This is a genomic window from Pseudomonas sp. St29, assembly GCF_001547915.1.
Classification (GTDB): domain Bacteria; phylum Pseudomonadota; class Gammaproteobacteria; order Pseudomonadales; family Pseudomonadaceae; genus Aquipseudomonas.
In genome coordinates this window covers 127,501-242,843 of record NZ_AP014628.1, presented here as the reverse complement: position 1 = coordinate 242,843, position 115,343 = coordinate 127,501, and the positions used below count along the sequence as shown (strand labels likewise).

At 62.1% G+C, this 115,343-nt stretch carries 88 protein-coding genes, 1 tRNA gene, 3 rRNA genes and 2 pseudogenes (2 of these 94 only partly in view); 26 read left to right on the top strand and 68 right to left on the bottom strand.

All coding sequences use genetic code 11. The annotated features are described in order from the left end of the window. Positions 1-1,263: the 3' portion of an arylsulfatase gene (locus PST29_RS01075; protein WP_060842140.1), read on the top strand. Its footprint begins 348 nt before the window's first position; only the last 1,263 of its 1,611 coding nucleotides appear in the window; its start codon lies beyond the left edge, outside the window; the stop codon is at positions 1,261-1,263. 274 nt (positions 1,264-1,537) lie between these two features. On the opposite strand, the gene PST29_RS01070 is transcribed toward PST29_RS01075, so the two are convergent. Together PST29_RS01070 and PST29_RS01065 are read right to left on the bottom strand one after the other, a co-directional pair. Continuing rightward, positions 1,538-1,984, bottom strand: coding sequence for a pesticin immunity protein (locus tag PST29_RS01070; RefSeq protein WP_082729159.1), 447 nt, complete (start codon positions 1,982-1,984; stop codon positions 1,538-1,540). A gap of 113 nt (positions 1,985-2,097) precedes the next feature. After that, the gene (locus PST29_RS01065) at positions 2,098-3,171 is read right to left on the bottom strand and encodes a fatty acid desaturase (protein ID WP_060842138.1); all 1,074 of its coding nucleotides are present in this window, start codon (positions 3,169-3,171) and stop codon (positions 2,098-2,100) included. 99 nt (positions 3,172-3,270) lie between these two features. On the opposite strand from PST29_RS01065, the gene PST29_RS01060 reads away from it, so the two are divergent. Further along, positions 3,271-4,275, top strand: coding sequence for an AraC family transcriptional regulator (locus tag PST29_RS01060; RefSeq protein ID WP_060836975.1), 1,005 nt, complete (start codon positions 3,271-3,273; stop codon positions 4,273-4,275). 124 nt (positions 4,276-4,399) lie between these two features. On the opposite strand, the gene PST29_RS01055 is transcribed toward PST29_RS01060, so the two are convergent. Both PST29_RS01055 and PST29_RS01050 read right to left on the bottom strand, forming a co-directional pair. Beyond that, on the bottom strand, positions 4,400-5,788 hold the full coding sequence (locus tag PST29_RS01055) for a heavy metal sensor histidine kinase (protein WP_060842137.1): 1,389 nt from the start codon (positions 5,786-5,788) through the stop codon (positions 4,400-4,402). After that, a complete protein-coding gene (locus PST29_RS01050) occupies positions 5,775-6,455 on the bottom strand; it encodes a heavy metal response regulator transcription factor (RefSeq protein WP_060836973.1) in 681 nt (226 codons plus the stop codon). The genes PST29_RS01055 and PST29_RS01050 overlap by 14 nt, the downstream gene beginning before the upstream one ends. Positions 6,456-6,591: 136 nt before the next feature. Between PST29_RS01050 and PST29_RS01045 the strand changes: the two genes are divergently transcribed. Next, a complete protein-coding gene (locus PST29_RS01045; protein ID WP_060842136.1) occupies positions 6,592-7,080 on the top strand; it encodes a GlcG/HbpS family heme-binding protein in 489 nt (162 codons plus the stop codon). 98 nt (positions 7,081-7,178) lie between these two features. Further along, positions 7,179-7,589 carry a hydroxyisourate hydrolase gene (uraH, locus tag PST29_RS01040; protein WP_060836971.1) on the top strand — a complete coding sequence of 137 codons (411 nt, stop codon included), beginning with the start codon at positions 7,179-7,181 and terminating at the stop codon, positions 7,587-7,589. A 403-nt stretch (positions 7,590-7,992) separates the two neighbouring features. Here uraH and PST29_RS01035 read toward each other — a convergent pair whose 3' ends face one another. Further along, positions 7,993-8,682: a Crp/Fnr family transcriptional regulator gene (locus tag PST29_RS01035; protein WP_060842135.1), complete on the bottom strand. Its 690-nt coding sequence runs from the start codon at positions 8,680-8,682 to the stop codon at positions 7,993-7,995. A 102-nt stretch (positions 8,683-8,784) separates the two neighbouring features. Here PST29_RS01035 and PST29_RS01030 point away from each other — a divergent pair, with 102 nt between their 5' ends. Then, entirely contained in the window at positions 8,785-9,309 is a 525-nt protein-coding gene (locus tag PST29_RS01030; RefSeq protein WP_060842134.1) for an Mpo1 family 2-hydroxy fatty acid dioxygenase, read from the top strand. 109 nt (positions 9,310-9,418) lie between these two features. Here PST29_RS01030 and PST29_RS01025 read toward each other — a convergent pair whose 3' ends face one another. The 6 genes from PST29_RS01025 to dibA form a co-directional block, all read right to left on the bottom strand. Beyond that, positions 9,419-10,408: a sulfate/molybdate ABC transporter ATP-binding protein gene (locus PST29_RS01025; protein ID WP_060842133.1), complete on the bottom strand. Its 990-nt coding sequence runs from the start codon at positions 10,406-10,408 to the stop codon at positions 9,419-9,421. Between the two features lie 3 nt (positions 10,409-10,411). Further along, positions 10,412-11,281 carry a sulfate ABC transporter permease subunit CysW gene (cysW, locus tag PST29_RS01020; protein WP_060836964.1) on the bottom strand — a complete coding sequence of 290 codons (870 nt, stop codon included), beginning with the start codon at positions 11,279-11,281 and terminating at the stop codon, positions 10,412-10,414. Positions 11,282-11,294: 13 nt separating this feature from the next. Beyond that, positions 11,295-12,113 carry a sulfate ABC transporter permease subunit CysT gene (cysT, locus tag PST29_RS01015; RefSeq protein WP_060836963.1) on the bottom strand — a complete coding sequence of 273 codons (819 nt, stop codon included), beginning with the start codon at positions 12,111-12,113 and terminating at the stop codon, positions 11,295-11,297. A gap of 149 nt (positions 12,114-12,262) precedes the next feature. Further along, entirely contained in the window at positions 12,263-13,273 is a 1,011-nt protein-coding gene (locus tag PST29_RS01010; protein WP_060836962.1) for a sulfate ABC transporter substrate-binding protein, read from the bottom strand. Between the two features lie 171 nt (positions 13,274-13,444). Beyond that, positions 13,445-13,627 carry a sulfur starvation response protein OscA gene (gene oscA, locus PST29_RS01005; RefSeq protein WP_016965985.1) on the bottom strand — a complete coding sequence of 61 codons (183 nt, stop codon included), beginning with the start codon at positions 13,625-13,627 and terminating at the stop codon, positions 13,445-13,447. Positions 13,628-14,131: 504 nt separating this feature from the next. Further along, positions 14,132-16,051, bottom strand: a complete 1,920-nt coding sequence (dibA, locus tag PST29_RS01000) for a phosphodiesterase DibA (protein ID WP_060842132.1) — start codon at positions 16,049-16,051, stop codon at positions 14,132-14,134. A 146-nt stretch (positions 16,052-16,197) separates the two neighbouring features. Between dibA and desA the strand changes: the two genes are divergently transcribed. Beyond that, positions 16,198-17,382 carry a delta-9 fatty acid desaturase DesA gene (gene desA, locus PST29_RS00995; RefSeq protein ID WP_060836960.1) on the top strand — a complete coding sequence of 395 codons (1,185 nt, stop codon included), beginning with the start codon at positions 16,198-16,200 and terminating at the stop codon, positions 17,380-17,382. Positions 17,383-17,569: 187 nt separating this feature from the next. Beyond that, positions 17,570-18,562 (top strand): GGDEF domain-containing protein, encoded by a 993-nt coding sequence (locus PST29_RS00990; RefSeq protein WP_060836959.1) that lies wholly within the window; start codon positions 17,570-17,572, stop codon positions 18,560-18,562. A gap of 106 nt (positions 18,563-18,668) precedes the next feature. Here the strand turns inward: PST29_RS00990 and PST29_RS00985 are convergent, their stop codons facing one another. The 9 genes from PST29_RS00985 to PST29_RS00945 form a co-directional block, all read right to left on the bottom strand. Beyond that, positions 18,669-19,883 carry an HDOD domain-containing protein gene (locus PST29_RS00985; RefSeq protein WP_060836958.1) on the bottom strand — a complete coding sequence of 405 codons (1,215 nt, stop codon included), beginning with the start codon at positions 19,881-19,883 and terminating at the stop codon, positions 18,669-18,671. Positions 19,884-20,023: 140 nt separating this feature from the next. Beyond that, complete coding sequence (gene gabT / locus PST29_RS00980; RefSeq protein ID WP_047283408.1) at positions 20,024-21,301, bottom strand: 4-aminobutyrate--2-oxoglutarate transaminase; 1,278 nt, start codon at positions 21,299-21,301, stop codon at positions 20,024-20,026. Positions 21,302-21,477: 176 nt separating this feature from the next. Continuing rightward, the gene (gene gabD, locus PST29_RS00975) at positions 21,478-22,920 is read right to left on the bottom strand and encodes an NADP-dependent succinate-semialdehyde dehydrogenase (RefSeq protein ID WP_060836957.1); all 1,443 of its coding nucleotides are present in this window, start codon (positions 22,918-22,920) and stop codon (positions 21,478-21,480) included. A 377-nt stretch (positions 22,921-23,297) separates the two neighbouring features. Then, positions 23,298-23,612 (bottom strand): RebB family R body protein, encoded by a 315-nt coding sequence (locus tag PST29_RS00970; RefSeq protein WP_060836956.1) that lies wholly within the window; start codon positions 23,610-23,612, stop codon positions 23,298-23,300. 55 nt (positions 23,613-23,667) lie between these two features. Beyond that, positions 23,668-23,982, bottom strand: a complete 315-nt coding sequence (locus PST29_RS00965; protein ID WP_025128569.1) for a RebB family R body protein — start codon at positions 23,980-23,982, stop codon at positions 23,668-23,670. 113 nt (positions 23,983-24,095) lie between these two features. After that, on the bottom strand, positions 24,096-24,617 hold the full coding sequence (locus PST29_RS00960; protein ID WP_232513191.1) for a hypothetical protein: 522 nt from the start codon (positions 24,615-24,617) through the stop codon (positions 24,096-24,098). A 173-nt stretch (positions 24,618-24,790) separates the two neighbouring features. After that, positions 24,791-25,432, bottom strand: coding sequence for a hypothetical protein (locus PST29_RS00955; protein WP_060842130.1), 642 nt, complete (start codon positions 25,430-25,432; stop codon positions 24,791-24,793). Positions 25,433-25,456: 24 nt separating this feature from the next. Next, complete coding sequence (locus PST29_RS00950) at positions 25,457-25,684, bottom strand: RebB family R body protein (protein ID WP_011058560.1); 228 nt, start codon at positions 25,682-25,684, stop codon at positions 25,457-25,459. Positions 25,685-25,803: 119 nt separating this feature from the next. Continuing rightward, a complete protein-coding gene (locus tag PST29_RS00945; RefSeq protein ID WP_082729158.1) occupies positions 25,804-26,346 on the bottom strand; it encodes an RNA polymerase sigma factor in 543 nt (180 codons plus the stop codon). A 188-nt stretch (positions 26,347-26,534) separates the two neighbouring features. Between PST29_RS00945 and PST29_RS00940 the strand changes: the two genes are divergently transcribed. The 10 genes and pseudogenes from PST29_RS00940 (at position 26,535) to PST29_RS00905 (ending at position 33,733) form a co-directional block, all read left to right on the top strand. Further along, a tRNA-Arg gene (locus tag PST29_RS00940) sits at positions 26,535-26,611 on the top strand. 244 nt (positions 26,612-26,855) lie between these two features. After that, positions 26,856-26,987 (top strand): annotated as a pseudogene (locus PST29_RS32335) (IS5/IS1182 family transposase); the annotation flags it as partial. After that, positions 26,961-27,176 carry an N-6 DNA methylase gene (locus PST29_RS31465; RefSeq protein ID WP_232513248.1) on the top strand — a complete coding sequence of 72 codons (216 nt, stop codon included), beginning with the start codon at positions 26,961-26,963 and terminating at the stop codon, positions 27,174-27,176. The pseudogene PST29_RS32335 and the gene PST29_RS31465, both read left to right, overlap by 27 nt. Positions 27,177-27,216: 40 nt before the next feature. After that, complete coding sequence (locus PST29_RS32085; protein ID WP_159426266.1) at positions 27,217-27,378, top strand: hypothetical protein; 162 nt, start codon at positions 27,217-27,219, stop codon at positions 27,376-27,378. Positions 27,379-27,457: 79 nt separating this feature from the next. Continuing rightward, positions 27,458-28,294, top strand: a complete 837-nt coding sequence (locus tag PST29_RS00930) for an HAD family hydrolase (RefSeq protein WP_060842128.1) — start codon at positions 27,458-27,460, stop codon at positions 28,292-28,294. A gap of 1 nt (position 28,295) precedes the next feature. After that, the gene (locus tag PST29_RS00925) at positions 28,296-29,300 is read left to right on the top strand and encodes a virulence RhuM family protein (protein WP_060845054.1); all 1,005 of its coding nucleotides are present in this window, start codon (positions 28,296-28,298) and stop codon (positions 29,298-29,300) included. A gap of 36 nt (positions 29,301-29,336) precedes the next feature. Next, complete coding sequence (locus PST29_RS00920; RefSeq protein WP_060842127.1) at positions 29,337-30,431, top strand: PD-(D/E)XK nuclease family protein; 1,095 nt, start codon at positions 29,337-29,339, stop codon at positions 30,429-30,431. A gap of 82 nt (positions 30,432-30,513) precedes the next feature. Then, on the top strand, positions 30,514-32,049 hold the full coding sequence (locus PST29_RS00915; protein ID WP_060842126.1) for an AAA family ATPase: 1,536 nt from the start codon (positions 30,514-30,516) through the stop codon (positions 32,047-32,049). Continuing rightward, positions 32,040-33,539 (top strand): VWA domain-containing protein, encoded by a 1,500-nt coding sequence (locus PST29_RS00910; protein ID WP_060842125.1) that lies wholly within the window; start codon positions 32,040-32,042, stop codon positions 33,537-33,539. The genes PST29_RS00915 and PST29_RS00910 overlap by 10 nt, the downstream gene beginning before the upstream one ends. Further along, complete coding sequence (locus tag PST29_RS00905) at positions 33,536-33,733, top strand: hypothetical protein (RefSeq protein WP_060842124.1); 198 nt, start codon at positions 33,536-33,538, stop codon at positions 33,731-33,733. The genes PST29_RS00910 and PST29_RS00905 overlap by 4 nt, the downstream gene beginning before the upstream one ends. 37 nt (positions 33,734-33,770) lie before the next feature. Here the strand turns inward: PST29_RS00905 and PST29_RS00900 are convergent. After that, positions 33,771-34,921 (bottom strand): IS3 family transposase gene (locus PST29_RS00900; protein WP_148659589.1). Its coding sequence is split into 2 segments (ribosomal slippage): positions 33,771-34,678 and positions 34,678-34,921, totalling 1,152 coding nucleotides; the frame shifts between segments, so codons are not numbered across the junction. Between the two features lie 382 nt (positions 34,922-35,303). Here PST29_RS00900 and PST29_RS00890 point away from each other — a divergent pair. Further along, entirely contained in the window at positions 35,304-36,155 is an 852-nt protein-coding gene (locus PST29_RS00890; protein WP_060842121.1) for a hypothetical protein, read from the top strand. Then, positions 36,139-36,603, top strand: a complete 465-nt coding sequence (locus tag PST29_RS00885; protein WP_060842120.1) for a hypothetical protein — start codon at positions 36,139-36,141, stop codon at positions 36,601-36,603. The genes PST29_RS00890 and PST29_RS00885 overlap by 17 nt, the downstream gene beginning before the upstream one ends. Before the next feature lie 18 nt (positions 36,604-36,621). Here the strand turns inward: PST29_RS00885 and PST29_RS00880 are convergent, their stop codons facing one another. From PST29_RS00880 to PST29_RS00850, 7 genes are all read right to left on the bottom strand, one after another. Further along, positions 36,622-36,810 (bottom strand): hypothetical protein, encoded by a 189-nt coding sequence (locus PST29_RS00880; protein WP_060836951.1) that lies wholly within the window; start codon positions 36,808-36,810, stop codon positions 36,622-36,624. A 72-nt stretch (positions 36,811-36,882) separates the two neighbouring features. After that, a complete protein-coding gene (locus tag PST29_RS00875) occupies positions 36,883-37,551 on the bottom strand; it encodes a hypothetical protein (RefSeq protein ID WP_060842119.1) in 669 nt (222 codons plus the stop codon). Continuing rightward, on the bottom strand, positions 37,548-38,129 hold the full coding sequence (locus tag PST29_RS00870) for an RNA polymerase sigma factor (protein WP_060836949.1): 582 nt from the start codon (positions 38,127-38,129) through the stop codon (positions 37,548-37,550). Before PST29_RS00870 ends, PST29_RS00875 begins: the two co-directional genes overlap by 4 nt. 37 nt (positions 38,130-38,166) lie before the next feature. Next, positions 38,167-39,936 carry a vWA domain-containing protein gene (locus tag PST29_RS00865; protein ID WP_060842118.1) on the bottom strand — a complete coding sequence of 590 codons (1,770 nt, stop codon included), beginning with the start codon at positions 39,934-39,936 and terminating at the stop codon, positions 38,167-38,169. An 89-nt stretch (positions 39,937-40,025) separates the two neighbouring features. Beyond that, a complete protein-coding gene (locus tag PST29_RS00860) occupies positions 40,026-40,586 on the bottom strand; it encodes a YbhB/YbcL family Raf kinase inhibitor-like protein (protein ID WP_060836947.1) in 561 nt (186 codons plus the stop codon). Between the two features lie 222 nt (positions 40,587-40,808). After that, positions 40,809-41,072, bottom strand: a complete 264-nt coding sequence (locus PST29_RS00855) for a BrnA antitoxin family protein (RefSeq protein ID WP_016966295.1) — start codon at positions 41,070-41,072, stop codon at positions 40,809-40,811. Continuing rightward, a complete protein-coding gene (locus PST29_RS00850; RefSeq protein WP_060842117.1) occupies positions 41,050-41,328 on the bottom strand; it encodes a BrnT family toxin in 279 nt (92 codons plus the stop codon). Before PST29_RS00850 ends, PST29_RS00855 begins: the two co-directional genes overlap by 23 nt. Positions 41,329-41,748: 420 nt before the next feature. On the opposite strand from PST29_RS00850, the gene PST29_RS00845 reads away from it, so the two are divergent. Further along, complete coding sequence (locus PST29_RS00845; protein ID WP_060842116.1) at positions 41,749-42,015, top strand: hypothetical protein; 267 nt, start codon at positions 41,749-41,751, stop codon at positions 42,013-42,015. A gap of 77 nt (positions 42,016-42,092) precedes the next feature. Here PST29_RS00845 and PST29_RS31455 read toward each other — a convergent pair whose 3' ends face one another. The 19 genes from PST29_RS31455 to PST29_RS00755 all read right to left on the bottom strand — a co-directional run bounded on the left by PST29_RS31455 (position 42,093) and on the right by PST29_RS00755 (position 69,656). Continuing rightward, positions 42,093-42,722 carry a hypothetical protein gene (locus PST29_RS31455; protein ID WP_148659588.1) on the bottom strand — a complete coding sequence of 210 codons (630 nt, stop codon included), beginning with the start codon at positions 42,720-42,722 and terminating at the stop codon, positions 42,093-42,095. 613 nt (positions 42,723-43,335) lie between these two features. Further along, entirely contained in the window at positions 43,336-50,085 is a 6,750-nt protein-coding gene (locus PST29_RS00840) for a two-partner secretion domain-containing protein (RefSeq protein ID WP_060842115.1), read from the bottom strand. Positions 50,086-50,112: 27 nt separating this feature from the next. Then, complete coding sequence (locus PST29_RS00835; RefSeq protein ID WP_060842114.1) at positions 50,113-51,855, bottom strand: ShlB/FhaC/HecB family hemolysin secretion/activation protein; 1,743 nt, start codon at positions 51,853-51,855, stop codon at positions 50,113-50,115. 503 nt (positions 51,856-52,358) lie between these two features. Then, the gene (gene pgaD, locus PST29_RS00830; RefSeq protein ID WP_060842113.1) at positions 52,359-52,871 is read right to left on the bottom strand and encodes a poly-beta-1,6-N-acetyl-D-glucosamine biosynthesis protein PgaD; all 513 of its coding nucleotides are present in this window, start codon (positions 52,869-52,871) and stop codon (positions 52,359-52,361) included. After that, positions 52,871-54,220, bottom strand: a complete 1,350-nt coding sequence (pgaC, locus tag PST29_RS00825) for a poly-beta-1,6-N-acetyl-D-glucosamine synthase (RefSeq protein WP_060836942.1) — start codon at positions 54,218-54,220, stop codon at positions 52,871-52,873. The genes pgaD and pgaC overlap by 1 nt, the downstream gene beginning before the upstream one ends. A 3-nt stretch (positions 54,221-54,223) precedes the next feature. After that, a complete protein-coding gene (pgaB, locus tag PST29_RS00820) occupies positions 54,224-56,221 on the bottom strand; it encodes a poly-beta-1,6-N-acetyl-D-glucosamine N-deacetylase PgaB (protein ID WP_060841857.1) in 1,998 nt (665 codons plus the stop codon). A gap of 14 nt (positions 56,222-56,235) precedes the next feature. Next, on the bottom strand, positions 56,236-58,722 hold the full coding sequence (gene pgaA, locus PST29_RS00815; protein ID WP_060842112.1) for a poly-beta-1,6 N-acetyl-D-glucosamine export porin PgaA: 2,487 nt from the start codon (positions 58,720-58,722) through the stop codon (positions 56,236-56,238). Between the two features lie 304 nt (positions 58,723-59,026). After that, positions 59,027-60,529, bottom strand: coding sequence for a YdgA family protein (locus PST29_RS00810; RefSeq protein ID WP_060836940.1), 1,503 nt, complete (start codon positions 60,527-60,529; stop codon positions 59,027-59,029). Between the two features lie 183 nt (positions 60,530-60,712). Continuing rightward, complete coding sequence (locus PST29_RS00805; RefSeq protein WP_060836939.1) at positions 60,713-61,348, bottom strand: hypothetical protein; 636 nt, start codon at positions 61,346-61,348, stop codon at positions 60,713-60,715. A 92-nt stretch (positions 61,349-61,440) separates the two neighbouring features. Then, complete coding sequence (locus tag PST29_RS00800) at positions 61,441-62,889, bottom strand: efflux transporter outer membrane subunit (protein WP_060842111.1); 1,449 nt, start codon at positions 62,887-62,889, stop codon at positions 61,441-61,443. After that, on the bottom strand, positions 62,886-63,776 hold the full coding sequence (locus tag PST29_RS00795) for an efflux RND transporter periplasmic adaptor subunit (protein WP_060836937.1): 891 nt from the start codon (positions 63,774-63,776) through the stop codon (positions 62,886-62,888). The genes PST29_RS00800 and PST29_RS00795 overlap by 4 nt, the downstream gene beginning before the upstream one ends. Continuing rightward, complete coding sequence (locus tag PST29_RS00790) at positions 63,773-63,982, bottom strand: DUF1656 domain-containing protein (RefSeq protein WP_011058538.1); 210 nt, start codon at positions 63,980-63,982, stop codon at positions 63,773-63,775. The genes PST29_RS00795 and PST29_RS00790 overlap by 4 nt, the downstream gene beginning before the upstream one ends. Continuing rightward, entirely contained in the window at positions 63,979-66,066 is a 2,088-nt protein-coding gene (locus PST29_RS00785) for an FUSC family protein (protein ID WP_060842110.1), read from the bottom strand. Before PST29_RS00785 ends, PST29_RS00790 begins: the two co-directional genes overlap by 4 nt. After that, positions 66,063-66,491 carry a MarR family winged helix-turn-helix transcriptional regulator gene (locus tag PST29_RS00780; protein ID WP_060836935.1) on the bottom strand — a complete coding sequence of 143 codons (429 nt, stop codon included), beginning with the start codon at positions 66,489-66,491 and terminating at the stop codon, positions 66,063-66,065. Before PST29_RS00780 ends, PST29_RS00785 begins: the two co-directional genes overlap by 4 nt. A gap of 142 nt (positions 66,492-66,633) precedes the next feature. After that, complete coding sequence (locus PST29_RS00775; RefSeq protein WP_060842109.1) at positions 66,634-66,915, bottom strand: type II toxin-antitoxin system RelE family toxin; 282 nt, start codon at positions 66,913-66,915, stop codon at positions 66,634-66,636. After that, on the bottom strand, positions 66,905-67,150 hold the full coding sequence (locus tag PST29_RS00770; protein WP_060841856.1) for a type II toxin-antitoxin system Phd/YefM family antitoxin: 246 nt from the start codon (positions 67,148-67,150) through the stop codon (positions 66,905-66,907). The genes PST29_RS00775 and PST29_RS00770 overlap by 11 nt, the downstream gene beginning before the upstream one ends. 64 nt (positions 67,151-67,214) lie before the next feature. Next, entirely contained in the window at positions 67,215-67,460 is a 246-nt protein-coding gene (locus PST29_RS00765) for a DUF2789 domain-containing protein (RefSeq protein WP_047300786.1), read from the bottom strand. A gap of 14 nt (positions 67,461-67,474) precedes the next feature. Next, complete coding sequence (locus PST29_RS00760) at positions 67,475-67,936, bottom strand: aminoacyl-tRNA deacylase (protein WP_019093517.1); 462 nt, start codon at positions 67,934-67,936, stop codon at positions 67,475-67,477. Positions 67,937-68,045: 109 nt separating this feature from the next. Next, positions 68,046-69,656 (bottom strand): glycosyltransferase family 39 protein, encoded by a 1,611-nt coding sequence (locus PST29_RS00755; RefSeq protein WP_060842108.1) that lies wholly within the window; start codon positions 69,654-69,656, stop codon positions 68,046-68,048. Between the two features lie 331 nt (positions 69,657-69,987). Between PST29_RS00755 and PST29_RS00750 the strand changes: the two genes are divergently transcribed. The 3 genes from PST29_RS00750 to PST29_RS00740 all read left to right on the top strand — a co-directional run bounded on the left by PST29_RS00750 (position 69,988) and on the right by PST29_RS00740 (position 73,875). Beyond that, positions 69,988-72,186 carry a hypothetical protein gene (locus tag PST29_RS00750; protein ID WP_060842107.1) on the top strand — a complete coding sequence of 733 codons (2,199 nt, stop codon included), beginning with the start codon at positions 69,988-69,990 and terminating at the stop codon, positions 72,184-72,186. Next, entirely contained in the window at positions 72,156-72,923 is a 768-nt protein-coding gene (locus PST29_RS00745; RefSeq protein WP_060842106.1) for a DUF3142 domain-containing protein, read from the top strand. Before PST29_RS00750 ends, PST29_RS00745 begins: the two co-directional genes overlap by 31 nt. Positions 72,924-73,185: 262 nt before the next feature. Beyond that, the gene (locus PST29_RS00740; protein ID WP_060842105.1) at positions 73,186-73,875 is read left to right on the top strand and encodes an NYN domain-containing protein; all 690 of its coding nucleotides are present in this window, start codon (positions 73,186-73,188) and stop codon (positions 73,873-73,875) included. Between the two features lie 18 nt (positions 73,876-73,893). Here PST29_RS00740 and PST29_RS00735 read toward each other — a convergent pair whose 3' ends face one another. The 14 genes from PST29_RS00735 to PST29_RS00670 form a co-directional block, all read right to left on the bottom strand. Further along, positions 73,894-76,359 carry a TonB-dependent siderophore receptor gene (locus tag PST29_RS00735; RefSeq protein WP_060842104.1) on the bottom strand — a complete coding sequence of 822 codons (2,466 nt, stop codon included), beginning with the start codon at positions 76,357-76,359 and terminating at the stop codon, positions 73,894-73,896. Positions 76,360-76,452: 93 nt separating this feature from the next. Next, positions 76,453-77,406 carry a FecR domain-containing protein gene (locus PST29_RS00730; RefSeq protein ID WP_060842103.1) on the bottom strand — a complete coding sequence of 318 codons (954 nt, stop codon included), beginning with the start codon at positions 77,404-77,406 and terminating at the stop codon, positions 76,453-76,455. After that, positions 77,403-77,912 carry a sigma-70 family RNA polymerase sigma factor gene (locus PST29_RS00725; RefSeq protein WP_060836927.1) on the bottom strand — a complete coding sequence of 170 codons (510 nt, stop codon included), beginning with the start codon at positions 77,910-77,912 and terminating at the stop codon, positions 77,403-77,405. Before PST29_RS00725 ends, PST29_RS00730 begins: the two co-directional genes overlap by 4 nt. A gap of 70 nt (positions 77,913-77,982) precedes the next feature. Continuing rightward, positions 77,983-79,593: an efflux transporter outer membrane subunit gene (locus PST29_RS00720; protein WP_232513190.1), complete on the bottom strand. Its 1,611-nt coding sequence runs from the start codon at positions 79,591-79,593 to the stop codon at positions 77,983-77,985. Then, complete coding sequence (locus PST29_RS00715; RefSeq protein ID WP_060836925.1) at positions 79,590-80,660, bottom strand: HlyD family secretion protein; 1,071 nt, start codon at positions 80,658-80,660, stop codon at positions 79,590-79,592. Before PST29_RS00715 ends, PST29_RS00720 begins: the two co-directional genes overlap by 4 nt. A gap of 14 nt (positions 80,661-80,674) precedes the next feature. Next, a complete protein-coding gene (locus PST29_RS00710) occupies positions 80,675-82,219 on the bottom strand; it encodes an MFS transporter (RefSeq protein ID WP_060842101.1) in 1,545 nt (514 codons plus the stop codon). A gap of 267 nt (positions 82,220-82,486) precedes the next feature. Further along, positions 82,487-83,413, bottom strand: a complete 927-nt coding sequence (locus PST29_RS00705) for a LysR family transcriptional regulator (protein ID WP_060842100.1) — start codon at positions 83,411-83,413, stop codon at positions 82,487-82,489. Positions 83,414-83,628: 215 nt separating this feature from the next. Further along, positions 83,629-84,495 (bottom strand): ABC transporter permease, encoded by an 867-nt coding sequence (locus PST29_RS00700; RefSeq protein ID WP_060842099.1) that lies wholly within the window; start codon positions 84,493-84,495, stop codon positions 83,629-83,631. A gap of 33 nt (positions 84,496-84,528) precedes the next feature. Continuing rightward, complete coding sequence (locus PST29_RS00695) at positions 84,529-85,389, bottom strand: ABC transporter ATP-binding protein (protein ID WP_060842098.1); 861 nt, start codon at positions 85,387-85,389, stop codon at positions 84,529-84,531. Positions 85,390-85,394: 5 nt separating this feature from the next. Next, entirely contained in the window at positions 85,395-86,432 is a 1,038-nt protein-coding gene (locus PST29_RS00690) for an ABC transporter substrate-binding protein (protein ID WP_060836920.1), read from the bottom strand. 26 nt (positions 86,433-86,458) lie between these two features. Beyond that, a complete protein-coding gene (locus PST29_RS00685) occupies positions 86,459-87,346 on the bottom strand; it encodes a TauD/TfdA dioxygenase family protein (protein WP_060842097.1) in 888 nt (295 codons plus the stop codon). 327 nt (positions 87,347-87,673) lie between these two features. Next, positions 87,674-89,041: an HlyD family type I secretion periplasmic adaptor subunit gene (locus tag PST29_RS00680; RefSeq protein WP_060836918.1), complete on the bottom strand. Its 1,368-nt coding sequence runs from the start codon at positions 89,039-89,041 to the stop codon at positions 87,674-87,676. Next, positions 89,031-91,187 (bottom strand): type I secretion system permease/ATPase, encoded by a 2,157-nt coding sequence (locus tag PST29_RS00675; protein WP_060836917.1) that lies wholly within the window; start codon positions 91,185-91,187, stop codon positions 89,031-89,033. Before PST29_RS00675 ends, PST29_RS00680 begins: the two co-directional genes overlap by 11 nt. A 37-nt stretch (positions 91,188-91,224) precedes the next feature. Next, the gene (locus PST29_RS00670) at positions 91,225-92,577 is read right to left on the bottom strand and encodes a TolC family outer membrane protein (protein ID WP_060836916.1); all 1,353 of its coding nucleotides are present in this window, start codon (positions 92,575-92,577) and stop codon (positions 91,225-91,227) included. Between the two features lie 363 nt (positions 92,578-92,940). On the opposite strand from PST29_RS00670, the gene PST29_RS00665 reads away from it, so the two are divergent. Both PST29_RS00665 and PST29_RS00660 read left to right on the top strand, forming a co-directional pair. After that, a complete protein-coding gene (locus PST29_RS00665; RefSeq protein ID WP_060842096.1) occupies positions 92,941-106,500 on the top strand; it encodes a retention module-containing protein in 13,560 nt (4,519 codons plus the stop codon). A 161-nt stretch (positions 106,501-106,661) separates the two neighbouring features. Continuing rightward, a complete protein-coding gene (locus PST29_RS00660; protein ID WP_016962584.1) occupies positions 106,662-107,000 on the top strand; it encodes a hypothetical protein in 339 nt (112 codons plus the stop codon). Between the two features lie 58 nt (positions 107,001-107,058). Here the strand turns inward: PST29_RS00660 and lapD are convergent, their stop codons facing one another. Then, complete coding sequence (lapD, locus tag PST29_RS00655) at positions 107,059-109,005, bottom strand: cyclic di-GMP receptor LapD (protein WP_060842095.1); 1,947 nt, start codon at positions 109,003-109,005, stop codon at positions 107,059-107,061. A 14-nt stretch (positions 109,006-109,019) separates the two neighbouring features. Then, positions 109,020-109,712, bottom strand: a complete 693-nt coding sequence (gene lapG, locus PST29_RS00650) for a cysteine protease LapG (protein ID WP_060836914.1) — start codon at positions 109,710-109,712, stop codon at positions 109,020-109,022. 299 nt (positions 109,713-110,011) lie between these two features. Here lapG and PST29_RS00645 point away from each other — a divergent pair, with 299 nt between their 5' ends. Beyond that, positions 110,012-110,776, top strand: a complete 765-nt coding sequence (locus tag PST29_RS00645) for a thioesterase II family protein (RefSeq protein WP_060836913.1) — start codon at positions 110,012-110,014, stop codon at positions 110,774-110,776. Positions 110,777-110,845: 69 nt separating this feature from the next. On the opposite strand, the gene PST29_RS32605 is transcribed toward PST29_RS00645, so the two are convergent. The 5 genes and pseudogenes from PST29_RS32605 to PST29_RS00625 form a co-directional block, all read right to left on the bottom strand. Then, entirely contained in the window at positions 110,846-111,631 is a 786-nt protein-coding gene (locus tag PST29_RS32605) for a methyl-accepting chemotaxis protein (protein ID WP_372841324.1), read from the bottom strand. 69 nt (positions 111,632-111,700) lie between these two features. Further along, positions 111,701-112,726, bottom strand: a pseudogene (locus PST29_RS32600) (HAMP domain-containing protein); the annotation flags it as partial. A 362-nt stretch (positions 112,727-113,088) separates the two neighbouring features. Further along, positions 113,089-113,204, bottom strand: a 5S ribosomal RNA gene (gene rrf, locus PST29_RS00635). A gap of 112 nt (positions 113,205-113,316) precedes the next feature. Then, positions 113,317-113,432: ribosomal RNA gene (gene rrf / locus PST29_RS00630) — 5S ribosomal RNA — on the bottom strand. A gap of 148 nt (positions 113,433-113,580) precedes the next feature. Next, a 23S ribosomal RNA gene (locus tag PST29_RS00625) occupies positions 113,581-115,343 on the bottom strand; it runs 1,130 nt beyond the window's last position.

Genomic DNA, 115,343 nt, shown 5'->3' with positions numbered 1-115,343 from the left:
GGGCTGACCGCCGAGCGCGCGCCCCATGCCCGGGGCTTCGAGCGTTCGTTCTCGCTGCTGCCGGGGGCGGCCAACCACTACGCCTTCGAACCGACCTACGACGAACGCACCCCCGGGCTGCTCAAATCCACCCCGGCGCTGTACATCGAGGACGACCGCTTCATCGATGAGCTGCCGGCGGATTTCTATTCCTCCGATGCCTTCGGCGACAAGCTTTTGCAGTACCTGAAGGAGCGCGACCAGAGCCGGCCGTTCTTCGCCTACCTGCCGTTCTCGGCGCCCCACTGGCCGCTGCAGGCCCCCGAGGAAATCGTCGCCAAGTACCGCGGCCGCTATGACGCCGGCCCCGAGGTGCTGCGCCGCGAGCGCCTGGAAAAACTCAAGGCCCTGGGCCTGATCGATGCCGCGATAGAGCCCCATCCGCTGATCAACCTGAATGCCGAGTGGGATGCCCTGAGCGATGAACAGCGGCAGGTTTCGGCGCGGGCCATGGAGGTGTATGCGGCGATGGTCGAGCGCATGGACTGGAACATCGGCCGGGTGGTGGATTACCTGCGCCAGCAGGGCCAGCTGGACAACACCCTGATCCTGTTCATGTCCGACAACGGCGCCGAGGGCGCGCTGCTGGAGGCCTTTCCCAAGTTCGGGCCGGAGCTTTTGACCTACCTCAACCAGCACTACGACAACCGCCTGGAGAACATCGGCCGGGCCAACTCCTACGTCTGGTACGGCCCGGCCTGGGCCCAGGCGGCCACGGCGCCGTCGCGGCTGTTCAAGGCCTTCACCACCCAGGGCGGGATTCGCGTGCCGGCGCTGCTGCATTACCCGCAACTGCCGCTCAAGGGGCAGATCAGCCACGGCTTCGGCACGGTGATGGACATCACCCCGACCCTGCTCGACCTGGCCGGCGTGCGCCACCCCGGCAAGCGCTGGCGCGGGCGCGACGTGGCGCCGCTGCGGGGCAAGTCCTGGCTGGGCTTTCTCTCCGGCGAAACCGCCCAGGTGCATGACCAGCACACGGTGACCGGCTGGGAGCTGTTCGGCCGCCGGGCGATCCGCCAGGGCCAGTGGAAAGCGGTGTACATCCCCGGCCCCGTGGGCCCGGCGACCTGGCAGCTGTACGACCTGAGCCAGGACCCGGGGGAAATTCACGACCTGGCCCAGAGCCAACCGGAAAAACTGCGCACCCTGCTGGAGGAATGGCAGCGCTACGTGGATGAAACCGGGGTGATCCTCAGCGAATCGCCGTTCCAGCCGGATTGAGCTTGCCGGAGCTGGCTATCAACCGGACCGTGCAAGAGCGGGGCTGTGTAGGAGCTGGCTCGCCAGCGAAAGCGTCCTCCAGAACAACACCAGTCTCCAGGGCCCTTTCGCCGGCAAGCCGGCTCCTACGCGGTGCGTTTGGGTTGTCGGCAAGTCCGGCATGACAGTGGGGATAAGGTGGCAAGACCGCCGCCTCGCTGCTCAACGGGCGGCGTGCCACAGAACCCGGTATCGATCCTCGGTGAATACACCGGGCTGCGCCATGGCGCTGGCCTCAGCCTCGGGTGATGCGGCAGGCCGGGGTTGTTGGCAGTTCCTTGACCACGACGTAATGCCCCGCCCGGTTTTTCTCGACCCGCAACGGCGAAGCGGCCAGGTAGCTACCGTGCAGGTTCTGGTCGACAAAACAGATGGTCATGCCCTGCTTCCCCTGCTCCATCACCCTGACGCTGTAGACCCAGCTTTGTTCTTCGTCCGTCGCGTTGTAGGTGCCCTCGGCGCCTGCGGCCTTCTCGTAGATCCGATAGGGCGTCTGGCCCAGCGTGGTGCCGTCCGGGTAGTGCCGCGGCCTTAAGGAATTGCGAAAACCGTTCACTTCCAGATGCTTCAAGATACTCAGCGCCAGCGCCTCGTCGCGGCCCTGCGCCACCGAGTCGGCCAGCGACAGACCGCCCACACTCATCAAGGCAACGGCGATCAATCGCCTTAGCGCACTGTTCATACTGTCTCCCTGTCGTTGCCCCTTCGCGGATTCCGGGCGTTTCCCGGCGCCGCGTGACCTTGGCTTAACGTCATCGGTCCTTGGATATTTAGCCAGAAAGACAGTCCGCCCCCTCAAGCCCGGGCGTTACGCGCAGGTTGCGTCGCCACCTGCTCCACGGGATGAAAGCGGTTGGCCCGGGCAAAGGTGCCGAAATCGTTGAAGCGCACGCCCATCTCGGCCATCACTTTATGCGCCACCGGCGCCGTCAGCTGGCGGATGTAGAAGGGTTCCTTGACCACGAAATGGTGGATGCCGTGGGTGCTGCCGAAGTTGCAGCAGAAGGCCTGCAGCGGCCACATCCACCAGGGGTTGAGCACCTGGGTCTGCTGGATCACGTTGCCCGGTTCAATATCGCCGTAGTAGTGCATGTTGGAGCTGACGAAGTGCAGGCAGAAGGTGCGCAGCACGTTGGGGCCGATGATCACCACCACGGCGATATCGATGCCGTGCATCAGCGCCAGGGTGTCCGGTGACCACTGGATCGGGCTGCCGAGCCACGCGGCGATGCCATTGGCCCCATGAAAACCGAGGAACAGGTACCAGGCGCCCCAGTGCAGCAAGGCCAGGGGCGCGTAGACGGCCAGGGTGCGGCCGAGGATGCGCAGCTTGCGCCTGGCCCCCGGTGCCCGCAGCAGGCGGATGAAGGCCGCCATCATGTTGTCCCCGACCATCAGCAGGCGGGCGATGCCCCAGGGTTCGCCGTTGGTGATGGCGCGCTCTTCGATATCGCTCTCGCTGCCGGACACCTTGTGGTGATTGAGGTGCAGATGACGCCGCACCCAGGGGTTGATGGTGCTCGGCCGCGCCAACCAGACCAGCGCCAGCATCAGGTTGTGGGGCAGGCGTTGCTTGCGAAAGTACATGCTGTGGATCAGGTCGTGTTCCAGCTCGTGGGTCAGGGAGGCGAAGAACGCGTTGAGCAGCAGGCACGCCCACCAGGCCAGGTAGCCACCGACATAGAGCGCCGCTGACCCCAGCATCCCGGACAGGGCGACTAGCAAAATCCCCGCGCCCAGGGCGTCCTGGTGCCGCAGCAAGGGGAAGCGCCGGCGCAGTTCATCGCCCCGGGCCAGGACCACCTGGCGAATGTGCGCCGCTCGCTGTTGTGCGTTCATCCGCTCGGGGCTTGCAGAAATACCCTGCATGATTCCATCCTCTGGTCAGTGATGTGTGCATCCTGCCCCGAGCCCCGGCTCCGGGCGCTAGCCGTAAACGCCAACCTGTTGACCGGACGCGCCAATCGCATGACCGAAGCCACCTCCCTCGCCAGCTGGACCCGCGCCTTGCGCAAGCAACTGGACGCCCTCGACCTCGACAGCGACGCGCTGTGCCGCGAGGCCGGCCTCGACCCGCAATGGATGGACGACCCCAACGCCCGCTACCCGCTGTCGGCCACCACCCGCCTGTGGCATCTGGCGGTGCAGGCCAGCGGCGATCCGGCCATTGGCCTGCGGGTGTCGCGCTTTGTCAGCCCCACCACCTTCCATGCCCTGGGCTACGCCCTGGTGGCCAGCGGCAGCCTGCGGGAAGTGTTCGAGCGCATCGTGCGTTATCACCAGGTGGTCAGCGACGCCCTGGAACTGGCCCTGACCCGCGAGCCGGACCGCTACCGCTTCTTCCTCAAGGTGCCCGAAGGCGCGCCGCGGCCGGCCATCGAGGCGATCGACGCCTTTGCCGCGATCTACGTGCGCACCTGCCGCAACCGCCTGGGCCGCGACTACGCGCCGCTGGCCGTGCATTTGCGGCGCCCGGCCCCGGCGGACCCGAGCCAGTGGCACAAGGTGTTCCGCTGCCCGGTGCACTTTGCCGCGGCCGACGATTGCCTGGAATTCGGCCTGCACGATTTCGACAGCCACCTGGACGACGCCAACCCGGAACTGGCCGAACACAACGAAGCGGTGCTCAAGCGCACCCTGCTGCAACTGCGGCCCCTGACCTGGGAGCGCAAGGTGCGCGGGGTGATCGAAGCCCAATTGCCGGAAGGCGAGCCCTCCGCGGAACGGGTGGCCCAGGCCCTGCACCTGAGTCTGCGCAGCCTGCAACGGCACCTGGCGGATGAAGGCACGCGCTTCGACACCCTGCTCAACGAATGCCGGGAGAACCTCGCCCTGCTGCACCTGCGGGACCTGGAATGTTCCCTGAGCGAGATCAGCTACCTGCTGGGTTTTGCCGATGCCAGCAGCTTCAGCCGGGCCTTCAAGCGCTGGACCGGGATGACCCCGGGGCAGTTTCGCGACGGTTTGCGCTGAGCCCCAGCAGCCTTGTAGCCGCTGCTGAGCCTGCGAAGCTGCGAACGAGCGCAACGCGGGCGCAAATACTGCAGACCGCTGAAGGCCTGGCGGCCTTGTCGCAGCCTCGCAGGCTCGGCAGCGGCTACAGGAGGGGAAAGCCCAGTTCGAATACCGTGCCTGGGTCATCGCTCGCCACCTGCACCTGACCGCCATGCAGCAGCATGATCGAGCGCACGATGGCCAGCCCCAGGCCGCCGGAGTCCCCCGGTTCGGCGCGAGAGGGGTCGACCCGGTAGAAGCGGTCGAACAATCGGGGCAGGTGTTCAGGGGCAATCGCCGGACCCTGGTTGTGCACCTGCAGCCAGCACCAGCCCGCTTCGTCACGGCGCCGCAGGCGGATCAGCGAACCCGCGTCGGCGTGGCGCACGGCGTTGGCCAGGAGGTTGCCCAGGGCCCGTTGCAGCAGTTGCTGGTCGGCCTGCAGCTCACCGAAAAAGCCGTTTTCCAGACGGATCTGCCGGTCATCGGCCAGGGCCTCGAAGTAGTCGCACAACTGCGCGCCGACGCCCGAGAGTGACAGCAGCTGGCGGTCCAGCGCCGCATCGGCCTGTTCGGCCCGGGCCAGGAACAGCAGGTTCTCGGCCATGCGTCCCAGGCGCTCGAACTCCTCCATGTTGGAGGCCAGCACTTCCTGGTACTCCGCGGCGCTGCGCGGCTGGTTCAGGGCCAGGCCGTTGCTGCCCAGGAGGTTGTGCAACGGCGTGCGGATTTCATGGGCCAGGTCGGCGGAGAACTGCGACAAGCGCTGAAAGCTCTCTTCCAGGCGCGCCAGCATGGCGTTCAAGGCTTGCACCGGCTCGTGGAATTCGGCGGGAATGCCGGTGGTCTGCAGGCGCCGGTCGAGGCTGCGCAGATCGATCTCGCGCACCGACTCGCTGAGCTGGCGCAGGGGCTGCAAGCCCCGGCGCAACAGCAGCAGGCCCAGGGCGAAGGCCAGCAAGGCCCCCAGGCCTACCGCCAGGTACAGGCGCAGGCGATAGCTGGCGAGCATCTGCTCGCGCTCGCTGAGGATCTTTCCGGCAATCACCGTCAGGGCCTCGCCCTTGGGGCCGCTGGCCTGCCCCGCCAGCAGCGCCACCGGGACGTGGTCGCTGCCCGGCCAGAGCCGGATGTCGCCGCGTTGCGGGCGCCGCTCCTGGGCGATCGGCAGCAGCTCGGGCAAGCGCTGTTGCCGGGGGTTGATGCCGATCACCGTCGAGCCATCGGCCCGCAGCACCAAAAGCAGGCTGTCCTGGTTGCCCAGCATGTTCTGGTACAGCCGGGGCCGGGCTTGCAGGGCGTCCAGGCTGTCGCTGTCCTGGAGCAGGGCCCGCACCTGCTCCAGGCGCCCGAGCAGGGCGAGGTCGTCGCGGTAGGCGATTTCCCCGGCCAGGGAGCGGTAGAGAAACACCCCGATCACGCTGAGCACCAGGGCACAGACCGCGGCAAAGGCCAGGGCCAGCCGCCAGGCGATGGAACTAGAGCGTTTCATCCGGGGCTTCCAGCTGGTAGCCGACGCCACGCACGGTGTGGATCAGCTTGGGCATGTAGGGATCGTCGACCTTGGCCCGCAACCGGCGCACCGCCACTTCCACCATGTTGGTGTCGCTGTCGAAATTCAGGTTCCACACCTGGGAAGCGATCAGGGTCCGCGACAGCACTTCGCCCTGGCGGCTGGCCAACAGGTGCAGCAGGGCGAACTCCTTGTTGGTCAGGGCGATGCGCTGGCCACCGCGGCTGACCCGACGGCGCAGCACGTCGATCTCAAGGTCGGCGATGCTGAAGGACTCGGCCTCGCGCAGTGGCCCACGGCGCAGCAGGGTGCGCACCCGGGCCAGCAGTTCGGCGAAGGCGAAGGGCTTGAGCAGGTAGTCGTCGGCGCCCAGTTCCAGGCCGCGCACCCGGTCTTCGATGGCGTCCTTGGCGGTGAGGAACAGCACCGGGGTGGCGCCGCGCTGGCGGATCAGTTGCAGCAACTGCCAACCATTGAGGCCCGGGAGCATCACGTCGAGGATGATCAGGTCGTATTCCTGCTGCTCGATGAAATAGCGCCCGTCCAGGCCGTTCAGGGCCACGTCCACGGCGAATCCGGACTCTCCCAGGCCCTTGGCAAGGAAATTCGCGGTCTTGGCTTCGTCTTCAACTACCAGCAAACGCATGGCGCACCTCGGAAATGATCGGCACAGGCTAGGCGCCCGGCGCGCGCTTGCCCATTACAAACTTGTAATCCAACTGACGAGGTTCTGACGAGGACCGCTGGCTAAGGTGGCGGCCTGTCTTTGCGGAGCCTTCCCCATGATGTGCAAACCCCTTCTTCTAAGTCTTGGCCTGGGCCTTGCCGGCAGCGCCCTGGCGGCCCCGGACCTGCCCCGTCACGCCGAGCTGGACCTGGCCACCGCCCGTCAGTTGGCAGACGCCAGCCTGGCCCAGTGCACGGCCGTGGTGTCGGTGCTGGACCGTGGCGGCAACCTGCTGGTGACCTTGCGCAGTGATGGCGTCGGCCCGCACAACACCGTCGCCAGCCAGCGCAAGGCCTATACCGCGCTGTCCACCAAGACCCCGAGCCGGCTGTTCGCCGAACGGGCGCGCAACAACCCCGAGGCGGCCAATCTCAACACCTTGCCGGAGCTGCTGTTGCTCGGCGGCGGCATTCCATTGTTTGCCGATAACCAGCTGGTGGGCGCGATGGGCATTGCCGGTGCGGGCGGCGCGGCGCAGGACGAGGCGTGCGCGTTACAGGCGGCACAGCGGGTGGGGTTGGCGACCGAGGCCGGACGTCAGTGAACGGGAGAGCCGCGCCCGCGTTGCGCTAATGCGCAGCCTCGCGGGCTCGGCAGCGGCTACAGAGTCTGTTGTTTGTTCAATCGAGAAAGGAGTGAGACATGAACGTTTTGCGTAATGGCCTGGCCGCTATAGGCTTCTGCGGCCTGTCGAGCCTGGCCCTGGCGGCGGGCAATCCCTTGAGCGTGCACGTGCTGAACCTGGAAAACGGTTTGCCCTCGCCGGGGGTCAAGGTGACCCTGGAGCAGCATGTGGGCCAGGACTGGAAAGCCTTGTCCAGCGGCGTGACCAACGAGCAGGGGCGGATCAGCGAGCTGTTTCCCGCGGGCCAGGCGCTGACGGCGGGTGAATACCGGGTAGTGTTCAAGACCGGCGAATACTTCAAGCAGGCCAAGCGCGACACCTTCTTCCCCGAGATCCCGGTGATCTTCGAGGTCAAGCAGACCGAGCAGCATTACCACATTCCGTTGCTGCTCAGCCCTTATGGATTCTCGACCTATCGTGGTTCGTAGAAGCGGACTGCTGGCGAGGGCGGTCTTGAGGGCCCCTTCGCTGGCAAGCCAGCTCCTACGGTCGGCAGAGAAATCGCGCGGGACTTTGTAGGAGCCGGCTTGCCGGCGAAAGCGGTCTTGCGGGCCCCTTCGCTGGCAAGCCAGCTCCTACGGTCGGCAGAGAAATCGCGCGGGACTTTGTAGGAGCCGGCTTGCCGGCGAAAGCGGTCTTGAGGGCCTCTTCGCTGGCAAGCCAGCTCCTACGGTCGACAGAGAAATCGCGCGGGATTTTGTAGGCGCCGGCTTGCCGGCGAAAGCGGTCTTGCGGGCCTCTTCGCTGGCAAGCCAGCTCCTACGGTCGGCAGAGAAATCGCGTGGGACTTTGTAGGAGCCGGCTTGCCGGCGAAAGCGGTCTTGCGGACCCCTACGCGGGGCCGGCGAGGGCGTGCAGGCGGTCGGTGTCGAGGATTTCGATCTCGCCGTAGCTCAGGCGCAGGATGCCCTGGTGCTGCAGATCCTTGAGGATCTGGTTGGTGGTCTGGCGCGAGAGCGAGAGCATCAGTGCCAGTTGCTCCTGGGGCAGTTGCAGCAGGTTGCGGCGCTGGGTCACTTCGCCGTAGCCGGCAGCGATCGCCAGCAGGCGGCTGGCCACACGGGCCGGCGCCGGCATCAGGCTCAGCTGCTCCAGGTTGATAAAGGCCAGGCGCAGTTTGTGGCTCATCAACAGGGCAAACTGACGCCAGTACTGCGGCTGTTGCTCCAGCAGTTGCAACAAGCTCGACTGCGGCACCTGGAGCAAGGTGCAGGCACCCTCAGCGTAGGCATCGTGGGTGCGCGGCTGACCGTCGAACAGGCAGATCTCGCCGAACCAGTGGGGCGCCTGCATCAGGCTGAGCAAGGCTTCCTTGCCCTGTTCGCTGACCGCGCCCACCCGCACCGTTCCTTCCAGCACCGCATACAAACCGCAGGGTGGATCACCCCGCAGGAACAGGCATTGCCCCGGCGCCAATCGGCGCAGGCGGGCACCGGCGAGCAAACTATTCTGTAAGGAATCCGGCAGGTGGCTGAACCACTGGCCGGTCATCAGGCATTCACGCCACTGCTGCATGTCCATGAACAGGTCTTTTCCTCAAGGCATCGGCGTGATTGTCGCCTAGCTGACAGTGCCGTGATCGGCGGCCGGGCATGATCGGGCCACCCTAACGGAGGAACAACAATGAAAAGCCTCGTTGATCATCTCAGTCAATACGCCGCCTACCACCGCGACCCGCGCAACATCGCCAGCCACTTTATCGGCATTCCCATGATCGTACTGGCGGTGGCGGTGCTGCTGTCCCGTCCCACCTGGCCACTGGCGGGGATGGTGGTGTCGCCGGCCGTGCTGCTGGCCCTGGCCTCGGCCGTGTTCTACCTGCGCCTGGAGTTGCGCCTGGGCGTGTTGATGAGTGTGCTGATGGGTCTGTCGGTCTGGGCCGGGCAGGCGCTGGCAGCGCAAAGCACCGGGCTCTGGTTGAGCTGCGGCCTGGGATTGTTCGTGAGCGGTTGGGTGATCCAGTTCATCGGCCATTACTACGAGGGCCGCAAGCCGGCCTTTGTCGATGATCTGTCGGGCTTGATCGTCGGTCCGCTGTTCGTAGTGGCCGAACTGGCGTTCCTGCTGGGGCTGCGCCATGACTTGAAACAGGCCATCGAGCAGCGCTCCGGGCCGGTGGCCCTGCGTCAGAAGAAAGCCATGGTTTGAAGCACCCGGCGGCAGGCCGCCCAGGGGCCCCGCGCGCGAACGAAAAAGCCCCCGGACCGGGCAAAGGTCCGAGGGCTGTCCGGTTCGGCAGGCGTGCGCTTGCACCGCCCTAGAGACCGCTGTGCTTCTGCCAGACCTTGGGCTTGAAGAACAGGGTCTCGCCACGGGCCAGGCCGATCAGGCTGTCGTGGTCTTTCACCACTTCGGCTTCGATCAGCTCGCTCTGGCCTTCCACCTTGAGGGTCACCCGGGTGGTGGCGCCCAGGGGACGGATGTCGCGCACTTCGGCGGCGTGGTGGTCTTCCAGTTCCGAACGCGACAGCGACACTTCGTGGGGACGGAACAGCACGTGCTGGTCCTCGCCCAGATGCAGGCGGTTGGAGTCGCCGAGGAAGTGGTAGACGAAGTCGCTGGCCGGGTTCTCATAGACCTCGCCCGGGGAGCCGATCTGCTCGATCACGCCCTTGTTCATCACCACGATGCGGTCGGCCACTTCCATGGCTTCTTCCTGGTCGTGGGTGACGAACACCGAGGTCAGGTTGATGTCTTCGTGCAGCCGCGCCAGCCAGCGCCGCAGCTCCTTGCGCACCTTGGCGTCGAGGGCGCCGAAGGGTTCGTCCAGCAGCAGCACCTTGGGCTCCACCGCCAGGGCGCGGGCCAGGGCGATACGCTGGCGCTGGCCGCCGGACAGCTGCTCCGGGTAGCGGTCGGCGAGCCAGTCCAACTGCACCATGTTGAGCAGTTCGTGGACCTTCTCGGCGATCTTGCTCTCGCTGGGGCGCTGGTGCTTGGGCTTCATGCGCAAGCCGAAGGCGACGTTGTCGAACACGCTCATGTGGCGGAACAGGGCGTAGTGCTGGAACACGAAACCGACGTTGCGATCGCGCACGTCGTGGCCGGAAACGTCTTCGCCGTGGAACACGATGCTGCCGTCGTCCGGTGTTTCCAGACCGGCGATGATCCGCAGCAGGGTGGTCTTGCCACAGCCGGACGGGCCCAGCAGGGCCACCAGCTCGCCGCTCTGGATATCCAGGTTGATGCTGTTGAGGGCCTTGAAGGCGTTGAAGTTCTTGCTGACGTTACGGACTTCGATCGACATGAGTTATTCCTCCGCGGCGCTGGCGCGCAGGCGGTTGATTCGGGATTCGCTCCACTGCTTGAGCAGCAGGATGAACAGCGCAAGGATCAGCAACAGGCTGGCGACGGCAAACGCGGCGACGTGGTTGTACTCGTTGTAGAGGATTTCCACGTGCAGCGGCAGGGTGTTGGTGACCCCGCGAATGTGCCCGGATACCACCGACACCGCGCCGAATTCGCCCATGGCCCGGGCGGTACACAGCACCACGCCGTAGATCAGGCCCCATTTGATGTTGGGCACGGTGACGTGCCAGAACATCTGCCAGCCGTTGGCCCCCAGCAACCTGGCGGCCTCCTCTTCCTGGGTGCCCTGCTCCTGCATCAGCGGAATCAGCTCCCGGGCGACGAAGGGCACGGTGACGAAGATGGTCGCCAGGACGATGCCCGGCAAGGCGAAGACGATCTGGATGTCGTGAGCCGAAAGCCACGGGCCGAACAGGCCCTGGGCGCCGAACATCAGCACATAGACCAGGCCGGCGATCACCGGCGATACCGAGAACGGCAGGTCGATCAGGGTCACCAGGATGCTCTTGCCGCGGAACGAGTACTTGCTCACGCACCAGGCGGCGCTGACCCCGAACACCAGGTTCAGGGGCACCGAGATCAGCACCGCGATCACCGTGAGTTTGAGCGCCGACAGCGCGTCAGGCTCGAAGATCGCCTCGAAGAAGGCGCCGATGCCCAGCTTCAGGCCCTGGGACACCACGATGAACAGCGGCAACAGCAGGAACAGGGCGAAGATCAGCCAGCCCAGGCCAATCAACACCCGCCGCGAGGTGGCGCTGCCACGGCGGGCGGCGTTGGCCGACGAGGCGGCGATAGACGATTGAGACATGGATCGCGCCTCCTTATGGACGTTCGATGCGCCGCTGCAGCAGGTTGATCAGCAGCAACAGGACAAAGGAAACCACCAGCATCAGCACGCCGATGGAGGTGGCGCCGGTGTAATCGTACTGGTCGAGCTTGACCATGATCAGCAGCGGCAGGATCTCGGTCTTCATCGGCATGTTGCCGGCGATGAAGATCACCGAACCGTACTCGCCGACGCCCCGGGCGAAGGCCAGGGCAAAGCCGGTGAGCCAGGCCGGCAGCAAGGCCGGCACCAGGATATGGCGGAACACCTGCCAGGGCTTGGCGCCAAGGCAGGCGGCGGCCTCTTCCACCTCTCGGGGGATGTCCGCCAGCACCGGCTGCACCGTGCGCACCACGAACGGCAGGGTGACGAAGGTCAGCGCCAAGGTGATGCCCAGGGGCGTGTAGGCGATCTTGAAGCCCAGGTCGGTGGCGAACTGGCCCACCAGGCCGGTGGGCGCGTAGAGCGCCGTCAGGGCGATGCCGGCCACGGCGGTGGGCAGGGCGAACGGCAAGTCGATCATGGCGTCGATGATCTTGCGCCCGGGGAAGGTGTAGCGCACCAGGACCCAGGCCAGCAGGGTGCCGATGACGCCGTTGATGATGGCCGCGTACAACGCGGTGCCGAAACTCAGCTGGAGTGCGGCGAGCACTCGGGGCGCCGAAACGATTGCCCAGAACTGTTCCCAGGTGAGTTGCGCGGCATGCACGAACATCGCCGCCAGGGGAATGAGCACAATCAGGCTGAGGTACACCAAGGTGTAGCCCAGCGTCAGCCCGAAGCCGGGTATGACGGGGGAGATACGACGCGACATAAAAGTCCTTGGTTAACGGAACGGATACGCAAAGCCCGCAACCAAATGCGGGCTCTACCTGGTAGGAGCCGGCTTGCCGGCGAAGGGGCCTGCAGCCTGGTGTGGCCCTTGAGGGCGCCTTCGCTGGCAAGCCAGCTCCTACAACAGGTTTACTGGGCCGTGTAGATCTGGTCGAACACGCCACCGTCATTGAAGAATTTCGGTTGGGCAGTTTTCCAGCCGCCGAAGTCCTTGTCGATAGTCACCAGGTCCAGTTTGGGGAACTGCTGGGCGTATTTGGCGGCGACGTCCTTGTCCCGCGGACGGTAGAAGTTCTTCGCGGCGATTTCCTGGCCGGCCGGGCTGTACAGGTGCTTGAGGTAAGCCTCGGCGATCTCGGTGTTGCCTTTCTTCTCGGCGTTCTTGTCCACCACCGCCACTGGCGGCTCGGCGAGGATCGACAGCGAAGGCACGACGATGTCGAACTTGTCGGCGCCGCCTTCTTCCTTGAGGGCCAGGAAGGCTTCGTTTTCCCAGGCCAGCAACACGTCGCCCTGGCCGTTGTTGACGAAGGTGATGGTCGAGCCGCGGGCGCCGGTGTCCAGCACCGGTACGTGCTTGAACAGCTCCTTGACGTATTCCTGGGCCTTGGCCTCACTACCGCCGGCCTTCAGCCCATAGGCCCAGGCAGCGAGGAAGTTCCAGCGCGCGCCGCCGGAGGTTTTCGGGTTGGGGGTGATCACCGAGACGTCTTTCTTGATCAGGTCGCCCCAGTCCTTGATGCCCTTGGGATTGCCCTTGCGCACCAGGAACACGATGGTCGAAGTGTAGGGCGTGCTGGCGTCGGGCAGGCGTTTTTGCCAGTCCGCCGGCAGGGTCTTGCCGAGCTTGGCGATTTCGTCGATGTCACCGGCCAGGGCCAGGGTCACCACGTCGGCGCGCAGGCCGTCGATCACCGCCCGGCCCTGTTTGCCGGAACCACCATGGGATTGCTGGATCTTCACGTTGTCGCCGGGATGCGATTGCTTCCAGAAGCTGGTGAACTCGGCGTTGTAGTCCTGGTACAGCTCACGGGTCGGGTCGTAGGACACGTTGAGCAGCTCGTAATCCTTGGCAACGGCGGAACCGGCAAAAACGGCACTGGCGAGGGCGGCCAGGGCATAACGGCGAATCGACGACATGGTGGAGCTCCCGAAATTTTTTAAAGTGCTGGCATTTTTCTTATGGCGAATCAGGCCCGCATTCGTGGGTGAACGCTGGGGTTCAGACTGGGGGTCATGGATGACGCCCTCCGGTTGTCCAGTCGGGCCTCTCGATGGCGAGAGGGTGATGCGGTATTGCGCGAGGCGGCATTAGCCGGGCTTGTGGCCAGGCTGTTGCAGGCGGAATTTTTCCTTGCGTTCGATCTGCACGACCTGGGCGTTGTGCACGGTGATTTCCACCGCGCCAAAGCGCAAGTCGCGCAGGGCGCTTTGAATTTCACGCAAGATGGTTGCTTCGTCCTGGCCGTCAACGCTACGTAGAGATGCGCTCATGGTGCTGCTCCTGAGTGAGATGTGCCTGGCAGTGGCGGCACTGCTTGCGGCGTGGGAGCAATAGTAGATAGGCGCGGATATTCTTAAAAATACTGTTTAAGAATGTTTATATAACCAGAAAATATTATTCGACCTGACAGCAGCTTAGCTCCTGTAGCCGCTGCCGAGCCTGCGAGGCTGCGACAAGGCCGTCAGGCCTTCAGCGGTCTGCAGTATTTGCGCCCGCGTTGCGGTCGTTCGCAGCTTCGCAGGCTCAGCAGCGGCTACAAGGGTTGGTGGAGGCCGTTTGGTCGGCGCGCCCGTCCGGGCAGAGCCTGGGAACTCCCCTGGCCATGGCGCATTCGATCCTGTAGCCGCTGCCGAGCTTTCGCGAGGCTGCGACAAGGCCCGCAGGGCCTTGCCTGGCGATCTATAGACGAACCCTTGGCGTCCTGACATCGCCGCGACCGCTGCGTCGGAGTGCCGCCCAACTCGTTCGCAGCCTGCGGCAGCGGCTACAGGGGATCAGCGGATGGCGGGGGCATTGCTCCAGTCGAGCTGCTCCGCCGGCATCGGCCGGCCGAACCAGTAGCCCTGCCCCAGGTCGCAGCCGTGTTCGAGCAAGAAGCGCGCCTGCTCGGCCTGTTCGATGCCTTCGGCATGCACCTGCATGCCCATGCTCTGGGCCAGGGCGATGATCACCCGGGAGATGGCCGCATCGTCTTCATCGAACGGCAGGCCGGCGACAAAGCCCTGGTCGATCTTGAGTTTCTGCACCGGCAGACGCTTGAGCCGCAGCAGGGACGAATAGCCAGTGCCGAAGTCGTCGATGGCCAGGCGAATGCCCAGCTCGCGCAGCCGGTGCATCTGTTCCAGGGCCACTTCCGGGTCATCCATCACCGCGCTCTCGGTGACTTCCAGCTCCAGGTAGGCCGGGTCCAGGCCGGTGTCGTGCAGCACCTGGGCCACCTTCTGGTACAGCTCGCTGCGGGCGAACAGCCGGGTCGAGACGTTCACCGCGATGAACGACAGCGTCACCCCATCGGCCTGCCACTGGCACATCTGCCGGCAGGCCTGCTGCATGACCCAGGCATCGATCTCGGCAATCATCCCGGTGCGCTCGGCGATGGGGATGAACTCCGCCGGGGACACCAGGCCACGCTGGGGATGCTCCCAGCGCACCAGGGCCTCGACGCCGATCAAGTGGCTGGTTTCAAGATCGTGCACCGGCTGGTAGTAGACCCGCAGTTCCTGCTGCTCCAGGGCCCGGCGCAGCTCGAAGGCGATTTCGACCCGTTGCTGGGCATGGGCGGTGAGTTCTTCGGTGTACAGGGCATAGCCGTTGCGTCCGGCACTCTTGGCCTTGAACAGCGCCGCGTCGGCGTTGCGCAGCAGCTGGCTGGCGCTCAGGGCATCGCTGGGAAACAGGCTGATGCCGATGCTGGCGTTGATCACCACCTGCTGCTCGCCCAGCAAAAAAGGCTCCTTGAGGCCGTCGATGATGCGCTGGGCCAGGGCGGCGGCCTGCACCAGCTGCGGGCAGCTTTCGGCCAGTACCGCGAACTCGTCGCCCCCCAGCCGTGCCAGGGTGATGCCCTGCCCGGACAGGTCCCCCAGGCGCTCGGCCACCGCCTTGAGCAACTGGTCGCCGACGTTGTGGCCAAGGCTGTCGTTGATCATCTTGAAGTGATCGAGGTCGATCATCAGCATGGCGCAGCCGCGCTTGTGGACCTGCGCCGAGGCCAGGGCCTGTTCGGCACGGTCGGTGAACAGCAGGCGGTTGGGCAGGTCGGTCAGCGGATCGTGGTGGGCCAGGTGCGCCAGTTCGTGCTCGGAATCCTTGATCGCGCTGATGTCGGAGAACACCGCGACATAGTGGGTCAGCTCGCCCTGTTCATCACGGATCGCGCGAATGCTCTGCCACTGCGGGTAGATCTCGCCGCTCTTGCGCCGATTCCAGATCTCGCCGCTCCACTCTCCGGTTTTCTCCAGCGAGTCGAACATCGCCTTGTAGAAGTCCGCCGAATGATGGCCGGACTTGAACAGGCTCGGCTGACGCCCCAGCACCTCTTCGCTCTGGTAGCCGGTGATCTCGATGAAGGCGCGATTGACGTGGACGATCTGGCCCTGGGTGTCGCTGACCAGTACCCCTTCGCGGGTGCAGTCGAACACCGCCGCCGCCTGGCGCAGGCGCTCGCGATCCTTCTGTTGATGGCGCAACCAGCGATCGGCCCCCATGACTCGCAACAGGCGGGCCCGGGCAAAGAAAATCAGCACCGCGCTGACCAGTGCCCAGGCGTAGCCACTGACCTGGTGCCAGTGCGCCTGATCGGTGAATCCATCGAAGAAACTGCTCAGTAAATAACCACTGAACTGCAGCCAGATCAGGGACAGCAGCAGATAGAGCAGCGCGGCACGCAAGCCATTGCGATAAGAAACCGACATAAGTCCGTCTATTTCCACACGAAAAGTTCGGGATTATAGAGGAAGAAACATGCCGCCACTCTTATCTGAAAGGGCGACTGGTTTTCTCAGTGAGCTTGGTGATAATGCCTGAGCTGTTTTTTTCTTTATCGAGGGCCTTATCGCCTATGTGGTACGAAGGTTTACTTGGCTTGTCCGCCTGGCAACTGGTGGCAGTCACCCTGTTGATGACCCACGTGACCATTGTCGCGGTCACCATTTATCTGCATCGCTATTCCGCACACCGTTCCTTGGAACTCAACGCCGGTCTGAAACACTTCTTCCGCTTCTGGCTGTGGCTGACCACGGCGCAGAACACCCGCGAGTGGACCGCCATCCACCGCAAGCACCACGCCAAATGCGAAACCGTCGACGATCCCCACAGCCCGGTGATCAAGGGCCTGTCCACCGTGCTGCGCAAGGGCGCCGAGCTGTATCGCGAAGAGGCGAAAAACCCGGAAACCCTGCGCATCTATGGCAAGAACTGCCCGGAAGACTGGATCGAGCGCAACCTCTACAGCCGCTACAAGCTGGGTGGTATCGCGCTGATGGCGGTCATCGACCTGCTGCTGTTCGGCACCATCGGCATCACCATCTGGGCGATCCAGATGATGTGGATTCCGTTCTGGGCCGCCGGAGTGATCAACGGCCTGGGCCATGCCGTGGGCTACCGCAACTTCGAATGCCGTGACGCCGCCACCAACCTGGTGCCCTGGGGCATCATCGTCGGCGGTGAAGAGCTGCACAACAACCATCACACCTACCCCAACTCGGCCAAGCTCTCGGTGAAGAAGTGGGAGTTCGACATGGGCTGGGCCTGGATCAAGCTGTTCAGCCTGCTGGGGCTGGCCAAGGTCCAGCGGGTGGCGCCGATCGCCCATCGGGTCGAAGGCAAGGGGCACCTGGACATGGACACCGCCATGGCCATCCTCAACAACCGGTTCCAGATCATGGCCCAGTACCGCAAGCTGGTGATCGGCCCGCTGGTGAAACAGGAACTGGCCAAGGTCGATCACTCGGTGCGCCACCAGTTCCACCGCGCCAAGCGCCTGCTGTCCCGTGAGACCAGCCTGCTGGAAGACCGCCACCACCTGCGGATCCAGAACATGCTGGAACACAGCCAGGCCTTGAAGGTGATCTACGAAAAACGCCTGGCCCTGCAACAGATCTGGGTCAAGACCAGCGCCAACGGCCACGACATGCTGGCGGCGATCAAGGACTGGGTGCACGAGGCCGAAGCCAGCGGCATCCAGTCCCTGCGGGACTTTGCCCATCAGTTGAAAACCTACTCTCTGCGGCCCACCGCAGCCTGAGCCGGAGCCCCTCGCCCGCGGCGGGCGAGGGGCGCCTGCGACCGTCCGGCGGGCGCGCCAAGTATCGCCGCAATGGCTGGGAACTTAGCGTCCGATCCCCTATCTCAAGCAACACTTCGCCACCCAGGCGGGCTTGGTCGTAGCCGCTGTTCAATACCGCGCGGCAGACCTCTTGAGATCTGTGCCGATGGTCAATAAGAATTCACACACTCCATCTTCGCTTGTGCAGTGGCCCGAAGCCGCGCAAACCCTACTGGCCCTGATGCACGCCCAGGGCGAGGTCGCGCGCCTGACCGAGCGCGAGCAGCTGTTCAGCTCCCTGCTGGTCAGCGTCAACGCGGTGCTCTGGGCCTATGACTGGGACAGCCGCCAGGTGCTGTACGTCAGCCCGGCCTATGAACGCATATTCGGACGCCCTGCCGGACTGCTGCTGGCGGACAGCAAGCAGTGGCGCGACAGCATCTACCCCGACGATCTGGAATACGCCGAGCGCAGCCTGGCCCAGGTGCTGGAAAAGGGCGCGGTGGAAGACCGCGAGTACCGCATCATCGACGCCAATGGCCAGGTGCGCTGGCTCAGCGACAAATGCTTCATCAACCGCAATGCCGAACCCGGGCAACGGCTGATCGTGGTGGGCATTGCCGAAGACATCACCGAGAAGAAGCAGCTGGAAGCCGAACTGCAACGCCTGGCGACCACCGACGTGCTGACCCAGAGCAGCAACCGCCGGCACTTCTTCGAATGCGCCCATCGCGAGTTCGAGCAGGCGCGCCTGCACGGCTTGCCCCTGGTCTTTCTGTTGCTGGACATCGATGACTTCAAGGTGATCAACGACACCTACGGTCACCCCGAAGGCGACATCGTGCTGCAACGCATTGCCGAAAGCGGGCGTGCCGCCTTGCGCCGCGGCGATCTGTTCGGGCGCATCGGTGGCGAAGAGTTCGCGGCGGTGTTTCCCGGCTGCGCCACGGACATGGCCCACAAGGTCGCCGAACGCCTGCAGCGAGAGATTCAGCGGCAGACCTTCAGCTGCCAGGGCCAGACCTTCAACATCACCATCAGCCAGGGCCTGAGCAGCCGGCGCCGCGAAGATGAAAGCCTCGACAGCCTGTTCGCCCGCGCCGACGCGGCGATGTACCAGGCCAAGCGCCAGGGCAAGAACCGCATCGTCAGCGGATAATCACCCGCGCCCCCGCTCGTTGGAGCGGGCTTGCCAGCCAAGACACTCCCACGGCTTGCCCAAGGCCCGGGGGCCTCTTCGCCGCCAAGCCGGCTCCAATGTCGGGTCAGCCTTTGCGCAGGCGGGTCAGCTCCGGCAAGCCGATTTTCAGCAGGCGCGCGGTCTTGCTGCGGGCCAGTTCCTCGATCCCCTCATGCTCGGTCAAGCGCGCCAGCTGCGCCGCCAGGTTCATCACCAGCGCCTCGCGGGAGTACACCCCACCGCCCAACTGATAGCTCGAGGCAATCAGATCCCGCAGTTCCAGGGGCATGCGCCAGCGGGTGCGCAGGGCGGAACCGTAGGCCGCGCCAAAACGCTCCAGGGCATCGCCGATCTCTTCCTGATCGTCGAGCTCGCCCCCGGCCTGTTTCCACTCCTGCAGACAGCGCAGCAGCGCCAGATCCCCCAGGCGATGCAATAGCCCGGCGCAATAGCAGCGCTCCTGGTCTAGGTCCAGCAGGCGCGCCAGGGTGCGGCCGTATTCCGCGGTGTGCAGCGACAGCTCCCAGTAACGCTCGGCGTAGTCGGCCAGGGCCGGGTCGCTCAGGCGCGCGCTGCGCTTGAGGGTCAGCCCGAGAATCAGGTTCATGCTCTGCCCGGTGCCCAGCCGGTGCAGGGCCTGGGACAGGGTCTGCACGCCGTCGCCGTGGTGCTGCGCGGCGCTGTTGGCGGCCGCGATCAGCACCGCGGTGACCTGCGGGTCCGTGCGCAGCTCCTCCTCCAACAGCTTGAGGTCCAGACCTTCAGGATTGAGGCTGCGCTTGACCGCCAACTGCACGTCGGTCAGCAACGGTGCGCCGTCTGCGATCTCGCGCCGGCGTTCGAGAAAAGTCCACAGGCTCATGCCCGGGGCCAGGGCCGGCACCTCGCAGGAGACTTCCTGGCCGGCGTCCAGCAGCAACCCCTGCAGGCGCTGGGTCAGGCCTTCCATGTTCAAGGGTTTGGTCAGGTAGGCGGTGGGCGCCAGGGGCAGGGCCTCGCGCACGCTGGCACTGTCGTTGCGAGCGCTGAGCAGAATGAACGGCTGCAGCGGGTTGCGCTTGCGTTGGCGCACGGAGCGCAGCAAGGCGAGACCATCCACCCCGGGCAACTCCCAGTCGGCAATGATCAGGTCGTAAGGTTTTTCGCTCAACAGCTCCAAGGCTTCCTGACCGTCGGCACACAGGTCCACACGCGCATCACAGCGTACGTTGAGCAGCACTTGCTTGAGCAAATCGCGGGACCAGGGGTCGGCCTCGGCAATCAGCACACGAGGTACAGCGGGTAAATCAACAGCGGTCATGCAGCACGCTCCCTAGGCAATCCTTTGCACCTTAGTCAATGCGCGGGCTTCCATACAGCGCAAATCCCCCACGGACCGCCCGGGGACGAAAAAAAACCCGCCGAAGCGGGTTTTTTTGTCGATCAGGTCACAGCAACCACTCAGAGTTCAGCGAAGCACTCTTCCATGATGGCCAGGCCTTTATCCAGCTGCTCGTCTGGCGAGGTCAGCGGCACCAGCACCCGCAGCACGTTGCCGTAGGTGCCGCAGGACAGCAGGATCAGCCCCTTGTCGCGAGCCTTGGCCACGACCTGGGCCACGGCAGCGGCGTTCGGCTTGTGGCTGTCGCCGTTTTCGAACAGTTCCACCGCGATCATCGCGCCCAGGGCACGCACTTCGCCGATCACCGGGTACTTGGCCTGGATGGCCTTGAGACCGGTCACCAGACGCTCGCCCACCGCCTTGCAGCGATCCAGCAGGTGCTCTTCCTCGAACACTTCCATCACCGCCAGGGCGGCTGCACAGGCGATCGGGCTACCGGCGTAGGTGCCGCCCAGGCCGCCTGGAGCGATGGCGTCCATGTATTCGGCCTTGCCGCAGACACCGGCCAGCGGGAAGCCGCCAGCGATGGATTTGGCGAAGGTGGTCAGGTCGGCGGCAACGCCCATCTGCTCCATGGCGAAGAAGGTGCCGGTACGGCCAGCGCCGGTCTGCACTTCGTCGGCGATCAGCAGGATGCCGTGCTGGTCGCACAGGGCGCGCAGGCGCTTCATGAACTCTTTGGGCGCGACGTAGAAACCGCCTTCGCCCTGCACTGGCTCGATGATGATGGCAGCGATGTCACGGGGCTCGGCGTCGTTCTTGAAGATGCGCTCGATGCTGGCGATGGAGTCGTCGATGCTCACGCCATGCAGTTCGTTGGGGTACAGCGCGCGGAAGATGCCGCCTGGCATCAGGCCCATGCCGGCCGAGTAAGGCACGACCTTGCCGGTCAGGCCCAGGGTCATCATGGTGCGGCCGTGGTAGGCACCGGTGAAGGCGATCACGCCGGCGCGGCCAGTGGCGGCACGGGCGATCTTCACGGCGTTTTCCACGGCTTCGGAACCGGTGGTCACCAGCAGGGTTTTCTTGGCGAAGTCACCCGGGACCTTGGCGTTGATCTTTTCGCACAGTTCCACATAGGGCTCGTAGGCCAGCACCTGGAAGCAGGTGTGGGTCAGCTTGTTCAGCTGCTCGGTCACCGCGGCGATGACTTTCGGGTGCACGTGACCGGTGTTCAGTACCGCGATACCGCCGGCAAAGTCGATGAACTCGCGGCCCTCAACGTCGGTGACGGTGGCGTTCTTCGCGCTGTCGGCGAAGATCGGGTGAATCTGGCCAACACCGCGCGGTACAGCGGCTTCACGGCGTTTCATCAGGGATGCGTTGGTCTTGCTCATAGTGTCCTCATTCACCGCGGCTACAGCGGTGTGATTCAAGGGTTGCGGGGCGGGGAAGCGGCTGCGACAGCATGCGTTGATCGACTGTCGGAGCCTTCCCGGGCCACCTTGAAAAGTGCGTTTTTTAAGCGGCGCCGGGGGACAGCGCTCTCGTGCCCCCGGCGCTTGAAACCGGATCAGATACCCAGGCAGAGGTATTTGATTTCCAGGTAATCCTCGATCCCGTACTTGGAACCTTCGCGGCCCAGGCCCGAGGCCTTGATGCCGCCAAACGGCGCCACTTCGTTAGAGATCAGGCCGGTGTTGACCCCGACCATGCCGTATTCCAGGGCCTCGGCCACACGGAACACACGACCCAGGTCGCGGGCGTAGAAGTACGACGCCAGGCCGAATTCGGTGTCGTTGGACATGGCGATGACTTCGGCTTCGTCTTTGAAGCGGAACAGCGGTGCCAGCGGGCCGAAGGTTTCTTCCTTGGCCACGGCCGCGTCTTTGGGCACGTTGACCAGGATGGTCGGCTCGAAGAAGTTGCCTTCCATCGGCTTGCCGCCGGCCAGCAGGGTCGCGCCTTTTTTCAGGGCGTCGGCGATGTGTTCCTGGACCTTGGCCACGGCTTTTTCGTCGATCAGCGGGCCGGTGGTGGTGCCTTCTTCCAGGCCGTTGCCGATCTTCAGCTTGGCCACGGCCACTTTCAGCTTCTCGGCGAAGGCGTCGTACACCGAATCCTGGATGTACAGGCGGTTGGCGCAGACGCAGGTCTGACCGTTGTTGCGGTACTTGGAGATGATCGCGCCTTCGACGGCCTTATCCAGGTCGGCGTCGTCGAACACGATGAACGGCGCGTTGCCGCCCAGCTCCAGGGAGACTTTCTTGATGTCCTTGGCGCATTCGGCCATCAGCTGGCGACCGATTTCGGTGGAGCCGGTGAACGACAGCTTGCGCACGATCGGGTTGCTGGTCAGCTCGCCGCCGATGTCGCCGGCGCTGCCGGTCACCACGCTCAGCACGCCTTTGGGGATCCCGGCGCGGTGCGCCAGCTCTACCAGGGCCAGGGCCGAGAACGGGGTTTGCGACGCCGGCTTGATGACCATGGTGCAACCGGCGGCCAGGGCCGGGCCGGCTTTACGGGTGATCATCGCCGCCGGGAAGTTCCACGGGGTGATGGCCGCGGTCACGCCGATCGGCTGCTTGATCACGATCAGGCGCTTGTCCGGCTGGTGGCCGGGGATCACGTCGCCGTAGATGCGCTTGGCTTCTTCGGCGAACCATTCGATGAAGGAGGCGGCGTAGGCGATTTCGCCCTTGGCTTCGGCCAGCGGCTTGCCCTGCTCCAGGGTCATCAGGCGACCCAGGTCGTCCTGGTTTTCGATCAGCAGTTCATACCAGCGGCGCAGCTTGGTGGCGCGCTCCTTGGCGGTCAGGGCACGCCAGGCCGGCAGGGCCTTGTCGGCGGCTTCGATGGCGCGGCGGGTTTCGGCGGCGCCCATCTTGGGTACGGTACCGAGGATTTCACCGGTAGCGGGGTTGTTGACCTTGATCGTCTGGCCGTTGTCCGCGTCGACCCAAGCTCCATCGATGAAGGCTTGTTGGCGGAACAACTGGGCGTCTTTGAGCTGCATGTCGGCTTCCTTAACAGCACCGCGCATACGCGGGGCGAATTGTGATTGTAAAAAAGGCGCCCTGTCAGACACGGACCGCGCTGGCGCGTCCGAAAGCCGGGACAAAGCTGCCGTCAGGAAAATCGTTCACTGGGTAAAAGCACGAAAATGTCGCACACAAGGATAGACGTGCGCTTGGGCACCCAGGCAAGAGCGTTTGAAATCTCAAACGAATCCTAGGGTCAACAGGGGTAAAGGACAATAGGCTGTTCGAAAAAAAGAACGTAAAGGCGCCTAGCGGTAAAAAATCCGCCTCAACCTCCCATGCCGCCGGGCAAAAGACAACGCCCCCGCGGCCTGCAGACCGCGGGGGCGTTGGCATGACGCCTGGAGAAGGGTCAGCCGCTGAACGACTTGAGCACCGTCAGCAGGCTGGTGAGGTTGTCGGCCACACCGCCCTGGGCGACTTTCTCGGTGGCCGCCGCACCGGCGGTGGTGTCGACGCTGTAGATCTGCATCACGCCCTGGTTGGTCGCGGCCTGGGCCAGGGTGTTTTGCTGTTGCTGTGCCGACACCGAGTTCTGGAACAGGATGGCCACGGACTGGCCCATGGACTGGTAGACGGTGCCCATGGCCATGGCCGGCGCTTCGGCAACCACCTTGACGTTGGTCTGGGTCACGGCATCGGTGATTTGCGGACTGACTGTGCTCATAAAAACTCCATTTTTTCAGCAGGAAAGTTCAACGGGAACTCAGACGTTCAACCACTCAGCCCTGGAAGGACTTGAGCACCGTCAGCAGGCTGGTGAGGTTGTCGGATACGCCGCCCTGGGCAACCTTCTCGGTGGCCGCGGCGCCGGCGGTGGTGTCGACGCTGTAGATCTGCATCACGCCCTGGTTGGTCGCGGCCTGGGCCAGGGTGTTTTGCTGCTGCTGCGCCGACACCGAGTTCTGGAACAGGATCGCGGTGGCCTGGGCCATGGATTGGTAGATGGTGCCCATCGCCATGGCCGGCGCTTCGGCGACGACTTTGACGTTGGTCTGGGTGACGGCATCGGTGATTTGTTCGTTTACAAGTGGCATGGCTCAACTTCCTTTGTTAGGCACACGGAGCATTCCGTGTCTTTGAGTGAACGTGGCAGCCGTTTTGCTGTGAACCGTGTTGCCCGGGACCCTCGGCATATTTCAGGGGGGACTCATTGCCCGGCAGCGGCGAGCACCTGCTTGAGGGTGTCCTCGACTTTCTGCGACAACTCGGCCATGCGCGCCTCGACGGCGGCTTTCACCTCCTGCTGCACCAGGGCGCTGATCGTTGCCTTGAGGGCTGGATCGTCGGCTGGGGCCTGAGCTGGGGCGGGTGCCGCGGCCTTGTCCGCACTCGGCGCCGCTGCCGGTTCCGCTGCGCCAGTCGGCGCTGGAGTGGCGGCCGCGGCCTGGTGCTCGGCCGCCGCCAGCAGCTGACGCAGCACCAGCTCGCGCGCCTGGGGATCAGCCTTGCCGGCACCGGCCCCCGCCAACTGCTCGATGATCTTGCGCGTGCGCTGTTCATCGGCCTGTATCAGCTCGGCAGCCCGCAGCCGCGCCTGATCAACGCTCTGTTGCGCAGACCTGGACATGTCCAGCGGCTTGTCCTGGGCAAACGCCTCCAGTACCTGGCGCTCGACCTGGGTCAATGGACGCCTCAGATACTTCTCGGCAAAGAGAAGTATCGTCGCCATCGGGGTTGGCTCTTCATTCGCCATTGCTTGCTCCTTTCTCGATGAATGGCGTTGAAGGGCTGGGCACCGGGTCCGTCGAACTTCAACGCCTGGGGGGGTGAACAGAGCGGCCGGCGAACGCCGGCGCCTCTTGCACGACAACCCCGAGCGCCTTGCGCGCCCGAGGGTCGCACTCAGGAGGACGAGGATCGATTGGCCAGAACGTCGCTGTACTTGGTGATGCTTTCATCGATCTTGTCGATGGCCATGCTCGCCGCATCGGCTTCCATGGCACCGGCCGCCGCCGCGACGGCCGCGGCGGCACCCACCAGCAGATCCGTGACCAGGGCGCCCAGGGCATCCTCGGCGGCGCCTTTCACGTTCTCTTTGACGATGTTCTCGGTCATCTGCTTGAGCAGTACCGACTGCGCCGCCAGGGCCAACTTGCTGACCCCGTCGAAATACCCCGCCGCCGACTGCGCCACCAGGCCGGCGGCCTGGCTGATCATCATGTCCGGCGCCGCGGCGATCTGCGCCGGGGCATAACTGAAGGTCTGGGCATTGGTGAACTGCACCGCCTGGACGATCTGGCTGTTGAGCGCATCGGTGCTGTCGGTGCCGGGGGTGCCGGCCTGCTTGAGCAACTGCGCGTTCATCGTCTCCATCACCGAAGGTTGCGCGGCAGCGGCGGGCGGCGCTGCAGGCGCAGGGTCGGGCGCTGCAGCGGTATGGGGCGCCGCCCGAGGCTCGGCCGCCTCCGGACTGGGGCCGGCCGCCGCGCTCGCGGTGTCATCGGCTGCGGCCGCGGGTGGGGTTTTCTTCTTGAACCATGCCATGACGATTCTCCCGGGCTGTCAGCCCTACTCGCCGATCGCCATGATCAACGCCACGGCCTTGGACACCACCGCGTTGGAGATCTGATTCAGCGCCTGCTGGCTGTTGACCGCGTTCTGCAACGACAGGCCCGCCGAGTGGCTGGCCACCTGGTACAGCGAGGCGATGGCCTGGGCTGGAGCCTCGGCCACCACCTTGACGTTGGTCTGGGTGACGGCGTCGGTGATCTGCGAATTGACCATTGGATCGGGCATACATCTCTCCTTAGATGGAATGGCCCACCGCAGAAGGCGGCGGCACCGGCTACAGCATCGAAAACAGGCTCACTGAACAAGAACGTCCCGACGCGCCCGCTGTGAATCCTGCCACTCCCTCAACGCAGGGCCTCACGCAACAATTGCACATGCTTGCGCGCCAGGGGCTGGTTCATCCCCAGCTCGGCGGCAATGTTCGGGTAGGGCAGATCGTCGACAAACTTTAGTTCAAACAAGCGGCGTTTTTTAAGGGGCAATTGCGCCACCCGCCGACTGAGCAGGGCCAGGGTTTCCAGCAGCTCCACCTGCTCCAGCACCGACATCTGCGGCGCCTCCAGCTGCTGCAGCGGGTCGTCCTCGAAATCGGCGAAATCCACGAACAGCCGCTGCTCCCGCGCCCGCCGCCGACAGCTGTCGACAAACACATGGTCCAGCACCAGGAACAGAAAGCCCTGGGGGTCGCGAATCCGCTCCGGCGAACGGCGAAAGAACAGCAGCGCCTTGATCGCCGTGGCCGCCAGCCACTCCTGGGCGCCATCGGCGTTGCCCCGCGCCAACTGCCGGGCACGACGCTGCAACCCGGGCAACACCGCCTTCCAGCTCGCCTCAAACAGATGATCCGCCAAGGCTGACGGCAGGCCCTCTTGCATCGAACAGTTCATCTCCCGCACCTCCCTGTGCCCCGTGACTGCACGGATATGGCTGCAGGTTGCGCTGGGCCGAACGACCGATGCAGCGGGAAAAACTGCCGCTACGGCCCGGGTTGCCTCGGGTAGCGACCAACAACCGCACGCCAATGAAAACCGGCGTGGACGCCCCGAGTCGACATAGGTATGATGTCGCCCGCACTGCACTCGTAGCTCAGCTGGATAGAGTACTGCCCTCCGAAGGCAGGGGTCGTGGGTTCGAATCCCGCCGAGTGCGCCATCTTTAGCGAAAAAGCCCCAGGCCTGTTGGCCTGGGGCTTTTTTGTTTCTGTCATGTAGACCTCAACGGTATCCAACGCCCTATGCACCAGGCAGCCGCCAAATGTCTAAATATCAGCCTTTAGAGATTTGCCAAAGCTTGCCCTTTAGCTGAATAAGACCTTGCTGTTTAAGGGCTTTAAGGATTCTCCGATCAAGTCCGCAGATGTGCTGAAATACGCCTGACAACCTGATCCGAGCTGACCATGAGCCAGATGAGCTTTTCCGACTTCGAATACGCCGGCTAGCGCAAGCAGACACGCCATGGACGCCTCCTCTCCGAGATGGATCAGGTCGTGCCCTGGAGTAGCTTGCAAGGGCTCATCGAGCCGTTCTACCTCCATCGTATTAACTCGGACAGATACAGCTACCGCGCCAGCCTGCGGGAAATTCGCGATAACAATTACAACCTGAATCTTGCGCGCTATATGGATACCTTCGAGGCCGAAGAGGAAATCGACCTGCTGGCGGTGCGCGCCGAGCGCCAGTTGCTCAAGGAGCAACTAGCTAAGCTGGAAGTACAGTAGGACGGGCACTTAAAGGAGCTTGGTCATGGTGCCTGGACCGATGCCCATCTACGTCGGCTCGATTTGCCGCTGGACGGGAAAGAACGATTGTCTGGTCAGCCCCGACTATGTGGTGTTCAGTTGCGATGAAGAGTTGATGCTCGGCTCGTACTTCGATCATTTTCGCCAAGCGCAACCCTGCAAGCCAAACTTACCTGTCTGAAACAAGAGAAAAAAGTCCTGATACAACAACTGCTCACCGACAAGCGCCGCGTAAAGATAGATAAGCCGGAGGTAGCCTAATGGCCAAGAAACACGTCCCTTTTGTAATCGCCTATGACTTCGACGGTACTTTGTCCCCCGGCAATATGCAGGAATATGACTTTGTTCCGGCACTGGGCATCAAGCCTGCCGACTTCTGGCGCGAGGCCAAGGCGATGGCCCAGGAACAGCAGGCGGACGAGATTCTGGCCTATATGCGGTTGATGATCGAGCGCGCGAATACCGCAAAGGTCTCGGTACGTAAAAAGAACTTTGCCGATTTCGGCGCGCATATTCAGCTGTATCCGGGCGTGCAGGATTGGTTTAAACGCATCACCGAATATGGCCGCGCCAAAGGCGTCAAGGTCGAGCACTTCATCATCTCGTCGGGGCTACGCGAGATGATTGAGGGCACCCCCATCAACAAGCATTTCACTCGCGTCTACGCCTCTGGCTTTATGTACGACCATAACGATATCGCGCACTGGCCAGCATTGGCGGTGAACTACACCACCAAGACCCAGTATCTGTTCCGCATCAACAAGGGCAGCCTGGATGTGCACGATAACTCGGTGATCAACGCATTCGTCGAACCCGCCGAGCGGCCTGTACCGTTCAGCAATATGGTGTTTATCGGCGACGGCGAGACCGACATACCCTCCATGCGCCTGGTCAAGAACCAGGGTGGTCATTCGATTGCCGTTTACGGCAAGGGCAAACGCGGCGCCCGCAACAAGGCGCTCAAGCTAGTCGAGGAAGGGCGCACCAATCTAGCCACCACCGCCGACTACACCGATGGTTCAGCTATCGACCGCGCCATAAAGGCGATGATCGACAAGGTGATAGCAGACCGCACCATTGCGGAGGCGAATGGGTGATATGGCAAGTGGCGACCTGATTCTCTACAGCACAGAAGACGGCTTGGCGCAGCTCACCCTGCGCGAGATAGAGGGCCAAGTCTGGCTGACGCAACTGGAAATGGCCGAGTTGTACCAGACCAGCAAGCAGAATATCGGCAAGCATATCCAAGCCATCATCGCTGATGGGGAGCTGGCTGAAGGGGCAGTTGTAAACCAGAAGTTTACTACTGCCGCCGACGGCAAGGATTACCTGACCCACCTCTATGCCCTGCCGATGATCATCGCCGTGGGTTACCGGGTGCGCTCAACGCGTGGCACCCAGTTTCGTCAATGGGCCACCCGCACCCTGGGTGAGTACCTGCAGAAGGGCTTCGTGATGGACGACGCCCGATTGAAGGAGCCCCGCTGGGACTACTTCGATGAACTGCTCAAGCGCATCCGTGACATACGAGCCTCGGAGAAGCGCTTCTACCAAAAGGTGCGTGACCTCTTCACCCTGGCCGAGGATTACCGCGCCAATGAGCAGGATACCGCCCGCTTGTTTGCCGAAGTACAGAACAAGTTGTTTTTCGCCGTTACTGGCCACACCGCAGCCGAGCTGATTGTTCGCCGTGCCGATGCCGACGCGCCGAATATGAACCTGCTCAGTTTTAAGGGCGATCGGGTGCGCAAGGCGGATGTAGTGGTGGCCAAGAACTACCTGAATGCCGAGGAGCTGGACCAGCTCAATCGCCTGGTCAGCATGTTCCTCGACTTCGCCGAGCTACGCGCCGAGCAGCGTAAGCACTTGATGCTCGTCGATTGGCGGCAATACATCGACAGCTTTATGGCCTTTAACGAGCAACCGCTGCTACGCACTGCCGGCAGCATCAGCCACGAGCAGATGAAGCAGGTGGCACATGAGCGTTATGAGACGTTTGACCAACACCGCCGCAGCGCCGAGGCTTTGGCCGCCGATGCTCAAGAGCTGGCAGAGCTTGAACGTCTGGAAAAGCGCCTGAGTGCAAAGAAGAAATCCAAGTGACCGGATTGCCTGCTCACTCGATCAGGGAGTTACACCATGGATTTGGAACAACTGCGCGCACTGCTGGCGAAGGCCGAGCGCTTTTATCAGCCTGAGCGAGAGCCGAGCATTTTTGCCTTGGGTGGGCGCGGCTATTACGAAAACCCCACCACGGATTTGCTGGCGTTCTTCCTCAATCCAGCGCAGGTGCATGGACTGGAAGAGTGCTTCCTCACTGCGCTGCTGAATTGCCTGCCCAATACCTCAATGCTGACGCCTAGTTTGCGAGCGGCGCCCCAGCGCGAGGTGGTCACCCATAACAGCAACCGTATCGACCTGGTGCTCCCCGGTGATGGATGGGATCTGCTCTTGGAAAACAAGATTTTCCACGGACAAGTGAACCCCTTTACCGACTATGAAGCCTTCGCTCAACGCAAACTCAATGACGGTGAGCGCCCGCTGGTTTATGCCGTGCTCTCACCATCAGGCAAAAGCCTGCGGGTCGCATGGCATGGCTTGAGTTATGCGAAATTTATTGACGCTGCACGTCAGCAACTGGCTCAGCGCATGCTGACTCATCCTGTAGATAAGTGGCAGGTGTTTGCCCGCGACTTCCTGCTGCATCTGGAAAACATCACTGTGGAGAAAGCCATGGACGCCAAAGCCGTCAACTTTGTTATCGAGCACCTGCATCAAATCAACAAGCTGACGCGCCTCAAGGACCAGGTCATTGATGCCCTCGACGCTAAGGTGCTCGACAAGCTCGATGCCGAGGTGCCCGGCTATGCGCGTTATACCCGGCGGCACAATTGGAAGAATGGCCCCGCACTGCGTTATGCCTCCGACAACTGGAAAACGTGGTCTGACGTTGTGCTCTACCTGAGCGGTGCCAACAGCACGATGAAGCCATCGGTACGGGTATACCTGTGTGATGTTGATGAGACGCTGCAAGAGAAGGGCCGAAAGCTCTTCACGGGTAACGAAACCAAGGTATGGAGTGAGGGGAAGAACAACAGCATCCTGGGTTTTAGCTGGGTGCTGGATCACTTTGATGAAGAGGAAGTGCTTGGCCTGATCGTTGAGAAAATGAAGCTGCTGATGACTTTCGAAAACGGAATACGTGCGCAAGTCGGTCAGCACACTGAGGCTTAATTACATTGTGTGTCAGATTACCTGGCGGCTTTTGACCATGTGGTAGCCATGAGGGCTGCCGAGTGATTGCAAGGAGTTGGATGTGGGTTTGCAAAAGCGTATCGGGGATTTGGTCGCCAGCGTAAGCGCGGGCATGTTTGAGCGTGAAGAGATCATCGCGGTATCCCTGCTGGGAGCACTCTGCGGGCAGAATACATTTTTATACGGGCCACCCGGCACGGCCAAGAGTCTGATTTCTCGCCGTATAGCCTGCGCCTTTGAGCAGCCAACCTATTTCGAATACCTGATGAACCGCTTCAGCACACCTGAAGAGGTGTTTGGCCCTGTGTCCATAAAAGCGCTGAAAGAAGATCGCTACATTCGCAAAACAGATAGTTATCTGCCCAAGGCCGATTTCGCCTTCCTTGATGAAATCTGGAAGTCCAGCCCCGCTATTTTGAATACCCTGCTGACGTTGATTAACGAGCATGTGTTCCGTAATGGTGAAGCCATTGAGAAAGCCCCACTCAAGGCCCTGATTGCTGCATCCAACGAAACGCCAGATGCCAATCAAGGCCTAGAAGCCTTGTATGACCGCTTTATTGTGAGGCTGATGGTGGGGCCCATTCGTGAAGCCCAGCACTTCGATCAGCTACTTAATAGCAAACCGACCGAAGCCAAAATCGACATCCCCTCGGCTCAACAGGTGAAGTCCAGCGAATGGGATGAATGGATGACCCAATTGCATCAGGTCAAGCTGTCTGCTGAGACGCTAACCATCATTCACTTGATTCGCGAACAGCTGGAGCAGCAATACGAAACGCTCAAGGTTTATGTCTCCGACCGCCGCTGGCAGCGCGCAGCGATGCTTATGAAGGCAGCAGCCTTTTTTAATGATCGCAAGGAAACCAACCATAGTGACGCCTTGCTGCTGCAGCACTGCCTGTGGACTCATGAAGAAAATCGTCAGGCTGTCTGGGATATCGTTGCGGAGGCGGTAAAGGCCTGTGGGTTTGATAGTGGTATAGATTTGGCTGCACTGGATAAAGAGAAAGACGCACTAGACAAGGAGATAAAGAAGGAGCTTTTCCATTCTGCTGATATTTACAAAACGGTAAAGCTCTCCAACAAGGATTTCTTTCAATGCAAAGGCACCTTCAAGCCCAAAAACAGCTACTACAGCAACTACGAAAAAGCATTTGAGATATTCATCGCAAAAGATAGACTCAAGACAAAAGACGAGTTCCACCCGCTAGACAGTAAAGGTAATGAACAAAAAAGTGTTAAGTGCAAATTTGACGGACAAGGAACCTGTCAGATCGCCTTATCTAACGGCCACGTGGATTACCTGAGCATTAAGTTCACGCCTGAAGTTCTTTTTCACAAAGGCGACAGAAAGGAAGATATTAACATACGATTAATCACCTCCCTTTCCTCTTCGGTGAGTGAAATTCGCGAGAAGCTCTGTTTCACTCTGAAAAAAGTAGAGAAAAAATTTAAAGCCTACGAGATTAAGCTGAGCTCGCCTTTTGTGCCAGCAGATAAGATTTCTCTAGCAATTTCGGGAATAGCACTACAAATCGAAGGTTTGCAACTTCGTATCAAAGACTGCGAACGGCTGGAAGAATTATGCCGCTAGATCTACTGGCTAGTGCTGCCAAGGATGTTAGCGATAATGCTCAGCGTATCTTCGCGTCGCTATTAAGAGACTCTGATTCGATTGCAGGTCACGTAGCAGAGAGGATTCGGCTGTGGCAGCTGGCCTCGGCTGAAGAGCTGAAAGCTGAGTTCCCCTTTGCGCTATATGAGCAGCAGCTATCGAACTGGCAAACCCGGAACCAGTCTCCCCCTGTTTCGAGTGCAGAACTGGCAGCAGCTGTTGCGGAGTATGTTGCGCTCTGTCGTGTAGCCAAACTGCCGGACAATCAATCTTTTTGGCAGCGTGAGCTAGCAGCGGTGACGGCCTCTCAAACAGTTACCAAAAAACGTCAGGCCGATAGCACCGTAAATGCCCGCCTTTTGCGAGATGAATGGCAAAAGGCGCTAGATAAAGCGCGGGCCGAGTGGGAGCTTGAGCGCATATCCATGCTGCGTCGGCAGTTCATAGAGGAGCTCGAGGTATTTCTGCAGTTACTGCAACAGCTTCAACAGCAGTTGGAAATGCTGGGGTTGGACCCAGGTATATTCCTTGACCTGTCCAAAGGCAATTTCTCTGCACAAGAGATCGAGCGCTTTAAGCGGTGGGCTAACTACTTGGCCAATGATCCGGGTGTTCGGTCGCTATGTGATTTGCTAGGCAAGCTGCGCCAGTTGGAGTTGTCAGAGCGCATTGAGCGGGCTCAGGTGCGTTATTCGCAAAACATCGAGTTACCGGATATCAATTCGAGGGAAGAGATCATCGGCATTCGCTTGGGGCGTGATATCGAGCATGTGCTGCCGAGTGAGTTGGCGCTTTTGGCTGACCCCGAAACGTCCATTCTTTTCGACCTCAAGTACGTCGAGTCACGGCTGATGTGTTTTGACATGCAGGGCATTCAGCGCGTGCAGCAACATCACCATAAGGAAGAGCTGCGTAGCGTTGAAGAGGCAGCTAAACAAGGGCCAATGGTGATCTGTGTCGACACCAGCGGCTCTATGAGCGGTATGCCTGAGACGGTTGCCAAAGCTGTGGCGCTCTTCATTGCAGGCAAGGCCAGGCAGCAAAAGCGAGCATGCTATTTGATTAATTTTTCCACAGGCATCGAGACGCTGGATCTTGGCGACGACTTTGGCATGGAGGCGTTGATCAAGTTTCTAGGCATGTCCTTTCACGGCGGTACGGATGCGGTCCCGGCATTGGATCATGCGTTGGGTGTGATGAAAAGCGAAGCCTATGAACGAGCAGACCTGTTGATGATTTCAGACTTCATCATGGCTAGCTTGCCAGAGCATTTACGCCAGCAAATTGAGCAGCAGCGTACTCATGGCAACCGCTTCTATTCCCTGGTCGTAGGCGATTGCTTTATGACTCAACGTTTAACCAGCCTTTTTGATCATGAATGGGTCTATGACCCACACAGCAGCCAGATTCATGAGCTGATTGGTTTTCAGCGAAAACTGGATGGCCGCCCGGAGAATCACAGCGCATGACACCAACACCGAAATTTCAGGAGGAGTACAGCGCAAAGCTTCCTGCTCTGGCGCTGCTCTGCAACCTCGGCTGGGAATTCACGTCACCCGAGCACGCTCTGGCTGCGCGGGCCGGTCAGAGCGATGAAGTGGTGCTGCGTGATGTGCTGCGTGAGCAGCTGGGGCCAGCAATGAACAGGTATTGGCCGCGCTGAAACGACGCGGTCGCTGGATTGAATCGCCCCGGTTTTTTTAGACACCCTGCAAGCTCATTGCGTAACGCTTTTCAAACTCTACCGGTGACAGCTGATTGTTGAAACCATGGCGGCGTTTTGCGTTGTAGAACATCTCGATGTAATCAAACACATCACTACGAGCATCTTGCCGCGAGGTGTAGATTTTCCGCTTGATCCGTTCTCGTTTCAGAAGCTGGAAAAAGCTCTCGGCCACGGCATTGTCATGACAGTTGCCTCGGCGACTCATGCTGGCAATCAAATTGTTTGCCTTCAAAAAGCCGCGCCAATCGGAGCTGCTGTACTGGCTACCTTGGTCGGAGTGAACCATCACCTCCTGTTTCGGTTTACGTCTCCAAACCGCCATCAACAATGCATCAATAGCCAAATCACTGGTCATCTGCGACTTCATTGACCAGCCAACGACCTGACAAGAAAACAGATCCAGCACCACCGCCAAATACAACCAGCCTTCATACGTACGAATGTAGGTGATGTCGGTGACCCAAACCTTGTTGGGTTCCAGGACATCGAACTGGCGCTTCAGCAAATTGGGTGAGGCGACCGCTGGCTTACCGCCGTGCTTTCCAGGGCGGCGTCGATACCCTGTCTGAGAGCGCAGACCTTCAAGACGCATCAGCCTCGCCACACGATGCCGACCACAATCCTCACCGAACTCGCGCAGATCGTCATGGATTTTGCGATATCCATAAACACCGCCGCTCTCCAGCCAGGAATGCTTGATTAAACCCAGCAGTCGCTGGTCGTCTTTGGCGCGTAAAGATTGTGGCTCAGACAGCCAAGCGTAATAACCGCTGGGATGGACTTTCAGCGTCAGGCAAAGCCGTCGAATCGAATAGTCGCCCGAGCGCCGCTTGATAAAGGCGTACTTCAGCCGCACTCCTTGGCAAAGTACGCGGCGGCCTTTTTTAATATGTCTCGCTCTTCAGTGACGCGCTTGAGTTCCGCTCGCAGACGACGCAGTTCAGCGTGCTGATCATCATCCTGCTGCCGTTCTTCTTGGGGTTTGCTGTAGCGCGTTATCCAGACATAGAGGCTATGCGTCGATACGCCAAGACGGGCCGCTACCTCAGCGACAGGCAGCTTCTTTTCGGTCACTTGATTGACTGCTTGGATTTTGAATTCTTCGGGGTAACGCGGGTTGCTCATGGCACCTCCTAATTGACCTCAATTTAAGGCAAAGAGGTGTCTACGAAACCCGGGGCGATTCACTCCTCCCGCTAACCGGGACGAAAACCCGCTAACCCCAGCTACCACAACCCTTTGATTTCCCAGCTAATCCGCGCTAACGTATTGATTCTAAACGTCGACTTTTAGGACTCCGAAGGCAGGGGTCGTGGGTTCGAATCCCGCCGAGTGCGCCATCTTTAGCGAAAAAGCCCCAGGTCTGATGGCCTGGGGCTTTTTTGTTTGCGGCTTCCACGTTCCCGGCGACAGCCTTGAGCGATTACCCGAACCAGGGCGATGCCGGGCGGCTGTCCTGGCGGGGCGCAACTTGCTACATTCGCCTCCCCCCGGACAGGAGGTCCCCATGCTCTGCCATCCGCTGTGCAACCAGCCCTTCAAGCCAGAACTCCGTGATTGGGTCAGCTGTTTCATGGGCGATGACATGCCCCCGGAGCGGGATGCCGAACTGAGCCGCTTCAACCCCAACGATCCCGAAGACCGCGAATACCTGATCCGTCATTACGCGTTGCGGCGCGACTATCCCCAGCAGAACTTCCGTCATCGGCACCGGCTGGTGCAGGTCCTGGAAGCGGCCCTGGATGACCCGGACCACGATTTCGAGCAGGTCTGGGAACCGGTCGAGAATGACGACGAATACGATCAATGGCCCAACCGTTGGCCGGCGGTGATCGACGACAGCCGGGACTTCTTCCAGCGCCTGCTGGTCGCGGCCCGGGAGCTGTGGCACGAAGATCTGACCCGCGCCCGGTTACCTTCACTGGCAGAGTGCCGGGCGATCCCGGAGCGGGATCGGGGCACCCGCGACTGGCTGTTCAACATCGACAACGCCGAGGCCTGGCGAGCGGTCTTCAATGGGGCGGCCACGCCCTATGACTTCAATACCCAGGGCCCGGTGTTTCAAGGCGAGCAACTGAGCCTGCAACTGTATGGCGACCTGGGGCGTCTGTCCGTGCCTTGCAACTGGCCGGCGAGCCAGGCCCCGACCCACTGCCGCCTGCTGCTCAAGGTGCAGGGCATCAGCGAACTGGCGGTCAGCGGTACGCGCTTCGACGGGCGTATGCGCACCCAACTCACCTGCCTCAACCCCGGTTATCACCTGCGTCTGGAAATCGGCTTCGACTGCGTGATCGAATGCGTGGCGCTGTCCGTGAACATCAGCGACGTCGAAGGAATACGCGATGAAAAGCAATTTTGAAGTAGCCCTGGAGCGTCAGGAAATGCCCCAGTTCTTTCGCGGCCAGGGCCAGTACCTGACCCGGGATGGCGATTGGGACGAGCACCTGTACTGCATCAACTGGCCGGGGATCTTCGCTTACCTGCGGGACCACGCCGACGGCGCAGAGCAACTGAGCAGCGCCTTCGAGCTCTACGCCTACAGCGTTGTGGAAACCATCGAAGATTGCTTCGGCCTGCGGGAAAACCTGTTCTGTTACTACTCGACTCGGACCTGCTGGGCGCCCGAGAGCGTCGATCTGCTTGCGCAATTGCCGGAGCCTTGCCGGCGACGCATCGTGCAGCGTTTGAGCTGGTATCGCTGGCAGGTGGAGAACCATGCCCGGCTGCTGCCGGAACGGGCCCGACGCATGACCGCGGACGGTGCCTGCGCCGAGTTCATCGACCTGCCGGCCTTGCCCTACAACTGAACCCGGCGGCCGCCTGAGTTATTCATCCTCGGCGGCTTCGGCGTCCTGCGGCGCTAGCGCGGCATCGTCCTGCGCCTCGGGGTCGGCGCCCTCTTCGGCCTCTTCCAGGCCAAAGTCCTTGCGACTTTCCTTGATGGCCTGACGGATATCCGCGCCCTTGATCGGGCAGTTCAACATTGCCGCTATACGGTCGATGCGGGGTGCCATGACCGGCCTCTCACTTTCTGGAAACTGCGCAGATAGTGCGCGCTTTCCCCGGCGACAGCCAACCCCCGCGCTTTATTGACGACGCAAGGCTTGCAGGCGCGCGTCCAGATCCTCCTGCGGATACTGTTCATGCAGCTGCAGCAACAGCTCGGCCGCCTCGCGGCTCTGGCCGCCTTCCCACAGGCGCAAGACCGCCTGAAGCTGCTTATCCAGCCGCTTGATGGTCCGCGGCTCGGCCGGGGCCGACATGCGTTGGGCCAACTTGCTCGACTCAGCCCTGGGCTTGGCCATCGCAGGTGGCGCTGCGTCGCTTAGCGCTTCCCGCTCTGGCGCCGCGGCAAAACTGCCCACAGGGGCTGCCGCAGTCAGGGGCTCAGGGACACTCAAAGCCCCGGCCAGCTCGGCGGAGCGTGGCGCCGCCTGACGCGCCATGGGCGCCGCTGGGGCTGGAGCGGGCGCGGGAACAAAGGCCTGCTCTTGTGGATAGTGCTCCGGAGAAGGCCGCAGCAAGCCAATGACCAGGGCCACGCCAAACAGGCTGGCAAAGGCCAGTTGATAGCGCGGCCGCTGGCAGGCGCGCATCCAGCGCTGCCAAAGACTCGGCTTGGGCGCAGGGGCTTCGCGGCGCGCAGTGGCCAGGATCAGGGCATCCAGATGGGCCGGTGGCTCCTGGGCGCCGTGTTGGCGGATGTGCGCCAGCATCTGCTCTTCAGGGGACGGGGTCTGTCGGGCGTCAGTCATGTGAGTACCTCCTCGGCCAGGAGCCGACGCAATTTTTTCAGCGCATAACGGAAGCGGCTTTTCACCGTTTCCAGGGGCGCCTGGGTCAGGCTGGCGATTTCTGGCAGTTCCAGGTCGCCGTGGGCCCGCAGCAGGAACACTTCGCGCTGGTCTTCGGGCAAGTCCTGCAAGGCGGCTTCGATACGCTGCTGGTCGCGGCACAGGCTCAGTTGCTGTTCGGGGCCGGGAGCCTGGTCGGTTTCGCCGTGCAGTTGTTCGTCGTAGCTGTCGTGCAGCGGGTTGCGCTGGCCGTGCTTGCGCCAGTGGTCGATCAGGCGGTTGCGCGCGATCTGATACAGCCAGGTACGAAAGCTGGCCCGGCCCTGGGGTTGGCTGGCGCTGCGGATCAGGCTGAGCCAGGTGTCCTGGTAGACCTCTTCCGCCAGCTCGGCCTTGCCGCACAGGCCCAGCACAAAGCCATACAGGCCCTGACGATGGCGCTGGTACAGCACCTCGAAAGCCGTCGGATCTCCGGCGCGATAACGCGCCAGCAGCGCTTCATCGCTGCTGGCATCGGTGGACATTTGGGGAGCAGACATGGGGCGGATGAACTCCTGTTCACTGCTCGTGATGTGGCTATTCAAGGCGGCTCTGCACCTGGCTCATGTCCACGGGCTGTGCCTCGGCCTGGGGCGCATTTCCCGCCTGGGTTTTCGGCGCCTGAGTTTGCAGGCTTTGCGCCAGTTCCACCAGTTGCACGAATTCGCCCCGCAGCCCGTAAGGATCCTCGCCCTTGGCGCCGCGGGCCAGCTTGGCGGTGTCGCTCAGGCTGAAGTTGCCGGTGTAGCGGCCGTCCTTGAGTTGCTGGGAGAACGCCGCCACCGCAGCGGCGAAGCGCAGGTCCGGGCTGGCGGCGGAAAGGCTGGCCGGCTGCTGCGCGCTGATCGGCCGTTCGATCAAGCGACTGCTGCCCCCTTGCGGCACCTTGTAGCGCACCCGCAGCATCGCCAATTCGCCCTGCTTACCGCCCTGTTGCGGCGCCTTGGCCGGTGTATAACGCAGTGGCTCCAGCCAGCCCTTCTCCCCCGCCGGGACGATTTCATACAAGGCGGTCACCGTATGCCCAGCGCCGATTTCCCCGGCGTCGACCTTGTCGTTGCTGAAGTCTTCACGCTTGAGGGCACGGTTCTCATAACCCAGCAGGCGGTATTCGCTGACCTGGGCCGGGTTGAACTCCACCTGCAGCTTCACGTCCTTGGCCACCACCGCCAGGGTCGAGCTGAGCTGGTCCACCAGCACCTTGCGCGCTTCGCGCAGGTTGTCGATGTAGGCGTAGTTGCCGTCACCGGCATCGGCCAGTTGCTCCATCAGGTGCTCGTTGTAGTTATCCACACCAAAACCCAGGGTGGTCAGGGACACGCCGCTCTTGCGCTTCTCGGCGGCCATGGCCTTGAGGCTGTCGAAGTCGCTGATGCCGACGTTGAAGTCGCCGTCGGTGGCCAGCAGGATGCGGTTGATGCCCTGGTCGATAAAGCCTTGCTGGGCCATCTGGTAGGCCAGCTGGATGCCCGAGGCACCGGCCGTGGAACCGCCGGCGGTGAGCTGGTCGATGGCGGTGCGAATCTTCGCCTTGTCGCGTCCGGAGGTGGGCTCCAGCACCACTCGCGATTCGCCGGCGTAGACCACCAGCGACACCCGGTCCTGATCCCGCAGTTGATCCACCAGCAGCTTGAGGGTGCTTTTCACCAGGGGCAGTCCTTCGCGGCGATCCATGGAGCCGGAGACGTCCACCAGGAACACCAGGTTGGCCGGGGCCAACTCTGCCACTGCACGGTCCGAAGCCTTGATGCCGATGCGCAGCAAGCGGGTGTGGGGATTCCACGGCGAGGGCGCCAGCTCGGTGGTCACGCCGAAGGGCGAACCGTCGGTGGGCAGGGCGTAATCGTAGGGGAAGTAGTTGACCAGCTCCTCAAGGCGCACCGCACCTTCCGGCGGCAGGCTGCCCTGGTTGAGCAGACGGCGAACATTGGCATAGGCGCCGGTATCGACGTCGGCGCTGAAGGTCGACACCGGCGCTTCGGCAACGCTGTGGATCGGGTTGTCCGCCAGCTTCTGATACTGCTCCCGGGCCTCGTCACGGTAGCCGGCCATGCTCGAATCGCGGGCGGCCATCGGCGCCGGCATGGGCGCGGACAAGCCGACCGGACGCACATTGCGCTTGATCATCGCGGCATCGGCGCGCTGCACCTCGTACTGTATTTCGGGCTCGGCCTGCAGCGCGCCCTGGGGCGACGCCCCGGCGGCGGATTCAGGCTTGGACGATACACCGCAACCGGCCACCGCCAGCAGCAAGCCGGCGGCGAAACCCTGGGCGGCCGGACGAAGAAAATGCAGGGGAAGGGACATGGGGGCTGACCTCGGGAAGAAATGATCCATTCCCCCCTTCAGACGAAGCCCCTGGGCGATTCGGGTTAAGCCCCGAAAAAAAATTTCACTTAGCGCGAATAGCGGCGCACCACGCTGCTATTGCGCAACACGTGGCCGTTGATCTTCTCCAGCAACTGGGCGCGGGTCAGTCCGGCGGGCAGCACGTCGGGCGCCAGGTCCAGGGCAAAGATCTGGATGATGTAGTGATGAGCGCTATCGCCCACCGGCGGGCACGGGCCCATGTAGAACGTGCCGTTGCGGCTGTTGAGCCCGGCCAGTCCTTCCAGGGTCGGCTTGGTGCCGGCGCCGGCCGGCAACTGGCGGGTGGTCGGCTTGATCCCGTAATGCACCCAGTGGTCCACGCCCTGGCCCTTGGCGCCGTCCGGATCGTGCATGACGATGGCGTAGCTCAAGGTGCCCTCGGGCCCGGCGGTCCAGCTCAAGGCCGGAGAATTGTTATGCCCGCCACAGCCCTTGGCATCGCTGGCATTGCCGGTGGTGAACAGCCGGTCATCCGAGACCCCGGGAATGTTCAGGGTAAAACGCTCCTGGGCCTGCACGGGAAACTGCAGGCACAGCAGCACGGCACCAGCGGCCAGCCAAGTATTGCGGGAGGCAAAGCGAGACATACGAAAGCACCTTTTTGCGGATGAGATCGGGGTGAGCCAAAAGACTATAGCCTGCAAGACAGAGCGCGCCGCTTCGTGCACGGCGCGGTGCAGATTGAGCTTGAGGACAGGGGTAGTTGTAAATGGATATTTCAGACAATCATCGCGATGGAGACCACCCTCCACGGCCGGCCAGAAAGAGCGGCGGGCCATCCGCCCGCCACCGGCAATGATGCGCAGACCTCAATCCCGATGGGCCTGCATGTACTGACGCAGCAATTGGTTGATCCGCGTCTGGTAACCCGCGCCCTGGCCCTTGAACCACTCCAGCACATCGGCGTCCAGGCGGATGGTCACGGCCTTCTTGCCCGGCAGGTGCACCTCGGCGCGGCGAAAGAAATCGTCATCCAGCTCGGGGATATCAGAAGTATCGATGCCCTGGTCATCGGTTTTCGCCAGGCGCTCCCAATCCGTTTTCGATCCGTCAGTTTTCGATCCGTTGGACATAATATTTAGCCTCCCGCTTAGTGGCTTTGCGCGCCGAGATGATGCGCACCGCTTGACCCCGCCGCTCGGTATGAACCACCACGCCCACCAGGGTCCTGATCCAACCGAGGCTGACCCAGCGCTCCTCGCCGTAGTCCAGGCGCTCATCGCGCAAGGACAGCACCGGACGCTGGAACATCAGCACCGCATCGTTGAAATCGATGCCGTGCTTGAGCAGGTTGGCGTGGTTCTTGGCCTCGTCCCATGCAACGTACATGAGCAATTCCGTATTTACAAATGTACATACAGGCTAGCCGACCGTTCGCCAAAAGCGCCCTGGGTAAACACCTGGAAATACAGTCGCAAGCGGGATGGGTGTGTACGGAAAAAGCCCTACAGCGTTCTCGGAAAAGACTTCGCCGTACTTGCCTTGCACCGCTGGAAGCCGGCGGCTTATAGTCCGGCCGTCGCCCAGATGGCGATTCGGGTTTGGCGACCTGGCAATAGAGAATGCAAACAACCTGCTTGCAGGTTTTTTTGCGCCCGCATGATTGCTCTATGGCGGTTGTGCGTGGGAGACCTTCGGGTCTGTCGGTTTTCTCTATTGCCGGCTCGCCAACCTGCGCACAACTGCCACCTATTGTTTGGCGACGGTAAGTGGACAGCCGCTCAACTAACGGAATAGAGAGAACTGATCATGAACCGCTACATGCCGCTCACCGGCCACGACTGCCTGATTCCTTCCCTGCTGATCGACACCCAGGCGCCCATCGACGTGCTGCACGACGCCGCAGCCTTTCGCATCCGCGCCGCGACCCAACTGCTGGAGCACTTCGCCGCCGAGACCCTGCGCAGCGAACCGGTGGTGCTGCAGGAACTGACCCTGGTGTGCAGCATCCTGCTGCGCGATGGCTGTGATCTGCTGGATGTGACATCACGGCGTTTGCAACTGCAAATGACCTAGTCAATAAATAAGGGCGACTTTAAAGTCGCCCGCTGCCTTTAGCGGAAGTAGCTCACTTATATTTTTCAGCAACACATTCATCCCCTTCGGCATTCATCACTTTTGAAATACATGGTCGGGATATCGATTTTTTTAGTGTTCACAAATATATCTGGAAGAGTTATCGAAAAATCGTCCAACTGCCCCGGCGATAACTGGACAGATATAACATTAGGTAGATTTTTCTTCGCTTCAAAAGTCGTCTGCATTTGCGGAGCAAAAATTTCTCTCTGATCTCCATTGCTCAATCGCAACACTATATAAGACGAGGATGCACTGATGAACGTAGGGTTCTGCGCATGCATTTTTTGCGTGACATGCGCTTGTCGAACAATGGCCTTGGCCTCTTTGCCGAAAGCCCATTGTTGCTCAGATTTATATGGATGAACCCCAAACTCAATTCTCAATTTAGTATCTGTTGCACCGGTAATAGATCGAGTAACGGGGTCAAATTCTGGCGTACCTGGCAGCGTGCTATAAACAGTCGCAATCACCGCTCCAGAAAAATCGCCAGGATTTACAATCCCATACCAAAAGGCACTTCGTCTACCATGACAAGTCGAATTAGAGTGGCCCTTATTTATACTCGTCGATTCAGGATGAACATAGGGGCCAACACTACATCCGAAAAAAAACAGGAAAGTACTAAAAAAAAACAGTCTCAACATTTGAGGTTTCCCCATCTCAATCACTTGAATATCAACTCCTATATTTCACGACTTCTCGCTTCTTTGAGTAGCCACCTCTTTCGTTGCTGCCTTGACTAGCACTCACTCCTTATTTCAGGTAACCGTGCTGAGCCAGCAGCATAACTTTTTCAAACCGGCTTCACCGAGCACATTTTCGAGCGCCTTAACCAAAACACTCTTCTTATTCATTATTTCCACCATCAAGAACAACACAACAGCGAGCATTGCCCATTTACTCAACCACAAAGCTGCTCGCCCCTATCTATAGCCATTAGACTAAAAAACATAACAACTTTTCGTGTTGGCGGTTTCATATCTCCAAGACTTTATAATGCCATCCTTTGAAACTAAAACAGAGTACCGGCAATCTCTTATCCAAGTTATGTAAAATCGCCTGCCCTCCCCTTCTTCGAGCACACGATCAAACACTTCATTTCTATTTACCGGCGACCAATACGAATCACCACACCCTCGACTACAGTCCGCATAGATATGGGACTCAAACCTAGTACCAACCATAGCGTTCATTCCTCCAACCCAATGAGAATATGAAGGAGCACAACCCACAAGAAAAAACAGCACCACGAAAACATTATTTTTTATCATGCTTTTTATCCACCTCGATAAGATGCCGATACTTATCATAGAGAGCACCATAATTAACAATCAAAGCAGGCGGCATGGTTCCGATATTTTCAGAAAATGACATCGGTGCGTTGAAGTCCTTCGGATTAATCATCCAAGTGTCGTGCAAGGTCGCAAACGCATTGAATCCAGGAACTTTGTTAAGCCCATTACTTATAGGCGTACCATGGCAAATCGAATAGAAACTGGCACAACCTAGCTCTCGATTCAGACCTATATTCTTGCCTTCCCTTATAACGCCGTCTTTCAATTCTTGAGGAACTAATCCACCCTCTGATGGAGTAAACACAGGACCTCCCGGCCTATCTACCCCAGGCCTAGCATCCGGCTCTCGCCCAGCTGAATACTGATACAACTCCATCAACGCACCAGTCGCTGCAATACTCAGCCACGTATCCCTGTCTTTACCACTCAAGGCCCCCTTCAGTGCGGTATTGGCTGCATAAGCCTTCAAGCGCCCGGCATAGTCATCGCCATAAACATAATTACCGTCCGCACTTAAAGTCCGCCCCATTTCGTTGGTAAAGGCCGCGCCGAAACCAGCGATCACAGCTCCAGTGGCGTATCCCTTCAAACTGTCTTCACTAAATACTTCCTTGACCACCTTGCCCAAATTACCCTTGTTGTTGATCGTGCTAGCCGCGGCAGTGCCCGCCATCGAAGATAACGCCGTAGTAACCATCGCATTACCCCACCCCGCCGCCGCAGTACCGACTGCAGTTCCCGCCTGAACCATCGCTGCATTTCCCGCAGCGGCCATTGCCGAACCGGACCCAGCACTCGCCCCCGCAGCCGAACCTATAGCACCGCTGGCGGCACCCGCCGTAAAAGCGGCGACGACGATGACAATAGCCAGCATCGCCCCCTGACCAAGACTTGAATGGCTGTATTTGAAGCTGTCATGAATCTCTTGCACTTTGCGCCAGTCCACATCCCCACGCTGCTCTGCCTCCTTGAGCCAGGCCAGTTGCGGATCCGCCTTGACCATCGCATCGATACTCTGACTGATGGACCGCTGGTCGATGTGATTGATATCGATCTTCAGTCCATCCAACGCCTTGATCGCTACCTTGCCTTGAGCTACCAACGCCGTCTGACGCAAGGTCTCATCGGTGTTGCCCTTACCTTTGGCGCTAGTCCAGGCCAGGCTGGAACTGCTCTTTTCGTGACTCTCCTGATGCAAGTCCTTCATCCCTTCAAAAGTGATGGCGCCACCGCTGTCGAGGGTCAAGTCGTTGCCACTGGTCAGGGAGGCAGCCTGGTAGGTCTGGTCACCACCACTCTTGAGGGTCAGATCGCCCCCACTGGAGATTTCACTGCCGACATGAGTCATATCGGTAACTTCGTCACGACGGGTTTTCTTGCCTCCCCAGGAACCCTTTTTCTTCATGTCATAAAGTGAGTAGTCAACGTCTTGCTGGGCCAACAAGTTCAGTTGATCGCCAGCAACCAGGTAGGCCTCATCACCAGCGTCGACCTTGCTGGAGATCAAGGTCAAGTCATTACCCGCAGACACCTTGACGTCCCCTCCAGCAATGACCGTTGAGGCCTGCTGGCTGATGTTCTGTTCCTCTTGACGAACCTTCTTGCCGCCTCCTTTGTAGCGGTAGGCGCTGGCCTCTTCGTTAGCCGCTGAGGTCAGTAGCACATCGTTGCCAGCATTCAGGTTGATGTTGCCAACAGCGTCCAAGTGACTGGCTACCACGGACAAATCATCGCTGGCATCGATCAGCAAATCCCCCGCGCTGTTGATCTCACTGGCGTGCTGCACAGTTTCACTCTGGCTCCAGGAGTGGCGCTTGTCTTGACGCGTCATGCCGTTGTTTTCTTCTGCAGCGGCGATGATTACATCCTTGCCGGCTCTGATCGTCGTATTGCCCGCAGCACTAATGGCTCCACCGATATTTTGTACGTCCTTCGCCGCGTTGATATTCACGTTGTTGCCGGACTCGATGCGAGCAGCGTTATCGACAACCGAAGTGGCCTGACTGAAACCAGGGCCGCTGGTGATTACGGTAGTAATGCTGCGATCGTTGTGAACATTGCCGCTCAAACTGGTGAGGCTTACATCTTGTCCCTTGAGGATGCCACCCTGGGCATTGATCAAGTCTGTGCCTGCCAGTACTTCAAGCTGCTTGCCTGCGTCCATCAAGCGAGCGTTGAGCAAGTCTTTGCCAGCAGACACCTTGAGGCTTTCACTGGCACGCAACGTCCCGGTATTACTTAGGTCGGTACCGGCAATCAGGGTCACGTCCTTACCTTGGATCAAGGCTCCATCAGCGGTCAGACGGTTATTAACCTGAGCAAGGTAGAGCACCGGCACCAGTACATGTTCACCATTGACCACCTGATCCTCCATCCAGACGATATCGTGGGTCAGGGCCGCAACTTGCTGTGAGGTCAGACTGACACCTAGGGACAAGTCCAACTGCTGTTTGCTGGCAATGGCGTTGTTCATCAAGTATTTGAACAAACCTTCATCGCTGGTCTGACCAGCGATGAAGCGCTGGCCAGTGCGTGCAATAAGTGCCTGCTGAATAAGACGTTGCTCATAAAGCCCATCGCCGAGACGCTTCCAACTGGTTTGCGGGTCGTAACCGAGGTTGCTCAACAGGTAGTCCGAGCTCATAAATTGCCTGAGGTCAGTCAGTGCAGAGTTGGTTTCAATCAGATACTTGTGCGAGCGGCCCGTCCAGTTCGCAGTAGAGCCTTTCACCTTAACAAGACCTTGTTCGGTGCTGCTCTGTGCTGCGTCTTGACTGTCAACCACCCGGAATAAGCCATTGTCGCCCGTGGGCAGGGTGAAACCTGGCAAATCAGTCGGATTGATCTGCTGCTGAGCAAGGTCCGGCGGCAATTGCGGATTGAGCTGCACGACCACAGGCTGAGTACGTGGACCAGAGTCAGCAGTCGCTGACTTCTGCGCTCCCGCCATGGGTATCTGGAACTCCACGACGCTACTGTTTATCAGAGTCTGAAGCGCTTGGATCGTGACGCTGCCGCCCGCCTGGATGACCGCTGCGGACAACAATGCGCCTGGATTGACGACGGTGATATCACCTACCGGTTTGAATGCATTCAACGCATTGACCGGCAATACCTTGGGTAATGCCTGCGCGTTATACGGATAGATGTAATTTGCCCGGAAGCGATTATCCGTACCGTCGGTAATACGCCCAGTATTCCAAGTGCGAACCCGAGTGGTCTCACCAGAAGTAGCGCCCTGATTGGTCAGGGTTTCAGCGGTGATCTTCAGGTCGCTGCCCGCCGCCATCACGCTGTATTGATTGAGCACAGTGTCAGCTTCCACTGTCAGGTTCGCACCACTTTGAATCAAGCCTTGAGTAGAATCCTCCTTAACCAAACTTCTGAAGGTCTCAGTGGCGATGTAGTCAACATTATGATGGTCACCGCTGCAGTCGTAACACTTCACACTGATAGAGCCCGAAACCTGCTCGTCGATAGTGCTAAAGATATCCTTGCGATTGATCAAGCTTGCAGTGTGCAGCGACATGTCTCCGGAAGACTCCATAGTACCGGAGATATTCTCTAGCCAGACATTGCGCTTAATGCCATCGCGCGCACTGATGTTCAGGGCGCCAAGGCTGAACACATCAGCATATAAGTTAGTAAAGACATCAGCCTGAAGTGTCAGATCCTGGCCGCTGAATATCAAACCCCGGTTATTGCTCAAGATACCGGCCTGCACCTGTGTCCCACCGTTCCCCCCCAAGGTGCCACGATTGATCAGTAAATCCGCATGTACCTTCAGATCACCGGCACCCGTGATACGCCCGGCGTTGGTCAATGCGCCACTACTGCCAATATTACTCAGCGTGCCACCACTCAACCGTGCGCCGCTGCCCAGGTCGATGCTGGCAGCATTGAAATCAAACTGCCCAACACTGCTAACTTGACTCTGCCCCGAGCCAGTATAAGCACCACTTAACAGCACCTTGAGGCTGCCATCACTGGCTAGTATCCCGGCATTGTTCCAGTTGACGCCCTTGGCGTTAAAACTCTTACCAGCATTTAAAGTGCCGCCCGCTAGTTGGGTAAAACTCGTTACGTCAATATCAAAATTGGCTGCTTGAATCGCCGAATTATTACTCCAACTATCTGCTGTGACCTTAAAACTACCCTGACTCAGCAGGTTGCCACCGACATTGCTGAAGCGCGCTATAGCCAAGCCCAACGAACCGTTACCCAAATGCCTGATGGCCCCGGCGGCGTTAGTAAAATCTGCCATATCCAGTATCAGATCGGCATTGGCCGTCTCGATCGTGCCGCCCTGGTTATCCAACAACTGTTTGAACTTGAGCTCGGTAGTACCCTGGGTCCCGAGGGAGCGCAGTTTGCCGTTCTGGTTGTTCAGGGCCAATGCATCGATGATCAGGCTACTGCTACTTTCCACCAAACCATGCTGGTTGCTCAGCGTCCCGCTAAGTCCGAAGTCCACTTGCTGGGCAGCTATCCGACCGTTATTGCTGTTGTCGAGGTTGTTTCCGCGCAAGCTCAAGAACTGCTTGGCCAACAGCGAGCCGCCAAGGTTTCGGATATCGCCACTGACAATATCCGTGTTTCCCACCAGAGCCGATATCTGCCCGCCTTCATTGAGCAGACTGTGCGTGCTTTCAATCTTCGCAGACTGCCCTTGAATCAACCCGCCCTTGCCCGAGTCATCAGGCAACATGCCATTGTTCAAGACGCCAGAGAGTTGGGTCTTTATCCAACTGGCAACACTGGCCAGAACACCACCACGGTTATCGATATGACGAGCATGCAGCACATCGAGACTGCCGGCCTGGGCGATAACGCTGCCACCCAAGTTTTTCAGGTCGTTATCCAGGTCAAGGATCAAGTCTCCCTGGCTAAGCAGACTCGCCTGGCTGTTATCGATGTTTACGGCTTTGACCTTGAGCGTTCCCTGGCTGCTGATCATACCTTTGCTGGCGTTGCTCAAGGTGTCACTCAGGGTCAGGCTCATGGCCTTTGCTGCAGCGATATAGCCGTTGTTACGGTTATCCAGGCTGTCAGCCACTAGAACCAATCGACCCTGGCTGATCAGCTTGCCACCCTGTTGTTTCAGAGTACCCAGAGTCAGGCTGATATCGCCTTTGCTGGTGATATTACCTTGGGTATTTTCCAGCATGAGGCCTTTGAGTGTGATGTCCTTTTCGGCCACTACTCTGCCGGTTTGGTTATCGATAGAGCCTGTATCAATATTCAGCGAGCTCTCACTGCTGATTACGCCTTGAGTGTTACGTAGCGTGGCAGCAGCAATCTGCTGTAAACCGTTGCTGGCTATGACGCCTTGATCACGGTTATCAAGAACCTGTTCGACGGTGACCTCAAGCTGTCCTTGGCTGATCAACGAACCGGTACTGCGGTTATCCAGATTTTGGGCCGTCACCTTAAGCGTGTCTTGTGCCGACAGGGTACCGCTCTGGTTGTCCAGATTACCCATGGTGGATACCGTCAGATTGCGGCTGGCAATCAGCGTTTTTCCGCGGTTGTTCAAAGACTTGGCCTGGACCCTGAGATCACCCTCAGTATTGCGGGTGTTATCGAGGTTGACGCCAGCTTCAACGATGCCGTTGTTGGTCAGTATCCCGCCACTGGTAAGCGCAATGCTATCGCGGGCTGCTAGAGACTGATGATGGACCTGAGCGCCTGAGGTACTCATCTCAATACGACTTCCGGCATATATCGGACCTGATGTTTCCAAACTCTGGGCCTTGGCGATAACTTCACCACTGGTCGTAGCCTCAGCAATTCGCAACTGGCCATTGGCATCTAGCTGTATATCGCCACCACTGGCGATCAGCTTGCCGTCGAGTTTCACCCCCACCCCGGCCTCGGTGCCCACCAGCTTGATCGCCCCGGCGTACATGCCGCCCAGGGCTGACGAGTCGATCGCCAGTTGCGGCGCATCCGCCGGGTTGGCGGTCCGCGACGTGGCGTTCAAGGTCTTGGCGTCGACATCGTTGGCCCCGGCGATCACCGCCAGGTGCTTGGCCTGGATCTCGGCGTTGATCTTGGCGCTGCGGGTGATGATTTCGAACTGGTCGATATTGCTCGCGTTGAGCCCCGCGCCTTCAATGGCGACGCTACCTTGATCCACCTGGTAACGCTGGAGCTGGCCGTTCTCGATCACCGGTTTGCCGGTGGTCAGGGTGGCTTTCGGGGTGTTGATGAAGCCGCAGCCGTTGCAGGTCACTCCGTAGGGGTTGGCAACGATCACATGGGCCGATTGCCCGGCCACTTCGGTGTAGCCCTTGAGCTGGCTGGGGCTGCCGCCGTTGACTTCGTTGAGGATCACATTGGCCGCGCGGCCACCCAGGTTGGGGTTGCCGAGGATGATCCCGCCAAGCTGGGTTTGCTGGGTGCGGTTGACGGCGTTGTTGAGGATCACGCCCTGTTGGCCGACGTTGTAGTCGCTGAACTGGTTGTGGGACAGGCCACTGCCATTGGGCGCGGCGATGTTGACGATGGGCACGCCATTGCCGGCCTGGCCGAGATTCGTGCCGCTGCCGTTGACCACGATGCCGTCGGCCATTGCCACCACCGGCTGCCAGAACATCATGTTGGCGAGGATGAACGCCAACCCGCGTTTCGACAGGCCCCAGAAGGTGTCGCGCGGTTGCAGGGCAGCCGAAGGCTGGCGGGCGAGGAAGGCGAGTTGGCGAACGTCCATGTCAAAAGCCTCAATGAATCAGTGCAATCAGAGAAAGAGATCCAAACGGAAGTAGATCGGTGCTTCCCGCTCACTCAGGGCATCTGGCCGCTCGAGGGAGTGGGCGAAGGTCAGGCTGGCGGCGAGGTGCTTGCCGCGGGCGAAGAACTCGATGGAGTCGCTGGAGACCCGGCCATGCTGCTCGGCGTTGTAGCGGTCGTTGCGGATCGCGCCAACGTCATAGCCCAGTCCCGTGCCGTACTCGGCGAACGCCGGGCGCAGCCAGTTCCAGGTCACCGGGCGACTCCAGCGCAGGTCGTTGCGCCAGTAGTAGCCGCTGTCGCCATTGAGGCTCTGGTCCTTGTAGCCACGGATCGAGGACTGGCTGCCCAGGCTCATGCGTTGCGAGCTGAACAGCACATCCTCGCTGCGCTGGCCGGTGACCAGGCTGCTGAACACCAGGGACTCGTCCCACAGCTTGAACGGCTGCAGGTAGCTGGCGGTGGCGGTGTATTTGCGATAGCGGGCGTTGGCTTGGCGATTGCCGTATCGGTCACGCTGGTTTTCGCGCTGGGCATCGAAGGCACCGATGCCGTCCTGCAGCCCCAGGTCGAAGTTGACGAAAGCGCCGCCGATGCGCCGGCCATGGTTGATGCCGAACTGGGCTTCGCTGAGGCGGTTGCTGCTGTTGGCGAGCTTGCTGTCTTCGATGTAGTTGTTGGTGCGCAGGTAGCTCAGGCCGCTGTTCAGCGAGGTCTTGCTCACGGCATCGCGGTGGATCACCCGCTCCAGGCGCAGTTGATGGTTCTGGCTGTCGCCGGTCTGTTTGAAGTTGAAGCCCTGCCCCTGGGCCAGGGAGCGGTATTCGCTCTGGCTGTAGCTGTAGCTGAGGTTCCACCAGCCAAACGGCAGGTTGTAGTAGAGCATGGCGTTGCGCGAGGTTTTCTGGTGGTCGCTGATGGCGTCGTGGCCACCGCGCAGCACCAGTTGGTCGGCCAGGCCCAGGGGGCTGTCCCATTCGAAAGAGCTGCCCCACTGCTGCTCGCCAGTGCTCTTCTGGCCCTCATTGCTGCGCGACAGGCCGACGCGCCAGGGCTTTTGCGGGTTGTTCTTGACCAGCACTTCGCTGCCGCCCACGGCCTGGCCCGGGGCCAGTTCCATCTGCGCCTGGTTCGACGGCAGGCGGTTGAGCTGGTCGACCATCTGCTCGATCTGCCGCAGGTTGAGCAACTCACCGCTGCTGCCGGGAAAGGCCATGTTCAGTTCGCGGGCGCTGAGGTTGCTGCCTTCGGCGGCCTTGAGGCCCTCAAGCTTGCCTTCCACCACCAGCACCTGCAGGTGGCCGCTGGACAGGTCCTGTTGCGGCAGGTAGGCGCGACTGGTGACCAGGCCCTTCTCGATGTAGCGGTTGGTGATGACCTTGAGCAGCTCGTTGAGCTGAGGCACTCCCAGGCACTGGCCGATGTAGGGCTTGAGCAGGCTCTCGCGCTCGCTGGCGGACAGCGAGTCGGCGCCCTTGAGCTGGATGTCCTGGATCGGGAAGCAGCGGCTGTCGGCGGGCGCGCTGGGTGCCACCGGCGTGGCGCTCTTGCCGGGCAGGTCCTTGAGTTCTTCGAGACGCCGCTGCTGTTCTTCCAGCAGGCGGTTCTGCCGGTCGCGGATCAGGTCCTGGTCGCCGGGGCTGAACGTCGGTGCAGGTAAGGGGGCAGCAAGGGCCGTGTGCAAGGGGCCAGTCAGCAGCAGGCAAGACAGCGCGCAGCACAACCTCATCCCGAGGGTGGAGAGAGACATATTCGATCCTTCGAAACCGTGACTGCAAGAGTTACGAAGGGGGCGATACTAATAAGCCACTATTGCGTCGTCAAATAACTGCCGGTTAATCGCCAGTGGCGATTAAGCCGTATCTAAAAAGCATTCTCAGAGATAAATCACATACCGTTACATCACTGGGCGACCCATTTGAATACTTGCCCTATCCAAACGTTCATTTCACTTGAAAGTCTTTGAAATCAAGGCCACCGATGTCTTCCGGCGTTCGAGAAACAAACTCGATATCGCATGTTTCGAAGAATCAAAACCAATACCAAAGAGCACTGAATCTCACTCACTCTTCACGATAAAAACAACGCTCACACCACAACATTCATAACCATCAGCCCATATAAAAAACCTCAAAAAGCTAAATAAGTTATTGATTTATCTATTGAAAATATAATCAGAAAATTCCACCCACAGATTCAGACGAATGGTAGCCATCCGGCGCTCACATCAGCTATGTCATTAACCCACCTCCATTACCTCTTGCCTTCATCCACCTCCGAATGCAGATGAATCACCCGCGGCGGCGGTTCCACCACCAACGGTGGGTGCTGCTGATCCTCGGGGCGGATACGGTAGAACTGCGTGGTGACATGGGTGATGCCCCCCTCTTCATCGTTGTGCACGGTCATGATCCCGGGCTGGCGCATCTGGGCGAAGGTTTCGTCGCTGAGCTTGAAGCTGTCACTCAAGCGCTTGTCGTCCACCACCGGTGCCGGCAGCCGTGGCGGGTAGTTGCGGTTGCGACGCTGGCGGTAACGGGCCCAGGAAATCAGCAGCAGGGCATTGAGCACCGCCACCCAGGCGTAGAACTGCAAGGTGGTCAGGGCGCCGAGCATGCCGGATTCGAAACGCGGCCCCTCATGGGTGTCCAGCAGGGGGATGAGCCCGCGGATCAGCAGGTACAGCAGGCCGACCCAGGCCAGTACGGTGAGGACAACGTCGACGACCACCATGAACGGTCGCTGGCGGGTTCGAATGATTTTCATCAGCGCGCCTCCTCTTCGTCATCGATGGGTTTGATACCCCGGTCCGGGCTGACCCAGCGCGCCCGTTTCTGATGCTCGCCAAACAGCACCTTGGGAAAGCTCACCAGGGTGGTGAGCAGGCTGATGAACCAGAACACCAACGGATACCAGACCACCCAGAACATGGTCTTCCACAGGTCCTTCTCATAACGCCGGTCGATCAGGATGCTCACCGCGAACTGGGCCAGGCACACCATCGCCAGTACCAGGCCGGTAAAAGCCGGCGGCAAAATGGAGTGCACCGCGATGGCCTCGGGCATGACGATGAACTTGCCCAGCACCCAGAAAATCATCGACAGCAGGAACGTGAAGGCCCAGCCGGTGGACAGGCAGTAGTCGAACAGCAGGGTCCACAGGTAGCGGTGGCGCCACTCCCAGATGCCACGGATGTTCTTGAACAGCACCTCGGCGCCACCCTGGGCCCAGCGCAGCCGCTGCTTCCACAAGCCGCGCAAGGTCTCCGGCATGAGGATCCAGCACAACGCCCGGGGCTCGTAGAACACGTACCAGTGGTCCAGTTGCAGCTTCCAGCTGATGTCGATGTCTTCGGTGACCATGTCCGGGCTCCAGTAGCCCACCCGGTGCAAGGCCGTGCGACGGAAGGCGACGATCACCCCGGAGACGGTGAAGACTTTGCCGAACACCCGCTGGGTGCGCTTGATCAGGCCGATGATCGAGGAGAATTCACCCACCTGAACCCGGCCCACCAGGGTCGAGCGGGTGCGGATCCGCGGGTTGCCGGTGACCGCGCCCAGGCGCGGGTTGTCCAGCATTGGCGCCACCAGGTAAGCGGCGGTATTGGGCGCCAGCAAGGCGTCGCCATCGATGCACACCAGGTACTCACTGCGTGCCGCCACCGCCCCCATGCGCAGGGCAACGGCCTTGCCCTGGTTCTGCGCCAGGTGCAGCACCCGCAGGCGCGGGTCCTGGGCTGCGATCGCGTCGAGGACCTCGGCGGTGTTGTCCTTGGAGCCATCGTTGATGGCGATCACTTCGATGTTCGGGTAGTGCTGCGCCAGCGCCGCGTGAAGGGTGTCGGCGACGTTGTCCCCTTCGTTGTAGCAGGGGATGAGGATGCTGATCAGCGGCTCACCGGCCAGCGGCGGCGGCAAGGTGTCATCGGACCAGGGCCAGTGGCGCTCCCAGTGCAGCCAGAAATACAGGCCGCCGGCGATCCACAGCGCCGACATGAACAGCGGGTAGTAGAAGACGAAGTCCATGAGGAATTCGCCAGTCACCAGGAAGATCAGCCCCAGGGGCACTCCGAGGACCAGCGCCAGCACCACCAGGGCGAATATACGATCCATCATGATTCAGGGGCTCCATTTGTTGGAGAGCGCGGGCCGCAGGGTTTTCAGGTCCGGTGAGTTCTCGAGGAAGTTGTCCGGGTAGTAACCGAAGTGGGTCGCCCCTCGGCGCTTGAGCCGGCCCATCCAGTCCGCCATCTGCTGGGCCGACAGCTCGCTGGCGGGCTTCTGCCGCCAGTCCCGGGCCTGGAGCTCGAACACCGTGCGCTGCAGGGCACCGGGTCGGGCCCGCACCTGATCCACCAGGGCCTCCAGCCAGGGCCCGGACTGTTTCAGGCTCTGTCCTTCCATCAGGGGCATGGCCATGGGCGCGGTCCAGTCGTAGTTGACCAGGAAGTCGTCGAGGTTCTGGGCGAACCAGGCTTCGCTCTGCGGATTGACGATCGGTTCGGCAAACAGGTTGCGCGCGGTCTGCACCTGGGGCCCGCGGATCGCACGGACCTTGGCCGTCAGCTCATGGGTGAAGTCGATCAGGTAGCGGCTCTTGAAACGGGTCCAGCGCTGCAGGGTCGCCGGATCGTCGCGCAGGCCGGCGATGGAATCCGGCAGCCCCTGGGCGGCATAGGCGCGCAAGGCCGCGGGGCTGGCGTCTTCGAAGTCCGAAAGCACGGCGTCGTCGTGGAACAGGATGCCGTCGACCGAGGTCAGCCGCGCCAGGTCTTCATACAGGTCGCCAATCAGGCGCCGCACGCTCGGGTCGAAGGGCGACAGCCGCTGGTACTGCTTGGGATCGACGCCGGTCTGGCCGCTGGCCGGGTCCCAGCGCGTGACGCGGGGCAGGTGGGCATCCAGGGCAAAGCTGAGCACCGGCATCCAGGCGTAGACCTTGACGTGGGCCCGGGTGCGCAGTTGCCAGGCGACCCGGTCGAACAGGTCGGCGCGCATCGGCAGGTGGCGGTTGGGGAAGTACAGCGACTGCACCAGGCCATCCCCCTTGGGATCGGCAAACGCCTGGAGGAACACGGTATTGACCCCCAGGTCGGCCATGCGCTGCACCAGCCTGCCGAGGTTGATTTCCTGCTGCTTGGGATCCGGGTCGTAGACATTGTCCAGGTCCACGTGCGCCACCCGCATCGGGGCGCTGGCCTCGGTGCCGACGATGCTGTTGGAGAAGTGCATGCCGTCCGGGTCGGAAACCACCAGGAAGCGCGGGCTGCTCATCAGGTTGTCGAGGGTGTCCAGGCCGTCGTCCAGGGTCAGGGCCATCTTGAAGCCCTGGCTGTCGACCACTTGCAGGGTCGAGCCGTCGGCCGTGCCATAAGGCCAGACCCAGATCCGCGGGCGATAGCCGGCCACCGCCAGGATCTTGTCCGAGATGCTGGTCACGTCGTGGCGCATCCGCGCCTGGAAATCCGCCTCGCTTTCATAGCGACCGGTGGCGGCGTCATAGCGTCGGGTAGCCGCCGCCGGCTGCAGGTTGCCCTGGGGGTTGGCGAGAATGCCGAGGTGGCTGTGGTCGGTATGGGCGGCAATTTCCACCAGCCCGGAGCGCGAGATCTCGCGCACCTGGGCCCAGGTCAGGAACTGCGAACGGGGCCGCAGCTCGCCGGCGAAATCCACCGGCTGATTGGCCGGGGTGTCGATCCACACGCCCACCGGCGCCAGCACCGCGGGCCAGCGATAGCTGCGCAGCACCGGCAGCACGCGGGTGTAGAAGCTCGAATAACCGTCGTCGAAGGTCAGCAGGATGGCCTTGGCCGGCAGTTCCGGCCCCCCTTTGCGCGCCGCCAGGATCTGGTCCACGGTCACCGGCCGGTAGCCGTTCTCCCGCAGCCAGGCCAGTTGCTCGATCATCCGCTCGGTGCGTACCGCCACCACCCGCTGGTCCGGGTCGCGATCCTCGATGTCGTGGTAGGCAATGCCCAGCACGTGGTTTTTCGGCCACGGCGCCTCGCTGTGAGGCAAGGGGCGCTGCGCCGGGGCGACAAACTCCGCCGCGGGCTGGGAACAGGCGCTGAGAACCAGAACTCCCAGCAGGAGGATGCAACGGTTGATCAGGCGCATCATCACGCTCGTCTCTAGAAACGATAGGTAAGGTCGACCGCCAGACGCAGATCGGTTTCCCGATCGCCGTCGTAGGGCCGGTTGATCACGCTCAAGACGCCAGCGATATCGAACACGTCATTCCAGCTGTAGCGCTGGCCGTAGCTGAGCAGCCCCACCGCGCCGGTGGCATAGCCGCGTTCGCTGTAAGTCCCGGCGCCGGCCTGGAACTGCTGGCTCCAGGCGGTTTGATAGCGGTGATAGAGCACGTGGTTGACGGTGACCGTGGGCAGCACGCTGAGATCCGCCTCGGGGTTGTAGTAGGGCGTGTCTTGCAGGGTGTTGTGGCTGGCGCCCACTTCCAGGCCGAGGTCGACCTGCACCTTGGGTGAGCGGTAGACCCCTTCACGGCCGGTGAGCAGCGCTTCGAAACGGTTGTTGCCGTCGCTGAAATGCGACGGACTGAGGGACAGTTTCCATTCCCGGCTTTCATTGGCCCGCCAGCGCAGGAAAGCGCTGCCGCCATTGGCGCTGATGTCACTGTTCAACGCCCGCAGCGGGGTGTTGGCCGAGAGGTAGTCGAGGCTGCCGCCGTATTGCCAGTGATCGTCGATGTCTCGGGCCAGGGACACCCGGGCACCGGTCTTGTCGCCATAGCCGTAGGAGTGGTTGGAGACTTCGGCTTCCAGGGTCATGTCACGGGTTCGCCGCTCCACCCCCAGGACCTGCCAGCGGTGATGGCCGATGCCTTCGGGAAAATCGCCCATGGCGTAGCCGATCCCGCCGAACAGGCGCCAGTCCTCGGCAATCGGCGGCGTATAAAGCCGGCTTTCGATGCCGAAATCCCGGCTCCCGGCCACTGCGCCGGCACCGCTGCTGCCGCCGCCGTAGCTCTTGCCGCCGTAGGTCGAGACGCGCAACTCGGCCATGTCATGCACTTCGCGCTCGCGGGCCAGGCGCTGCACCTGGCGACTTTCCGGGAAGCGCTCGAGCACATCGTCGGTCAAGGCATCCAGTTGCCGCCATTCCTGCAGTTCCAGGGCGGTGTGCCCCTGGGACACTTCCAGGCTGACATCGCGGGGGGCCACGCTTTCGGTTTCCTTGAGCAGGCTTTCCGAGCGCCGCGGCCAGTCCCGCACCCGGTACAGGTCGGCCTGGGCCAGACGCACACTGATATTGCCCGGGGCCTGCTCGGCCAGGGCCTCCAGCCGTTGTTCGGTGCCCGGCAGGTCCGCCCCCGACACACCGGCAGCACCGGCCTGGGCCGCCAGCAGTTGCGCATCGACCCAATCGTCATTGGGGTCGCCGACGGTTTGTCCGGTGAGTTGAATCCGCCGTGGCGTGCTGTCGGCCAGGTCATTGGCGAGCTTCAGCGCCTCTTCCGGCTGTTCGCTCTCCTGTAGCGCGTAATACAGGGCGGTGGTGTCTTCCAGACGGTACGTGGCATCGCCATCCGGGGCCGACAGTACGCGCCGATACAGATCCGCGGCCATTTCCGGCTGGCGCTGGTCGAGGTAGGAAGCCGCCACCCAGCGCAGGGCATAGAGGGGAATGGCCACACCGGCAGCGGTGAGCTGCTCATATTCGCTGATCACCTCTGCGGTACGCGCCCGGGACTTGAGCGCCCCCAACCGGTCGATGCGCCAGCGGGTCAGGTCTTCCTGAGCCTGAGGGTCATGCTCCCAGGCCGCGAACAGGGCGTCATAGTCGGCCAGGGCGCGGTCGGCCACCACAAACCGTTCCTTTTCGCCACGGCTGGCCAGCTCCGACAGGCGCACCCGCTCGGCCGCCAGATCGGCCTGGATCCGCCGCTGAATGACCGGATCGATCAGCCCCGGATGCTGCCGGGCCAGGCGCAGGGCCGGCTCCGGCAAGCGCGCCCGTTGCAGGGCGTAGATGTATTCACGCAGGACCTCGGGCTTGTCGCCGGCGCGAACAAAGGCCTGGTCGTACTCGGCCAGGGCGTCGTAGGGCTGATTGGCCCGGGTCAGTGCATAGCCCAGCGCCAGGCGCCGCGACGGATCATCGGGCTTGGCCGCCACCAGAGCCCGGGTCCGGGCCACCGCCTCCGCCGGCTGGTTGGCGTCGGCCTGGGTCAGGGCCAGGCCCAGTTGCAGGTCGGCATTCTGCGGCTCGCGCTCCAGGGCCTGGCGATAAAGCCGGGTGGCGTTGTCAAACTGCTTGAGGTTGCGATAGGCCCGGGCCGTGGCCGTCAGCGCCTGCAGCGGCAGCACGCGGTTGCGTCCCTGGGTTTCATAGACCTTCACCACCTCGGCGTCGAGCCCGGCCCAGCTGGCGATCTGCAAGTGATCACTGACCAGCCCGTTGTTCAAGGCACTGTCAGGCACCTGCCGCAGATGGTCGAGTGCCGGTGCATAACTGCCGGCCCGGGCCTGGATGATCAACTGGTCATAGGCGGCATCGGCCCAGGCTCCCCCGGACCAGAGCAGTTGGCTGCACAGCGCCAGGCCAAAAAGCGGGCGCAGACCACAACGGCGAGCGGGATGAGCAATACGTGGCATTTCGTCAGCATCCTTACATAGCAAGCCGGAGCTCAACCCGCTCGCCCTTGCAGACGTCAGGTAGCGGGAACGCATGACCCGGCATAGCTTTCCGGGAAATTCTTCCACGAAGGGTAGTCGAGAATTTGAATCCCCATCTTTATTCAGAATCAGTTTTCAAGACCTGTGCAGGCACCGCGTCAGAGCGGTCGGCGTTCGCCCGTCACCGCCCAGGTGCTGCAGACAGCACAACGCCCGGGCTGCGTCACACAGCACCGGGCGTCGAGGGGGATTCAGGGGCGGGCAAAGCGCCCCTTTTAACGGCTTATTGCAGGGCGCCAGCACCGCCCATCTTGCTCATGACAAAGCCCACGAACTGTTCAACGCTCATCTTCTGGCCGTTGAAATTCACCTCGTTGTTGGCGTAGTGCAGCGCTGATACCACGTTATTGCCTTCCAGCTTGGCCAATTGAGTGGCCAGGGCCATGGCGCTGAGCATTTCCGCGGTGGCCGCGCTCTGCTCGGCAATCTGCTTGGCGTCGGTCAGGCCTTCAGCCTGGGCCTGCAAGGCCGCCACGTCCGCCACCATCGGCTTGGACAGCGACAGCTTGGCGTCCAGTTGGCTGACCAGTTGCTTGCCCAGCTCGGCCGGCGGCAGCTCCAGGCTCTGCGGCTTGGCCAGATCCAGGCTCAGGCTGAAACGGCTTTCACCACCGGCGGTCTTGAATGCCAGGCTTTCCAGGGCGATCTGTGGCTTGGCTTCCAGGACCTTGTTCACCGCCGCACGCACCTTGACCTCTTGAGCTTCGCTCATTTGCAGCTCCGGCGCCGGCTCGCCCTCGGCAGTGGCCGCGGTGGCAGCCTGCTGATACGGCTGCAGCACGGTCTGGTAGATCTGGAGCAGATCGAGCATGCCCTGGCTGTCGAGGTTCTTCATGCTCCAGAGCATCTCGGCCGAACCCACGGTCTTGCCGTCGAAGGCGATTTCGCCCACTCGGTAATCCGCGCGGCCCGCTAACGTGCTGCCGGTTTCTTCGCTGGAGGTCTTCTGTTCGAAGTTCTTCAGGGTCAGCACCGACTGCTTGTCACCGAAGGTGGCCTTGGTGCTGGTGAGCTCCAGGGTGTTCTGGCCCAGGTAGTAGTCGAAGCTGCTCTTTTGCAGGTTGCTGGCCAGGGTCAGGCCGTTGATTTCCAGTTTGAGCGGTGCTTTATCCGGCGAGCTGAGGAACAGGCTCAGGCTGTCCATGTAGCCGTCGACCTTGGCTTTCTGGCGGTTTTCGCTGACGCTGAAGGTGGCGTTCAGGCCGGAAAACTTGAGGTTGTTCAGCTCATCCCGGGCCAGCTCCATCGGAGCGAAATCCACAGTGCCCTCGGCGGACAGGTCATAGCCAACATTGACCACGCCCTTGAACGGTGCAGCACCCTTGGTGGCGGCAAACAACTTGTCGGTCTGGGCATTATTTTCCAGTTGGAAATGACTGGACGCCATGACGGGCAGCCACTTGAGACGGATCAGGCGCGAGAACGGCAGCGGGCCGTGTTCGATGTGGTCGGCGATCATCAGTTCCAGATCGCCACCGAACACTTCACCCTGGCCCTTGAGGCGGTAGCGGGCGTTGCTGCTGAATACGCCACGCTCCAGGGACACCAGTTCCAGGGTAGCGGTGGCGTCGTAGCCGATCAGCGCCGTCTGCAGCTCCTTGTTGCTCTCGATCACCTGCTGCTGCAGGACCCCTTCCAGCTTGGTGCCGGTGTACCAGGCACCGCCGGCACTGATGGCACCTACTGCGACGACGATTCCTAACAGTACGCCTGCTGATTTATTCATGTCTGACCCGATCAATATCCGTTGTTTGAAGGTGTGCTGGTCTTCCCTGAACCCATGACGGGTCGCGGCTCGACTCCGCGTAAAAACGGCGCAGATTACCACTGGCGGCCAAAGCTAAACCAGCAGCAAGCTACAAGCCTCAAGTTGCAAGCTAGCGGCAGCAGGCGGCTTGAGGCTTGCAGCTCAGGAGTATTGGACTTCCAGGGCATCGAGTTGATGGTCGAAGCTTTTGAGGCGCGCGCTCCAGGTGTAGACCAGGACCTCGAAATCCCGGTCGATCACCGTGCTGTTGCCCCGGGACTCGCCCCGGGGGTCGCAGAAGTCCAGCTGATAGCGTTCCCGGGCCATGGCGGTGGCGACGTCCGACAGCTCGCGGGCGTTGCTCAGCCAGTGGTGGCCGTCGTCGGCCTGCTTGTCGAGCAGCATGCACTGCTTCTTCAGGGCTTCCAGGCTCTTTTCCAGCGGGGTGCCGGTCAGTTCGCCCATGACTTCGGCGAAGGTGCGCCCCGGTTGCCAGTAGCTGCCCCAGAAATAGCGGTCGAACACGGTTTCGACCCGGCGCAGGGCAACCTTGGTGTCCCAGATGACCACCAGGGTCTTGCTCTGTTCGAGCTGTCGTTTCCTGATTTTCTGATTCTGCCAGGAGGCCCAGGCCACCACGCCAATGGCCAGCACCGCGATCAGCGCACTGGCGCTGTCGAGAAAGACCATGGCCTTGTCGATCTGATGGGCCAGCATGATGCCGTAGAAGTAGGTGGCAGAGAGCAGCACCAGCGCACAGAGCGCGCACCAGAAGCCCGGAGCATAAGGGTTTTTCATTATTGGAATCCCCATGACCATCACATGCTTTGATCGGTTGCAAAACCCGTTGCACCACAGGCTTTGCAACTGTTCAAAGCATAGCAACGGCCTCAGGGTTTGATCGGTGGCGAAGCTTGCGTTCGTCCGCTTTCCCAGCCGCCACCCAGGGCCAGGAACAGATCGATCTGACTCATTGCCACCTGGGTGTTGGCCGCCGCCAGTTGCGCGCGCATATCGGTGTAGGTGCGGGTGGCTTGCAGGTCGGCGAGGAAGGACACGCGTCCGGCCTGGAAGAAGCGGTGGGTCTGGTCCGCCGCCTGTTGCGCCGACTGCTCGGCATCTGCCAGGGCCTCGCGGCGTTGCAGTTGCGCGCTGTACTGGGCCAGGCCGGTCTGGGTTTCACGAATGGCGTTGAGCACCACGCCGTCGAAATGCGCCAGGGCGCCCTGGCTCGCGGCCTCGGCCTCATGAATGCGCTCGCGGGCGCCGTTGGCCGGCACCGTCCAGCTGATCAGCGGGCCGAAGCCCCAGCGGTTGGTGGACGGCTTGCCGAGGTTGTCGAGGATGCCCACGGTGCCGACCGTCGCGCCAATGCTGATGTCCGGGTACAGGGCCCCGGTGGCCACGCCGATGCGCGCGGTGGCGGCGGCCAACTGGCGCTCGGCCTGGCGTACGTCGGGACGGCGCTTGAGCAGCGCCGCGCCGTCACCCACCGGCAACAGTTGGGCGATGTGCGGTAACTCGGCGCACGTGCCGGTGCCAGCGGGCAATTGATCCACCGGCCTGGCCAGCAGCATCGACAGGCGAAACAGCCCCGACTGGCGAGCGGCTTCATAGCGCGGCAGCTCGGCGCGCAGGGATTTGAACTGGGTCTGGGAGCGGGTGACCTGGGTTTCGTCGCCGCGCCCGGCATCGCGCAGGCGCTGGGTCAGTTCGGTGCTCTGGGCTTGCAGGCTCAGGGAGTGCTCGGCGATTTCCCGCTCTTCGTTGGCCGCGCAGACCTGGGTGTAGGCCCGCACCACATCCGCCACCAGGGTGATGCGCGCGGTATCGGCCGCGGCCTGGGTCGCGTCGGCATTGGCCTGGGCCGCCTCGATGCCGCGCTGCAGGGTGCCGAACAGGTCGAATTGGTAAGAGGTGCTGATGGACAGGTTGCCGACGTTGGCCACCGGCACTTTTTCCGGCAGCAGGAAGGCCTCGCCGGATTCCTGCAGGCGCTCGACCCCGGCCTTGACCCCACCGCTCCAGCCGCCGGCGGCCTGGGCTTCATCCACCTGGGCCCGGGCGCGGGCCAGGTTGGCCGCGGCTACCCGCAAGTCGGTATTGGACGCCAGGGCCTGCTGTACCAGCTGGTCCAGGCGCGGGTCCTGGTACAGCCGCCACCAGTCGGCGGGCACCGGTGCCGACACCACGTTGGCGTCCTTGGCGCTCAACTCGCCCTGCAAGTCCTGGCGTTGCAGCGCCGCGTCCTTGGGCAGCCGGTAGTCCGGCCCGACCATCTGGCAGGCCGAGAGCAGCAGGCCGAGCCCGGCCAGGGCCAAACATGCGCCCGGCTTCATTGCCCGGGCTCCCGCTTGGCCTGGTCGTCGAGGATCGACACCGTGGCGGTGCGCCCGGCAATCATGCGGAAGTCCGCCGGCACGTCATCAAAGGCGATCCGCACCGGAATCCGTTGCGCCAGGCGCACCCAGCTGAAGGCCGGGTTGACGTTGGGCAGCAGGTTGGAGCCGCTGCTGCGATCACGGTCCTCGATCCCGGCGACGATGCTTTCCACATGCCCGCGCAGCCGCGCGCGGTCGCCGATCACACGGATGTCCACCGCCTGACCAACATGAATGCCATCGAGCTTGGTTTCTTCGAAGTAACCATCGATATGAAAGGAATTGCTGTCCACCACCGACAGCACCGGGCGCCCGGCGGTGACGAACTCCTGGGTGCGCGGCGCGCGGTCGTTGACGTAGCCGTCCACCGGGCTGCGCACCACCGAGCGGTCGAGGTTGAGCTGGGCGCTGTCCACCGCCACCTGGGCCTCGGCCAGGGCCGACTGGGCACGGGCCTCGCGGGACTGGCTCTCTTCCAGTTGCTCGCGCGGCACCAGATTGCCCAGGCCACGGTTGCGCTTGGCCTCGCGCTGGGCCTGGGCCAGGGTTTCCTGGCGGTCGGCCAGGGCCGCCCTGGCTTGGCGCAGGGCCAGCTTGAAGCGGTCCTGGTCGATGCTGAACAGCACCTGGCCGCGCTTGACCAGTTGGTTGTCGCGCACCTCCACCTGCTGGATCAGCCCGGACACGTCCGGGGCGATTTGCACGATATCGGCGCGGATGTGCCCGTCCCGGGTCCAGGGCGCGAACATGTAGTACATCACCATGCGCCAGACCACCACGACCGCGAAGGTCACCACCAGTAACGTCAGGACCACACGGCCAATGGTCAATAAGGGTTTTTTCATGTCATCAGGTATCGACTCAGAGAGTCCACCGCGCCCAGCAGCAGCGCGTAGAGACCCACGTTGAACAGCGCCCGGTGCCAGACCAGACGATAAAAGTGCAAGCGCGTCAGCACCCCGTGCACCAGCAGGTACAAGCCATAAGTGATGCCCATCAGCACCAGCAGCGTGGGCAGGAACACCCCGCTGATATCCAGATCACCGATCACAAGGGCGCTCCATCAATGCCATGGGGAAGGGGGTGTTCAAGCTCGCCGGTGGCGACGAATTCCACCCCCGGCAGCAGTGCCAGACGCAGGCCGCTGAGGGCGTGCAACAGGTGCAGGCGGGTTTCGTCGTCGCCTTGCAGGCCCTGGCTGCCCAAGGCCCGGCGGGTGCGATCGAGGGTCATCAGCAGGCCGCCGGGGGCCGGCAGGCGTTCGCCGGCCTTGAGGCAGGCCTTGAAGTAGTCGCCGACCTCGGCCACCACCTGGCCCAGCAGGGCCTGGGCCACGCCCCGCACCCGCGGCGCGTAGGCCAGCAGGTCCAGCACGTTGAGCGCCACGCGCAACTCGCGCAGCGCGGCGCCGGTGTCCTGGCCGGTGATGGCCAGGCGCGGCAGGTGCTGCATCAGCCGGTCGAGCATCTGCGCGGCCATGTGCCGGTGCTCGGCCAGGGTTGCAGGCTCGGAAAGACTGACAATGTCGCGCCAGCTGAAGCGGGTCAGGCGCTTGGCCGCCAGCTCCGAGCCGAACGGTCGGGCGATCAGGGTCCAGACAAAGGCGAACAGCAGGCCCATGGGCCCGGCCAGGTTGGAGTTGGCAAAGCTCAGGAAATCCGCGTCGTAGGCGCCCTGGATACTGATGAAGGACGAGGTGTTGACGATGGTCAGGAGCATGCCCAGGTAGAAGCGCGGCTGTACCGTCAGGGTGCCGACGCAGATAAAGGGCACGGCGAAGGCCAGCACCAGCATCGGGAAATCGTGCAGGTTGGGCAGGATCAGGAACAGGTAGAGGCTGGCGAACAGCACCGACATCGCGGTCCAGAAGAAAAACCGGTAGATCTGCGGCGCCGGGTCGTCCATGGAGGCGAAGAAGCTGCAGGCCACCGCCGCGAGAATCACCGCGCTGCCGCCGTCGGTCCAGCCCAGGAGGATCCACAGTACCGAGGCGACGATGATCGCGAGCACCGTCGAGCCCGCCGAATACAGCATCAGCCCGCGGTCGAGAAACGGCGTCAGCCGGCCCAGGCGCCAATGCCGGTAGACCGCGCGCCAGGTGTCCTGGCTTTCGCACTGGATGGCATGCTGCAGGCTGCGGCAGTCCTGCCAGAGGTCGATCCACTCGCCGAGGCGATACAGGGCATTGGAAAACAGCAGCTGGCGTCGATCGTCCAGCGCTTCAGCGCTGGGCTGCAGGGCTTCGAGCTCGCTGCGCAGGGCCTGCCAGTGTTCCACCGAGGCATCCCGGGCGGTGCCTTGCAGCCAGGCTTCGGCCTTGGCCAGCACAGGGGCAAATTGCGCCACCAGCTCCGGGGTCCGCCGCTCCAGGGCATACAGGGCGTCATCCAGGGCGTCCACCACTGGCAGCAGGTGGATCATCCGCCCGCGCAGCTCCTTGGTGTTGCGCACCGTCTGCGGCCGGGCGCCTTCGTGGGGCAACTGGCCAATCATCAGCTCCAGGGTGTTGAAGGTGCCCACCATCGATGTGCGCAGGGCGCTGACCTCTTCGGGCTGGACGTTGCGGGCCAGGAAGCGCTGGCTGTAGAGCGCGGCATCGGCGAACCACTTGCCGGCGGAATCGACGAACACCGGGGCCAGCCGCCGGGGCCAGAACAGGCTGCCGATGACCGCGGCGCAAATGATGCCGAGGAAGATTTCCTCGGTGCGCGCCTCGGCCACGTCCCACACCGCCAGAGGGTTGTCCACCACCGGCAGGGCGATCAGCGGCAGGGTGTAGCCGGCCAGCATCAGCGCGTAGTTGTTGGCGGTGCGCAGGTGCATGGACAGAAACAGCAGGATCCCGGTCCACAGGGCAATGATCAGCACCAGCACATAGGGGCTCTGCACGAACATCGGCACCAGCAGCACCGCCGCCGCCGCGCCGAGAAAGGTCCCGATCGCCCGGTACAGCGCCTTGGAACTGGTGGGGCCGACAAAGGGGCTGGAGACGATGTACACCGTGGCCATGGCCCAATAGGGACGGGGCATCTGCATCAGCATGGCGATGTACAGGGCGATCATCGATGCCGCGAAAGTGCGGACACCGTAGAACCAGTCCCGCGCGGGGGGCATGCCGGTAAAGAAGCCTTTCAAGAGGACAGCACCGGCACATGGCTGGCGGACTCGAAGGCGCGGATCACCCGCAGCGCCGCTTCCAGGTCGCTGCTGCTGATGCCTTCCAGAACGTCATGGCGCAGGCGCACCAGCTCGCTTTCCACCGCCTGCACCAGCTCGCGGCCGCTGTCGGTCAGGCTCAGGCACTTGGCCCGACGATCGTTGGGGTCTTCACTGCGGCACACGTAGCCGGCACTGCACAGTTGATCCAACAGGCGCACCAGCGATGGGCTTTCCATCCCTGCGGCCTGGGCCACGGTGACTTGGCGCACGCCCTCGCCGAGGCGCCCGATCATCAGCAGGGGCACCGCACAGGCTTCGGAAATGCCGAAATTGACCAGGGTGCTCTGGCAGATCCGCCGCCAATGCCGGGACGCGACCACCATGCCACTGCTGATGTTCATGTGGAGTGATTCAAGGGAGTTGGGCACAAGACTGTTCGTACACTGTTAGTTTGCTAACTATCAATATGGCATCGACGAATAAATCCAGTCAAGTTTTGTAACAATTACCTGATGATGGAGAAGCACAGCTTCCCGACAAACCTCAGCGCTTCCTGGCCTGCTCGTACACAGTTCCACGCTCGCGCTTGCCTACCGCAACCACGCAAACCACTACCCGTTCTTCGATCACTTGATAAACCAGCCGGTAACCCGAAGCCTTGAGTTTGATCTTGTAGCAATCGGGAAGTCCGTGCAGGGCATCAGCCGGGATTCGCGGCACCTCAAGCCGTTCGGCGAGCTTTTTCTTGAATGGCGCTCGAAGGGTATGCCCCAACTTGTTCCATTCCTTGTGTGCCGAAGGCAGGAACTCAAGTCTATAAGTCATCCAGACTGACCGGGACGGGCGTCTCATGGCTGCGCGCGCGAACGATCTCGGCCAGCTCAAGATCATCCAGGCGTTCCATCAACGCCTCGAAAACCTCGGCCGGAACCATGTAGCCCATGACACGATTGTGATTCAACACCGCCACGGGTCCCCCCTGGGCACCACTCAAGACGGCAGACGGGTTTTTCTTCAACTCGGATACGCTGACGGCTTTGTCAGCCAGAATGCTCTGCATAATCATGACCTCAATTCAGGTCATGATTCTGGTCTAAATACCCCATCACAACAACCACAGCCCATCACCCCCCGCGCCCCTTCCTCAACAACACATCCAACTGATCCACCACCTCCGCCCAGTCCGCATCATCGAGCACTTCCGTGCGCAGGAAGTCCGCCTGGCTCTTGCTCCAGAAGAACGCGTCCGCCAGGTGCAACTCCGGCTTCAGCGGCGAATGAGTGGCGATGAAACGATCAATACTCTCCGGGTCATCGGCCAGCCCCAACTGCTTGAACAGCGCCGGCAGGTTGTGGGTCGGTGCTTCCATGGTCAGGCTCCTGATCAGTGCGAGACTTCGCAGACTTCAGCGTGGGGCACCAGCTTCAGGTACTGGGCCATGCTCATGTGCACCAGATTGTGGTGGTTGCCGGCTTCCAGATAGATGTCTTTCTGCCGGGTCAGCAGCGGGTCGATCACCACGTCCAGCCCATAGGACTCGCCCAGGGCCGGCACCGCGCCGCGCTCGCAATCGTTGAACAGATGGGCCAGGGTGCTTTCCCGGGTGATCTGCCATTCGCCGCTGCCGCGCACCTTGCCGAGGTCCAGGTGACGGCTGGCCGGCAACACCGCCATCAGGTAGTGGCCGTGGTGATCGTCGAGAATCACCGACTTGGCCACCCGCTCCGCCGGCACCCCCGCTACCCGCGCCGTTTCCAGGCTGCTGGCGGAATGGGGATGGGTCACCAGATCAAACTCGCAAGCGGCCTGTTCCAGGCTGCGCTGCACGGTTCTTGCCATACGCATGATGCACCTCGGTGCCCCGCGAACGGGGACAGGACTGTGACTCCTGATGCAAGTCTAGGTCGCACGGCGCAACTCAATGCCCCGAACTTCCGAACGGCACCCTGCGCGCTCATTGCCCGGTGCAGGGCAAGCCCGTTGCCGGGCCACAGAGGACAAACAGCCGCGCCCGGGTACCGCCCGCGGCGAACTGACTGACTTTGCGCCACCCCGGCGGCAACGGCGCGAACTCTTCGGCCGGATCGTCCGCCCCCACCAGCCAATAGCGCCCGCTGCCCGCCGGCAAACGGCTCAACTGGTCCAGGTAGACCTGGTCCGGCTGGTCGATCAGGGTGCCAAAGCCGTAGGCGTTCGGCCTGCTGGAGGCGCCTCCCGGCAGCGGCGGCGTATAGAGCATCGGCTGGGCATCGGTGCGGTTGTAGTAGAGGTAGCTCAGGTACCAAAGCATGTCGCTGATCACGATGCGGTCACCGGCCACGTAGTGCCGGTTGACGTAGTCGACCATCACGCTGACCTGGTCGTTGGCGTCGACATCGATGTTGTTTTTCAGCCCTACCGCTTCCAGCCCGACAAACCCCACCAGCAGCGCCAGCGCCACCAGCCGGGCCGATTTCAGCCAGCGATCGACGAGTACCGCGATGATCATCGGCACCCCCAGGGCATAGGCGGTCAGGTAGCGCTCGATAAACACCGGGGAGGCGAACGACACCGCAAACACCAGCAACAACGGCAGCAGGGTGAAACTCGCCAGCAGCCCGCCAAAGCGGACCGGCGCCCACTTACGCCAGGCCGGTACGCTGCAGAGCGCCAGCAACAGCAGCGGCATGCCCACGAACAGCGCCCCGGGCAGGTTGTCGCCCTCGTCCTGGATCAGCAATTGCCAGACCATCGCCGGCAGCGACGTCCACGTCACCGGAGGTTCCCAGCCGACATCGCCGTTGGCCTTCAATTCGTCCATATGCCGCAGCAGGTCCAGCAACTCCGGCACCCAGGGCAGGTACAGCAGCACGATCGCCGCATTCGCCAGCCACCAGGCCGGCCGGACGATCAGACGCCTGTCGCCCTCGCCGCGCACGCCCGACAGCGCCAGGTACAGCCAGTGCGCCAGCACGCAGAAGGCCGTGAAGTAATGAGTGTAGAAGGCCAGGGTCATCAGCAACGCGTAGCTGACCAGATAGCCCCGGCGCGAGGGTTGGCGCAGCCAGTACACCAGGGCCAGGGTCGCCCCCAACAGCAACAGGCCCAGCAGCGCATACATGCGCACTTCCTGGCTGTAGCGCACGGCCGTGGGCAGCAGCGCCAGCAGCACACCGGCGAGAATCGCCGCGCGGCGGGTCGCCAGGAGCGCCACCAGCCAGACGCCCAGCCCTACGGTGACGATCCCCGGCAGCGCGCTGAAGGTGCGAATGGAAAAGATCCCGTCGCCAAACAGTTCGATCCAGCCGCGCAACAGCATGAAATACAGCGGGGGATGCACGTCACGGGCCGCATGCACCCAGATATCGCTCAGCGAATACTGACTGAGCACCAGGCTGGAGCCTTCATCGCCCCAGATGGCCGCCGCGGTCAGGTCATAAAAGCGGACGGCCGCCGCCAGCAGCAATACCGGCAGCAACCAGTACTCAAGCACCCGGCGCATCAGCCGTTGCACGCCCTGCTCCTGAGGCACGACGGCCTGCTCTTGCAAACGCCCGATCAACTCCGGCGCTCTGCGAAAATCCATTCCTTGCTCCCCATAAATTCGCATGATCTGGTCGCTAAAACCCCGACAGCATCGTCCTTTGCCTGGAAAACCGCAAAGCTCAGACACGCGGGCAAAAAGCCGCTCATCGAATGTCTTGTGCGACTCCTGACGATTGCCCTCGGGCACCGCGCTCCGGGGTCAGGCCCGGCCCTCCCCGGCAATGGATGAACATAGACCGGAGGACAGCAAAGTCGCGTCACAGAACGGCAGATTTTCTAACCAGCAACGTAGGTGCCAGCCGGCGCCTTCTGTATGATTTTCGCCACACTCGGAACCTGCCCTCCCGGCTTTTCTGAATTAAGGACAATTCATGCGCAAGCTTCTGCTCTCGTCATTGACCCTGGCCCTCGCGGCGCTCTGCGCCGGCCAGGCCCAGGCCAGTTCGGATGACACCTGCTCACCGACCTGGAAGCTGTACGCCAACCAACTGGACGGTTGCAGCAATCTGCCCTTTCTCAGCCCGGGCAACGACAGCCGGGTCAACCTGCGGCTGCTGCTGGCCGACCAGGGCAGTCTGCCTCTGACTCCCAGGGCCTTGACCCAGGATGAACTGGGCATGGGCTACGGTCCCGTACCCTTCATGCACTATCGCCTGTACCCGGCGGCCCCTGAACTCGACCCCGACACGGGCAACCCACCCAAGCCCGGCCCCTCGCCCGCCACCGAGCAGCTCGACAGCCTGCTGGAGGCCGTGGGCCTGCGTCGCGACAGCAAGGAAACCGCCGGGGACGGCTTTCTCTCCGGAGAAGGCAGCCGCTGCCGCAGCAACTCGGACGCCAGCGCCCTGGCCTTTGTCGAGCAGCTCAACCAGGCGCCACTGAGCCCGGAAGAACGCCAGGCCCTGGCCGAAGCCCGGGTGCAACTGCTGGCCAGCTGCAGCTGGAACGCCAGCGAAATGAGCAAGCTGCTGCCAGGCAACCTGAACTCGGCGGCGGCCAAGGCGTTCGCCAGCTACCTGCAGGCCGCCGCCGACTTCTACAGCGGCCGCTTCAGCGAAGCCGGCAACGGTTTTGCCGCGCTCAAGGACAATCCCCAGCCCTGGCTGGCCGAAACCGCGGCCTACATGAGCCCGCGCACCACCCTCAACCTGGCCCAGCAGAACGCCTTCGATGAATGGAGCATGGTCAATCTGGAGCATGTGGACAAAGCCGTCCTGCAACAGGCCGGCGCCGGTTTCGAGGCCTACCTGAAGGCTTATCCACAGGGCCGTTACGCCGTGTCCGCCAAAGGCCTGATCCGGCGTGTGCACTGGCTGACGGGCGACACCCCGGCCCTGGCCGACGACTACGCCTGGCAACTGACCCAGGCGCCGGGCACCCCGCGCAACATGCGTCTGGACGACCTGGTGGAAGAAGTCGACTACAAACTGCTGAGCCTGCCCGAAGACAACTTCAAGGCCCCGCTGCTGCTGGCGGTCAAGGACCTGATGCACATGCGCGGCGCCACGCCGGCGGCATTGACCCGCGATACCCTGCAACAGCAAAAAGCCCTGTTCGAAGGGCAACCGGCACTGTTCGATTATCTGCAGGCCGCCTTCAGCCTGTATGTCGAGCAGCAACCGGCCACGGCGCTCAAGCAACTGCCCAGCCAGTTGCCAGCGCACCTGGACTACCTGAGCTTCAGCCAGCAGACCCTGCGTGGCCTGGCAATGCAGGCCCAACAGGACTGGAAAGGCGCCGAGGCGCTGTGGCTGCAATTGCTGCCCCTGGCCCAGCAACCGCTGCAACGCGAACAGCTGGAACTGGCCCTGGCCTACACCTACGAGCGCAGCGGCCAACTGGACAAGGTGTTCGCCGCCGACTCGCCGATCAAGCCCGCCCAGGTGCGCGCCATTCTCCTGCGCCAGGTGGCCTCGCCCAAACTGCTGCGCCAACAGGCGCAGAAGGCCGACTCGGCAGAAGAGCGCAACGCCGCGCGCTTTATCCTGCTGTACAAGGACCTGACCCGCGGCCAGTACGCGGCCTTCGGCCAGGACTACGAGCAACTGCCGCCCACCCTGCCCGACGCCAGTCTTCCCGCCAGCCTGGGCTACATCTACCTCAGTACCACGCCATTGCAGGATTTCCACTGGAATGGCGCACAGCCCGAAGCGCAAACCCCCGACTACCGGTGCCCGAGCCTGGTGGAGACGGCCGCCCTCCTGCAGCGTGATCCCAAGGCTCCGGCCGGGCTGATCTGCCTCGGCGAGTTCATGCGCTACAGCGGCTTCGACCGCATGCCCCTGGACACCCCGCCACCAGCCCAGAACCTGGGCGGCACCCCGGATGCGTTCCCGGGCAAGCCGTTCTCGCGGCTCGACGGCTATCAGGTGGTGATCAACAACCCCAAGGCCAGCCGTGACGACCGGGCCTATGCCTTGTACCGGGCCATCAACTGCTACGCCTCCTCGGGCCACAACAACTGTGGCGGCGCCGGCGTCGAACCGGCCGTGCGCAAGGCCTGGTTCCGTCAGTTGAAGACCAAGCTGGGGGATACCCAATGGAGCCAGTCATTGCGCTACTACTGGTGAGAATGAAGTCCCTGGGTTACGGCCTGCTGCCGCTCTGGCTGTGGTGGGCCATCCCGGCGGCCGGCGCGGCGCCAGTGCAGGCCGCCGACCACGACGCCTTCTGGCTGTGGAGCGGGGTCAAGACCCAGCCAGTGCTGGCCCGGGCCAAGACCCTGTACATCCTCCAGGGCCAGATCAGTCGCTCGCGGCGCCATCCGGCCAGCGGCGTCCAGCTCATCGCCCAAGGCCTGCCGGTGTCGCGCCTGCCCCAGGAACAGGTGTGGGTGGTATACCGCGCCCACACCCTGGCCTGGAGCGAACCGGTGTATCGCCAGCTGTTCGGCCAGTTGCAGCGCTGGCAGGCCACGGGCAGCCCGGTGGTGGGCATCCAGATCGACTTTGACAGCAGCACCCGCGACCTCGAACGCTACGGCAATTTCCTCCGTGACCTGCGCCAGCGCCTGCCCGCGCACTACCGCCTGAGCATCACCGGCCTGATGGACTGGGGCAGCAACGCCGACCCGCAAGCCATCGGCCAGCTCAAGGGCGTGGTGGACGAAGTGGTGGTGCAGACCTACCAGGGCCGCCGCAGCATCCCCAACTACGCCAGCTACCTGCCGCGCCTGGACCGCATGGGCCTGCCCTACAAGGTCGGCCTGATCCAGGGCGGCGACTGGCAGGAACCCCAGGCCCTGCGCGACAGCCCCTGGTTCAGGGGCTATGTGGTGTTCTTGCAGAATCCTCAGCCTGAGCCCTGAATCCGGCGCAATAAGTGCTCACAGTAATACCCGTCGATACCCTTGATCCTCGAAGCCTGCTGGGGCAAAACGGTCCCTGCGGAGTTGATGCACCAGGCAGCCATTCGCCATTCCTCACTCGTCGGGCAGGGATTGACCCCCACGAGTACAGGCACTAGGCTCGACCTCACAACTCAACCCCGTACGCAGAGATTAAGTTCGCTGGCCGTTGGGGTGAAAAAACCGGCCCAGGCCGGTTTTTTCGTTTCCAGGGAATGGAATAGTGCGCACGGCTTTCTTTGTCGACGGCTACAACCTGTTCTACGGGTTGCTGGCTGACACCCCATTCAAGTGGCTCGACCTGCCCGGGTTGCTGACCCATATCGTGCAGATCGAGAACCCCGCCAGCCGACTGGTCTCGGTGGACTACTTCACCTCTTCGGTCAAACCCCGGCTGGCCACCCGCGGCCGAGCCTCCAAGGAAGCACAAGACACCTACTTGCGGGCCTTGAAAGCGCGTCAGGTCAATGTGCACCTGGGTCGCCACCAGCTTGAACCGGCCAAAGCCCCGCGCTTCATCGATAAAGCCGTGGGAGCTTCGCGCCAAGACACGGTGGACATCTGGAAACTCGAGGAAAAGGAAACCGATGTCCACCTGGCAATCAGCATGTATCGCCTCGCGGCCCGACAGCTTCTGCATCCTCCAGGCGAGCGCATCGAGCAACTGGTTCTGGTCTCGGGGGATACCGACATGACACCGGCGCTGCGGGCCATTCGCGAAGACTTTCCGGACGTGACCCTTGGCGTGATCCTGCCTCACCGGCCACAGTACCCGCGTCCGCAACCCGGCTCCCTGAAAGCGCAGGCCCACTGGATGCGCCGGGTCGTCACCGCCGAGGAACTGCAAAAACACCAGTTCCCCGAACGAGTCGCGACCCGCAAGGCGCCCGCAATCAAACCGGACTATTGGTGAGCCCCGACGACAACGGGCTTACCAGTCATAGGTCAAGCTCGACACCATGGTCCGGCCTTCACCGTAGTAGCAGTCCCAGATGCTGGTGCAGTTGGCGACGTAGGTCTTGTCGGTGAGGTTCTTCACGTTCAGAGCCAGCTTCACGCCCTTCCATTGCAGCGGCGATTGTTCCAGGTCGTAGGTCAGGCTGGCGTCGTACACGGTGTAGGACGGGATCTGGAAGGCGCCCTCGTAATCGGTGCCATAGCTGCCCTTGACGTAGCGGGTGCCGACACCCGCACCCAGGCCCGCCAGGGGGGTGTCGCCAAGGATCGTGTAGTTGAGCCACAGCGACGCGGTCAGCGGCGGCATGCCGGCCGGATGACGCCCTTCGCGCCCATCGTTGTCCTTGGTGTACTTGATGTCGTTGCGCGACGCCGAGGCAATCACGTCCAGCGATTCACCCAGGCTGGCCTTGGCTTCCAGCTCGATCCCCCGGGAGCGCACCGCGCCGCTCTGGACGCTGTGCGCGGGACTGGTCAGGTCGGGGGTCAGGATATTCTCCTGGTCCAGCTGGTAGGCCGACACCTGGACGAAACTCTCCTGGCCCGGTGGCTGGAACTTCAACCCCACCTCGTACTGCTTGCCCGTGGACGGCTCGAAAGCGCTGCCGCCGAGACTGGTGCCACTCAAGGGCAGGAAGGATTCCGAATAGCTGACAAAGGGCGCCAGCCCGTTGTCGAACAGGTACACCAGCCCGCCGCGCCCGGTGAAGGACTGGCTCTTGGCGTTGGTATGCCCCCCATTGAGCGGCGTCTTGTTATCGGTTTCCGCCCAGTCGTTGCGACCGCCGAGCACCAGTACCCACTGCTCGTACTTGATCTGGTCCTGCACGTACAGGCCGGTCTGGATGACGGTGTTGTCCCACTGGTAGGGGTTGCCGAAATTCAGCGACTGACCGTAAGTCGGGGTGAACATGTCGAGGATCGGCGGGTTGAAGTCGTACTTGCCGTCGAATTTTGAATTGAAGTGGTAGTAGTCCAGCCCCACCAGCAGGGTATGGCTGAACGGCCCGGTGTCGAATTCGGCCTGGGCGATGCTGTCCACGCCGTAGACCTTGTTGTGCTGCTTCCAGTCGACCCCGTAGCGGCTCATGTAGCGCTGGTCGTCGAGCCCGGTCTTGGGATTGCTGACGAACTTGTAGCCGTGCAGCGGCGCGCGGTAGCGGTCATCGACATCGGCGTAGCGGGCGTTCTGCTTCAGGGTCCAGACATCGTTCAAGCGGTGGGACAACTCGTAGCCAAGGACGAACTGGTCGCGGTCGTAGGCATTGACCCCGGGCTCGCCGAGGAACAGGTCGCGGTCGATCTTGCCATTGGGGTTGGCGAACACCGTGCCCACGCTGGGCAGGCCCTGGGCCTCGGGTACGTCGTTGTCTTTCTGGAACTGGGCGAACAGTGTCAGTTGGGTGTCGTCATCGGGCCGCCAGGTCAGGCTCGGGGCGATGAACTGGCGCTGACGCTGGACGTAATCGATGGCGTCCTGGCTGTCGCTGGCCAGCCCGGTCAGGCGATAGAGGAACTGCCCCTGCTCATCCAGCAGCCCGCCCAGGTCCAGGGCGATGCTCTTGTGGTCATAGCTGCCGGCTTCCAGCACCAGCTGATGCAAAGGGGTTTCGGTGGGCCGCTTGCTGACCATGTTGACGATCCCGCCCGGCTGGTTCTGCCCGTAGAGCACCGAGGCCGGGCCCTTGAGCACTTCGATGCGTTCCAGGGCATAGGGCTCGATCTGCAGGGCACCGCCAGTGCTGCCGCCGCCGTAGGGCAGATGCAGGCCATCGAGGTACATCGGCGTAGGGGAAAACCCCCGGGAGGTGGGCTCGTCGAAAATCTTCACCCGATCGGAAAAACCGCCGCCGGTCATGCCCGGGGTATAGAGCAGCGCCTCGGTCACGCTCTGGGCGCCACGGGCCTTGATTTCCTTGGCGCCGATCACGTTGATGGTCTGCGGAATCTCCACCAGCGCCGAGTCGGTCTTGCTCCCGGTGGCGCTGCGCTTGGCGACGATTCCCGGCACCGCGCCCCAGGCATGCTCATCAACTTGGGTGACGCCGATCCGGGTCGGTGCCAGTTGCAGGGCGCCGTCCTGGGGCAGAGGTTGCAGGCCCCAGCTCCCCCCCCTTTGCACCGCCTGCAGGCCGCTGCCGGCGAGCAGGGTCTGCAGGCCCTGCGCCACTTCGTAGCGTCCCTGCAGGCCGGCGCTGTGCTTGCCGGCGGTCAGGCTCGCATCCACCGACAGGAGAATCCCCGCGGCACCGGCAAAACGGTTCAGGACCTGGTCCAGACTGCCGGCGGCAATCTGGTAGTCCCGTGCCTGGTGGTGGCTGTCGCCGGCGGCCTGGGCAATGCCCGGGCACACCGGAGCCATGGCCAACAGCGCGACAAGGGCGTGGCGGCGGGCGGAGGTGCCCAGGGTCAAAATGGATGCTGTGGTCGGGTAAGGCATTCCTGAACTCCCCATGAGAATGCGTCTTGATCGGCTTTCATGGAGTATCCCGAACAGCTCGGCAGAACCGACAACGGCCCGGCAGATTTTTATTCACTCGCGCAGCTTGAGGGTCACCCAGTAGCGCGTCACCGCGTGCGCCCGCACCGGCAACGCATGCTCCAGGGCCGCGAGCACCGCGTCGCTGTCCGCCAGGGGAAAGACGCCGGTGAGCAACAGGCCCGCCACCTGCTCGTCGCAGCGCAGCACCCCTGGTCGATAGCGCGCCAGCTCGGAGATGAACTGCCCCAGGGGCTGGCGCTCGGCAATCAGCCGGCCCTCGCTCCAGCTGCTGGCATTGACCTCGGCCACTTGCCGGGGGGCAACCCGATCAGCGCTGAACCACAGGCGCTCGCCGGCATTGAGGTGCAGGGCCTGGGCCTGCCGCGGGCTGACGCGCAACGCGCCCTGGTAAAGATCGACCCGGGTGCCGCCGCCCAGCTCGCGCACGGCAAAGCGCGTACCCAGGGCCTGGATGTCGCCGGCAGCGGTTTCAACGATCAGCGGCCGCGACGAGTCATGCCCGCTGGTCAGCAGGATCTCGCCCTGGATCAGGCGAATCCGCCGTTCGCTGGCGGTGAACAGCACATCGACGGCGCTGGCACTGTTGAGGTCCAGGCGACTGCCGTCGCTCAGGGTCAGATGACGTACCTGCCCGGTGGCGCTGCGCTCCCCGGCAAAGGTCGCGCGCCAGGGCTGGCTGCCTTGCAGCAGATAGCCACTGCCACCGGCCACCAGCAGCAAGCCGAGCAGCTTCAACGCCGCCCGGCGCTGCAGGTCCGGAGCCTTGGCCAGCAGCACATGGGCGCCCTGCTCCGGTACGCCTTGCAAGGTCTGTTGCAGGTGCTGCAAGCGTTGCCAGGCCCGCAGGTGCTCGGGATCGGCCTGTTGCCAGGCCTCGAAGGCCGCGTGCTGCTGCGGGCTCAGTTCGCCGCCCCAATGCAACATCAGCCACTCGCTGGCCTGCTCGACGACGCTGGGGGCAATGGGGGCCTGATGGGGTTTCATTCTGCGTAAAGCACCTGATAGCAGGCCTGGATCGCGCGGGTCATGTACTTCTGCACCGAGCTGACGGACACCTCCAGGCGCTCGGCGATCTGCGCATAACCCAAGCCTTCGAACTGCGACATGACAAAGGCCTGGCGCACCTTGTCCGGCATGCGATCGAGCATGGTGTCGATCTGCATCAGGGTTTCCAGGATCAGTGCGCGGCTTTCCAGGGAAGGGGTCTGCGGCTCCGGCAGGTGGGCGATGCTGTCCAGGTAGGCGCGCTCGATGCGTGCCCGGCGCCACTGGTCGATCACCAGATTGCGCGCGATCTGCGCCAGGTAACTGCGGCTTTCCTGCTGCCCGGGAAAGCGCCCCGACAGCAACAGGCGCAGAAAGGTGTCCTGGGCCACATCCGCCGCATGCTCGCGATCGCCCAGGCGCTTGCGCAGCCAGCCCTGCAACCAGCCGTGGTGATCCTGATACAGACGATGGAGCTGGGTGTTGCCGTCAGTGGTGGCTGGCATGAATAAAACTGCACACATGATTGAGAGCAATTATCATTACACTTTTTTCTCAATCCAGGCAAAACGCCTTTCAATGCCGCTGGCTGGCGACCTGCAACGGGTACACCGACTCCCAGCCACCGCCCAACGCCTTGTACAGCCCGACCATGGCCAGGGACACCGCGGCGGAGCTTTCCACCCACTGCTCCTGGGTGGCCAGCAAGGCGCCCTGCACGGTCAGAACGTTGACGAAATCCACCACGCCCTCGACGTACTGCTGCTGCGCGGTACGCAAGGCGATCTGGTTCTGCCGCACCGCCTCGGCCAGGCTGTCGCGCCGCAACTGACTGGCGTTGTAGCGGGTCAGCTGATCGTCGATTTCATGCCAGGCCCGCAGCACGGTCTGCTGGTAAGCCAGGGCCGCTTCCTGCTGCTGGGCCTCGCGCAGCTGGAGCATGCCCCGCAGGCGACCACCGTCGAACAGCGGCAGGCTGAACTGCGGGCCGATGCCGAACTGGCGCGAGCCCCAGGTGCCGAAATCCGCCAATTGCAGGGCCTGGGAGCCGACGTTGCCGGACAGGGTAATGCGCGGATAGAAGTCGCCCTTGGCCACGCCGATGCTGGCCGTGGCCGCGTGCAGCCGGGCCTCGGCCTGACGGATATCCGGGCGCCGCTCGGCCAGTTGCGAAGGCAGGCCGATCGCCACACGAGACGGCGGTTGCGGCACGGGAGCGGCACTGGCCAGCTGCTGATGCAGGGCCTGGGGCGGCTCCCCCAGCAGCAGGCTCAGGGCATTGATCAACTGCGCCTGGCGCTGTTGCAGCGAAGGCCGTTGCGCCTCGATGGTGGCCACCTGGGCGGCGGCCTCGGCGACGTCGAGGTCGGTGGCCACGCCGTCGGCCAGACGCAATTGCGAGAGCTTCAGGCTGTGTCGGGCGACCTCCAGGTTCTGCTCGGTGACTGCCAGGATGTTCTGTACGCCCCGCAATTGGATGTAGTCCTGGGCGGTTTCCGCCAGCACCGACAGCAGCACCCCACGGCGATCGTTTTCCGCCACCTCCAGGGTCGCGTCGGCAGCCTCGGTTTCACGCCGTACCCGGCCCCACACATCCAGCTCCCAGGCCGCGGAGAAACTCGCTTCCCAGAGATTGAACGCCGACTTGCCGTTGTTCCCCGACGGGTCGTTCAGGCCTTCGGCGCTGTTGCGTTTGCGTGTGTAGCCGCCATTGGCCGAGGTGCTCGGGTAGCGCTCGGCGCTGATCACCTGACGTGCCGCCCGGCTCTGCTGCAAACGGCTGCTGGCCAGTTGCAGGTCGAGGTTGTCGCTCAGGGCCCGACGACTCAGGGCCGAGAGTTGCGGGTCGTTGAACACCTCCCACCAGCGCTCCTGCATGGGGTTGTCCACCGCCCGGCTGGCGGCGCCTGGCGCAGGCACCGACCAGGCCTGGACCTGGGTCGCCTGGGGTCGCTGGAAATCCGGGCCGACGTTGCAGGCGGCCAGTGCCAGCGCACTCAGTGTCAGCAATGCACGGCCCCCGTGGCGAAGGAGCTTGCCCCCGCTCGAGTGCGCAGCACTCGCAAAACCGCCATCGTCAGTGGCAGGGGCAAGGGCGTCGGAGGGTTCCGGGGTTGCTGCGCACCTCAGCGGGAGCAAGCTCCCTCGCCACGCAGAGCGTCTGTGCTTGCGGCGTAGGCTACTCATCGCTGAGTCACCTCGCGGGCGCTGGTGGCCGAGCTGCGGGTGTCCACGCTGGCCTCCACCGACATGCCGACCCGCAGGCGCTCGGCCATGGGCTGGTTAGGCTCCAGGACAATCTTCACCGGAATGCGCTGCACCACCTTGGTGAAGTTGCCGGTGGCGTTGTCCGGTTTCACCGCGGCGAAGGTCACACCGGTGGCCGGTGCCAGGCTCTCGATCCGGCCGCGCAGGGTCTCATCACCCAGGCTGTCGACCCGCACCTCCACCGTTTGCCCGGGATGCATGGCGGTGAGCTGGGTTTCCTGGAAGTTGGCCAGCACATAGGCCTGCTGCAAGGGCACCACGGCGAGGATCTTGCTGCCCGGGGTGACATAGGCGCCGACCCGTACCGCGCGCTCGCCGACCATGCCGTCCACCGGTGCCACGATGCGTGTGTAGGACAGCTCGTAGCTGGCCATTTCCAGGGCCGCCTGGGCCCGTTTCAGGCCACCTTCGGCGGCGTCGCGCTGGGCGGTGAGGATCTCCACCTGCTTGCGCTCGGCCGCCAGTGCCGCGGTGGCGGTGGCCAAGCGGGCACTGGCCTGGTCGATGCGGGTCTTGGCTTGCTGGGCGTTCTGCACCGTGCCGGCGCCGACCCCTGCCAGGTGGTTGTAGCGGTTCAGCTCATGCTCGGCAAAGGCGCGCTCGGCCTGGGCCGCGCTCAAGGCCGCCTGGGCCTGGGCAATCACCGAGCTCTGCCGATCCAGGGTCGCTCGGGCGTTCTGCAACTGGGCCTTGGCCACCAGGGTTTCGGCATCCGCCGCCTGGGCCGCGGCCCGCAGGTCGCGGTCATCGATCAGCGCCAGCAGTTGCCCGGCCTTGACCTGCTGGTTGTCCTCCACCAGCACCTCCTTGATGAACCCGGCCACCCGTGGTGCCACCAGGGTGTAGTCGGCGGCGATGAAGGCATCGTTGGTGCTCTGCGCGCTGGAGCGGCCAAACAGGCCCGGCGCGGCCACATAGGCCAGCGCGCCGAGGGCGGCCACCGTCACCACGGCGATGGCGATTTTGTCTTTGCTCTGGAGTGTCATAAAAACCTTCTCGTTCAAGTGGCTGCCCGCGGTGGATAGATCCGCGTCGGCATCCAGAAAATCAGCAGGATCAGCGCAGCGGCCACTCCCGCCATGCAGAAATAGAGATCGGCGGACGTCAGCACCACGGCTTGCTGGTGCAGGCGCTGGGCCAGCCCGGCCAGCCGGTCGTCCACCAGGGGCGAGTTGCCCAGGCTGTCCACCAGCATCGTCGAGTGAAAATGCAGGCGGTGGGTGGTCAGCACATCCAGCACCCCGGTAGCGATCACCGCCGCCAGGCCTTTCACGGTGTTGAACCAGGCCGAGGCAAAGGGACCTTCCAGCGGGGTGATGCTGCCGGTGGAAAGCATCAGCAACGGCAGCACCGCCATGGGCTGGCCGAAGATCTGCAGCAGTTGCAGCACATAGAAGTCGTCACGAATCCAGGCCGCGGTCAGGTGCGTGCCGCCCAGGCAGGACAGCACCAGCATGCCCAGGCCGATCCCCAGCACCCAGCGGCAATCCACCCAGCGCAAGTTGCACAGGGCCGCCACCAGGGGCAGGGCCAGCAGTTGCGGCAGGGCCATCACCAGCATCACCGGCGCCGTCTGCAACGGGCGATAGCCCTGGACCTGGGTCAGGTAGGCCGAGGGGATGATGATCACCGCGGTCAGCACCACCAGCACCCCGGCCAGGGTTAGCAAGGCGAAGGACAGGTTGCGGATGCCGAGCATCTGCAGCTTGAAGAACGGGATCGGCTGCGACCATTCGTTGATCATGAACAGCACCAGCAACACCAGCCCACCGACCAGCAGCACACTGATCAGCGGCGAGTGGAACCAGTCCAGGCGATTGCCCTGAAGAATGCCGATCACCAGCATGCAGATCGCCGGGAAGCCCAGCAGCAGGCCCCGCCAGTTGAACTGCTTGAAACGCTCCAGGCGAAGCGGATCCTGAGGCAGGCCGTAGGCCACCGCCGCCATGGCCAGCAGGCAGGGCGCTACCACCTGCCAGAAGGCCCACTGCCACCCCACGTACTCGGTCCAGAGTGCCGCCAGGGGCGTGCCCAGGCTGGGGCCGAAGGTGGCGGTCAGGGCGTAGCCGGCCAGGCCGTAGAGCTTGACGTTGGCCGGCAGGAAGCGCAGGGCCACGGTCATCAGCATCGGCGGCAGCGCGCCCCCGGCCAGGCCTTGCAGGGTGCGCAACAGCAACAGGCTCTGGTAGTTGGGGGCGAAGGGGCACAGCACCCCCAGCAGGGTGAACAGCGCAATGGCACACAGGGTGAAACGGCGCAGGGAAAAGGTCACCGAACACCAGGGCGCGAAGGCCATGGCCGCCACCGAAGTGGCGGTGTAACAGGCCACCAGCCAAGTGCCTTCGTCGAAGCCGATGAACAGTGCACCGCGAATATCCGCCAGGGCGATCTTGGTCACCATCTCGTTGAGACCGCAGACCAGCACCGCCAGCAGCACACCCACCAGGCCGATGATGATCCGCGGCCCGAACACCGGCGGCGCAATGGCTGCCGGCTTACTGGCGGCTTCAACCGAAGCAGGCGCAGCGACAGCGAGGGAACTCATGGAAATACTGCTCCAGACAAGAAAACCAGAGCAGTTTATGAACAGCCAATGCTGACGAAAACTGACTTATCGACAGTTTATAAGTGCGTCAAACGCAACAATTAACCCTATTGACCGTAGGAGCTGGCTTGCCAGCAAAAGAGGCCATCAAGACCGCTTTCGCCGGCAAGCCGGCTCCCACAGGGGCGACGCAGATTGCAGATGCACCGTAGGAGCTGGCTTGCCAGCGAAGGGGCCCTCAAGATCGCTTCGCCGGCAAGCCGGCGCCTACAAGGTGGCAGGCTGGGCTTCTTGCCAGGTGGCCTGGCAGGAACTGCGCAGGGTTTCACGGAACCATTTGTGCGCCGGGTCCTTGTCGTAGCGCGGGTGCCAGGCCTGGGTCAGGACCAGGGTCGGCAGAGAAATCGGCAGCACGAACGAGCGCAGGCGCAAGCCCAGGCGCGAGACACTGAGCAGGGTTTCCTGGGGCACCGGCAGGATCAGGTCCGAATCCGGCAGCATGAACATGGCCGCATGAAAGCTCGGGGCAATCAGCGACACCCGTCGCTCCAGGCCCTGCTCCGCCAGGGCCGCGTCGATCGGTCCGCGGGCAATGCCGCGGCGCGACATGCTGATATGGGGGAACGCGGCAAAGCGCTCGGCGGTGATCTCTTCGTCGAGCAACGGATGATCTTCCCGCACCAGGCCGACAAAGGCGGTGGTGAACAGGTTCTGCACCTTCACTTCCGGGGTCAGCGGCCGGGTGTTGCTGATTCGCAGATCGATCCGCCCTTCCCGCAGGGCCTCATCGTCGCCGTCGCCTTCGGGCACGAAGCGCAGCTCGCACAACGGTGCCTGACGCTCCAGCGTGTCGATCAGGCGCCCGCCGTAGACGCCGATGAAAAAGTCGTTGGCGCGCACGTTGAAGCGCCGGCGCAACGTCAACAGGTCGACCTGATCCGCCGAGCGAAACAGCAGCGCCGCCCGCTCCACCAGATCACGAACCTGGCTGCGCAGCTCCAGCGCCTTGGGGGTGGGCACCAGGCCACGCCCGGCGCGCACCAGCACCGGATCGCCGAGGGCGTCGCGGATTCGTGTCAGGGTCCGGCTCATGGCCGCCGGGCTGAGGTTCATGCGCCGCGCGGCGCCGACCACGCTGCCCTCGTCGAGCAGGGCATCGAGGGCCACCAGAAGGTTCATGTCCGGAAGTTGCATGCTGAGCACTCATGACCGATCAAGATTGATCTGCACGCAATGCTAGCAGGCTCGCCGTCCAGAAAAATGCGGGAGATCAATCCTGCCCCGTAAACCCACTACCCGCGTAGGAGCCGGCTTGCCGGCGAATGGCTTCAAACCTTGCATCGCCCTTGAGGACGCCTTCGCTGGCAAGCCCGCTCCTACAGTCGAGGGGGTCTGGCGCACGAGGCCGCTCAGCGTTGCATGCCCCAGCGTTTCACCGTGATCCGCTCCAGGGTGTCGAAGATCAGGTTTTCCACCAGCAGGCCGATGAGGATCACCACCGCCAGCCCGGCAAAGACCTTGTCGGTGTACAGCTCGTTGCGGTTCTGGAAGATGTACCAGCCCAGGCCGCCCTTGCCGCTGGTGGCGCCGAACACCAGTTCGGCGGCGATCAGGGTGCGCCAGGCGAAGGCCCAGCCGATCTTCAGCCCGGCCAGGATCGACGGCAGCCCCGCCGGGATCAGGATGAACAGCACCAGGCGCAGGCCCTTGAGGCCGTAATTGCGCCCGGCCATGCGCAGGGTTTCCGAGACGCCGAGAAACCCGGCGTAGGTGTTCAAGGCCAGGGCCCAGAGCACCGAATGCACCAGCACGAAGATCAGGCTGTTCTGCCCCAGGCCGAACCACAGCAGCGCCAGGGGCAGCAGGGCAATGGCCGGCAACGGGTTGAACATCGAGGTCAGGGTGCTCAGCAGGTCGCGGCCGAACTGAGTCGACACCGCCAGGGTGGTCAGGGCAAAGGCCAGGACAATGCCGATCAGGTAGCCCTTGAGCAGCACCACCAGGGAGATGCCCACCTTGCCCAGCAATTCGCCGCTGAGCAGGCCCTGGTACAGGGCGCTGGCGGTTTGCACAAAGCTGGGCAGCAGCAGGTCGTTGTTCTGGTAGCGGGCCACGGCCTCCCACAGCAGCGCCAAAAGGATCAGGATCAGGCCCTTGCGCAGCCAGCCCTGTTGCCAGAGACGCTGGCCCAGGGGCAGCTCTCGCTCCAGCGGGACTTGCAGCAAGGGTTGCAGGACAACTTCGTATTCTTCGCGCACGGGGGATGACTGGCTCATCGGGCGTTCCTCGTTCAACGGTGGCCTGACGGCTCAATAGGCGATGCGGATATCGGCGAAATCCAGTTCGGTTTCGGTGTCAGGCCGCTGGCCTTCATCGAACAGCAAGCGATGTATACGCTGTGCCGTCTGCTGGAAAGCCACGCCGCCAAGGCTTTGCAGGTCGAACTGGTGGCTGTGGACCTCCGCCCTCACCCGCCCCGGATGGGGCGACAGCAAAAGTATGCGATTGCCCACCACCAGCGCCTCCTCGATGGAGTGGGTGACGAACAGCAAGGTGAAGCGCACCTCCTCCCAGAGCAGCAGCAACTCCTCCTGCATCTTGCGCCGGGTCAGGGCGTCGAGGGCAGCGAAGGGCTCGTCCATCAGCAAGATCTTCGGTTGCATGGCCAGGGCCCGGGCGATTGCCACCCGGGCCTTCATGCCACCGGACAGCGTGTGCGGGTAGGCATCGGCAAAAGCTGCCAGCCCGACTTTTTCCAGGTAATGCAGAGCGCGCTCCTCGGCTTCGCGACGACCGAGGGTGTTGGACGCCAGCAAGGGAAACATCACGTTCTGCTTCACGGTTTTCCAGGGTGGCAGTTGATCGAATTCCTGAAACACCACGATGCGGTCCGGCCCGGGCTGGCTGACGCGCTGGCCTTGCAGGCGAATCTCCCCCTCGCAGGGCTGGATGAATCCGGCCACCGCCTTGAGCAGGGTCGACTTGCCGCAACCCGAAGGCCCCAGCAGGACAAAACGATCGGCCGGATCAATTTCGAAACTCACCTGGTGGGTGGCCCGCACCACGCGCTGCGGGGTGCGGTATTCCAGGCTGACTTGATCCACCGCCAACAGGGCTTCGGCGATGGCCGTGGGATTGCTGGCCGTGTGGCCTGGCAAGGGGGCGTTCATGGCTGTCAGCTCCCTTGCAGCGGTGTGGCGTCCTGGAAGAAGTAGTCCTTCCACGATTCCGGCTTGTTCTTGATGGCGCCCACCCGGTACAGGAACTCCGCCAGCGGGTAGGTGTTTTTCGGCGTCACGCTGAATTCGAACTGCGGGTTGTCGATGATCTTCAGCAGCGCGGCGCGATCGATCTTGGCCTTGGTCACTCGGATGTAAGTGTCGGCGGCCGCGCCCTTGTCGTTCTGGGCGAACTCGGCCGCCTCGGCCAGGGCCTCGACGAAGGCCTTGTAGGTTTTCGGGTTGTCGTTGCGGAATTTCTCGGTGGCGAACAGCACCGTCGGCGAGTTCGGGCCCAGCAGGTCGTAGGTGTTGAGCACCACATGCACGTTGGGGTTCTCCAGGGCCTGATCCTGGAACGGCGGGTTGGAGAAGTGCCCGGTCAGCTCGGTGCCGCCGGCAATCAGCGCGGCAGTGGCATCCGGGTGAGGCACGGCGATGGTGTACTTATCCAGGCGATTGAATTCCTGGTCGCCCCATTGCTTGGCGGCGGCGTACTGCAGGAAGCGCGACTGCACCGAGACACCCACCGCCGGCACCGCGATGCGGTCCTTCTCGGTGAAGTCGGCGATGGTCTTGACCTTGGGATTGTTGCTCACCAGGTAGTAGGGAAAGTTACCGAGGGAGGCCACGGCCTTGACGTTCTGCCGACCGTGGGTGCGATCCCAGATGGTCAACAGCGGGCCGACGCCGGCTCCGGCAATGTCGATGGAGCCCGACAGCAAGGCGTCATTGACCGCTGCGCCGCCGGACAGCTGGGTCCAGTCGACCTTGATGTCGATGCCCTCTTGCTTGCCGTGCTTTTCAATCAGGTGCTGATCGCGTACTACGTTGAGCAGCAAATAGACGATGCCGAACTGTTCGGCGATGCGGATCTCGCCCTCGGCATGGGCCGCCGTAGGGGCGACCAGGCTGCCGGCCAGCAGGCTGAAACCCAGGCCGATGGCCGTGGCCAGTTGACCGAGGCGGGGAATGAAGGGAATGGATAAGGACATGGTGTTTCTCCTGCCGAGCCGGCCGATCAGTAAGGGGCGTCGCCCTGGATGGTGGTGCGATACAGCTTGCGGCGCAGGTGACTCGGGCAACCGGCGGCCAGGTGGATCAGCGAGCGGTTGTCCCAGAACACCAGGTCATGGGGCTGCCATTGGTGGCGGTAGACGTTGTCCGGCAGCACGCTATGGGCGTACAGCTCGGCCAGCACCTGGGCGCTCTCGTCCTCCGGCAGGCCGATGATGCGGGTGGTGAAGCCTTCGCTGACGAACAGTGCCTTGCGGCCGTTTTCCGGGTGGGTGCGGACAATCGGGTGCACCACTTCGGCGACCTGGGCCAGTTGCTCCGGGGTCAGGGTCGGGCGCCAGTTGCCCTCGAACTTGGTTTCGCTGTAGCGCGCCGTGTAGGAATGCGCGGCACTGCGACCCTCCACCGCCTTGCGCAGTGCCTCGGGCAGCTTGTCCCAGGCCTGGTGCATGTCGGCGAACAGGGTGTCGCCGCCTTCGGCCGGCAGTTCCTGGGCGTGCAGCATCGAGCCCAGGCTCGGCAGTTCCTTGTAGGACAGGTCCGAGTGCCAGAACTTGCCGGCATCCCCCAGGCCGATGGACTGGCCGTTCTCGATGATGTTGGAAACGATGAGGATTTCCGGGTGCCCGGCCAGCAGGAACTGCTTGAGCACATGGATCTGCAACACGCCGAAACGGCGGCTGAAGGCGATCTGTTGTTCGGGGCTGATGCGCTGGTCGCGGAACACCACCACGTGATGATCCAGGTGGGCGCGGTGGATGCGGGCGAAGTCCTGGTCGTTGAGCGGCCGGGACAGGTCCAGGCCAATGATCTCGGCGCCGACGGCGCCGTTGAAAGGACGGATTTCGAAGGCTTGTGCGGCAACGGCGGCGGCACTGGCTGATGCAGACATGACTTAAAACTCCCGCGCAGGCGCGCCCAAGGCGCGCGCGTCGATCAGAAACTCACGGAGATCCCGTGTGGGTTCATTTCGTGCGGCGCGCCGATTGGTCGGCAGGTACGCAGGGAGTTGACTTTATAGATATAAGAAAACGAATTTAAATACCGTTAGTGAATAACGATATGTTGATTCGACTGGCGCGATGCCTGGGGACGCGGCGCCGTCGACGGCTCGATGAGACGAACTGCAGGAGCCGGTTTGCCGGCGAAGGCGCTCTCACGGGCCCCTTCTCTGGCAAGCCAGCTCCTACAAGGCTGGCAAGGTCGCCTTTTACGCGGATCAGCGCTCGTGCAGGGCTTCGGCGCGGGCGCGGATGATCGGCTTGAGCAGGTAGCTGAGGATGCTTTTCTTGCCGGTGATGATGTCCACCGAGGCCACCATCCCGGGGATGATCAGCAGCGGTTTCTCGTCGGTGCCCAGGTGGCTGCGGTCGGTGCGCAGCTTGATCATGTAGTAGGTGGTCTTCTTGTCTTCGTCGGTGATGGTGTCGGCACCGATCTGCTCCAGACGGGCCTTGAGGCCACCATAGATGGTGTAGTCATAGGCGCTGAACTTGACGATCGCTTCCTGCCCCGGGTGCAGGAACGCGATGTCCTGGGGACGGATCTTGGCTTCCACCAGCAGGGTGTCGTTCAGCGGCACGATTTCCACCATGTCGCTGCCCGGCTGGATCACCCCGCCAATGGTGTTGACCATCAGCTGCTTGACGATACCGCGCACCGGCGAGGTCACCAGGGTCCGGCTGACCCGGTCTTCCAGGGCCTTGCCGGTGGCGCTGGCCTTGTTCAGTTCGGTGCGCGCCTCGTTGAGCTGGGTCAGGGCCTCGCTGCGGAACTTGCCGCGGGTTTCATCGATCTTGCGCTGCACTTCCTTGATCGCCGACTCGGCGCGGGGAATGGCCAGGGTGGTGGCGTCCAGCTGGCCACGGGTTTCCACTTCGGCGCGCTTGAGCCGCAGCACTTCCACCGGCGACACCGCGCCCTGGGCCACCAGGGGCTCGGACATGGCGATTTCCTGGCGCTGCAGGCCCAGTTGCTGGCGGTATTGGGCCTGCTTGGAGGTGAACTCACGCAATTCCTGCTGCTTCTGGATCAACTGCTCCTGAAGGCCGCCGATCTCGTCGTGCAATTGCTGGCGACGGCTCTGGTACAGGGACTTTTCGCTGGCCGCCTGGCCGGGCGCGTCCTTGACCGCGTCCGCGGGGAAGTTCAATTCGCGCTCATCCACCTCGGCGCTCAGGCGCTCGACCCGCAGCAGCATGGACAGGCGCACGGTCTCGGTTTCACCGACGTTGGACTGGAAGCGCGTGTCGTCCAGGCGAATCAGCGGCGCACCGGCCTCCACCACCTGACCTTCCTTGACGTACAGCTCGGAGACGATCCCGCCCTCCAGGTTCTGGATCTTCTGCACCTTGGACGACGGAATGGCCTTGCCCTCGCCCTTGGTCACTTCGTCGATCACCGCGAAGTTGGCCCACAGCACCAGGAACAGGAAGAAGGCGATGATGCCCCAGATGGTCAGGCGAATGACCCGAGGCGCGTCCTCGATCAGGGCCTTGTTGACTTCGGGCAGCGGCTGCCCCTTGAGGGAATCGCCGCCTTTGAAATAGCGGCGGATCGCGTCCTTGAATCCCGACTTAAGCAACACTGATCTGCCCCTTCTTCAACGCTTCCATCACCACCGCTTTCGGGCCATCGGCCAGGATCTGTCCACGGTCCACCACCAACAGCCGGTCCACCAGCGACAGCAGCGACGCCCGGTGAGTGACCAGGACCACGGTCTTGTTCTGCACCACCGATTCCAGGCGCTGCTTCAGGCGCTCTTCACCGGTGTTGTCCATGGCGCTGGTGGGCTCGTCGAGCAGCAGGATCTGTGGATTGAGCAACAGGGCACGGGCCAGGGCGACGTTCTGGCGCTGGCCGCCGGAGAGGTTCTGCCCGCGCTCGCCGACCTGCAGTTCATAGCCTTGCGGATGCAGCCGGGCGAATTCATGCACCCCTGCCAGTTCGGAGGCTTGCAGCACCAGTTCGTCTTCGACGTAACGGGCACCGGAGGTCAGGTTGTCACGCAAGGTGCCGGCCAGCAGTTGGATGTCCTGGGGCACGTAGCCAATGTTGTGGCGCAATTCGCTGACGTCGATCTGGCGGATGTCCACGCCATCGACCAGCAAGGCCCCGGAGTCCGGCTGGTAGAGCCCCACCAGCAGCTTGGCCAGGGAACTCTTGCCTGAGCCGCTGCGGCCGATGATGCCGACCTTCTCGCCCGGCTTGATCACCAGGTTGATGTTCTTCAGCGCCGGGTTCTGCTGCCCCGGGTAGGTGAAATTCAGCAGCCGGCATTCGATGGCGCCCTGCAGCACGCTGCGGCTCAGGGGGCGCTCGTCGAAATTGCGCTCCTGGGGCAGCTCCATCATCTGGTCCACCGAGGTCATGGTGACGCGCGCCTGCTGGTAACGGGTCAGCAAGCCGGACAGCGAGGCCAGCGGGCTCAGGGCCCGGCCGCTGAGCATGTAGCAGGCGATCAGGCCGCCCATGCTGAGGTTGCCGTCGATGATCTGGTACACACCGAAGATGATCATGGTCACCCCGGCCAGTTGCTGGATCAGCAGGGTGATGTTCATCGCCAGGCTGGAGAGCATCTTCACCCGCAGCTCCAGGCGGCTGAGGGTGCCGATGGTCTGCTCCCACTGGTACTGACGCTCGCTTTCGGCGTTGTTGACCTTCACCGCGTCCAGCCCGGCGAGGGTTTCGATCAGGCTCGACTGGCGCTCGGCGCCCAGGGCCATGGTTTTTTCCATGGTCGCCACCAGGGGCTTCTGCAAGGCGTAGCCGATGCCCAGGGCGATCGGGAAGGCCAACACCGGGATCCACACCAGGTGGCCACCGAGGATGGCGATCACCAGGAAGATCAGCAGGGTGAAGGGCAGGTCAATGAGGCTGGTGAGGGTCAGGGACGCGAGGAAGTCCCGCAGGCTCTGAAACTCATGGATGTTCTGGGCGAAGCTGCCGACCCGAGCCGGGCGGTACTTCATGGCCATGCCGACGATGCGCTCGAACAAGGTGGCGGAAATGATCAGGTCGGTCTTCTTCCCCGCCAGATCCAGGCACAGGCTGCGCAGGCTCTTGAGGATCAGGTCGAAGATATAGGCACCCATGATGCCGATGGACAGCACCCACAGGGTCGACGTGGCCTGGTTGGGCACCACCCGGTCATAGACGTTCATCACGAACAGCGGCGCGGCCATGGCGATGATGTTGATCAACAGGCTGGCGGCGATGGCGTCGGCATACAGCCAGCGCGAGCGCTTGAGGGTATCGCGGAACCAGGAGCGGGCCCGGGGAATCAGCGAACCATGATTGACGTCGAACTTGTGCTGAGGCTGGGCGAAGAACACCTGACCGCTGTAGTCGTCGGCCACCAGCTGGCGATCGACGCAGACTTCGCCGCCATCGCTTTCGCTGAGCAGCAGGCGCGCCTGGTCTTCACCTTGCCAGCCCAGGAGCACGGCGCTGCGACCGTTCTTGAGCAACAACAGGGCGGGCATGGCGATGGTCGGAATCTGCTCGAGCTTGCGGCGCAGCACGCGCCCCTGCAACCCGGCCCGAGCTGCCGCGCGGGGCAGCAACTCGGCGCTCAGGCGCTGTGACGGCAATGGCAGACCGGTGGTCAGCATGGCCGCACTGGCGGGCTTCTGATGCAGGAAGCAGAGGGTCAGCAATCCATCCAGCAAGGGGTCGTCATGCATACCGCGTGGATCATGACTAAATTGCGCTCGACTGGCTTCTGATTCCACGCTGGACACTCTTGGCTGGCTGTTGGATGAAAATAGCTCAATTCATCCCAGGCAGCTGGACCTTGGGCTTCGCATCGTTCTGCACGACGGAAGCCATAGGTGCGACCACTCCCTGGCTCTTGAGCAACTCGCCCATGGTCGCCTTGATTCGATACTGAGTAAATAACTGAATGTTCTTGATCTCGGCCAAACGCCGGGACGCGGTGAACAGTTCGTTTTCACTGTCGAGCAAGTCCAGCAGGGTACGTTCGCCCAGGCTGAACTGTTTCTGGTAGGCGGTGCGCACTGCCGTGCTGCGATCAACGTATTGCTGGGCAATCGGCACCTGGGCGTTGGCGTTGTTCAAGGCGTTCCAGGCCAGGCCCAGTTCCTCGTTCAAGACCCGCAAGGCGTTGTTGCGGATATCCAGGGCCTGGTTCGACTGGTAGGCCTTGGACTCAAGGTCGGCCTTGTTGCTGCCACCGGCGAACAGGTTGAAGCGCATGCGCAACATGGCCTGCCATTCATTGTTGTGGCCGTTCTGACCGTCCAGATCGTTGTCGGCTGTGCGTCCCAGCTCGGCATCGAAGCGTGGGTAGAACGCCGACTTGGCGGCGTCGTACTGCTTCTCGGCAGCCACGATGTCGGATTCCGCGGAGCGCAGGATCGGGCTGTTTTCCAGCATCTGGCGCCGGGCTTCATCGAGGTTGGCCGGCATCATTGCCATGAAGCTGGCAGGACGCTCCAGCTGATCCGGCATCTGCCCTACCGCACTTAGATAGTTGGTCTGGGCGTCGGCCAGGTTGGTCTGCTCGGTGATCAGGTTGTTGCGGGCCTGGGCCATACGCGCTTCGGCCTGATCGAGGTCGGCGCCGCTGCCCACGCCACGCTGGGTGCGCAGCTTGATCTGGTCGTAGATGCGTTCGTGGTTGCGCAGGTTGTCTTCCGCCAACTGCACGAATTGACGGCGGGTCAGCACGTCCAGGTACACCTGGGCCACGGTCAGCGCGGTGCGCTCGGAGGTGCCGAGCAGGGAATAGGCCCGGGAATTGACGGTGGCTTGTTGACGCCCGACTTCGCTGGACGTGGCAAAACCGTCAAAAACCATCTGTTGGAGACGTAAACTTGACTCTCCGCGATTCAAGGTTTCCCAGTGATTGCTGCCAGTACCCGCGCGAGTACTGGGGTTATCGGTGCCCTCGCGACCGTAGCCGGCGAGCATGTCGACCCGTGGCAGATAGCCACCTTTGGCGGCTTTGAGCTGATAGTCAGCGGCTAGACGGCTGTTGACCCCGGCTTGAATTTCCGGGTGCACATCCAGTGCTTTCTGCATGGCTTCGGGGAGTGTTTGTGCCTGCACGAAACTCGCGGCTAAGGCGAACGGCAGGGCCTTTAACAGGTGAAAACGCATGATAGAAATTTCCCTCGGACAGCATGTCCAGAAACACGTCAAAACGTGGCGCCACATCGAATGATTACAACCATCAATGACCGTCCGTCGGAAAGTTCAAACTAAGAACTGGTTCACATACTTCAAGTCAGGTTACTGCACGAATATCAATGTGACATTAATTCGGCGATTGTTTAGGATGGCACCCATAAGGTCAATAGTTTGGCATAAAGTTAATCTCGAAAAAAACTAGCCAAAATATTGACGACTATACTGTCAAATACCCGTTTTCAATTACACAGCAATGTGCCTCCTGACTGAGTTGCGGCCCGCGCCCAAGCCGGTACATGGAAGTCGACTAAGCGGTACATCGGAGAGTCCCCAATGAGCAGTGTTGTTGCCATCGTCAAAAGCATTGTCGGTCAGGTTTTCGTAGTTTCCCCGGAAGGAATCCGGCGCGTACTCATCGAAGGCGACCGCCTGTTCGTGGGTGACCAGGTCGATACCGGTCCGGCCGGTGCGGTCACCCTGGAGTTGACCGACGGGCGCACACTCGATCTTGGCCGTGACACTCAGTGGAGCGGCGCCGCGCCGGATTCCGGCACCGACCTGGCCCAGGCAAGCGCACAAGCCGCCCCCTCGGTGGCAGAACTGCAGCAGGCGATCGCCGCCGGCGCCGACCCGACCACCGATCTGGAAGCCACTGCCGCCGGCCCGACCGCTGCCGGCACCGGAGGCGCCGCGGGCGGCGGCCACAGCTTCGTCCAGCTGGAAGAAACCGCAGGCCGGGTAGACCCGACCATCGGCTTCCCGACCGCCGGCCTGGGTCAAGCCACTTCGGCCGTGGACAACAACCTTGGCGGACTGACCAACAACGGCCTGGCCACCACCAATGGCAGCGGCAGTGATTCGCTGCGTCCGGCAACCCTGACCCTGGGCGCCACTCCGACCATCACCGAGGCCGGTGGCGTGCTGGTGTACACCGCCACACTGACCCAGGCTCCGCTGACCGACCTGACCGTGACCCTGTCCAATGGCGCGGTCATCGTGATCAGCGCTGGCCAGACCACTGGCAGCGTGCAAGTCCCTCTGGCGCCCCAGGACAACGTCTACATCGACCCCGGCCAGATCAGTGTGAGCGTCACCGGCACCACCGGCGGCAACGGCCTGCTGGTTACGGTTGACCCCACTCCGGCGGTGACTCAGATCACCGACACCATCGACACCACCACCGTCACCCTGACCGCCGATGCCAGCGTCTCCGAAGGCGGGCAGATCACCTACACCGCCAACCTGACCAATCCGGCGCAGACGCCAGTGACCATCACCCTGTCCAACGGCGCGGTGATCACCATTGAAGCGGGCAAGTCCAGCGGCTCGGTCGACGTAGCGGCCCCGGCCAATGACGTCTACAAGAACGGCAGCACCATCGAAGTCGGCATAACCAAAGCCGAAGGCGGCAACTTCGAGAACCTGCAGCCAAGCACCGATAAAGCCGTCACCACGGTCACCGACACCATCGACGACACCGGCCTGAGCCTGTCGGCCACCAGCACCGTGGCCGAGGGCGGTTCCATCGTCTATACCGCGACCCTGACCAATCCGGCCGGTACGCCGCTGACCGTCACCCTGTCCAATGGCGCGGTGATCACCATCGCCGCAGGCGCTACTTCCGGTACCGCTACCGTCGCGGCTCCAGCTGATGACGTTTACAAGGATGCCGGCAAGGTCGAAGTCACCATCACCAAGACAGAGGGTGGCAACTTCGAGAGCCTGGTCACCGATCCAGCTCCTGCGGTTACCGATGTTACTGACACTATCGATACGTCGACTGTCAGCCTGACTGCCACCCCGAGCGTGGCCGAAGGCGGCATTGTCGTTTACACCGCTTCGGTGTCTGCACCAGTCACCGGCTCCCCGGTCGTAGTGACCCTGTCCAATGGCCAGACCATCACCATTCCAGTCGGCGAATCCTCCGGCACTGTGAACTTCACCGCGCCTAACGATGCTCTAGCTGGCGGTAGCTCCTTGAGCACCACCATTACCAAAACAGACGGTGGTAACTACGAGAAGCTGGAGATCAATGACAAGCCAGCCGAAACCAGCGTTACCGATACGCCGGACACCACCACTCTGAGCGTAACGGCCACCGATACCGTGGCTGAGGGCGGCTCGATTGTTTACACCGCCACACTGACCAACGCTGCTGGCACTCCGGTCACCGTAACTCTGAGCAACGGTGCGGTGATTACTATCGCTGCAGGTGCTACCTCGGGTACGGCCACCGTCGCGGCCCCGGCCGACGACGTCTATAAGGACGCCGGCAAGGTTGAAGTCACCATCACCAAAGCCGATGGCGGCAACTTCGAGAACCTGGTCACCAATCCAGCTCCTGCGGTCACCGATGTCACTGACACCATCGACACGTCGACTGTCAGCCTGACCGCTACGCCGAGCGTCGCCGAAGGCGGCATTGTCGTTTACACCGCCTCCGTGTCCGCACCAGTCACCGGTTCCCCGGTCGTAGTGACCTTGTCCAACGGACAGACCATCACCATTCCAGTCGGCGAATCCTCCGGCACGGTGAATTTCACCGCGCCAAATGATGCTCTGGCTGGCGGTAGCTCCCTGAGCACCACCATTACCAAGGCTGACGGTGGTAACTACGAAAAGCTGGAGATCAATGACAAGCCAGCCGAGACCTCAGTTACCGACACTCCGGACACCACCACTCTAAGCCTGAGCGCTACTGACTCAGTGGCCGAAGGCGGTTCCATTGTTTACACCGCTACGCTGACCAACGCTGCTGGCACGCCAGTCACCGTGACCCTGTCCAACGGCGCGGTGATCACCATCGCTGCCGGGGCTACCTCGGGTACGGCCACCGTCGCGGCCCCGGCCGATGACGTCTATAAGGACGCCGGCAAGGTTGAAGTCACCATCACCAAAGCCGATGGCGGCAACTTCGAGAACCTGGAGACCAATCCAGCTCCAGCCGTGACTGACGTCACTGACACCATCGATACGTCGACTGTCAGCCTGACTGCCACGCCGAGCGTGGCCGAAGGCGGCATTGTCGTTTACACCGCTTCGGTGTCTGCACCAGTCACCGGCTCCCCAGTGGTAGTAACTCTGTCCAACGGACAGACCATCACCATCCCGGTTGGTGAGTCTTCCGGTACCGTGAATTTCACTGCACCCAACGATGCCCTGGCTGGCGGTAGCTCTCTGACTACCACCATCACCAAAGCGGACGGCGGTAACTACGAGAAGCTGGAGATCAACGACAAGCCGGCTGAAACCTCGGTTACTGATACACCAGACACCACCACTCTGAGCCTCACTGCCACCGATTCCGTGGCCGAGGGCGGTTCCATTGTTTACACCGCGACCCTGAGCAATGCTGCTGGTACTCCTGTCACCGTGACCCTGAGCAACGGTGCGGTAATTACTATCGCTGCCGGTGCTACTTCCGGCACTGCTACCGTCGCGGCTCCGGCCGATGACGTCTACAAGGACGCCGGCAAAGTTGAAGCCACCATTACCAAGGCAGAGGGTGGCAACTTCGAACACCTGGAGACCAATCCGACTCCAGCCGTCACTGACGTCACTGACACTATCGATACGTCGACTGTCAGCCTGACTGCTACGCCAAGCGTCGCTGAAGGCGGCATCGTCGTGTACACCGCTTCGGTCTCGGCGCCAGTCACCGGCTCCCCAGTGGTAGTAACTCTGTCCAATGGCCAGACCATCACCATTCCTGTCGGTGAATCCTCCGGCACGGTGAATTTCACTGCACCCAACGATGCCCTGGCTGGCGGTAGCTCCTTGAGCACCACCATCACCAAAGCGGACGGTGGCAACTACGAGAAGTTGGAGATCAACGACAAACCGGCTGAAACCTCGGTTACCGATACGCCAGATACCACCACTCTGAGCGTAACGGCCACCGATACCGTGGCTGAGGGTGGCTCGATTGTTTACACCGCGACGCTGACCAATGCCGCTGGCACTCCGGTCACCGTGACCCTGAGCAACGGTGCGGTGATTACTATCGCTGCCGGGGCAACCAGTGGCACCGTGACTGTCGCCGCGCCAGCCGACGACGTTTACAAGGACGCTGGAAAAGTCGAAGTCACCATCACCAAAGCCGATGGCGGCAACTTCGAGAACCTGGAGACCAATCCAGCTCCAGCCGTGACTGACGTCACTGACACCATCGATACGTCGACTGTCAGCCTGACTGCCACGCCGAGCGTGGCCGAAGGCGGCATTGTCGTTTACACCGCTTCGGTGTCTGCACCAGTCACCGGCTCCCCGGTCGTAGTGACCCTGTCCAACGGACAGACCATCACCATCCCGGTTGGTGAGTCTTCCGGTACCGTGAATTTCACTGCACCCAACGATGCCCTGGCTGGCGGTAGCTCTCTGAGTACCACCATCACCAAAGCTGACGGCGGTAATTACGAGAAGCTGGAGATCAACGACAAGCCAGCCGAGACCTCGGTTACAGACACTCCGGATACCACCACTCTGAGCCTGAGCGCTACTGACTCGGTAGCAGAAGGCGGGTCGATTGTTTACACCGCCACACTGACCAACGCTGCCGGCACTCCGGTCAACGTGACCCTGTCCAACGGTGCAGTCATCACCATTGAAGCCGGTAAAACCACTGGATCCGTCACCGTTGCTGCACCTGCTGATGACGTCTACAAGGACGCCGGCAAGGTTGAAGTCACCATCACCAAAGCCGATGGCGGCAACTTCGAGAACCTGGTTACCAATCCAGCTCCAGCGGTTACCGATGTCACCGATACCATCGACACCAGCACCGTTTCGTTGACAGCCACACCGAGCGTCGCCGAAGGCGGCATCGTCGTGTACACCGCTTCGGTCTCGGCACCTGTGACTGGTTCGCCGGTTGTGGTGACCTTGTCCAACGGTCAAACCATCACCATTCCAGTCGGCGAATCCTCCGGCACGGTGAATTTCACCGCGCCAAATGATGCTCTGGCTGGCGGTAGCTCACTGAGCACCACCATTACCAAAGCAGACGGCGGTAATTACGAGAAGCTGGAGATCAACGACAAGCCAGCTGAAACCTCGGTTACCGATACACCAGACACCACCACTCTGAGCGTAACGGCCACCGATACCGTGGCCGAGGGTGGCTCGATTGTTTACACCGCGACGCTGACCAATGCTGCCGGCACTCCGGTCAACGTGACCCTGTCCAACGGTGCAGTCATCACCATTGAAGCCGGTAAAACCACTGGATCCGTCACCGTTGCTGCACCTGCTGATGATGTCTACAAGGACGCCGGCAAAATTGAAGTCACCATCACCAAAGCCGATGGCGGCAACTTCGAGAACCTGGAGACCAATCCAGCTCCAGCCGTGACAGACGTCACTGACACCATCGATACGTCGACTGTCAGCCTGACTGCCACACCGAGCGTGACCGAAGGCGGCATTGTCGTTTACACCGCTTCGGTATCTGCACCTGTGACCGGTTCGCCAGTTGTGGTGACCTTGTCCAACGGACAGACCATCACCATCCCAGTTGGCGAGTCTTCCGGCACCGTGAATTTCACTGCACCCAACGATGCCCTGGCTGGCGGTAGCTCCTTGAGCACCACCATTACCAAAGCGGACGGTGGTAACTACGAGAAGCTGGAGATCAACGACAAACCGGCTGAAACCTCGGTTACCGATACACCAGACACCACCACTCTGAGCGTAACGGCCACCGATACCGTGGCAGAGGGCGGGTCGATCGTTTACACCGCCACACTGACCAACGCTGCTGGCACTCCGGTCACCGTGACCCTGAGCAACGGTGCGGTGATTACTATCGCTGCAGGTGCTACCTCGGGTACGGCCACCGTCGCGGCCCCGGCCGATGACGTCTATAAGGACGCCGGCAAGGTTGAAGTCACCATCACCAAAGCCGATGGCGGCAACTTCGAGAACCTGGAGACCAATCCAGCTCCTGCGGTCACCGACGTCACTGACACCATCGATACGTCGACTGTCAGCCTGACTGCCACACCGAGCGTCGCCGAAGGCGGCATCGTGGTTTACACCGCTTCGGTCACCGCACCGGTTACCGGTTCGCCGGTCGTAGTGACCCTGGCCAACGGTCAGACCATCACCATCCCGGTGGGTGAATCTTCCGGGACGGTCAATGTCACGGCGCCTAACGATGCCCTGGCTGGCGGCAGCTCCTTGAGCACCACCATCACCAAGGTAGAAGGCGGTAATTACGAGAAGCTGGAGTTCAGCGACAAGCCCGCTGAAACCAGCGTCACCGATACCGTAGACACCACCAACCTCAGCCTTGGCGCCACTGGCTCCGTGGCCGAAGGCGGCCAGATCACTTACACCGCAACCCTGACCAACGCTGCCGGCACGCCGGTCACCGTGACCCTGAGCAACGGTGCAGTGATCACTATTGAAGCAGGCAAGACCACTGGCACCGTCACCGTCGCAGCACCCGCCGATGACGTGTACAAGGACGCCGGCAAAGTTGAAGCCACCATCACCAAGGCTGAAGGCGGCAACTTCGAAAACCTGGTCACCAACCCTGCTCCAGCCGTGACTGACGTCACCGACACCATCGACAACTCCACCGTCACGCTGAAAGCCACGCCTTCGGCGGCCGAAGGTGGCAACGTCACTTACACTGCGACTGTCACCGCTCCGGTGACCGGCTCGCCGGTAGTCGTGACCCTGGCCAATGGTGAAAAAATCACCATCCCGGTCGGTGAAACCACGGGCTCGGTGAGCATCAGCGCACCAAACGATGTGCTGGTTGGCCATACACCGCTGACCAACTCCATCACCGATGTCAGCGGCGGCAACTACGAGAACCTGGTGGCCGACAAGACTCCGGTCAGCACCACAGTGACCGACACCGTCGACACCACCAATCTGTCCTTGGCGGCTACACCTTCGGTAGCGGAAGGCGGTTCGATCGTTTACACCGCGACCCTGAGCAATGCTGCCGGGACTCCGGTCACCGTAACGCTGAGCAACGGCGCAGTGATCACCATCGCCGCCGGGGCAACCAGCGGTACCGTGACCGTGGCTGCGCCAGCTGATGACGTGTACAAGGACGCCGGCAAAGTCGAAGCCACCATCACCAAGGCTGAAGGTGGCAATTTCGAAAACCTGGTGCCAAGCACGACTCCGGCCGTCACTGACGTCACCGACACCATCGATACGTCGACTGTCAGCCTGACTGCTACGCCGAGCGTCGCTGAAGGCGGCATCGTCGTTTACACCGCTTCGGTATCTGCACCTGTGACCGGTTCGCCAGTTGTGGTGACCTTGTCCAACGGACAGACCATCACCATCCCGGTTGGCGAGTCTTCCGGCACCGTGAATTTCACTGCACCCAACGATGCCCTGGCTGGCGGTAGCTCCCTGAGCACCACCATTACCAAAGCGGACGGCGGTAACTACGAGAAGCTGGAGATCAATGACAAGCCAGCCGAAACCAGCGTTACCGATACGCCGGACACCACCACTCTGAGCCTCACTGCCACCGATTCCGTGGCCGAGGGTGGTTCCATTGTTTACACCGCGACCCTGAGCAATGCTGCTGGTACTCCGGTCACCGTGACCCTGAGCAACGGTGCGGTAATCACCATCGCCGCGGGCGCTACTTCCGGTACCGCTACCGTCGCAGCCCCAGCCGATGACGTCTACAAAGACGCCGGCAAGGTCGAAGCCACCATCACTAAAGCTGAAGGCGGCAACTTCGAACACCTGGAGACCAATCCGACTCCAGCCATCACGGACGTCACGGATACCATCGACAACTCCACCGTCACGCTGAAGGCCACACCTTCGGCGGCCGAAGGCGGCAATGTCACCTACACCGCGACTGTCACCGCTCCGGTGACCGGCTCGCCGGTCGTGGTGACCCTGGCCAATGGTGAAAAAATCACCATTCCAGTGGGTGAAACCACCGGCTCGGTGAGCATCAGCGCACCAAACGATGTGCTGGTCGGCCACACACCGCTGACCAACTCCATCACCGATGTCAGCGGTGGCAACTACGAGAACCTGGTGGCCGACAAGACCCCGGTCAGCACCACCGTGACCGATACCGTCGACACCACCAATCTGTCCTTGGCGGCTACACCTTCGGTAGCGGAAGGCGGTTCGATCGTTTACACCGCCACGCTGAGCAATGCCGCAGGTACACCGGTCACCGTGACGCTGAGCAACGGCGCGGTGATCACCATCGCCGCCGGGGCAACCAGCGGTACCGTGACCGTGGCTGCGCCAGCTGATGACGTGTACAAGGACGCCGGCAAGGTCGAAGCCACCATCACCAAGGCCGAAGGCGGCAACTTCGAGAAGCTGGTACCAAGCACCACGCCAGCCGTCACGGATGTCACCGATACCATCGACAACTCCACCGTTACGCTGAAGGCCACACCTTCGGCGGCCGAAGGTGGCAATGTCACCTACACCGCTACCGTCACCGCTCCAGTGACCGGCTCGCCAGTCGTAGTGACCCTGGCCAATGGCGAGAAGATCACCATTCCAGTGGGTGAAACCACCGGCTCGGTAAGCATCACTGCGCCTAACGATGTACTGGTCGGTCACACCCCGCTGACCAACTCCATCACCAATGTCAGCGGCGGCAACTACGAGAACCTGGTGGCAGATAAATCGCCAGTCAGCACCACCGTGACCGACACCGTCGACACCACCACCGTCAGCCTTACCGCCACTGGCACGGTGGCCGAAGGTGGCCAGATCACTTACACCGCGACCCTGAGCAATCCTCCAGGCACTCCAGTTACCGTGACTTTAAGCAACGGCGCAGTGATCACCATCGCTGCCGGTGCCACTTCGGGCACCGCTACCGTCGCGGCTCCGGCTGATGACGTCTATAAAGACGCCGGCAAGGTCGAAGCCACCATCACCAAGGCCGAAGGCGGCAACTTCGAAAAACTGGTACCAAGCACCACGCCAGCAGTGACTGACGTCACCGACACCATCGACAACTCCACCGTCACGCTGAAGGCCACGCCTTCGGCGGCCGAAGGCGGCAACGTCACCTACACCGCTACCGTCACCGCTCCAGTGACCGGCTCGCCAGTCGTAGTGACCCTGGCCAATGGCGAGAAGATCACCATTCCAGTGGGTGAAACCACCGGCTCGGTAAGCATCACTGCGCCTAACGATGTACTGGTCGGTCATACCCCGCTGACCAACTCCATCACCAATGTCAGCGGCGGCAACTACGAGAACCTGGTGGCCGACAAGACCCCGGTCAGCACCACCGTGACCGATACCGTCGACACCACAAACCTCAGCCTCAGCGCCACCGGCACTGTCGCCGAAGGTGGCCAGATCACCTATACAGCGACCCTGAGCAATGCTGCCGGTACGCCAGTGACCGTGACCTTGTCCAACGGGGCAGTGATTACCATTGCCGCAGGCGCCACTTCCGGGAAGGTGACTGTCGCCGCGCCAGCCGATGACGTGTACAAGGACGCCGGCAAGGTCGAAGCCACCATCACCAAGGCCGAAGGCGGCAATTTCGAGAAGCTGGTACCAAGCACCACGCCAGCCGTCACGGATGTCACCGACACCATCGACAACTCCACCGTCACGCTGAAGGCCACGCCTTCGGCGGCCGAAGGTGGCAACGTCACCTACACCGCTACCGTCACCGCACCAGTGACTGGCTCGCCGGTCGTAGTGACCCTGGCCAATGGCGAGAAGATCACCATCCCAGTGGGTGAAACCACCGGTTCGGTAAGCATCAGCGCGCCGAACGATGTACTGGTCGGCCACACACCACTGACCAACTCCATCACCAATGTCAGCGGCGGCAACTACGAGAACCTGGTGGCCGACAAGACTCCGGTCAGCACCACCGTGACCGACACCGTCGACACCACCAGCGTCAGCCTCAGCGCCACCGGCACCGTGGCCGAAGGCGGCTCGATCATCTACACCGCCACCCTGACCAACGCCGCCGGTACGCCGGTCACCGTGACCCTGTCCAATGGTGCGGTGATCAACATCGCCGCCGGCAAAACCACCGGTACCGTCACCGTCGCGGCACCGGCAGACGACGTCTATATCGACGCCGGCAAGGTCAATGCCTCGATCACCAGCGCCACCGGAGGCAACTTCGAGAAACTGGTGCCGGACACCACCCCAGCGGTAACCAACGTGACCGACACCGTGGATACCACCTCGGTGGGCATCACCGGCAGCACCTCGGTCACTGAAGGCCAGACCGCCAGCTACACCGTGAGCCTGACCCACCCGGCACAGACCGAAGTCACCCTGAAGATCAGCTACAGCGGCACCGCCACCGACGGCTCGGACTTCAGCGGCGTGTACACCGTGAAGATTCCGGCCGGCGCCAGCAGCGCCACCTTCAACGTCGCCACCATTGACGACAAGATCACCGAAGGCACGGAAAACTTCGTGGTCAAGATCGACTCGGCCACCGGTGGCAACTTCGAGAACCTGGTGGTGGGCAGCAACAACAGCGTCACCACCTCGATCATCGACAACGATGCGCCACCGGTCATCGACCTGGACGCCAACAACTCCAGCGGCGCCACCGGGGCCGACTACAAGGTCACCTTCACCGAAGGCACCGCGGGCCCTGGCGTGTCGATCGCCGACACCGACCTGAGCATCACCGATCCGGACAGCACCATGCTCACCGGCGCGACCATCGTGCTGACCAACCGTCAGCCAGGGGACTCGCTGAACCTGGGCAACAACGTCAACGGCATCAACATCAATGCCAACAGCAAGGACGGTTCGATCACCCTGACCCTGTCGGGCAACGCGACGCTGGCCGACTACATGCAGCAGATCAAGAACATCACCTTCACCAACAACAGTGAAGATCCGAGCACCACGCCACGGACCATCACCGTGACCGTGACCGACGGTGGCAACTACTCCAACGTCGCCACCACCACGGTCAACGTGGTGGCGGTCAACGACGCGCCAACCGCCACCGGCGGCGCCGTGACCGGCAGCGAAGACACCCCGCTGGCCCTGACCTGGTCGAACTTCGGCGTCAGCGACGTCGACAGCCCGGCGTCCAGCCTCGGAGTGAAGATCACCCAGCTGCCAAGTGACGGCAAACTGCAGTACCTGGACGGTTCGACCTGGAAGGACGTGGCCAACAACCAGACCATCAGCAAGGCCGATATCGATGCCGGCAAGCTGCGCTTCACCCCGGACGCCAACGAATCCGGCACCAACGGCTACGGCGGCAGCGGCGTGGGCAACCAACAGGCCGATTACGCCCAGATCAAATTCCAGCCAACCGATGGCCAGGCCCTGGGCAGCACCGGTACGGTCACGGTCGACATCACCCCAGTGGCCGATGCACCGACCCTGAGCGTGGCCGGCAACAACGTGAACTCGGTGGGCCTGCTCAAGGAAGTCTGGACCGGCCTCAGCGGCCTGGGCACCGACGGCAGCGGCGCGTCCGCCAGCACCCTGAAATCGGTGATCGACGCCGCCGGCACGCCAAACAGCAGCAGCCTGGCGACCAACGTCCAGTCCGACGGCAACATCACACCGGGCACTGCGTCGAAGACCTCCGGCCTGATCTACCTGGAAGCCGGCAAGTCCTACACCTTCTCCGGCACCGGCGACGACAGCCTGTTGGTGACCATCGGCGGCAAGAACGTGGCCAGCACCACCTGGGGCGCGGGCGGTAACCTCAACGGTACCTTCACCCCGACCACCAGCGGCTACTACACCATCGATATCTACCACCACAACCAGAGCGGCCCGGGCAGCTACGACGTCAATCTCTCAGTCAACGGCGCAACGGCGGTGGACCTGAGCAATGCCGGTGTGCCGCTGTACACCGGCGTCACTGACCTGACCAACGCCGGGGTTTCGGTGTCCGACCTGCACGGCACCAACGGCGAGGGTTACTACGACGGCTACAAGCTCAACGAAGGCGGCGAAGGCGGCAGCGTGCATCTGTCGAAGATCAGCACCGGGCTGACCGATACCGACGGTTCGGAAACCCTGAGCGTGAAGATCAGCGGCATTCCTGCAGGCTCCGTGCTCAGCGATGGTGCCGGGCATACCTTCACCGCCACCGCGAGCTCCGGCGAAGCCAACGTCACCGGCTGGAACCTGGGCAACCTGACCGTCACGCCGCCGCCTTACTACAACGGCTCGTTCAACCTCAACGTGACCTCGACCTCAACCGAGTCCCTGGGCGGTTCTGCCAGCTCCACGGCGCAGATCCCGGTCAAGGTCTACCCGGCCACCTACAACGCCGTGGTCGCCACCTCCGGCGACGATACCGTCACCGGCACCGACGGCAACGACATCGTGGTCGCCGACATCGGCGGCCTGACCGTGGTCCCGGGCACCAACTACAACATCGCCTTCATGGTGGACAGCTCGGGCAGCATGGGCAGCTCCATCGCCGCGGCCAAGAACTCCCTGACCGCCGTCTTCAATACCCTGAAGAACAGCATCGGCGGCGCCGGCTCGGGCACCGTGAACATCTTCCTGGCCGACTTCGACTCCCAGGTCAACAAGTCGGTATCGGTGAACCTCAACGATCCGAACGCCCTGGCCCAGCTCAAGGCCGTGCTGGATTCGATGAGCTCCGGCGGCGGTACCAACTACGAAGACGTGTTCAAGACCACGGCCAACTTCTTCCAGAGCAGCCTGGCCACCAGCAACACCAATGCCACCAACCTGACCTACTTCATCACCGACGGTAAGCCGACCTACTACCAGACCGGCGAGCAGACCAACCCGACGCTGTACGGCAACGTGCGCCTCGACGATGTGGTGACCACCAGCAACTACAAACTGGGGGACACCTTCAGCACCTACATCGACAACACCCACGCCCTGACCGTGAACGCCAACGGCACCGTGGTCCTGCAGACCTACAGCAGCAACTGGTGGGGCAGCGGCTGGAACAGCGCGACCCTGGGCACCCTGCACGCCCAAGGCGACGGCACCTATGAGCTGTCCACCCTGGCGGGTAATGGCAGCACCACCAACTCGGCCAGCATCAACAACTCCAATGAGGGCTTCGTACTGCTGAGCAAGCTGTCCCAGGTGGAAGCCATCGGCCTGAACAACGACGTCAGCCTCAACGACCTGAAGCCTTACGACAGCGACGGCAAGCCGCAGACCAACATCGACCCGAACGACCTGGCCAACTCGATCATCGGCCACACCGAAGCCACCATGCCCGGCGCCGACACCGTCAGCGGCGGCAACGGCAACGACATCCTGTTCGGCGACCTGGTGAGCTTCAACGGCGTCGCCGGCGAGGGCTACCAGGCCATGCAGGCCTACGTGGCCAAGCAGACCGGGGTCGATGTGAGCCAGGTCAGCACCAGCAACGTGCACCAGTACATCACCGAGCACTACACCGAGTTCGATGTGTCTGGCAGCCATGACGGCAACGACACCCTGCTGGGTGGCGATGGCAATGACATTCTCTTCGGCCAGGGCGGCAACGACTTCCTGGACGGTGGCCGGGGCAATGACATCCTGCTGGGTGGCACCGGTAACGACACCCTCATCGGTGGCAAGGGCAATGACATCCTGATTGGCGGTTCGGGGGCCGATACCTTCGTCTGGAAGGCCGGCGATACCGGCAACGACGTGATCAAGGACTTCAAGGCCAGCGAAGGTGACCGTATCGACCTGCGGGATCTGCTGCAGGGCGAGAGCGCCAGCACCATCGACAACTTCCTCAAGATCACCACCGTGGACGGGGTTTCGACCCTGCAGGTCAGCTCCGAAGGCAAGCTCAACGCGGCCGGAGGCCTGGCCAACGCCGACGTGACGATCAAGCTGGAAGGCAACAACTGGTCCAACGCCAACATCCATTCGTTGATCGCCGGTAGCGACCCGACCATCAAGATCGATCACAACAACAGCTGATGGGCTCCCGGCAGCCACCCCTTGCGGGTGGTTGCCGGCTGTTGGCGGACAACCTGCGCCGTGACGATTGTCGCGCCGCACCGCATACTCACGCGCTGGATGTGGCGTTGGCCTATGTCGCCGAGCGCCGGACGCCGAATAAAAAGCCTGAGGGATTTGCCATGTTCTACGTGCAACGCGATGCGCAAGGTCAGCTGATTCGCGTGGAAGCCGCCGCTTACGCCGAGGCTACCGAGACGCTGCCTGCCGATCACCTCGAGATCCAGACCTGGTTCGCCAACGAAGCGGTTGAGGTCAGTCTCAAGCAGCTCAAGCAGAGCGACCTGGAGATGATCCGGGTGCTGGACGACCTGATTCAGGTGCTGACCAGCAAGGGCGTGATTCGCGTCACCGATCTGCCGGCGGCGGCCCAGGCCAAGCTGATGGATCGGACCCAGGCGCGGGTGGCGCTGGGTGGCTTGAGCCGGTTGATCAACGATGATGAAACCGGATTGATCTGAAACGCTGCGCCGGCCAGCCGGCTCCTACGGCAGGAGCCGGCTGGCCGGCGAGGCGCGTTCAACTCCAGGGCGCCGGTTCGCCGAACAGTTGCCCTTGCACGCCGTACAAGCCCATCTCGCGAATCACTCGCAGCTCGCCTTCTGTTTCGACCCGCTCGGCAATCAGCGGCAGGTCGATGCTGTGGGCTGCGCGCTGGATGGCTTCGATGAACAGGCGCTTGTCGCTTTCCTGGTCGATGTTGCGGATGTAGCTGCCGTCGATCTTCAGATAGGCCAGGCCCAGGCGGGCCAGGTTGCCGATCATGCTGAAGCGGCCACCAAAGCGCTGCAGGCTCAGGGAGAACCCCAACTCCCGCAGGCGCCGGGTCAGCTGTTCCAGCTGGACCTGCTCGGGCAGCTGTTCCTCGCCGATCTCCAGGGTCAGGCGCGGCCCGAGGTCGGAATACTGGCGCAGGATGTCCATGACCCGGTTCAAGGCCTGGGGATCTTCCAGGGTGGCCGCCGAAAGGTTCAGGGCCAGGCTGTCGCCATGTCCGGTCATCTGCTTGAGGACCTGCTCGAGCATCAGCACGTCCAGGCGCGAGGTCCAGCCAAAGCGTTCCAGCCACGGCAGGAAGCGGCCGGCGGGAATGGTCTGGCCCTGCTCGTCCAGCAGCCGCGAGAGCACCTTGTAATGCAGCACCCGCGCAGTGTCCTGGACCGCCACCACCGGCTGGAAGTACAGCTGGAAGCGTTGCTCCGACAGCGCCCGGTCCAACCAGGTATGCCAGGCATGGTGATCGTCTCCGACCTGGGAACCGGCGCCCTGGTCCAGGCAGGCCCAGTGGGTGTCGCCCTGGCCTTCGGCCTGGGCCAGGGCCTGATCGCCGAGGCTGAGCACCGCTTGGGGAGAATCACCGTGGTTGAAGGCGGCCAGGCCGATGGAGGCCACCGCGGCAACATCGGTAGCGCCCGTGGCATGCAGGTTGCCCAGGGCGCTTTCCAGGCTCTGGGCCAGCTGGATGGCTTCATTGCGCACCAGCCCCGGCGCCAGTACGGCGAACTCGCCACCGCGGACCCGGGTCACCAGGTTGTGGGTCTCGGGGTACTTGTTGCATTCGCGCAGCAGTTGCTCACCCACCGCCTGCAGCAGTTGGTCGGTGCGCTGGCCCCCCAGGCGCTGATTCAGGCCGGCCAGATCCTTGACCCGCAACAGCAGCAGGTAACCGGAGCTCGCCTGCTCCGGGTTGCTGACGCGGGCATGCAGCTGCATTTCGAAATAACGTCGGTTGGCCAACCCGGTCAGGCTGTCCTGGTACGACTCGATGCGCAGTTTTTCACTGCGTTCGGCCTGCTCCTGGAACAGCGCCTTGAGCTTCTCCACCATCTGGTTCATGGCCTGCACCACCCGCCGCAGTTCCGGGGTGCGAGGCAATTGCGGCAGGCTGAGGAATTCGCGCCGGGCAATGGCATGGGACTGCTGGACCATGTAGTCCAGCGGCTTGAGCTGGCGTCGCAGCAACAGGGCACCGAGCACCGCGCTCACCGCGCCGCAGATCAGCAGCCAGCCCAAGCTGCCCAGGGCGCTCTGCCAGAGCTTGGCCACCGCGAACATCGGGTGGCTGAGCACCTCGACCCGTGCCGCCTGCTCCCAGCCACGGCTGACGATGGCGTCGCCGCCGGCCGGCTCCAGGCCGATGAGCTTGACGAACCACTGGGGCACATTGCCGACCTCGGGAATGCCGCTGCGCTCGACGATGGTCTTGTCGGTGGCCAGGTCCACTACCCGGATGCTGGCGTAGTAGCCGCTGTCGAAGATCGAGCTGACCATCAGCTCGACCATCGCCGGGTCATCGATGTTCGGTGTCAACGACAAGGCCAGGGCCGTGGCCGCATCCTGGGCATGGGAGCGCAGTTGATTGACATACTGGGTACGCGAGCTTTCCAGGCTGACCATGAAGCTGCCGCTGAAGGCGACCACCAGGAACACACAGATTGCGATCAACAGCTGTTTGAACAAAGACATCTGAGCTCGTGCTCCTAGTTAGTCGTCTCGACCGGAAAACCTTCGGCCTGCATTTTTTTCAACACATCCTGCCAACGGGACAGGCGCTTGGTGTCCCCGACCCGCTTGTTGCCCTTGGCGCCCGGCAGCCACAAGCCTTCGGCATTGAAGGAATACACCGGCAACAGGTCGGTCCGCTCGCTGGCCGGGCGGATCGTGTCCTCCAGGCTGTCGAGCACCAGCGGCATGGCGTCCGCAGTGGAATAGTAGGTCAGGACCATGTGCGCGCGATTCTGGCGCAATGCCTTGACGTAGGTGATGCGCAGTTTGTCACTGGACACCCCGAGGTGGCGGAGGCTGAAGTATTTGGCGATCGCGTAGTCCTCACAATCGCCGGCGCCCTTCCACAGGCCCTGGATCGGGGTTTCCCAGTAGTCCACCTGGCCCCACAGATCGATATCTTCCACGTAGCGCATGTTCTTGTTGAAGAACAGGTTGACCACTTTCAACTGCTCGCGCTCGGGGACCTGCTTTTGCGTCGCCAGCAGGTGCTGCCAGGCATCGATACGTTGCTGGCCTTCGCCCAGGGGACCGTAGAGCGCCGTGGCACGGCGACTGATCAGGGAAAAATCCCAGTCGGCGTGCAGGCTGCCCAGCAGCGCGCCGGCCAGCAGCAATGCCGAGCAGAACCAGCGCAGGGTCCGAGAAAGAGCTAAACGTGCCGCCAATGCGATGAGTCCATGGGAGCTGTCGTAAATCGGCTGATGGTGAAGGCTGGCCCGGCAAAAGACAATGGCACCTTACAATCACTGGCCGCCGGGGAAGGGCCTGCACGGTTCATTCACAGAATAGCCTCAAGCCATGTTTGCACCCTGTGCGACAGCCGACGAATTTCCCCCTGTCACTACGTGCATTCAGCCGCGCCAGCCACTATGTTAGAAACCATTCGGACAGGACGTCCCCCGTCGAACAGCCTCTTGTCTGCACCAGGAAGCGACCCACGGGCCACCTCGCTTAAGGAAAAGCTGTGTACACCGACACCCGACAATGGACGCTGGTGATCAATTCAGGGCAGGCCACCCGAATTCGCCTGATCTGCTTTCCACAGGCCGGGGCGGCTGCGGAGCAGTTGCGGGTATGGTCCAACAGCCTGGCCGATCATATCGAGCTGGTGCTGATCAACCTGCCCGGGCACGGGCCGCGTCGTGACGAGGCGCCCTGCGACAACTGGCCGAGCCTGCTGAAAGACATGTTCACAGCCCTCGATCCCTGGCTCGGCGAACCCCACGCGCTGTTCGGCCACGGTCTGGGCGCATTGCTGGCATACGAGACCTGCAAGTACGCGCAAGAGCGCTTCCCCCAGCAGACGCGCCACCTGTTCGTTTCCGGCTGCCGCAGCCCCGACAGTCCGCCTCGCCGCCCCTTGCTGCACTCACTGCCCATCGAGGCGTTTCGCGAGGCCATCCTGACCCTGGGAGCCAGCCCACTGGAGATGCCGCGGGGGCAGAGCGACCTGCAGTCCTACGAACGCTTGCTGCGCAATGACCTGAAGCTCTTCGAAACCTGGTACGACACCTCGAGCGGCTGCCTCGATATCCCGCTGACGGCCTTCTACGGCAGCGAGGACCCTCTGGCGACGGCCAACCATATGCTCAACTGGCGCGAATTCACCGAGCGTGAATTCGAACTGATCGAAGTGGTCGGCAACCACTTCTTCATCAAGTCCCAACGCCAGCGCCTGCTGCAGGTGATCAATACTCACCTGGGCCTGCTGGGTGAACACCGGATCTGAACCGCGCCCATGAAAAAGCCCGCCCTGCAGTGATGCAGAAGCGGGCTTGAGGAAAGGACCGGAGAGGGCTCAGATCTTGAAGCTGTCCACCAGTTGCTTCAGGCGGCTGGCCTGCTGCGACAGCGCATCGCAGTCCTTCAGGGTTTCATTGAGGTTGGCGACGCCCTGCTGGTTGAGCAGGTTGATCTGGTTGATGTCGACGTTGAGGGTCTCCACCACTGCCGTCTGCTCCTCGGTTGCCGCTGCCACCGACTGGTTCATACCGTCGATCTCGCCGATCCGCTGGGTCACGCTGATCAGCCGGGCACCGGCCTGGTTGGCCACCTCGACGCTCTCTTCACTGGAAAGCTGGCTGGCGTTCATGGTCGATACTGCTTCGCGCGAACCGATCTGCAGGGAAGTGATCATCTTGTGGATCTCTTCCGCCGATTCCTGGGTTCTGTGGGCCAGGTTGCGCACCTCATCGGCGACCACGGCGAAGCCGCGACCGGCTTCACCGGCACGGGCCGCTTCAATGGCAGCGTTGAGGGCCAGCAGATTGGTCTGCTGGGAGATGCCCTTGATCACGTCGAGAATGTGCCCGATGTTGTCGGTGCTGGCGTTCAGGGTTTCGATCTGGGTGCAGGACAGGCTGATCTTCTGCGACAGCTCAGTCATGGCCTGGATGGTCTGCTCCACGACTTGGCGACCGTCATCGGCCTGCTCGCTGGCGCCGCTGGCGTGTTGCGACGCATCAGCGGCATTGCGGGCGATTTCCTGGGTGGCGGCCCCCAGTTCGTTGATCGCCGCTGCCACGCTGTTGGTGCGGGCGCTCTGCTCGTCGGAACCGATGATCGACGCGTTGGACGAGGCCATCACCCGTTGCGACAGGTCATGTACCTGGCGGGTAGCGGAGGACACTTCGGAAATCGAGGCGTGAATCCGTTCCACGAACTGGTTGAAGGAGCTGCCTAGCTCACCAAATTCGTCCTTGCTTTCCACCACCAGGCGGCGGGTCAGGTCGCCCTCGCCCTGGGCAATGTCCTGCATCGCACGGCCCATGGTGATCAGTGGACGCATCAGGACCTGGATCAGCAGGGTCAGCAGTACCGCAATCACCGCCACGGCGATAAACATGGCGATCAAGGCAGATGTGCGGAACTGGCTCAGCGGCGCGTAGGCCTTGGCCTTGTCGATGGACAGACCGATGTACCATTCGGCATTCGGCAGGCCGGTCACCGGGGTGAAGGACAGAATGCGTTCCTGTTTGTTCAGGACCACTTCCTGGTTGCCACTGGCGATACGCACGTTGGCACCGGGGTAGATGTCCTTGAGGTTCTTCATCACCTGGTCCTTGTCCGGGCTGACGATCACCTGACCATCAGCGCTGACCAGAAAGGCATGGCCCAGGCCACCGAAGTCCACGGAGTTGATGATCTTCACCAGGGTTTCCAGGCTCAGGTCGCCACCGACCACGCCCAGCAGTTCGCCTTGCTTTTTCACCGGCATGGCGATGGTCACCACCAGGCCACCGACCGCCGCCATGTAGGGCGGAGTCAGCATGGTCTTGTCGGCGGTTACGGCCTGTTTGTACCAGGGCCGTTGGCGCGGATCGTAGCCATCAGGCATTTTCGCGTCGGGACGCTGGGTGAAGGTGCCGTTGGCCTGGCCAACGTAGGTGAACTGGAAGTTCGAGGTAAAGGCCGGCTGGTCCACCAGGCCCGGGAAGTCTGCGTTATGGCCTTGGTGAGCAACGTTCTGCGCCAGGTTCTCGAGCACCAGGATGCGCCCGCTCATCCAGTTCTGCACGCTGCTGGAGGTGAGCTCACCGGCCTGCTGAATGGATGATTCGAGATTCTGTCGGATAGTGTTTCGTTGCAGGTAGTCGTTGTACAAAGTGAACAACGCAAAAGCCAGAACCACTACGCCGGAGGCGGCCAAAAGGATTTTATGGCTGAACTTGAGATTCATTTCATGGGACTTCTTATGCCGAAAATGGGGATGCGTCCGTATAGCAACATTCCATGTAACAGTGCAGGCGACGAGCCGCTCTACTTTGGTGCACGCATGTCTTATCAGTCTTTCGGCAAGAACACCCGAACCCTTAGAGATTTATCCGAATTACTCGCCTAAATTTGCCGAATCCCGCCGAACGGTGTTCCAGAGCCTTAGCCAAGCCTTTTCAGCGGCGCGTCAGCAAGCAAAACGATGGAGACCTTGGGCCATGGATAGGGCAGCGACGGTGCTCAAGCATGGCGGATCGTTGCTCAGGACTTTATCGAGCACAAAAACAAAACCCCAATTGCTTGCGCAATTGGGGTTTCGGAATTTGATCTTGACGATGACCTACTCTCACATGGGGAAACCCCACACTACCATCGGCGATGCATCGTTTCACTTCTGAGTTCGGGATGGGATCAGGTGGTTCCAACGCTCTATGGTCGTCAAGAAATTCTGTGGCCGATCCGTTGGACTCAACGTCGAACGTGTCAGCAAAATCAGTCGTTTCTACAAATAGACAAAACCCCAACTGCTTTCGCAATTGGGGTTTCGGAATTTAATCTTGACGATGACCTACTCTCACATGGGGAAACCCCACACTACCATCGGCGATGCATCGTTTCACTTCTGAGTTCGGGATGGGATCAGGTGGTTCCAACGCTCTATGGTCGTCAAGAAATTCGGTAGCCAGTCCGTTGCTTATGCAACGTGCCAGCGAATGGGTATGTAATAGGTTTGTGTGCTTTGTGAGCGGTGCAAACTTTCGGTTCGTTTCGTCTTCACACACCGCAACTCGCTTCTTAAGCAAATTGCTTGGGTGTTATATGGTCAAGCCTCACGGGCAATTAGTATTGGTTAGCTCAACGCCTCACAGCGCTTACACACCCAACCTATCAACGTCGTAGTCTTCGACGGCCCTTTAGGGGATTCAAGATCCCAGTGAGATCTCATCTTGAGGCAAGTTTCCCGCTTAGATGCTTTCAGCGGTTATCTTTTCCGAACATAGCTACCCGGCAATGCCACTGGCGTGACAACCGGAACACCAGAGGTTCGTCCACTCCGGTCCTCTCGTACTAGGAGCAGCCCCTCTCAAATCTCAAACGTCCACGGCAGATAGGGACCGAACTGTCTCACGACGTTCTAAACCCAGCTCGCGTACCACTTTAAATGGCGAACAGCCATACCCTTGGGACCGGCTTCAGCCCCAGGATGTGATGAGCCGACATCGAGGTGCCAAACACCGCCGTCGATATGAACTCTTGGGCGGTATCAGCCTGTTATCCCCGGAGTACCTTTTATCCGTTGAGCGATGGCCCTTCCATACAGAACCACCGGATCACTAAGACCTACTTTCGTACCTGCTCGACGTGTCTGTCTCGCAGTCAAGCGCGCTTTTGCCTTTATACTCTACGACCGATTTCCGACCGGTCTGAGCGCACCTTCGTACTCCTCCGTTACTCTTTAGGAGGAGACCGCCCCAGTCAAACTACCCACCATACACTGTCCTCGATCCGGATAACGGACCTGAGTTAGAACCTCAAAGTTGCCAGGGTGGTATTTCAAGGATGGCTCCACGCAAACTGGCGTTCACGCTTCAAAGCCTCCCACCTATCCTACACAAGCAAATTCAAAGTCCAGTGCAAAGCTATAGTAAAGGTTCACGGGGTCTTTCCGTCTAGCCGCGGATACACTGCATCTTCACAGCGATTTCAATTTCACTGAGTCTCGGGTGGAGACAGCGCCGCCATCGTTACGCCATTCGTGCAGGTCGGAACTTACCCGACAAGGAATTTCGCTACCTTAGGACCGTTATAGTTACGGCCGCCGTTTACCGGGGCTTCGATCAAGAGCTTCGCGTTAGCTAACCCCATCAATTAACCTTCCGGCACCGGGCAGGCGTCACACCCTATACGTCCACTTTCGTGTTTGCAGAGTGCTGTGTTTTTAATAAACAGTCGCAGCGGCCTGGTATCTTCGACCGGCATGAGCTTACGGAGCAAGTCCTTCACCCTCACCGGCGCACCTTCTCCCGAAGTTACGGTGCCATTTTGCCTAGTTCCTTCACCCGAGTTCTCTCAAGCGCCTTGGTATTCTCTACCCAACCACCTGTGTCGGTTTGGGGTACGGTTCCTAGTTATCTGAAGCTTAGAAGCTTTTCTTGGAAGCATGGCATCAACCACTTCGTCACCTAAAAGGTAACTCGTCATCAGCTCTCGGCCTTAGAACCCCGGATTTACCTAAGATTCCAGCCTACCACCTTAAACTTGGACAACCAACGCCAAGCTGGCCTAGCCTTCTCCGTCCCTCCATCGCAATAACTAGAAGTACAGGAATATTAACCTGTTTTCCATCGACTACGCTTTTCAGCCTCGCCTTAGGGACCGACTAACCCTGCGTCGATTAACGTTGCGCAGGAAACCTTGGTCTTTCGGCGTGGGTGTTTTTCACACCCATTGTCGTTACTCATGTCAGCATTCGCACTTCTGATACCTCCAGCAAGCTTTCTCAACTCACCTTCACAGGCTTACAGAACGCTCCTCTACCGCATCACTTACGTGATACCCGTAGCTTCGGTGTATGGTTTGAG

Excerpts from the sequence above, each read along its gene's own strand:
- PST29_RS01070 (WP_082729159.1), bottom strand. The coding sequence starts at position 1,984 with ATGAACAGTGCGCTAAGGCGATTGATCGCCGTTGCCTTGATGAGTGTG.
- PST29_RS00660 (WP_016962584.1), top strand. The coding sequence starts at position 106,662 with ATGTTCTACGTGCAACGCGATGCGCAAGGTCAGCTGATTCGCGTGGAA.
- PST29_RS00755 (WP_060842108.1), bottom strand. The coding sequence starts at position 69,656 with ATGGATTTTCGCAGAGCGCCGGAGTTGATCGGGCGTTTGCAAGAGCAG.
- PST29_RS01055 (WP_060842137.1), bottom strand. The coding sequence starts at position 5,788 with ATGAAACGCTCTAGTTCCATCGCCTGGCGGCTGGCCCTGGCCTTTGCC.
- PST29_RS01060 (WP_060836975.1), top strand. The coding sequence starts at position 3,271 with ATGACCGAAGCCACCTCCCTCGCCAGCTGGACCCGCGCCTTGCGCAAG.
- PST29_RS00955 (WP_060842130.1), bottom strand. The coding sequence starts at position 25,432 with ATGGCATGGTTCAAGAAGAAAACCCCACCCGCGGCCGCAGCCGATGAC.
- PST29_RS00930 (WP_060842128.1), top strand. The coding sequence starts at position 27,458 with ATGGCCAAGAAACACGTCCCTTTTGTAATCGCCTATGACTTCGACGGT.
- pgaA (WP_060842112.1), bottom strand. The coding sequence starts at position 58,722 with ATGCCACGTATTGCTCATCCCGCTCGCCGTTGTGGTCTGCGCCCGCTT.
- PST29_RS00890 (WP_060842121.1), top strand. The coding sequence starts at position 35,304 with ATGCTCTGCCATCCGCTGTGCAACCAGCCCTTCAAGCCAGAACTCCGT.
- PST29_RS00710 (WP_060842101.1), bottom strand. The coding sequence starts at position 82,219 with ATGAGTTCCCTCGCTGTCGCTGCGCCTGCTTCGGTTGAAGCCGCCAGT.
- PST29_RS00685 (WP_060842097.1), bottom strand. The coding sequence starts at position 87,346 with ATGTCTGCATCAGCCAGTGCCGCCGCCGTTGCCGCACAAGCCTTCGAA.
- PST29_RS00760 (WP_019093517.1), bottom strand. The coding sequence starts at position 67,936 with ATGCGTATGGCAAGAACCGTGCAGCGCAGCCTGGAACAGGCCGCTTGC.
- PST29_RS00795 (WP_060836937.1), bottom strand. The coding sequence starts at position 63,776 with ATGAAAAAACCCTTATTGACCATTGGCCGTGTGGTCCTGACGTTACTG.
- PST29_RS00925 (WP_060845054.1), top strand. The coding sequence starts at position 28,296 with ATGGCAAGTGGCGACCTGATTCTCTACAGCACAGAAGACGGCTTGGCG.
- PST29_RS00990 (WP_060836959.1), top strand. The coding sequence starts at position 17,570 with ATGGTCAATAAGAATTCACACACTCCATCTTCGCTTGTGCAGTGGCCC.
- PST29_RS00725 (WP_060836927.1), bottom strand. The coding sequence starts at position 77,912 with ATGCCAGCCACCACTGACGGCAACACCCAGCTCCATCGTCTGTATCAG.
- desA (WP_060836960.1), top strand. The coding sequence starts at position 16,198 with ATGTGGTACGAAGGTTTACTTGGCTTGTCCGCCTGGCAACTGGTGGCA.
- dibA (WP_060842132.1), bottom strand. The coding sequence starts at position 16,051 with ATGTCGGTTTCTTATCGCAATGGCTTGCGTGCCGCGCTGCTCTATCTG.
- PST29_RS00745 (WP_060842106.1), top strand. The coding sequence starts at position 72,156 with ATGGAGCCAGTCATTGCGCTACTACTGGTGAGAATGAAGTCCCTGGGT.
- PST29_RS00750 (WP_060842107.1), top strand. The coding sequence starts at position 69,988 with ATGCGCAAGCTTCTGCTCTCGTCATTGACCCTGGCCCTCGCGGCGCTC.
- PST29_RS00730 (WP_060842103.1), bottom strand. The coding sequence starts at position 77,406 with ATGAAACCCCATCAGGCCCCCATTGCCCCCAGCGTCGTCGAGCAGGCC.
- PST29_RS01030 (WP_060842134.1), top strand. The coding sequence starts at position 8,785 with ATGAAAAGCCTCGTTGATCATCTCAGTCAATACGCCGCCTACCACCGC.
- PST29_RS00910 (WP_060842125.1), top strand. The coding sequence starts at position 32,040 with ATGCCGCTAGATCTACTGGCTAGTGCTGCCAAGGATGTTAGCGATAAT.
- PST29_RS00885 (WP_060842120.1), top strand. The coding sequence starts at position 36,139 with ATGAAAAGCAATTTTGAAGTAGCCCTGGAGCGTCAGGAAATGCCCCAG.
- PST29_RS00695 (WP_060842098.1), bottom strand. The coding sequence starts at position 85,389 with ATGAACGCCCCCTTGCCAGGCCACACGGCCAGCAATCCCACGGCCATC.
- PST29_RS00665 (WP_060842096.1), top strand. The coding sequence starts at position 92,941 with ATGAGCAGTGTTGTTGCCATCGTCAAAAGCATTGTCGGTCAGGTTTTC.
- cysT (WP_060836963.1), bottom strand. The coding sequence starts at position 12,113 with ATGTCGCGTCGTATCTCCCCCGTCATACCCGGCTTCGGGCTGACGCTG.
- uraH (WP_060836971.1), top strand. The coding sequence starts at position 7,179 with ATGAACGTTTTGCGTAATGGCCTGGCCGCTATAGGCTTCTGCGGCCTG.
- PST29_RS00950 (WP_011058560.1), bottom strand. The coding sequence starts at position 25,684 with ATGCCCGATCCAATGGTCAATTCGCAGATCACCGACGCCGTCACCCAG.
- PST29_RS00985 (WP_060836958.1), bottom strand. The coding sequence starts at position 19,883 with ATGACCGCTGTTGATTTACCCGCTGTACCTCGTGTGCTGATTGCCGAG.
- PST29_RS00770 (WP_060841856.1), bottom strand. The coding sequence starts at position 67,150 with ATGCAGAGCATTCTGGCTGACAAAGCCGTCAGCGTATCCGAGTTGAAG.
- PST29_RS32605 (WP_372841324.1), bottom strand. The coding sequence starts at position 111,631 with ATGGCCTCGTCCAACGCGTCGATCATCGGTTCCGACGAGCAGAGCGCC.
- PST29_RS00965 (WP_025128569.1), bottom strand. The coding sequence starts at position 23,982 with ATGCCACTTGTAAACGAACAAATCACCGATGCCGTCACCCAGACCAAC.
- PST29_RS00945 (WP_082729158.1), bottom strand. The coding sequence starts at position 26,346 with ATGAACTGTTCGATGCAAGAGGGCCTGCCGTCAGCCTTGGCGGATCAT.
- PST29_RS00920 (WP_060842127.1), top strand. The coding sequence starts at position 29,337 with ATGGATTTGGAACAACTGCGCGCACTGCTGGCGAAGGCCGAGCGCTTT.
- PST29_RS00805 (WP_060836939.1), bottom strand. The coding sequence starts at position 61,348 with ATGAAAAACCCTTATGCTCCGGGCTTCTGGTGCGCGCTCTGTGCGCTG.
- PST29_RS00780 (WP_060836935.1), bottom strand. The coding sequence starts at position 66,491 with ATGAACATCAGCAGTGGCATGGTGGTCGCGTCCCGGCATTGGCGGCGG.
- PST29_RS00860 (WP_060836947.1), bottom strand. The coding sequence starts at position 40,586 with ATGTCTCGCTTTGCCTCCCGCAATACTTGGCTGGCCGCTGGTGCCGTG.
- PST29_RS31455 (WP_148659588.1), bottom strand. The coding sequence starts at position 42,722 with ATGTTGAGACTGTTTTTTTTTAGTACTTTCCTGTTTTTTTTCGGATGT.
- PST29_RS00960 (WP_232513191.1), bottom strand. The coding sequence starts at position 24,617 with ATGGCGACGATACTTCTCTTTGCCGAGAAGTATCTGAGGCGTCCATTG.
- PST29_RS00735 (WP_060842104.1), bottom strand. The coding sequence starts at position 76,359 with ATGCCTTACCCGACCACAGCATCCATTTTGACCCTGGGCACCTCCGCC.
- gabD (WP_060836957.1), bottom strand. The coding sequence starts at position 22,920 with ATGCAGCTCAAAGACGCCCAGTTGTTCCGCCAACAAGCCTTCATCGAT.
- PST29_RS01035 (WP_060842135.1), bottom strand. The coding sequence starts at position 8,682 with ATGGACATGCAGCAGTGGCGTGAATGCCTGATGACCGGCCAGTGGTTC.
- PST29_RS01065 (WP_060842138.1), bottom strand. The coding sequence starts at position 3,171 with ATGCAGGGTATTTCTGCAAGCCCCGAGCGGATGAACGCACAACAGCGA.
- PST29_RS01025 (WP_060842133.1), bottom strand. The coding sequence starts at position 10,408 with ATGTCGATCGAAGTCCGTAACGTCAGCAAGAACTTCAACGCCTTCAAG.
- PST29_RS00765 (WP_047300786.1), bottom strand. The coding sequence starts at position 67,460 with ATGGAAGCACCGACCCACAACCTGCCGGCGCTGTTCAAGCAGTTGGGG.
- PST29_RS00855 (WP_016966295.1), bottom strand. The coding sequence starts at position 41,072 with ATGTCCAACGGATCGAAAACTGACGGATCGAAAACGGATTGGGAGCGC.
- PST29_RS00700 (WP_060842099.1), bottom strand. The coding sequence starts at position 84,495 with ATGAGCCAGTCATCCCCCGTGCGCGAAGAATACGAAGTTGTCCTGCAA.
- lapD (WP_060842095.1), bottom strand. The coding sequence starts at position 109,005 with ATGTCTTTGTTCAAACAGCTGTTGATCGCAATCTGTGTGTTCCTGGTG.
- PST29_RS00835 (WP_060842114.1), bottom strand. The coding sequence starts at position 51,855 with ATGTCTCTCTCCACCCTCGGGATGAGGTTGTGCTGCGCGCTGTCTTGC.
- PST29_RS00705 (WP_060842100.1), bottom strand. The coding sequence starts at position 83,413 with ATGCAACTTCCGGACATGAACCTTCTGGTGGCCCTCGATGCCCTGCTC.
- PST29_RS00775 (WP_060842109.1), bottom strand. The coding sequence starts at position 66,915 with ATGACTTATAGACTTGAGTTCCTGCCTTCGGCACACAAGGAATGGAAC.
- PST29_RS32085 (WP_159426266.1), top strand. The coding sequence starts at position 27,217 with ATGCCCATCTACGTCGGCTCGATTTGCCGCTGGACGGGAAAGAACGAT.
- PST29_RS00720 (WP_232513190.1), bottom strand. The coding sequence starts at position 79,593 with ATGAGTAGCCTACGCCGCAAGCACAGACGCTCTGCGTGGCGAGGGAGC.
- PST29_RS00850 (WP_060842117.1), bottom strand. The coding sequence starts at position 41,328 with ATGTACGTTGCATGGGACGAGGCCAAGAACCACGCCAACCTGCTCAAG.
- PST29_RS01010 (WP_060836962.1), bottom strand. The coding sequence starts at position 13,273 with ATGTCGTCGATTCGCCGTTATGCCCTGGCCGCCCTCGCCAGTGCCGTT.
- PST29_RS01050 (WP_060836973.1), bottom strand. The coding sequence starts at position 6,455 with ATGCGTTTGCTGGTAGTTGAAGACGAAGCCAAGACCGCGAATTTCCTT.
- PST29_RS00810 (WP_060836940.1), bottom strand. The coding sequence starts at position 60,529 with ATGAATAAATCAGCAGGCGTACTGTTAGGAATCGTCGTCGCAGTAGGT.
- pgaB (WP_060841857.1), bottom strand. The coding sequence starts at position 56,221 with ATGCGCCTGATCAACCGTTGCATCCTCCTGCTGGGAGTTCTGGTTCTC.
- PST29_RS00690 (WP_060836920.1), bottom strand. The coding sequence starts at position 86,432 with ATGTCCTTATCCATTCCCTTCATTCCCCGCCTCGGTCAACTGGCCACG.
- pgaD (WP_060842113.1), bottom strand. The coding sequence starts at position 52,871 with ATGAAAATCATTCGAACCCGCCAGCGACCGTTCATGGTGGTCGTCGAC.
- PST29_RS00870 (WP_060836949.1), bottom strand. The coding sequence starts at position 38,129 with ATGTCTGCTCCCCAAATGTCCACCGATGCCAGCAGCGATGAAGCGCTG.
- PST29_RS00905 (WP_060842124.1), top strand. The coding sequence starts at position 33,536 with ATGACACCAACACCGAAATTTCAGGAGGAGTACAGCGCAAAGCTTCCT.
- PST29_RS00840 (WP_060842115.1), bottom strand. The coding sequence starts at position 50,085 with ATGGACGTTCGCCAACTCGCCTTCCTCGCCCGCCAGCCTTCGGCTGCC.
- PST29_RS00970 (WP_060836956.1), bottom strand. The coding sequence starts at position 23,612 with ATGAGCACAGTCAGTCCGCAAATCACCGATGCCGTGACCCAGACCAAC.
- PST29_RS00875 (WP_060842119.1), bottom strand. The coding sequence starts at position 37,551 with ATGACTGACGCCCGACAGACCCCGTCCCCTGAAGAGCAGATGCTGGCG.
- PST29_RS00845 (WP_060842116.1), top strand. The coding sequence starts at position 41,749 with ATGAACCGCTACATGCCGCTCACCGGCCACGACTGCCTGATTCCTTCC.
- oscA (WP_016965985.1), bottom strand. The coding sequence starts at position 13,627 with ATGAGCGCATCTCTACGTAGCGTTGACGGCCAGGACGAAGCAACCATC.
- PST29_RS00670 (WP_060836916.1), bottom strand. The coding sequence starts at position 92,577 with ATGCGTTTTCACCTGTTAAAGGCCCTGCCGTTCGCCTTAGCCGCGAGT.
- cysW (WP_060836964.1), bottom strand. The coding sequence starts at position 11,281 with ATGTCTCAATCGTCTATCGCCGCCTCGTCGGCCAACGCCGCCCGCCGT.
- PST29_RS01045 (WP_060842136.1), top strand. The coding sequence starts at position 6,592 with ATGATGTGCAAACCCCTTCTTCTAAGTCTTGGCCTGGGCCTTGCCGGC.
- PST29_RS00715 (WP_060836925.1), bottom strand. The coding sequence starts at position 80,660 with ATGACACTCCAGAGCAAAGACAAAATCGCCATCGCCGTGGTGACGGTG.
- gabT (WP_047283408.1), bottom strand. The coding sequence starts at position 21,301 with ATGAGCAAGACCAACGCATCCCTGATGAAACGCCGTGAAGCCGCTGTA.
- PST29_RS00880 (WP_060836951.1), bottom strand. The coding sequence starts at position 36,810 with ATGGCACCCCGCATCGACCGTATAGCGGCAATGTTGAACTGCCCGATC.
- PST29_RS00865 (WP_060842118.1), bottom strand. The coding sequence starts at position 39,936 with ATGTCCCTTCCCCTGCATTTTCTTCGTCCGGCCGCCCAGGGTTTCGCC.
- pgaC (WP_060836942.1), bottom strand. The coding sequence starts at position 54,220 with ATGATGGATCGTATATTCGCCCTGGTGGTGCTGGCGCTGGTCCTCGGA.
- PST29_RS00800 (WP_060842111.1), bottom strand. The coding sequence starts at position 62,889 with ATGAAGCCGGGCGCATGTTTGGCCCTGGCCGGGCTCGGCCTGCTGCTC.